This window comes from Mesorhizobium jarvisii (assembly GCF_003601985.1).
GTDB classification, from domain to species: Bacteria; Pseudomonadota; Alphaproteobacteria; order Rhizobiales; family Rhizobiaceae; genus Mesorhizobium; species Mesorhizobium jarvisii.
Window position 1 is genome coordinate 55,941 of the sequence record NZ_QZXA01000008.1, and the last position, 111,096, is coordinate 167,036.

A 111,096-nucleotide genomic window follows, 5' to 3' on the forward strand; every position below is an offset into this window, starting at 1 on the left:
GTGCGATCATTCCCACCTTGCGCGAGCGCTATGCCAATCTGGCCATTGTCGAGATCACCGCTTCGCCTGACGTGTTGGCCGAGCGGCTGGCGATGCGCGGCCGCGAGTCGCGCGGCGAAGTGCTGGCGCGCCTGGCGCGCAGCGCCAATGTGACCCTGACCGGCCCCGGCGTGACCACGATCGACAATAGCGGCCCGCGCGAAGTGGCCGGCGAGCGCTTCGCCGAGCTGCTGCGCAAGGCAATGGCCTTCTCCGACATGTCGGGCATGATCTGATTTAGGCGTGCATCCTGCAGCGGCAGCGTGCGCGGCTCAATTGGCCTAAGCGCCGCCCATTGGCGCTCACTTGCTTTCCCGCGGCTTCCGGAGCGCTATGTGGTGCTGACCACAGAAGTGATTCCAGGCCACGCGTCCTGGAACACCCGATCAGAGAATCCGGGGCGAACGAGGACAGGGAGCTTTCATGCAGACGCTGACGCCCATCCTCCCGACGGTCACGGCGGCATTTCTCGCCTCCTTCGTCGAGGTCGTCGAAGCCTTCACCATCGTGCTTGCGGTCGGCGTGACGCGCAGCTGGCGCCCGGCGCTGACTGGCGCCGCCTTGGCGCTGGCGTTGCTGGCGGCGCTGGTGCTGGCGTTCGGGCCGCTGCTGGCGCTGGTGCCGATCACCACGCTGCAGTTCATCGTCGGGGTGCTGCTGGTCCTGTTTGGCATGCGCTGGCTGCGAAAGGCCATCCTGCGCAGCGTCGGCGTCATTGCACTGCATGACGAGGAGGCGGCCTTCTCCAAGGAGACCGCCGCCCTCAGCCAGCAGGCCAATGACCGCCGCGCCGACTACCTCGCCGGCCTGGCCTCGTTCAAGGCGGTGCTGCTCGAGGGTGTCGAGGTTGTGTTCATCGTCATTGCCGTCGGCGCCGCCCATGGGCAGACGCTCTACGCCAGCCTGGGCGCGCTGGCAGCCTTCGTCCTGGTGATGCTTATCGGCCTGGCGGTGCACCGGCCGCTGGCACGCGTGCCGGAGAATGCGCTGAAATTCGTGGTCGGGCTGATGCTGACCAGCTTCGGCATCTTCTGGACCGGCGAAGGCATCGGCGCCGACTGGCCGGGCGCCGATCTAGCCCTACTCGCCATCTTTGCCATCGTCACGCTGGCGTCCTTTGCCATGGTGCGCTGGCTGCGCGGCACCTATCCCGTATCAGCCGGAGGGTTCGCCCGATGAGCGTCATCCGTCTTGTTGCCAGGGAATTCCTCGGCATGTTCGTCGATGACGGCAATCTGGCGCTGTTGGCGCTGGTGCTGGTGGCCGCCGTCGCGGCGGCGGTGAAGCTGCTGGCCCTGCCGCCGCTGCTCGGCGGCGTGCTGCTGCTGGTCGGCTGCCTCGCCATCCTGCTGCAAAGCGTTCGCCGCGCGGCACGTGCGGTCAAACGATAAAGGCGGCCCGCATGGCCGCTACCTCGGGCATCGTTTCGATAGCAAAACGATGCCCCAGCGATGCTTGCTATCCCTTGAACGCCGGCAGGGTCAGGCCCTTGACGCCGACATCGAGCGCGAACAGTCCACCCGGATTCTTCTGGCGGACGAAGTGGCTGGCCGGGCGCTTGAGGACGGCTGACGTGACATAGAGGATGTCGAGGTTCTTGCCACCGAATTCGCAGCAGGTCGGCAGGTCGGTCGGCAGAACCACGGTCTGCATCAATTCGCCATCAGGATCATATCGGCAGACCTTGCTGGTCACCGGGATGGTCACCCAATAGCATCCCTCGGCATCTACGGTGGCGCCGTCGGCGACGCCGCCGGTCGCCGTCATGTCGATGAAGGTGCGGCGGTTTTCGATATCGCCGGTGGCGGCCTCGAAATCATAGGCCCACACCGCGCCGGCATGGCTGTCGGAGAAATACATGGTCTTGGAATCCGGGCTCCAGGCCAGCCCATTGGAGCAACCGATGCCATCGATCATCTTGTGCACGGAAAGGTCGGGATCGAGCCTATAAAGCGCGCCGATGAATTCGATCGGCTGACCCGGCACCTCGAACATCGAGCCCGACCAGAAGCGGCCCTGGCGATCCGGCTTGCCGTCATTGAAACGGGTGTTGGGCATATGAGATTCCGGGTCGACGATCGCCTGGAACGTGCCGGTCGCCGGGTCGAAGAAGTGAAAGCCGTTGGCCATGGTCAGCACAAGGCCGCCCTTCTCGCGCAGGCCGAGGCAGCCGAGATATTCCGGTGTCTCGAAGGTCTCGTCCTTGCCGGTCGCTGGATCATAGCGGTGGATCAGCTTCTTCCAGATGTCGATCCACCACAGCACGCCGGCCTTGGGGTCCCAGAGCGTGCCTTCGCCGAGTTCGGCCCTGGCATCGACGACGCAAGTGATTTCGACCATGGTCAGCCCTCTTTTCTCCGCAGCCTGCCGCCGAGGCCGGCGAAGGTCTCGCTGCCGATCGACACGGTGAGCAGGATGACAGCGCCGTAAACGATGAGCAGCGCTCCGCTCGACAGGTTCAGCGCCGGCAAAAGGCCGGTGAGGATGGTGAGCACCATGGCGCCGGCGACGGTGCCGAGATAATGGCCGCTGCCCCCGAGGATGGAGGCGCCGCCGATGGCCACCGCCGCGATCGAGGTGAACAGATAGGCGTCGCCCATGCCGAGATAGGCCTGACCGGAATAGCCGGTCAAAAGCATGCCGGCGAAAGCGGCGGTAAGGCCTGAGATGACATAGGTGAGGATGGTGGTGCGTGCGGTCGGCACGCCGGAGAATTCGGCGACCGTGGCGCTGGTGCCTAGCGCGTAGAGATGGCGGCCGAACGCCGCCTTGGAGAGCAGCAGCGTCGCCACCAGGGTCAGCGCCAGCCAGATCAGCGCGATGACCGGAAAACCACCGAGCCGCCCGACCGACAGGAACTGGATCAGGGCCGGGGCCGAAGGCGTCGGCGAGCCGCCGGTCAGCACCAGGATCAGCCCTTGCAGGATCACGTTTGTGGCCAGCGTCATGATGATCGGCGGCACGCCGAACTGGGCAACGCCGATGCCGTTGATGAAGCCGATGAAAGCGCCGCCGGCAAGCAGCAGCGGCATGACCCAGACCAGCGGCAGATCCTGCCCGCCGCACAGCAGCGCCATGATGATGGCGGCCGAATTCAGCACCCAGGGTACCGACAGGTCGATGCCGCCGCCGATGATGACGAAGGTCTGGCCGAGCGCGACGATGCCGACGAAGGCGGCCAGCACGACGGTGGAGCGCATGTTGGAGACCGACAGGAAACCCGGCGAGAACAGCGCCGTGACCAGAAGCAGCACCACCATGCCGGCATAGGCGAGCACGATGAGGCGGTTGCGGGCAAGGAAAGCGCTCATTGGACACGGTTCCTTGCGGCTTTCTCGGCGACGGAACTGGCCAGCACCGAGAGCAACAGGATGACGCCGGAGGCGACCGGCTGCCAATAGCTCGACACATGCAGGACGAAGACCAGATTGCCTATCAGGGTGAGCACGAAGGCGCCGATCAGCGTGCCGGCTAGATGGCCGCGTCCGCCGAACAGGCTGACGCCGCCGATGACCGCCGCCGCCACCGAAGGCAGGATATAATCCTTGCCGATGGTGGGCGAGCCGGCGCCGGTCTGTGTCACCAGGAACAGCGCCGCACCAGCCGCGAACAGGCCGGACAGGCCATAGGTGACGAGGTTGACCCTTGCGATCGAGACGCCGGACAGGAAGGCCGACTTTTCGTTGGAGCCGGTCGCCTGGATGGCGATGCCGACCCGCGTCGCGCGAAACCACCACCAGAACAACAGTAGCACCAGCAGCATCCAGACCGGGCTGGTCAGGCCGAGGGGCTGTGCGGAAGCGAAGCCGACCCACCATGAGGGAATGCTGCCGCCATCGGTCGGCAGGATGATCATGGCGACGCCGTTGAGGATCGACCAGGTGGCGAGCGTGACCAGGAAGGGCTGCAGCTTGAGCAGCGAGATCAGCAGGCCGTTGAGTGCGCCGATCAGGAAACCGAGCGCCAGGATGATCAGCGCCCAAAGTGCCGTGGTCGACGCATCGTCGGTAAAGCGCGTCGCCGCGATCACCGTGCCGAGGCTGATCATGCCGCCGATCGACAGGTCGATGCCGCCGCGCAGCAGCACGATGGTCTGCCCGGTCGCCGCCAGCATCAGCGTCATCGCCGCCGCCGTGTCGAGATTGAGCTCGTCCAGCGAGAAGACGCCGGATTGCAGGCTGCCATAGATGCCGACAATCAAGGCCAGCATCAGGCAGGCGACCAGGAACGGCGCGCGGTCGAGCAGGCGGCCGCGCCAGTCGATGGCCGGCTTGGTGGGCTTCGTCTCGGCCGGCCTCTGCGCCATCTCCACAGTCTGCTCCACGGACATCACCATGATTCAGGCCGCCCTGGTTTCAAGCATGGCGGCGCGCAGGATTTCCTCCTCCGAAATGTGATCCCCCTCCAGCGTCGCGGCAATGCGGCCGTTGCGCATCACCAGCACGCGGTCGGCGACATGGACGAGTTCCGACATGTCGCTGGAATGGAACAGGATCGCATAGCCCTTGGCGGCGAGGTCGCGCATCAGCTGGAAAATCTCGCCCTTGGTGCCGACATCCACGCCGCGCGTCGGATCGTAGAGCAACAGCACGCGCGCCTGCGTCAAAAGCATCTTGCCGAAGATCACCTTCTGCTGGTTGCCGCCTGACAAGGTGCCGGCAAGCTGTTCCGACGTGCCGGCCTTGATACGCAGGAAATCGACCATCTCCTTGACGAGCGCCGCTTCCTTTTGCCGGCTTAGCAAGCCGTTTTCAGTGAAGCGCTTGATGACCGACAGCGTCAAATTCTCGCGCACGCTCTTGGTCAAAAGCAGGCCCTGGCCGCGCCGGTCCTCCGGTACCAGCGCGATGCCATCCTTGCCGGTCAGCGCCTGGCGCGGATTGCCGATCGAAACCGGCTTGCCCCACAGTTCGATCGAGCCGCTTGCCTTGGTGGCGCCGAACAGCGCCTGAAACAGTTCGCGCTGGCCATGGCCTTGCAAACCGCCGACGCCGAGCACCTCGCCTTCGCGTAGCGCGAAGTCGACGCCGGAAAGCCGGCTGCCGCTCGAAAACCCCTTTACTCCGAGAGCGATGCGATCGGTCGCGGTGGACACACGCTCGGGATAGAGCCGGTCGAGATGGCGGCCGATCATCTGGGTTACGATCTCATTGTCGGACACCGCATCGGCCTCATGCGCGGCGACGGTGCTGCCATTGCGGAAGATGGTCAGCCGGTCGGCGATGGCGCGCACCTCGGCCATGCGGTGCGAGATGAAGATGACCAACCTGCCCTCAGCGGCGAGCTGCCGGGTAAGGTTCAGCAGCCATTCGGCTTCCCGTGCCGGCAGCGCCGAGGTCGCCTCGTCGAGGATCAGGATGCGCGGGTCCTTGGCCAGGCCCTTGGCGATCTCGACGATCTGCCGTTCGGCCAGGGTCAGCCGCCGCAGCTCCTGATCGGGGCGCAGCGCAGGAAAGTTGTATTTTTCCAGCAGCGCCAGCGTCTTGCGGCGCATCTCCGTGCGGTTGACGGTGCCAAGCCACGTGCGCGGCTCATGGCGAAACCAGATGTTCTGTTCGACGCTGAGATCAGGGATCAGCGACAACTCCTGGAAGACTGCGGCGATGCCGCGTGCCTGCGCCGCATCCGGATTGGCCGGGCGATAATCCTGGCCATCAACCAGGATCGAGCCGCCATCATGCTGCACGGCGCCCGACAGGATCTGGATGAAGGTGCTCTTGCCCGCACCATTCTCGCCAAGCAGGGCATGCACCTCGCCGGCGCGGGCGCTGAATGTCGCCTCGCTCAGCGCGACAATGCCGCCATAGCGTTTGGACAGGCCGTTGACGGTGACGAGGTCCATGCATGCACCTTCGAAAAGCTCTCCCGACATCTTGCGATGCCGGGAGACAGGGTCGTGGTCACGGATGTTACTTGGTGCCGGCGGCTTCCGCAGCGGTGATCTCTACCCAGTCGGGCGTGATCGGCAGCGTCAGGCCGGGCGCCTGGTCCGGGAAGGCATTTTCGCCAATGGCGATCTTGATCATCTTGGTGCCCGGATAGAGCTTGGACTCGAAGGGATCGGTGGTGACGAAATCGCCCTTGACCGAGACGGAACGCTCGGCCGGCTTCTTGCCGGTGTCGAGAATGTCGACGGCCAGCTTGATCGCTTCGGAGGAGAGATAGGCCGGGTTGGAGCCCAGGATGCACTTGGCGCCTTGCGTCTGCGCGCAGGTGACGGCGGCGACATTGTAGGAGAAGCCGACGACCGGGACGATCGGCCGGCCGGCATCCTTCAGCGCCTGGATGGCGCCCGAGCCATAGCCTTGCGTCATGATGCCATCGATCTTCGGATTGGCGGCGAGCAGCGCCGCGACACCCGACTGTTCCGGTCCGAGCGCATAGTTGCCGTTGTAGTAGCCGACGACCTTGATGTCGGGATATTTGGCCAGCACCTTCTCATAGCCCCCCTGCAGCTGCGCCGAGATCGGCGCGCCGGCGAGGCCGCGGTCGAGGATGATGTTGCCCTTGCCGCCGAGCTGCGTGGCCATCCACTCGGCCATGACGGAGGGGATGCGGTCCCAGTCGGAAGCGACGGCATAGGCGCAGGGTTCGGTCACCACCTGGTCGAAGGAGATGACGACGATGCCGGCGTCGCAGGCCTTCTTGATGGTCGGATTCAAGGCCGAGTCCGAACCGGCATCGACGAGGATGGCGTCCGGCTTCTGGCGGATGATGTTGTTCAGCGAGTTGATCTGCGCCTGGACGGTGTTCTCGACATTCTCGATCTTGAGGTCGACGCGGCCCTTCAGCGGCCCTTTGTTGACCGAGACGGTGGCGACGCGCTCCATCTGTTGGCGCCAGTCATTGCCGACGAAATTGTTCGAAAGATAGATGGTGTAGGGCTTCTTGTCCTCGGCGTGGCCAGTCTGCATGCCGGCAGCCATCATGGTGGCGGCAAAAGCTGCGAAGCCGATGTTACGGCTCAATGATTTCATGATTTTCTCCTCCCGTTTTTCGTTTCGCGCCCGATGCGGCGCATTGCAATTCACCAAATCAGGTTCCCGAGGCCTCCTTGGGGGTGATCTCCACCCAGCTCGGCGACACCGGCAAGGAAAGTCCCGGCGCGAGATCGGGAAATACGGTCTTGCCGAGCTCGATCTTCACCGCCGAGGAATTCGGCGCATATTTGGCATCGACCATATCCGTGGTCAGGCCGGGCGAATTGAACAGCACGGTGGTGTCGGCCGGCTTCTTGCCAGTGTCCAGTATGTCGACCGCGAGCTTGATCGCTTCGGCCGACAGCGACGGCGGATTGGCGCCGAGCCAGCATTTGGCGCCCTTGGTCTCGGCGCAAGTGACACCGGTGCCGTTGAAGGCGGCGGCGACGATCGGCACCATCGGCCGGTCGGCATTCTGCAGCGCCTTGATGGCGCCTGTACCGTAGCCCTGCGAGAAGATGCCGTCGACTTCCGGATGCGCGGCGAGCAGGCTGGCGACGCCTTCCTGTTCGGGGCCGGCGGCATAGTTGCCGTTGAAATAGCCGACGATCTCGATGCCGGGATATTTCTTCAGCACGGCGCCAAAGTTCTTCTCGAACTGTTCCGAGATCGGCGCGCCGGCGAGGCCGCGATCCATGAAGACCTTGCCCTTGCCGCCGAGGATGGAAGCCATCCACTCGGCCTGGTTGTTGGCCATGATATCGAAATCGGAATGCATCTTGTAGGCGCATTCGGCAGACACGGTCTGGTCGAAGCTGACGACGATGATACCGGCGTCGCAGGCCTTCTTGATGGTGGGATTGAGCGCCTCGGCCGACGACGCATCGATGAGGATGGCGGCCGGTTTCTGGCGGATGATGTTGTTCAGCGAATTGATCTGCGCCTGAACGGTGTTCTCGGCATTTTCGATCTTGAGGTCGACGCGACCCTTCAGCGGCCCCTTGTTGACGGCGACATTGGCGACGCGTTCCATCTGCTGGCGCCAGTCATTGCCGACGAAATTGTTCGAGAGATAGATGGTGTACGGTTTCTGGGTCGCGGTATGGCCCGGCATCGCAGCCATCGACGCTGCGAACCCGGCAAGCGCCACGAAGCAGGCGCTCAAGCTCCTTAGTTTCATGGTCTTCCTCCCTGTATTTCCTGCCCAGCCGGTGATGGACTGCGCCATCTTAGTCGGATGAAGGCGACAAATTGATACCGGTACCAATCGCTGTTGTCAATTTGCCCAGACTTCCCAAAGGCTGCGTCCGCGAGCCGAATTCGCAGGAGTTCTTCTCTTGCGACGTCTCCCGTGGCCGGCACTTCAGCCTAGCTATCATGCTATTATAATTTTATGGGCCTGTCTATGCGACGTCAGCAGAAAATCCCGCCTCCGGCGCGCTTCAGGACAGGTCGTTCGGCGCGTCGTAAGTGATGCTGAAGATATCGGCGGGGTGGCGGGCGACGGAGAATTCGATGCTGCGCTGGTCCGCCGACTGGTAGAGCATCTCTACCGTCAGCACCGGACTGCCGAGCGTTATGCCAAGGTCGGCGGCAACCGCCTCGTCGGCGATCTCGGCGCGCACCGTGACATGCGCCACGTCGAGCCGCAGGCCGAGATGTTGCTGCACCGAACGGAAGATCAGCACGTCCGAAAAATCCTCCCGCTTCAGGCGCGCGCCGATGTCGGGCGGGAAATAGGTGGTGATCTGCGCCTTGCGCTGTTCGCCGATCGACAGCACGCTGCGCAGGCAATAGCCGGCCTCGTCCTTGCCCATGCCGAAATGCCGCTGGAGCACGGGCGAAACCTCCTTGCGGTAGGATTTCACCGTCAGCTCGGCATCCTTGGTGAAGGCCGCCATGTCGGCGAAATTCTTGAACTTCCAGCTCAGATTGACCGAGGGGCTGCGCGCCGCGACCACGGCAGGCTTGGCCGAGCGCTTGCGGATCAGCCCGTCGGCTTCGAGATCGCGCAGCGCCTGGCGAACCGTGATCAGGCTCACGCCGAAATGCTCGGCAATGGTCGCTTCCTTCGGCAGTTCGCCGCCGACAGGGAAGGTGCCGTTGCCGATCGGTTCGCGCAGAATGTCGGCGAGCTGGCGGTAAAGCGGCCCGTTGGCGCGGCCGAGCGTGCGCCTGGGAAGACTGTCTATGGTGGGGTGGTCCATGTGCCTCGTCGCGTCTGTGTCGAAGCTTTTATAATAGCTTCCTGGGCCCGAGGCTAGGCAAGGCTGTTGACGATCAACCGTCTCAGACAAAGAGCCGAAGCGGCTGTTCGATCACCGATTTCAGGGTCGCGAGCCATGCGGCAGCGGTGGCCTCGTCAACACTTGCCGCATCTATCGTCAGCAGGCATTCGGCATGGCCGCCCGGCGTGTCGGGCGAAACGGTCAGGCGCATGGCACGGCCCGGCAGAAGCGGCGTCATCACCGGCCTGATGTCGCTCGCCGGCAGCAGCCGCAGAGATAGGGTCGCTGGCGTTTCCGTCCCATCCCGGCTGTCGGCCAATGCCGCAAGCCGCATGGCGCGCAGCGATGTCAGCGGCATCTCGGGAATCACTGCGAATACGGTTTGCCGACCCGCCAGTTCCAGCGCCACGCAAGCGCCACCTAACCTAGCTGCCTCCGGCATCTCGACAAATGCGCGACCGGCGGCACGCAGCAGCACGTCGTCGATGGCGAACACATGCCCCGAGCTCTCAAGCGCCGCCAGCAGGTCTTGCAGCGCGCCAAGGGCAACGGAGGTGGCAAAGGCGGCGATCCGGGGCGCGGTCGGGGACAGGGGCGCCGCCGCGGGGGCGACTTTGGGCGAGACGACCGGCGCGGCAACCGGAACGAAGGCCTGCACGTCGGCGGCCAGGATGCGGCCGCCCGGGCCGCTGCCGCGAAGTGTTTCGAGCGGCAGGGAACGCTCGTGCGCCAGGCGGCGGGCATAGGGCGAAACCGCCAGCCGGGTCTGTGCCGTCGCGATGTTCATTTCAGATACTCTGAATTCACGCAGTTGGTCAGCCGCCCCTCGGCGAGATAGGCATGCACCACCTCGATCGATTTCAGCCGGAGGTCGCGCATCGACGCCGGGCTATAGAAGGCGGCGTGCGGGGTGACGATCAGCCGATTGGCGATCCAAGGTTCTCGGGCGCGCCATGCGGTGAGCAGCGGATGGTCGAGATCGCCGGGCTCGTTCGGCAAGACGTCGAGGCCGGCGCCGGCGACGATGCCCTCGCGCATCGCCGCTTCCAGCGCGTCGAGATCGACGATCGGACCGCGCGCGGTGTTGATGAGGACAAGGCCGGGCTTGGCGGCGGCGAAGGCGGACGCGCCAAGCAGCTTGCGGGTCTCCTCGCTGAGCGGCGTGTGGACGCTTACCACATCCGCCCGCTCCATCAATTCACTGAGCGAATGGACGCGTTCGTAGCCGGTCGACAGGTCGACACCGGAGAGAAGATGCGGGTCATAGAACACCACCTTCATGTCGAAGGCGGCGGCGCGGCGCGCCGTGGCCAGCCCGATGCGGCCGAGGCCGACAATGCCGAAGGTGGCGCCCTTGTGCCGGCGCACCAGCGGCGCCTTGGAAAAATGCCAGCCTCCGGCGCCATGGCCGGAAAGCTCCGCGCCATAGGCCGATGTGCCGCGCGTCAGCGCCAGCATCAGGCCAATCGCGTGATCTGCGACCTCGGTGGTGCCATAGTCCGGCACGTTGCAGGCCGGAATCTTGCGCGCACCCCAGCCTGATGTGTCGATGTTGTCGAAGCCGACGCCCGAACGCACGGCGATGCGCGCCTTGGGAAAGGCCGATGGCGCGGCCGCGACATTGTGGGTGGGCGAATAGTTGATGACGGCGTCGACCACCTCGCAGACGGCAGGATCGAGTGCGGCTGCCTTGTCGTTGGTCGAGCGGGCGAGGATGAACTCCACATCGGGATAATGCTGCCGCTCGAGTTCGGCCTCGTCGGCGGCTTGCCAGTTGGCGCAAAGGATCCTCATGCTTGCCCTTCGGATTTCCTCGGTACGATGATTATTTCTTGATGCCGCCGATGCGGCCGCCCATCGGCACCACGGCGCCGACCGGCTGATCGATGGTGTTGAGCGTCCCGCTGACCGGTGCCTCGATCTCGACCACGGCCTTGTCGGTCTCGATCTCGGCGATCAGTTCGCCTTCCTTGACCGGATCACCGACCGCCTTCAGCCATTTGACGACAGTGCCTTCGCTGACGGTGAGATCACCGAACGGCATTGTGATCGGCTCGTCGTCGCTGGGAGCGGCAGCCGCTGAAGCGGCGGGCAAAGGTTTGGCTGGAGCAGGCGTTGGTTTAGCCGGCGCAGCGCTTTTCAGGCCGACCGTGTACCAATGGTCCGGCACCGGCGGTTGGCCTGATATGACATCGCGCACGCCCTGGGCGATGCGCGCCGTGTCGACCAGCATGGCGCGCTCCAGTACCGGCGCGAAGGGATGCGAGGTCGGCGCGGTGTGCAGCCTTCCGGGCGGGGCGTCGAGTTCGTCGAAGGCGAGTTCGTTGATGGCCTGGGCGATCTCGCCGCCAAGGCCGCACATCGCCCAGGCTTCGTCGACGATGAGCAGGCGATGGGTCTTTCGCACGCTGGCGACGATGGTGTCGATGTCGAGCGGCATGATGGTGCGGGGATCGATCACCTCCGCCTCGATGCCTTCGGCGGCCAATACATCGGCAGCTTCCAGCGCGCGCTGCACCATCTGGCCGGCGGCAACGATGGTGATGTCGGTGCCGGCCCGCGCGACGCGCGCGACGCCGAAAGGCACGAAATGCTCGCCGACCGGCACCTCGCCCTTGGAGCCGAACAGCGCCTTGGGTTCCAGCATGATGACGGGATCGCCGGCCCTGAGCGCTGTCTTCATCAGGCCCTTGGCGTCGGCAGGGGTCGACGGCACGCAGACGATAAGGCCCGGCATATGGGCAAAGACCGGATGATAGATGCCGCTGTGATGCGGGCCGGAGCTGCGCAGCGCGCCGGCGCCGACGCGCACCACCATCGGCGCGCTCATCAGGCCGCTGGTCATGTAGCGCAGCTTGGCTGCCTGCAGGAAGATCTGGCCGGCGGTCTCAAAGGCGAAGTCGGCGAACATCAGGTCCGATACGGTGCGCGAACCGGTGGCCGAGGCGCCGACGGCAGCGGCGGTGAAACCCTGTTCGGAGATCGGCGTGTCGACCATGCGCTCGGCGCCGAATTCCTGCCAGAGGTTCTTGGTGTGCGCGAAACTGCCGCCGCGCTCGCCGGTGCCCTCGCCGAAATAGAGGATCGCCGGATTGGCGCGCATCTCCTCGGCGATGCCGTCGCGCACCGCTTCGAGCCAACCTTGCGTGCGCGTCTCGCCGACGGCGCGCGGCTGTAATGCGGCCGGCGGATTGATCGGATCGGCGAAGACATGCAGGCGCACCGTCGCCGGATCGGGCTCGGGCGACTTGCGGGCGAAGGTCAGCGCCTCCTCGACCACCTTTTCGATCCGCGCCTCTATTGCCGCGAGCGCCTCGGCATCGGCGATGCCATAGTCCTCGATCAACCGCTTGCGGAACATGTCGATGGGATCGCGCTTGACCCAGGCGTCGAGTTCCTCCTGCGTGCGATAGGTGCCGATGACCGGATCGCCCTCATGGTGACCGACGGTGCGGTAGGTCTTGGCCTCGATGAGCGTCGGGCCCTTGCCGGAACGGGCGCGCTCGGTGGCCTCCTTCATCGCCTGCCAGACGGCGAAGACGTCGTTGCCGTCGACCGCGACCCCAGGCATGCCGTAGGAGGCGGCCTTGGTGGCGATCTCTGGGTTCAGCGTGACCGACTTCAACGGCGTCGCGGTGGCGTAGAGGTTGTTCTCGCAGATGAAGACCGCCGGCGCCCGCTGCACGGCAGCGAAGTTGAGCGCCTCGTGGAAGCCGCCATGGTTGGCGGCGCCGTCGCCGAAGAAGGCGACGCCGATGTCGTCGCGGCCCTGCTGGCGGGCGCTCATGCCGATGCCGACGGCATGGCCGATGCCGGCGGCGACGATGCCGTTGGTGCCGAACAGGCCGACCGAACGGTCGTAGAGATGCATGGTGCCGCCACGGCCGCCGCAAATCCCGTCAACCTTGCCGAACAGCTCGGCCATCACCCGGCCGGGATTGGCGCCCTTGGCAAGTGCGTGGCCGTGGCCGCGATGGGTCGATGTCACCCAGTCGGTTGGCCTGAGATGCGCGCAGACGCCGACGCCTGTCGCCTCCTCGCCGATATAGAGATGCAGGAAGCCTGGCGTTTCGCCCTTTCGGCAGGCGATCTGGGCGATGCTTTCGAAACGGCGCAACAGCACCATGCGTTCGAACAGGTCGAGCAGGATCTTTGGATCGGGCAGGTTTGGAGCGCCCTTGAAATCGTCGCGTGCGCGCGCCGCAGACATTGCCACCAAAGCCTCCCTGAAATGCGTCCGACGCCAGGCGGCAGAGCGCCGGCGGCGAGCTTGTTGGCCGCTCGCTTTGGCGCATCATAGATTATAATAGCATAATGTCTACTGGCTTCGGACAAAGCCGTGCGACGGCTAGAGTCTGGTGATCCGAACGGTCGCGTCGGGCCGCTGAAACAGCTCCGGCCGCAGGCTGAGACCCAGCCCCGGCCCTTCGAGCGGCGCGACGTGACCGTCCTTGACCGGCGGAATGTCGGCGACGATCTCGGTGTACCAGCCGGTGAAATAGGCGCGCACCGCCTCCTGGTAGTTGACGTTCGGCAAGGTCGCCGACAGCGCGCAGCTGGCGGCATAGACGATCGGCCCGGTGCAATCGTGCAAGGTCACCGGCAGTTCGCTGGCCTCGGCCATGTTGGCGATCTTGCGCGCCTCGGAGAGGCCGCCGCACCAGGCGAGATCGATCATGATCACGCTGGCCGCGCGCTTGTCGATCAGCTGCTTGAACATCTGCCGCGAGGCCAGCCGCTCGCTGGCGGCGATCGGGATCGAGGTATGGCGGGCAAGCTCGGCCATGGCGTCGAGCTCATTGTAGCGGATCGGCTCTTCCAGCCAGGCGACGTCATGGGCTTTCAGCGCCTCGGCAATGCGCAGCACCGGCGGCAAGGTCCACAGGCCGTGCAGCTCGACCATGATTTCCATTTCGCGGCCGACGGCGTCGCGGATTTTCTGGAAAGGCTCCAATGCCTTGTCCAGATCGGCCAGCGAAATGCGGGTGCCGTTCGACGCTTCGGCGGCGATGTCGAACGGCCATATCTTCATCGCGCCGATGCCTTCGGATTTCAGGCTCCTGGCGAGATCGCCGGCATTGTAGCGCCAGGCGAGCAGGTCCTCGTAGGGGCCTTCGTTGGAACCGCCAGGCTTGAGCGACCAGTCCTCGCCCCGCTCGAACAGGGCGTTCTTCTTCGTGGCGCGGACATGCTTGTAGCCGGCGCAGGTGTTGTAGATCGGCACGCTCTTGTGGGTGCGCCCGCCAAGCAGTCGCCAGACCGGGTCACCAAGCGCCTGGCCATAGATATCCCACAGCGCGATGTTAACGGCGGAGTTGCCGCGTACCTCGGCGCCGGAATCGCGCGCGCCGACATAGACGCTGCCCAGCGTGCGATCATGCAGCTCGATGTCGCGCGGATCCTTGCCCAGCAGATAGGACGCGACATTGTCGTGGATGTAGGCGGCGACCGGCCCCGGCGCCCAGAACGTCTCGCCGGTGCCGATCAGGCCGGCATCGGTGTGGACGCGCAGCCAGAACAGGAAGGGAAACTCCGCCAGCTGCAGCGTTTCGAGCGCGACGACTTTCATCTTCTTCTCCCCATTGCAGCGGACCATGCGGTCGATGGGACAATAGCACATCGCCGTTGACAGCCATTTATGGTACCGGTATCAATTCCGTCAAGATGGCCACCGGGAGGGTGTTTTCTTGCCAGCCGAAAATCACAATACGCCGCCACGAAGAACACTCGTCACCGGTGCCGCCGGCGGCCTCGGTCGCGAGGTGGCGATCCAGCTGGCGCGGCGCGGCTGTGTCGTCGCGGTCACCGACATCAATGGCGAGGGCCTGGCCGAGACCGCCAGGCAGATCGGCGAAGCCGGCGCGGAAAGCGAGAGCATCGTCAGCGACTTCACCGGGGAAGGAGCGCCGGAGGCGGCGGTGGAGAAAGTGGTGGCGCGCTGGGGCGGCATCGACATCCTCGTCAACAATGCCGGCTATGGCGTGATCGAGCCCTTCCTCGACGCCACCTTCAAGGCCTGGACGCGCACGCTGGCGCTCAATGTCACCGCATTGGCCATGGCCTGCAAGGCAGCTGGCCGGGTGATGCGCGAGCAGCGTTCGGGGCGTATCATCAACATCACCTCGCCGGGTTCGCGCATGGCGCTGCCCGACTACACCGCCTACACGGCGAGCAAGGCCGGGGTCGATTCCATCACCCGCGCCGCGGCGGTGGCGCTGGCGCCCTATGGTGTGCTGGTCAATAGCCTGGCGCCGGGCATGATGGACACGGACATGCAGCGCTCGACCGAGGTCGACCTCGCCCGCGCCAATGGCCGCAGCGACCTGCAGGCCTTCCTCGACGAGCGCACCCGCCGCATCCCGCTCGGCCGCCGCGCCGAGATTGCGGAAGTCGCGGAAGCCGTCGTCTGGCTGTGCCTCGATGCGCCCAAATACATGACCGCCGAGCGGCTCAACATGTCGGGCGGGCTCGACAAGGACTGATCAGATGCTGCGAAACTCCCCACCCGGCAGCGCCGATATCGGCGCGCTCGAACGCAAGGCGATACAATTGCGCCATCACATGCTGACCATGGCGCGCGGCCAGGGCCAGGGCTACATCGGCCAGGGCCTCGGCATCGCCGATGTGCTGGCCGCGCTCTACTTCCACGAACTGCGCTACGACCCGCACAATCTGGCGTGGGCCGACCGCGACCGCTTCCTGTTGTCGACCGGGCATTATTCGATCGCGCTGTGGGCAGCGCTGGCCGAGGCCGGCATCATCCCGGTCGAGGAACTTGCCACCTATGGCGCCGACAACAGCCGGCTGGAGATGTCGACGCTCGACACGACGCCCGGTGTCGAGGTCATCGGCGGCTCGCTCGGCCATGGGCTGGGACAAGGCGTCGGCCAGGCACTGGGCCTGCGCATCGACAAATCCGAGGCGCGCGTCTTCGTCGAACTGTCCGATGGCGAAATGCAGGAAGGCTCAACCTGGGAAGCGGCGATGTCGGCCAGCCATTTCAAGCTCGACGGGCTGGTGGCGCTGGTCGACTGCAACGGCATCCAGGCCGACGGGCCTGTCGTGCTCGATATGGAGCCGGTGGCCGACAAATGGCGCGCCTTCGGCTGGCAGACATCGGAGATCGACGGCAACGACATGAAGGCGGTGGTCGGCGCACTGGCCGATGCGCGCGAGCGAAACGGCAAGCCGAAGGCGATCGTGCTGCGCACGCTGCCTGGCAAGGGCGTGCCGCGCATCGAAACCTCCGAGAAATCGCATTTCTTCCGCATCGACGTGGCGCAATGGGACGGCATCATCGCCGAGTTCGAAAAAACCGCGGGAGCAGCCCAATGAGCGGCGCGGCGACGGAGGCCGGCCGCACGCTGGCCATGGGTCAGGACGAAGCTGTTGGCGGTGGCCGGCAAAGCGTGGAGGCGCCGTTTGGCAAGGCGCTGGCACGGCTCGGCCAGAACCGTCCCGATATTGTCGGGCTGACAGCCGACCTCGGCAAATACACCGACATCCTGCCGTTCCGCGACGCGTTCCCCGACCGCTTCTTCAATGTCGGCATGGCCGAGCAGAACCTGGTCGCTGTCGCCGCCGGGCTGGCGCGTACCGGCAAGGTGCCGTTCGCCACCACCTATGGCGTGTTCGCGACAAGGCGTGCCTATGATTTCGTCGCCATCGCGCTCGCCCACTCCAACCTTAACGTCAAGATCGTCGCCGGCCTGCCGGGACTGACGACCGGCTATGGCGGCACGCATCAGGCGATCGAGGATCTGGCCCTGATGCGCATGATCCCCGGCCTGACCATCATCGACCCCTGCGACGCGACCGAGATCGAAGCGGCGACCGAGGCGATCGCCGAGCGTCACGGGCCGGTTTATATGCGGCTGCTGCGTGGCAACGTGCCTGTGGTATTTGAAGCCGGCTATCGTTTCGAAATCGGCAAGGCGCGGCAGCTTCGTAAGGGCTCCGATGTCGGCATCATCTCGACCGGCTTCATGACCGAGCGGGCGCTGGATGCGGCGGACGCGTTGCGAAAACAGGGCATCTCCGCCGGCCTGCTGCACGTGCCGACCATCAAACCGTTCGATGCCGAGGCGGTGGCCGCGTTCGCAGCCGGCGTCAGCCACATCGTCACAGCGGAAAACCATGTTGTCGTCGGTGGCCTGGCCAGCCTCGTTGTCGAGACCTTGTTCGACGCCGACATAGCGAAGAAAGTCACCCGCATCGGCTTGCCCGACCGCTACATCGAATGCGGCGCGGTGCCGACCCTGCAAGCGAAATACGGCCTGACATCAGAGGCTGTCGTCGCCGCGATCATAGCCCTGGGTTAGGACACCACCGCGCATGAAAATCACCGAAATCGAGACCTTTGCCGTCGGCGCCGGCTGGAAGAACTGGCTGTTCGTCAAGGTCCATACCGACAAGGGCATCCATGGGATCGGCGAAGGCACGCTGAACGGCTTCATCAAGACCACCGAAGCCGGCGTGCACGAGCTCAAGCATCTCGCCATCGGCCAGGATCCGCGCCGCATCAATGCGCTGGCCAGGCGCATGCTGGATAGTGTCTCGCTCGACGGCGGCCACATCCATCGCACGGTGATCGCGGCGATCGAGGTTGCCTGCTGGGACATTCTGGGCAAGAGCCTCGGCGTGCCGATCCACCAGTTGCTCGGCGGCCAGGTGCGCGACAGCGTGCTCGGCTACGCCAATGGCTGGTACCGCACCGAGCGCACGCCGGAGGCCTTCCTCGAGGCCGCCAAGGCGGTTCTGACCAAGGGGTTCAAGGCGTTCAAGCTCGACCCGTTCGGCACAGCGCAAGGTTTTATCTCGCGCGAGGAATTGGAGCTTTCCTACGCGATCTGCCGAAAATTGCGAGATGAACTGCCTCGGGACACGCTGATCCTGATCGACGTGCATGCGCGTTTCACCGAGATCGCCGCCCTGCAGGCAGCGCAGAAATTCGCCGATCTCGACATCTTCTGGTGGGAGGAGCCGACCTCGCGCGACCGGCAAGAGACGGTGCACGAAGTGGCGCATCGCTCACCGATCCCCGTGGCGACCGGCGAAATGTATGACACGGTCGGGCAGTTCTACACGCTGGCCGCAGGCGGGGGCGTCAACATCTTCCAGCCCGAACCGATGTCGCTCGGCGGTATCGCGCCGTCCATGCAGGTGGCCAACCTCGCGCTTGCCCATGGCAGCCACATCGCCCCGCACCAGAGCGGCGGACCGGTAGCGACAGCGGTGTGCCTGCAGCTGGCGGCCGCGGTGCCGAACTTCCTCATCCAGGAGCACTTCGACGCTTTCAACGACCCGTGGACGCCCGATCTCGTGACCTGGCACCCGACCGTCGATCCGGACAACGGCCATCTGTCGCTGCCCGACGCTCCAGGCCTCGGCATCGATCTCAACATCGAGGCGATCAAGAGCCACCCTTACGATCCCAACGCCTATCTCAACGTCCATGCGGAAGGGTGGGAAAAACGGCTCGGGCGGCGGGAAGAAGCGGGGCAGCGTGCTTTCTAATCCGTCACGCGCTTTCGCGATCGACGATCTCGAAGCCGAGGCTGGTGATGGTCGGCACCTTGGTGTCGCCGCCGAGCCGTGCCAGCAATTGCCGCACCGCACGGCGGCCCATCTCGTAGCGGTTGACCTTCACCGTGGTCAGCGGCGGATAGAGCTGCGCGGCGAGATCCATATCGCCATAGCCGGCGATGGCGATCCTGCCCGGCACCGCCCAGCGCCGGCGGTGGCATTCCTGCACGGCGCCGACCGCGAGCGTGTCGCTGGAAAAGAAGATGGCATCGATATCCCGGTGGCGGGAGGTCAGCGTCACCAGCGCCTCGGCACCGCCCTGCGCGGTGATCGGCACTTCGACCTCCATGTCGGCATGGTTCTTGATCCCGAGTTCCGTCAGGGCGGCGTGGTAACCGGTGCGGCGCTGCCGCAGGCGGTCATTGCCGTGGATCGGCGTCGAGACGAAGCCGATGCGCTTGTAGCCCTTGGCCGCCAGATGCATGGTCATGGCATAGGCGGTCTCGAAGTTGGAGACGCCGACCACCATGTCGATCGGCTTGCGGCCCTTGATTTCGGAAATTTCGACCACCGGGGCGCCGCTGCTCTTCAGCAAGGCGCGCGCGGTCTCGCTTTGCACGAAGCTCTGCAGGATCATGCCGACCGGGCGCCAGCCGAGCAAGTTGCGGATCGACTTCTCCTCGGCCTCCTGCGTGAACTCGCCTTGCACCAGGAGCATCGAGTAGCCGCTCTCATGGCATTCGTCGGACATGCCTTGCACCTGTTCGGCAATGCCCGAATTGATCAGCGGCGGCACGACAGTGCCGATCATGCGGCCGTTGCCGCGCATGCTGGACGCAAGCCGGTTAGGTACGAAGCCGGCCTGTTCGATGGCTTCCAGCACTTTGGCGCGCGTTTCCGGCGAGACCATGTCGGGATTGGACAGCGCGCGCGACACCGTCATCGGCGCCACACCGACACGCTTGGCGATCTCGCGGACGCCGAGGCGTTGCGGCTTCTTTTCGCCCGCCGGCGGCTTGTCGACCATCACCATGCTCCAAGAAAGCGCTATCCACCAAGGCAATGTCCTGCGGATCACGCCGAAACGTCCATTCATAGCGGTTGCCGAGAGTGCTTTCCAGCGATGGACCCAGCTATGCACCGCCAGAAAATTTCAGCGTTGACAAGTTATAATATTATAATCTTAATGGCCGAGAGGAGCGCGCCAGGATCGGCGCGGGCGCATGGGGCCGGCCGCAAGAGCGGCAACGGTCGCTGCCAGGGAGGTCGGGATGAACAGCGCGGCTGAGGTGAGCGCGGCGCCAAGGGACGCGCGATCGTTCCGGCGGCGACTGATCGGCTTGATTGCCGTCGGTGAGGTCGGCGTGCTGGCGGCCATGGCTTTGCTGATCGCCTTCTTCTGGCTGCTCGAGCCCGCCTTCCTGTCGGAGCGCAACATCCGCGCCATTCTCAACGTCGTCTCCTTTGTCGGCATCATCGCCATCGGCCAGACCATTCTGCTGGTCGCCGGCGAGTTCGACCTGTCGGTCGGTTCGGTGGCCGGACTGTCGGCCGTAGTCGCCGCCAAGCTGATGACCGCGGCCGCCCTGCCGGTGAGCGTCGGCATTCTCGGCGGCATCGGCGTCGGCGCGCTGATCGGCCTCCTCAACGGCTTGATCGTCGTCAGGCTGGGCATCCCCGCCTTCATCCAGACGCTCGGCATGCTGTTCATCGGCCAGGGCCTGATCCAGGTGGTGACGGGCGGCTATCCGGTCTATCCGCTGCCCGAGGCGATCAACACCATTGGCGGCACCGATCTCGCCTTCGGTCTCGGCTGGAGCTTTGCCTTCTTCATCGTCGCTGCCCTCGTTGCCGACTTCGTGCTGCGGCGCACCGTGCTCGGGCGCAACATGTATGCCACCGGCGGCAACAAGGAAGTGGCGCATCTCGTCGGCATCAACACCAGCGCCTACAAGATCGGCGCCTTCATCACCGTCGGCGCGCTGTCGGCGATCGCCGGCATGTTCGTCATGGCCGATCTCGGCAGCGGCGGCACTTCGATCGGCAGCGGCTGGGAACTGACCGTCATCGCCGGTGTCGTGGTCGGCGGCGTCAGCCTGTTCGGCGGCGCCGGCACGGTGGCCGGCGGCGTCGTCGGCATCCTGATGCTGAAAGTGGTGCAGAGCGGCCTCGTCGTCATTGGCGTCAACTCCAACTGGCAGCAGATCGCGGTCGGCGTGATCATGGTCATGGCTGTCGGCCTCGACATAGTGCGGCGCCGCTACTTCATTGCCGGCGCCTGAGAGGCCGCGGATATTGCGCCGGCAAAAATGCCGGCGAACCAAGGGAGGTAAGGCATGAAAATCCATCTGAAAAAGCGGCTGATCCGAACCGCATTGGTGGCAGCGGCACTCGCCACCTCGCTCGGCTCGGTGAGCCTGGCCCGGGCTGCGGACATCCACCTGCTCTGGGTGCAGGCGATGAAGGATCACCCGGTGCATCGGCTGATGCAGGCGGGCTTCCTCAACAAGTGCAAGGAACTTGGCTACACCTGCGAGGTGGTCGGCGACCCGAGCGCCACCAACTGGGATATTCCGGCGACCTTGCCGCTTGCCGAGGCCGCCCTTGCCCGCACCAAATACGACGCGATCGGGGTCTACGGTCCCGATCCGGCCATCTATTCCTACATCTCCAAGCTGGCCAAGGAAGGCTTCCCGATCGTCACCTGGCACGTCCTGCCGCCCGAAGGCACCGTCAACGGCCTGAAAGCGGCAACGGGAGAGAACATCGCCGAAGCGGGAACCAACGCAGCAATCGCGATCGGCGACAAGCTCGGCGGCAAGGGCACCGTAGCGTTGACGCAGGGGGCTTCCAACGACACCGAAAATGCCATGTCGGATGCCTTCCGCAAGACCATCGCGGCGAAATATCCAGGCATCAAGGTGCTCGACACGCAGATGGAAGGCTTTGAGCCGTCGGCGGCCGAGGCAAAGGCGGTGGCGATCCTGCAGGGCAATCCCGATGTGACCGCCGCCTTCGGCACCACCGGCAACAGCATCCAGACCTGGTCGGGCGCCGCCCGCAAGGCCGGACGCGACGTCGTCATCGTCGGCATGGACTATATCAGGCAGAATCTCGATCTGGTGAAATCCGGCGCCGCCTACGGCATCGTTGCGCAGCCGCTCTATGAAGAGAGCGCCAAGGTCGCCGAATTGCTCGGTGATCTCGCCCAGGGCAAGACCGTGCCTTACAGCAATCCGCTGCCGGCAAAGGTGATCACCGCAGCTGATCTCGATCCCTATTACAAGATGCTGGACAGCGCCGGCCAGTAACACCTGCCGCCGGGCCCGCGCCTTGCAGGCCCGGCGCTTTCCGAAGGGATGCGTCTTGTCCATCACCACCCAAGCGCCGCTGTTTTCGGCCACCGCCATCGCCAAGAATTTCGGCGGCGTGCAGGCGCTGCGCGGCGTCGATTTCGATGTCGTGCCCGGCGAGGTCCACGCCTTGCTCGGCCAGAACGGCGCCGGCAAGTCGACGTTGGTCAAGATCCTCAACGGCGTGCATCCGGCCGGTTCCTACACCGGCACGATCCAGCTCGACGGCCGGCCCATCAGCTTCGCTTCGCCGGCCGATGCGCGATCCAACGGCGTCGGTTACGTGCCGCAGGAAATCGAGGTGCTCGAACAGCTGTCGGTCGCCGAGAATGTCTTTGCCGGCCGCACCGGGCTGGGCACCGGCATGCTGGTTTATCAGCGCAAGCTCGAGCAGCGGGCCGGCGAAATCTTTGCCGACCTCGGCATCGACATCAACCCCAGGGCCTATGTCGCGTCGCTGACCTCGGCGCAGCGTCATCTGGTGATGATTGCGCGTGCCATCGTCACGAAACCACGCGTGCTGATGCTGGACGAGCCGACGGCCTCGCTCTCCGGCACCGAGGTCGATGCGCTGTTCGCCGTGCTGCGCCGCCTGAAGGCGCAAGGCGTGGCGATGATCTACATCACCCACCGCCTGCCCGAGGTGCTCGCCATCTGCGACCGCGCCACGGTGCTGCGCGACGGGCAGGTGGCGGTACGGATCGCGCGCGAGGACTTCGATGCCGAGACCTTCATCTTCTCGATGTCGGGTCAAAGGCTGCAGCGGCTGTTTCCTGAACATTCAGCACCCGTCGGCGCGCCGACGGCGCTGGAGGTGCGCCATCTCACAGTCGCCGGCCACAGCGGCGCGGTCCATGGCGCCAGGGATATCAACCTGTCCGTGGCGGCGGGCGAAATCGTCGGGCTGGCCGGGCTGCTGGGCTCGGGCCGCAGCGAGATCCTGCACGGCATCTATGGCCGCGTTCCCGTAGAGGGCGAAGTCCGGGTCACCGGCCAGACCGTGTCGATCAAATCGCCCAGGGATGCCCGCGCGGCCGGCATTGCGCTGCTGACGGAAGATCGCAAACGCGACGGCCTGCTGTTCAACCTGCCGGTCGGCGCCAACATCACCATCGGCAATCTCGCGCCTCTGTCGCGTCACGGCATGGTGCGCGGCGGACTGGAGCGGAGCTCCATCCTCACCGCCATGCGCGCGCTCAACGTCAAGGCGTCGTCGCCGCAGGCCGTGGTCACCCATCTGTCGGGCGGCAATCAGCAGAAGCTGTTGTTCGCCCGTGTGCTGATGCGGGCACCGAAAGTGCTGCTGCTCGACGAGCCGACCAAGGGCGTCGACGCGGCGACCCGGCACGAAATCTACCGGCTGGTGGTTGAACTCGCCGAGAAGGGCGTGGCTTTGCTGATCGTCGCTTCCGAACTGGAAGAGCTGATTGGCCTTTGCGATCGCTGCCTCGTGGTCGCCGACGGGCGCATCGTCGACGAATTTGGCCGTGGCGAAGGCGGCGAGGACCGCGTGCTACGCTCGGTGACTGCGGCGCAAGCGGAACGCCACGCTGTGGCTGCACAGGTTTCAGCATGATGTTCGCCGGCAAACGTGTTTTCGTCACGGGTGCTGCGACCGGCATTGGCCGGGCGACCGCGGAGTACCTCGCCGACGAGGGTGCCAGGGTTTTCGGCGCCGGACTGGACGGCGCGGAGGGCAAGGCCCTTGCCGGCCGCTATGGCAAAAGCCAGTTGATCTTCCGCGAGTGCGATCTCACCCGCGAAGCGGAGGTTCAGTCGGCAGCGACGGCAATCACCAAACGGCTTGGCGGGCTCGACGCCGTCGTCAACTGCGCCGGCATCTACCCCACCGGCAAGCGGCTTGAAGACGTTTCCGACGCGGAGTGGGAAAAAACCATCGCCGTCAACCTCACAGCCATTTTCCGGGTCTGCCGCGCGACCTTGCCGCTGCTGCGCGCGGCCGGCGGCGGCTCGATCGTCAACATCGCGTCCGTCCACGCCGATGCCACGGTTCCCGGCGTGCCCGCCTATGCCGCGACGAAGGCGGCGGTCGTCGGCCTGTCGCGGCAGATGGCGCTCGACTATGCCGTCGACCGCATCCGCGTCAACGCCGTGCTGGTCGGCTCGGTCGCCACCCGCATGACGCTGGACGGGCTGGAAGCGGCCGGCGGCGCCGAAGCGCTGGGCCTGTCCTTCGAGCCCAACAGGATTGCCCGCATCGCCAACCCTTCCGAGGTCGCCACGGCAATAGGCTTCCTGATCTCGGACGCCGCGTCCTTCGTCACCGGCAGCGCCATGCAGGTGGATGGCGGCCTGCTGGCGCGGCTTCTCTAAGCCTAAACGCAATCGGCTGGTTGACTGAAGATCCGATTATCCTGCCCTTCAGTTTGCCGCGCACAGGCGCTACCCTGCCAGGGCACGGAATTCCGCAGCCATGGCTGTAGCGGGGGGCAAGCCACCATGAACATGGACTCGACCATTGCTGGTCCGACACCACATTTGACCGCCCCGGCCATCGGTAGCGAGCTTGTTTGCATCGTCGATCGCAGTTCGTGTTTCCATGGCGCGATTCACGTTTCAGGATTCACGTTTTCCGCAAAATCCCCTGTCATTGGGGTCGCCTTGCTTCTGCCGGATGGCCGCACAGTCGTCCTGTCGCAAACTGGCCTTCCCAGTGCGGATTTGAGTCGTCTCTATGGGCGACTTGCGGCGTCGTGCCGATTTGACGAGCGGGTCTTTACGGGGCTGGACAACGCTCAGATGCTGGATGTGAAACTCGAAATAAGATTGGCGGACGGGTCGAAGGAAGTGCGCCCGCTTGCGGCGGCAGATCCGAACGATCCGATACTCCCCCTGGTAAACAGATTCTTTGCCGAGTTGCGGTCACGTTCCGGCGGACATTTGCTGGAGATCGGTTCGCGCAACCGGACCGGTGCAATGTGGCGCAACAGCCTACCGCCGGGCTGGGTCTACACCGGTTTCGATATTCTGGACGGCGAGAACGTCGACATCGTTGGAGACGCCCATGAGGCCAGCCGCTTTCTGCCTCGCAAAACCTATGACGCCGTCATGTCATTTGCGGTGTTCGAGCACCTCCTGATGCCCTGGAAGGCCGCGATCGAAATGAACCGGGTTCTCAAGACAGGCGCTCTGGGGATTATCCTGGCGCCGCAGACATGGGCTCTGCACGAAGAGCCGTGCGACTATTTTCGGTTTTCGAGTCACTCCTGGAAGGCCTTGCTCAACAGATCGACCGGGTTTGAAATCATCGAAGCCATCGATGGTGTGCGGGCATACATCGTGGCCCGAGTGCACAACATATCGACGCATTTTGGCGAGATGCACACCGGAGCGTTGATGTCGGCCGTCCTGTTTCGCAAGACAGGTGAAACAAAATTGGATTGGCCGGTCTCGCTTTCCGACGTTGCCGAAGATCTATACCCTTTTTAGAACCTTTTTAGCGGTTGGTAAGGGCCGTGGTTCTTTACGCGTAGCCTTGGGGCTGCGCCTCGCCAGGATCGACAGCGCCGGACCATGCTCGTTGTCCGCTGTCTCGTGTGCGACCGCCAGATCGTCGAACCCCAGTTTAGCCAGACCCCACAGCAGATCGTCGCGATGTATCCAGCGCGGTACCGGGTCCATGCCTCCGCAAAATGTCGATGCGCCAAGCGGTCCGTAGGGGCGCGGATAAAGCGTCACCGTTCGGCCGTGCCAGTCGCGTTGCTCTGGCGCTCCAAGCGCCGCGCGCCGCCGGTCACCGACCGGCATCGCATTGTCGTCGACGACGTGAGTCCACAAAAACAGGCGATCGGTTCGGTCCGCCAACAAGTCCAGCACGTGCAGCGGGTCCGTCATATGATAGAGAACACCGCTGGCTACGATCAGCGGCCAATGCTTTGTTTCACTCTCCAGGAAGGGCACAAAATTGCCGAGCCGAAAGCTCGCGTCGCGCAAGCCAAGGATTTCCTTCGCGACCAGACAGCGAAGAAAGGCATCGCGATTGGCCTCGATGGCCAGAACCGACCCTGCACCTTGGGACAACAAAGTTGCGGTATGCGCCGCCTCCAAGGGACCTAGTTCGAGGACTTGCTTCCCGTTGAGCCAGCCACCCAGTTTCTCCGCGAGCCAAAGTATGCGTGGGTCCTCGTGCAGATGGGATGTGCCCGCCTGCAAGCCTTGCGCTGCCGGGAACGCGGTGACCCATTGGCCCTTGAATGCATCAATCGCATTTTGGGCTGACGGCGCTGATCCGATGTACACGGGAGGATCGACAACGGCCGCAGCGATGTGTTCAGGCCCGGCTTCGTTGATCGCGTCGAGCGCCAGGGCCAGTCTGTCGGGACTATGCGTCGCCGGATTGGCGGACATCACCGCAAAGAACTCGCACCCTACAGTCGGGTAAAATTGCTCTTCACGAAGTCCCAGGACTCCTGCTGCGTGCAAATCGGCCATGGCCAGGCGGAAACTGGACGGCGTGAAGACCCAGGCGTGACAGTCGACATAGTCGTCTCCTTGCCTGGTTGCCATCGCGTAGCCTGCTTGAGGCGTTCCGGCGAAAGCATACTCTCCCTTGAACCCTTCCAGCCAGACCTGCACACCTCCGCGCGTTCCATGCGATGCATGATGATCGAACATGGCCGCCGTGCCATGCCTTTTTTGCCCTGCCACATAGGCGGCCAACAGATGGCCCGCGGTACAACTGGGCCGCAGATAATCGAAGGTGTATCGACGATCCGGAATCAAGAGATACACCCGCCCACCCGGCTTGAGTGCCCGTTCGCAGCGTTGGAGGAAATGAACAGGGTCCGTGAGATGCTCAAAGACGTGACTGGCCACTATGAAGTCGAAGCCCTCGCCAGTCAGGTCGAGTTGTCTGAATTCGCCTCCATCGTCGATGGCATCTACCGTTTCAAGCCGTGAAACGTCGACGCCGATCGCAGCGTATTTCGAGCGCAATCCGTCGGCATCGGTATGATCGACAACGAGCGTTTTGTAACCTTCGGCCTTGGGCAATATGGGCGAGTATGAAGCGCCAATCTCGATGCCGCGTCCATTCTTGCCGATTGCCGTTCGGATAGTCTTTCGGAAGTCCAAGTTCGCATCCCCCGCACCGAGCGTTGCACGTCATGAGTAGACCATTTCACAGCGTCGACTGAAGTGTTATCTGTCGGGGCCGGGGGGCGCGCGGCCATGAAAAAGATCGGGCAAATTGCGAACTGGGCGGCCGCAGGAGCGTATGTTCTGGCCGCCAAGATAATTCAGTTCCCAGGCATTCTGGCCGAACGCGAGCCGCGATTTGTTTCCGATGAGACCGTGACGCCGGCAATTGGCAATTGTTATGCGATCGTCGTCAAATATCACCTCATTGGGATTACGAGCGACTTTCTCGACCTCCTGGCGACGCTTCGTCGCCAACATGTCAACGCCATTGTTGTCTGCAATGGCGATCTTCGTCCGGATGAACTCGTGACCTTAAGGGCATTTGCGCACCGCATCCTTGTGCGTAACAACATTGGCCGTGACTTCGGAGCCTACCGTGCCGCGACCTTGCATCTGGCGTCGGAGGAACTCCGACCCGAACGTATGATTTATCTGAACGATAGTGTCATTTACATTGCCGGACCTGGCTTGGACTCAATGATCAAAGCTCTGCTTCAGAGCGACTATGACGCCGTTGGCACCTACGAGAACCATGAGTTTGCCCATCATATGGGCAGCTACGCATTTAGTGTAGCCGGCAAAGTATTCGCCGATGCACAGATTCGGCGATTTTGGCGAGAGTACAGGCCCTACGACATTCGCCCCCACGCGATACGGAAGGGAGAACTCGGCTTTTCGCAATGCCTGGAGCGTTGTGGCTACCGGGTTGATGTTATCTATTCCGCCGACAAGCTCGCGCTTCGGCTCGACAAGATGTCGATCTCCGAGCTGGTAGCAACACTTCGTTACGTCCCTTATGGCGCGCTTCGCGGTTACGATCTTGGCCCGCTTCTGAAAGGCGCTCAAAGAACCGGACAAATGCTGGCGGGCAATCCCAAATCAAAAAGGCGTGGAGAAAAACGCGGAAAGGACTCCGCCATTCTCGAACAGGAATCGCGAACGCCTACAATATCGGAGTTTGGCAGGTTTTCGGCCGAAACAAAGGCCCGGCTTGCGGAAGCCGAGAAAAATGCATCCGTGGCCATTCAGATCAAACAAGAGACCCTGGTCAATCATATGATTGGGACCATCATCAATGGCAGCCAAATACACTTCGGCTTCGGGCTCTTTCATCGGGTGATGGATAGTCCTTTGGTGAAGCGCGACCTACTTATTCGGGGGATTTTGCTTGAACATGACTGTGCTCGTATCCTCGAACATCTGACGCCGCCACGGCGGGAGCCGATCATGCGCGAGTTGTTGAACCGTGGGCGGGCCGTCAATGTGCGTGGCATGCGCCGCTTCAAGCTCAGGAATGGGCTTATTTAGACGATCATCGTCGTCAGGCGCACCCGTCTTTTGCCCCGACCTAAAGCGAAAAGGGCGTGAACCAGACGGTGCCGGCAGCACTTTCGCCCTGGGCGAGGACGATCACGCCCTCGTCCGCATCATCCCATCGGCCGCGGTTGAAGGCGCCGGAGGCGTTGGTCTGCGGCTCGACGCAGAAATATGGTTTGGCCGGATCGGCGTAAAACATCAGATGCTTGAAAATCGGGTCGGCCTTCATACGCAGTCCCGCGCCGCGAGCCGGCAAGCGCAGCGTCGCTTCACCGCCCCAGCCGCCATAGTCATTGTTGCGCCAACCACTCGGGAGGGGTCTGCCTTCGGCAAAGTCGAGTTCGGGCGGCAAGGTGACGGCATCGCCTGAAATGCCGTCGGGCTCTTCGAGATAGAAACGCCTGGCGTCGAACTGCACCGTCACGTCCGGATCGCGATCGAACCAGGGATGCAGTCCAAAACCGAACGGCATGGCGACCGGACCGGTGTTAGTCAGGGTCATGGTCACGCTCAGCCCCTCATCCGAAACCGCGAAAGCCTGGGTCGCGCGGTAGGAATAGGGCTCGGCTCCGGCGGCGATGTCCAGCGACAGGGTGGCGTTGGCGGCACCTGCCCCGGTGACATCCCAGGCGTGCTGCCAACCGCTGCCATGGACGTTGAATTTCTCGGGCGGATTGTTGGGCAGGACCTGCCAGCGTCTTGCGCGGAAGTCGAAGGCGTTTCCGGCGATGCGGTTGGCATAGGGCGTCATCGGAAACATGGCGACGCCAAGCACGTTGCCGGATCTGCGATCATCTTCCGAGAGCCGGCGCATGAGATCGATGCCGCGCCAGCGCAGCGAACTCACGGAGCCGCCGATTTGCGGTACCAGCGCGACTTCGAGCGCTCCCGATCCGATGCTCAGCAATTCAGAAATTGCGGCCATAGCCTGCCGTCCAGCCACCGTCGACGCCCAGCATCTGGCCCGTCGTGTAAGTGTTGAGCGGATCGCAGAAGAACAGCACGGCCGCGACCGCTTCCTCGATGCAGCCGGCGCGGCCGACCGGCGTGTGGCTGAGCATCGCCTTGTCGCCCGAGACCATGGTTTCGTCCTCGACCGCGCCGAAGCCGACGGCATTCACCAACACCTTCGGCCCGAACTCCATGGCCAAGGCACGCATGCCGGCTAGAATCGCCGCGTTCTCCATGGAAAAGCGCGGATGACGGCGCATCGGCATGCCGGCGGTGGCCGAGATCAGGAAGACGATGCGCCCGCCGCCGCGCTCGGCCATGGCCACGGCCGCCCTGCGCGCATCGGCATGCTGGCAGCGTGGATCCTGCATCGTCGTTCCCGGGCGCAGCGGGTTGGACATCAGCAGGATGTCGGCGGCACCCCCTGCTTCGAGAACCGTGCCGCCATTGGCACGCAGTGCGGCAAGCACGGCGTCGACGATCGGGTTGGTCTCGCCATCGAGGGCCACCGTGGCGCCGTTGAGATCGATTTCCATCGCGCCACTCACATCATGTATCCCGCCGTCCAGCCGCCATCGACGGCCAGCACCTGGCCGTTGACGTAGCTGGCGGCCGGCGAGGCCAGGAACAGCACCGCCTCGGCGATCTCCCGCGGCTCGGCCGGGCGGCCGAGCGGTACATGGGCCAGGAATTCCTGCGTGCGGCCGGCGAACTTGCCGTCATCCCCGTAGAACAGCTTGGCGGTCAGCGCCGTCATCACCGAACCCGGGGCGACCGCGTTGGTCAGGATGCCTTTGGCGCCGAGTTCGATCGCCATAGACCGCGTCAGATGGATGATGCCGGCCTTGGCGGCGACGAACGGGCTCTGCAGGCGCATGGCGGCAAGGCCGACGACCGAGGCGATGTTGACGATGCGCCCGCCCCTGCCGGCGGCGAGCATGGGACCGAGTGCCGCCCGGCTCATAATGTAGAGGCCGTCGAGATCGATGCCGGTGATGCGGTCCCATTCCTCGGCCGGGAATTCGTCAATTGTGACACGATGCGCCAGCGTATTGACGCCGGCATTGTTGATGAGGATGTCGAGGCGGCCGTAACGCTGCATGATCGCGGCTATCGCGCTGCCGACCGATGCGGCATCACGGATGTCGGTGGCGCAGGCCATGGCATCGGTCAAGCCGGCCGCGACCTGGCTTGCGCCCTCGCCGTTGATGTCGGCGACGACGACCGCGGCACCATTGTCGGACAGGCGCCTGGCGATGGAACTGCCGATGGCGCCAGCCGCTCCCGTGACCAGCGCCACCTTGCCTCGCAAATCGCAGCGCATGTCCCGCACACCCCCCGAGCAATACCGGGTATGCTATTATAATATCTACAGGAGTCGGGCAAGCGGCAGCGTCGCCCCGCGATTATTCCGCCGGCGCGCCGGCAACGTTCTTGCGGGCGGCATCGACCATCAGCCGCCGTGCGCGGAACACACTCCATTGCTGGTCGACGAGCACGCCGATGAGGATGACGCCGCCCATCACCGCGAAGTTGAGCGAGGACGGGATGCCGAGCAGATTGACGAGATTCTGCAGCTCCTGCAGCAGCACGGTGCCGAGGATGACGCCGATCAGCGAGCCCTCGCCGCCACGCAGCGAGAAGCCGCCGAGCACGGCGGCGGCGATGGCGTAGAGTTCATAGAACTGGCCATGGCTGGCCGGCGAGATCGAGCGCGTGTACATGGCGAAATAGATCGCCGACAGCGCCGTCAGCACGCCGCAGATGACGTAAGCCGCCATGACGATGCGGCCGGTGCGGATGCCGGAATATTTCGCCGCCTCCTCATTCTTGCCGATGGCATAGAGATAGCGGCCGAACACCGAACGGTGCAGCACCACCCACATGACGATGGCGATGACGATCAGCGCGATGAAGCTGTTGGGCACGCCATAGGAACGTCCGGCTGTCAGGAATTCGAGCTCGGGAAAATTCTGGCCGAAGGCGAAGCCGGCGGTGCCGTCGGCGGTGTAGAAGCGGGCGACGCCGCGATAGATCAAGAGGCCGCATAAGGTGACGACGAAGGGCTGCAGCTTCAGCCTGGTGATAAGCCAGCCATGCACCAGGCCGATGATGGCGCCAAGCGCGATGATCAGCACGAAGGCCAGCGGCCAGTCCAGCTCGCGCACGGCGATGAAATCGATGAACAGCGTTCCCAGCAGCGCCACCACCGATCCGACCGACAGTTCGATGCCGCCGGTGATGATGACGAAGGCCTGGCCGATCGACAGGATGCCGAACAGGCCGATCAGGTTCGAGGTGTTGGCAAGGTTGATCGGCAAGAGGAAGCGCGGATTGATGATGGCCACGATCGCTCCGACCACCAGGATCAGGATCAGCAGGCCGAGATCTTTCTTGCTCATCGTCGTCTCCCCAATGCCTGCCTGAGCAGGTTGCGCGGTCTCGCAGCGCAAAAACTATTTAGGCTGCTTGCCCACAGCCAGCAGCAGCACGTTTTCCTGGCTGAACTGGTCCTTGTCGAGAATGCCCGAGATCTGGCCCTCATGCATGACGGCGATGCGGTCGGACACGCCGATCACCTCTTCCATGTCGCTGGAGATCATCAGCACGGCGACGCCTGCATCGGCCAGCGCGCGCATCAGCCCGTAGATTTCCGCCTTGGCGCCGATGTCGATGCCGCGCGTCGGCTCGTCGAGGATCATCACCTTCGGGTTCATGGCCAGCCACTTGCCAAGCACGACCTTCTGCTGGTTGCCGCCCGACAGCGTGCCGGTGCGCGTCTGCACCGAAGGCGCCTTGATGCCGAGATTTCTCTTCTGCTTCTCGGCGGTTGCCGTTTCAGCGCTTGCCGACACAAGCGAGCGCCTGGCATGCGCCGGCAGATTGGGCAGCGAAATGTTCTGCGCGATCGACAGATCGAGCAGGATACCGGTCAGCTTGCGGTCTTCCGGCACCAGGAAAATGCCTTGCGCGACGGCATCGGCCGCCGAACCCAGCACGAGCGTCTTGCCGTCGAGCTCGAGCGTGCCGCCAAGGCTGCCGTCGATGCCGAAGAACACGCGCGCCAGTTCGGTGCGGCCGGAGCCGACAAGGCCGGCAAGGCCGAGGATTTCGCCGCGCCTGACATCGAGGTCGACGGGCCGGCTGGGATAGGTGGGGGTGCGGACGGCCTTGGCCGCAAGTGCCACGGCGCCAGGCGCACGCGCGGCTTCCGAGGCCTTTTCGCGCTCCTTCAGCATGCGGCCTATCATCAGCTTGACCATCTGGTCGTGATTGATGTCGCGCTTGCCCAGCGTGCCGGCCAGCATGCCGTCGCGCAGCACGACGACGCGGTCGGCGACCCGCTCGACCTCGTGCAGGCGGTGCGAAATGAAGATGACGCTGATGCCGTCGGCCTTCAGCGCCTTGATGACGTCGAGCAATTTGTCGGTCTCGGCGAGCGGCAGGCTCGATGTCGGCTCGTCGAGGATGACCAGCCGTGCCTTGATCGACAGCGCCTTGGCGATTTCGACCATCTGCTGCTGGGCGAGCGACAGGTCGGCGACCTGCGCATCGGCCGAGAAATTGGCGCCGACGCGCTTCAAGAGTGGCGCCACCATCTCGCGCAGCTTCGAGCGGTCGACGAGTTTCAGCGGCCCGGCGCGCAGCGGCTCGCGGCCGAAGAAGATGTTGGCGGCGACGTCGAGGTTTTCGAACAGATTAAGTTCCTGGTGGACGAAGGCGATGCCCGAGCCCAGGCTGCCTTCGACGCTCAGCCCCTTATGGGCGGTGCCATCGACGGTGATCGTGCCGGTGTCCGGCGTGGTGACGCCGCCGAGGATCTTCATCAGGGTCGACTTGCCGGCGCCGTTCTCGCCGACGAGGCCGATGACCTCGCCCGGCCTGACCTCCATGGAGAAGCCATCCAGCGCGACGACGCCCGGATAGGTCTTGCGCACGCTCTCGAGGCTGAGGAACGGCGTGGTCGCTGCGATGGATGTATCGGAATAGTTCATCATGCCTGACAGCAGTTAGCGGGCCGGCCTTCCGGCAGACTGACGATCCTCGAAGGGTTCGTCAATGCGCGCAGCCGGCTCAAGCGAAGTTGAGCCGGCTGAACTGCCTGTGGTCTTACTTTCCGGCCATCGCCTTCAGATTGGCGGCGTAGGCGTCGACATCATCCTTGCCGATGATCTTGGTCGGGATGATGATGAGATTGCCAGCCGGGATGCCCGACTTGTCGCCCTTGAGATAGGCAGCCATCAGCTTCATGCCCTGATAGGCCCATTCGAAGGGCTGCTGCACGACAGTGGCGGCAACGGTGCCTTCCTTGACGCCGCCCAGCGTGATCGGATCGTCATCGAAACCGACGACCGTGATCTGGCCGAGCTTGCCGGCATCGCGCAGCGCCTCATAGATGCGCGGCGTGTTGTAGGAATAGAAGCCGACCATGCAGGTGACGTCGGGGCTGGCGACCAGCGCGTCCTCGACATTCTTCTTGGCGCGCGCCTGGTCGATATCGTCGCCACGCACGTCGACGAGTTCGATCTTGGTGCCGGCCAGGCCATCCTTCATGCCCTGGATGCGCTCCTTGGCATTGTCGGCGCCGAGCAGGCCGACGAAGCCGAGGCACTTGCCGCCATTGGGCATCGCCTTCTTGGCGATTTCGGCCGCCTGCTTGCCGGCATCGACGTTGGACGAGCCGATATAGGCGACACGCTTGGTCTGCGGCGCATCACTGTCGGTGGTGAACAGCGCGGTTTCAGACGCGATCTTGTTCAGGCCATCGGTCGAGGTCTTGGGATCGACGGCCGAGACCATGATGCCCTTGACGCCGGCCGTCACCAGATCGTCCATCAGCCGCTGCTGGATGGCGACCGAGGATTGTTCGGGATATTTGAGTTCGAGATTGTAGTCGGGCAGTTCGCCCTGCGCCTTCTTGACGCCGGCTTCGGCCGCTTTCCAGAAATCGGAAGCGCCGTTGACGACGAAAGCCAGTGTCGGCTTGTCGTCGGCGCGCGCGATGGCCGTCGCCGTCAGGCCGACAACCAGGGCCGCGGCGGCCACGGATGCATTGCGTATCAAGGACTTCATGTTCAACCTCCCTTTTTGGTTCAGCCGTCGGGCTGGACCGTCTTGCTCACTAGAATTGCGTGCTCACCTGAATTTGCCGTTTGCGGCTTGGATACCCCCTCCTCCTCAGGGTTTCCCGGCACTCACAAGAATGGCCTCGTTCCAGCCACGGTTGCAGACTTTAGAGACTCATCCTTCGTTCGTAAATAGTCCGATTTGTCTGACATATCACATATCCGAGACATGGCTCGCGGAGGCAATCTCCGCAAGCCATCGGACCATTGACGTTCGCTTTCCCGCCGCTCCAGACCCAACAAGGCCGGGCGCGACGGATTGACGTTACCGCGCATTTTTGTATTAGTAAACACTATTAGTTTTCAGCCGATATTCGGGCACAGCATGGCGCCACCGCGAACGGTGCACCGACGAACCCATGCCCTGGCCGCACGACGCAAGAAGCCGTGCAGCCCTTACTGTCCCTGCGCATAAGGAGCCTGATGATCGATGGACCACACGGCCGCTAATAGATATAAACGACGCGACGGTTTCTATAAACCGGCACCGCCGAGCCATCTTGTCGGACCGGCAGGCGGCCGCTAGACAGGCCGTGATTGGGGACACGAACGCCATGAGCGAGACCAGGGATTCGGCCATCGAGACGGTCAAGCGCCGCAAGGCGCCGGCCAAGCCCAAGGGGCGGGTCACCATGACCGATATCGCCCGAGCCGCCGGCTGCTCGCAGGCGACGGTTTCCTTCGTGCTCAACAATTCGCCAGGGATCAAGCTGTCGCAGCAGACCCGCGAGCGGGTAATCGAGGCCGCGAGGACGCTTGGCTACAGCGCACCCGCCTTCTCGGCGCTGCGCAAGCCTGTTGCCGCCTTCGACGGGCTGGACGGGGTGATCGGCTTTGCCGTCGACCAGCTGGCGACCAGCCCGGAGGCGGTGGTGGCGATCGAAGGCGCGCGCCAGGCTTCGTGGAATGCCGGCAACGTGCTTCTGGTGGCGCAGACCATGGGCGACGCCGTGATGGAGCCGCGCGCCATCCAGGCGCTGACAAGGCGGGGCATTTCGGCGCTGATCTACATGACCATCTTCACCCGCGAGATCACCGCGCCCGACTTCCTCTACAGCCTCGACATTCCGGTGATCCTGCTCAATTGCTATACGGCCGACTATGCCTTCCCCGCCGTGGTGCCCTCCGAGATCGCCGGCGGCCAGAACTCGACAAGGCACCTGATCAGCCACGGCCACCGCCGCATCGCCACCATCACCGGCGAGCCCTGGATGCAGGCGGCGCAGGACCGGCTGAAAGGCTACCGCCGCGCGCTCGCCACCGCCGACATTCCCTTCGACCCGGAGCTGGTGGTCGAGGGCGACTGGTCGGCCAGTGCGGGCTACGCTGCGACCGTCAAGCTGCTCGCCCTCAAAGACCGCCCGACCGCCATCTTCTGCCAGAACGACCGCACCGCGATCGGCTGCTACGAGGCGCTGAAAGAAGCCGGCCTGCATATTCCGCAGGACATCTCCGTGGTCGGTTACGACGACGAGGAAATCGCCCGGCATCTGTTCCCGCCGCTGACCACTTCGATCCTGCCGCATATGGCGATGGGCCAATGGGCGATCGAACAGCTGGAAGCGCCGACGGCGCCCGGACAGGGGCGGTATCCGATTACGAAGCTGGAGTGCCCGCTGGTGGAGCGGGAGAGCGTGCGGGCGGTGGCTGGAGGCTGAGGCAAGGCGGCCGAGCCATGCGTTGCGCGGAGCGGCGGCATTCTTTCGACAGCCGACCAAGGTCATCGCATTCCGGTCTGTCTTCGGCCAGTTTGCGGCCAGGCAATTGTCGTTCATACTCCGGCCATGACGCGTCCGGGCTTGCGCTGTGTGCAGGTATTCGCGGCTCTGCTGGCCGCGAGCTGCCCGCGCGCCATGGCCGACGGGATCTTCGAGGCGGGCGCCTACTCCTTCTCCGACGAACGCGGCGGCTTCCGGATCCTTTCGGCCACGGGCGCCGGGACCCGCGCCGACCCGATCGTGGTCACCGAGGAACTGGACACCGCCGACCCGGTGACGCTGACCATACGCGCCGCGCGGCCGATCCAGCCCTTCGGATCGACGGGCAACTACTCGACCGGCTTCTTGCCGCTGAAAATCGTCACCCGCAACAACAGCGGCGAGGCCTGGATCGAATTCGGATTCGAGCTGCAGGCGATCCTGAACGCGCCGAGCGATTATGGCGACGGGCTGTCCTTCGACCAGGCGCGGCGCGTGGACAACATGATCAAGTCCGACAGCTTCGCCGAATTCAAACGCGACTTCGAACCCTATGACCGGTTGCTGTTCAGCAAGGGCAAGGTCGACCCGCAGGAGAGTGCGTCGTTCTCGTTCCTGGTGACGGACTTTTCGCCGAAGGATCGGTTTTACCTGGTGGAGGAGCCGAGGGTGCCTTCGTCGTAAGGGAGTCTGCGGACTGTAGCGCTGGTGCAAGGTCTGGCGCACCCGACAGGATTCGAACCTGTGACCTCTGCCTTCGGAGGGCAGCGCTCTATCCAGCTGAGCTACGGGTGCTTTCAGGATCGACAATCCGGAAAACGAACCAGCCGGTGAACCGGCAAGTCACGGCTTCTTAGCGGAAGCCGGCGCGGGCTTCAACGGGCAATTGGCGATTGAGCGGCGTCCTGTGAAGGGGGTGGGGTGGGTTAGTGCTCTAACGGGTGCGCTTGTTGGATATGGCGCTCCCCCTCTCCGTCTCGGCTTCGCCGAGCCACCCTGCCGGGGCGAGCCACGAGTCTCGCCCGTCCTTCGGACCCCCCACATTCGTGGGGGCGAGAAACCCAAGCGTCACTCCCCCGCCTCACTCTTCACCACCCGCCGCCCGCGCACGGCCCGCTTCACCTTCTTGGTACCCGCAAGCTCGTTCATCGCGTCGAGCTGCATCTGCTGCATTTCGGCCAGGCGCGTCCATTGGCGGGAGATGAGGTAGTCGAGCTTTTCGTGCAGATGGCGAACTTCGAGCTCGGCCTTGAGGTTGACGCGGTATTCGTTGAAGGAGCGCAGGCGGTCTTTCACCTCCTGGCGCTTCTGGCTCATCATGATGATGGGCGCCTGGATGGCGGCGATGCAGGAAAGCAAGAGGTTGAGCAGGATGAAGGGATAGGGGTCGAAGGCGCCGTTCAACCCCTCGAACAAATTGACGCCGATCCAGACCAAGAGCACGGCGGCAAACGAGATCAGGAACCACCAGCTGCCGCCAAAGGCGGCCATATTGTCCGAGACGCGGTCGGGGAAGGTGCGGTGCTCCTCGAATTCTTCTTCCGAGTTCTCGGAAATCGTGTCCTGTCTGGCGATCGATTCCACCACCTGGCGGTCGAGCTCGGAGAATTCGCCGTGCTCCTGCTGCAGCAGCTCTTCCATATAGCGCATGCGGTAGCGGCCGAGCTCCTCGCGGCTGATGCGGGCGCCCCGGGGCAGGTCCGGATGGTCGGAGCGGATGCGGTCGGCCAGGCTCGGGCGCAGCGTGTCGATGCGCACCAGGTCGCGCTTGTGGAATTTGCGGCCCGAGATCGCCGACGGCTTCTTCTTCGGCTTTATGCGCGACGTTCCTAGGCCGGTGGGTTCTGAGTCCGGCACTTCGGGCGTGTCGAAATGCTCGTCCGAAACCTCGTGCAGGTCTTCCGGCGTGATCGGCGCCTCGAAATATTCGCCGCCGCTGTCGTTCTCAGTGTCCGCCGCCTGCTGCTCGGATGCCTTGGGGACAGTGCTCATGGTGCGGGCTCCTGCTGTGGCGCTGCTGGTCTGAGGATACGCCGAGGTGACGGGGCATATCCACTGTCGGTTTGCGCTGCCTATGCCATGGCTTCCCGACGATTGCATGACAACAGGATAACAATAGCCGGCTGCGGGTTTTTGGGGGCGGTTCGCGGGTTCATAGCGGCGCGCCATCTGAGACCCTGGAGATTAGCCGAGGCCACCCCGACTTCGTCATCCACGGGCGGAGCAAGGAGCGCAGCGACGCGGCGCAGACCCTGGATGACGAAGTGAAGCGGTTCCGCCCTTGCTATTGCTGTTCGGCGAACATCAGCCTGGTGTTGGCGTCGGCCGTGGTCGGCGACAGGCTGCGCTGGATCAGCGCCTCGACATGGTCGTTGCGCTGGCGGGCCGAGTCGGCGCCCATCACCACCACGATCAGCTGGCGGCCGTCGGCATTGTAGGAGGTGACGATGTTGAAGCCGGAGGCCCTGATGTAGCCGGTCTTGATGCCGTCGACGCCGCGCACGCGGCCGAGCATGTCGTTGTGGCCGCGCACCAGCCTGCCGCGGAACATGAAATCGCTTTCGGAGAAATAGTGGAAATGCTGGGGGAAGCGCTGGCGCAGCGCCATGCCGAGCACCGCCATGTCACGCGCGGTGGTCATCTGGCCGTCGTCGGGCAGGCCTGAGGCGTTGCGGAAGGTGGTGCTGGTCATGCCGAGCGAGCGCGCCTTGGATGTCATCATGGCGGCGAACTGGTCCTCCGAGCCGCCGAGATATTCGCCGACCGCCACCGCCACGTCATTGGCGGATTTGACGACGATGGCGCGGATGGCCGAATCGACGTCGATGGTTTCGCCGCGCCGGAAACGCATCTTGGTCGGTGGCTGCGAGGCAGCGTGGTCGGAGACGGGGATCTGCGTTTCCTTGGTCACGCGGCCGGACTCCATCGCCTCGAACAGGAGATAGAGCGTCATCATCTTGGTCAGCGAGGCCGGATAGCGCTGCGCCGTAGAGTTGACCTCGAATATCTGCTTGCCGGTCCTGACGTCGACGACGATGGCCGCATATTTCTGCGGCGGCGCGGGCACGGACAGCACCTGGTCCGGCGGGGTCGTGGTCGAGCAGCCGGCCACCATCAGCAACAGGCCGAGGGCGACGAGAACTCTCTGGAGGAGCGGGAAGGAACGCAATTTGGACAAGGGCGGGACTGTTCTGGCGATGCTGTTGCTGAGATAAGGCGAAGCTAACGTAACGCGCTGGATGCGTCCATTTGGTTAATGGCGGTTAGCCCCAGGATTGTCGAGCTCGACCTGGTTCCTCTTCCCCGCTTTGCGCTACGCTATGCACACATCTTCTGTGACTGGCGTGACTGATCGACGCAAGGCTTGATTGCCACGTGGCTCCCCCAATCCGTCGCTGCTTCGCAGCGCCACCTTTCCCCCCTCCGGAGGGAAAGGAAGGGAGCATTGCTGCACGAGCTTTGCCGGCGAAAAAGCCTGGCGCCTTTCCTCTACCCCGTCGATCGGGGGAGAGGTGGCTCGGCGAAGCCGAGACGGAGTGGGGGTCGACCAGCGCTGCCATGCAGGCTATCGCCAAAGACCAGCCTCTTGGAAATGTGTGCATGCCGTTGCACGGTAGTGAGGGCGAGGAACTTGAGGATTTATCCGCCCCGAAAACGCCTGTTTCTGTGTCTTTCCTTGCAAGAGCCGCGTTTCCTGTGGGAAGGGGCGTGGCATTGGCTGGCTTGGGGGGTGGCATGATGAATATCGGGGCCGGGGGCGCAGCGCCCTCGCTTATCAAGGCATCGCTCAGCCGCACCGGCAAATGGGCCGGCAGCGTGGCTTTCATCAGCGGCGCCGTTGGCGACGTGCTGAATCCGCTGGCGCCGTTCGCCGCCTATATCGCGCTGGTCGCGTCGATTGCCGCGGCCATCATCGCCATTGCCATTGTGCTCAGGCTCGTACTGGCGGCCAAGGCGCTGCCGGCGCTGTTGTTCGCCACCAGTGCGGCGGCGGTCGCCGGCGGCGTCTTTGCCGTGCAGAAGGAAACCAATTCGCAGAACGGCGTCATCGCCGGCCTGGTGCCGGCGATCGCGCAGCTGCAGCAGTCGATGGGCATCGTCTCCGAAAAGGTGGCCAAGATCGAGCAGACGGTGACGCAGACGCAGAAGACCGTCGAAGAGGTCAAGAAATCGACCGACACGGTGGCGCAGAAGACGGACCAGATCGCGTCCGCGCAGCAGCAGCAGACGCAGCAGGGCGCGCAGACGCAAAAGACCGTCGAGGCGGTCAAGCAGACCACCGACACGCTCGCCGCCGGCCAGCAACAGCAGCAGGCCCAGGCCGAAAAGCTGCAGGCGACGACCGAGCAGATCGCCGCCTCGATCGACACCATCGCCAAGGGGTTTGCGCAGCTTTCGGCGCAAGGCGGGGCGATCGCCGAGCCGAAGCGGCCGGACGAGTTCTACCACAATGCCCGCGTCTACGAATTGTCGGGCGACATGCTCAACGCAAGACGCTCCTACCTCGCCTTTGCCGGCTTCGATGTCGACGCCATCGACCCTTATACGCGTTTTGCCACGCTGCTTCGGGTGCAGGACGGCAAGGCGGGCGCGCGCGAAGTGTTCGGGCAGCTGGCCGACAAGGGCAAGGCGCTGTCGATCAAGCTGGTGCATATATTGCAGTTTGAGGACGCGCAGCGGCTGGACAAGCTCGACGCCTTCGTCACGGCCAATCCCGACTACGCGCCGGCTTATTTCCTCAAGGCGCAGGAGTTTTCGGAAGACCGCCTCGGCAGCCAGACGCTGGCCGACAAGCGCAGCGAAGCCCAGGCGCTGACCAAGTTCGTGTCCTACGAGAAGGATGGCGGGCTGCTCAAATATTTCGTCGACCAGACGCAGTTGGCCGACTGGCTGGACCGCAGCCGCAGCCGGCTGGCCGCCCTTGGCGACGTGCTCGACCCGGCGCGCTTTGCGCCTTCGCTGACGCCGATGCGCTCCAACCAGGGCTGGTCGATGACCATTTCGCTGCCCGAGCCGGCGACCGCGATCTCCTGGCGTCTGGGCACCGCCGGCCGGTTCACCGACACCGGCTTCCTGGCGATGAAGGACCAGGCCACCGGCAAGCCGATGGCCAATCCGAGCTTCGAATTGCCCGACAGCACGGCGGCGACCACGATCGCGATAAAATATCTCGACATAAGGGGCCGCGAGACCGGCCCGTTCGACATAAGCTTCGATCCGGACGCCGCGCTGCAGCAAGGCGACAAGCAGATCCTCGACCAGTTCTGGACGTCGTGGATCGCCTTCGATTCCGGCGGCAATCACGGCCTGGTCTATTTCACCCAGATGCTGTCCTACCGCTGTGCCATCAAGGAGGTGCGTTACAGCCTGAACGGCGCCGCGCTCGACAAGTCGCTCGAGATCCCGCCTTGCGACAAGAAGGACCCCTACGCCATCCCCTACGACGCCAAGGGCTATTTCAAGGTCGCCGACAGCGTGAAATCGATGTCGGTGCAGGTGACCTACACCGACGGGACGAAATCGCCGGTCAGGGAATACGAACGGAAGTAGGCCTGAGAGCGCTGGTCATGGCGATGGCTTCAGTTTGGCCCTCGTCTTCCCTCGTTTGCGCCGCCCCTCACCTGCCTGCCGGCATCCTCTCCCCGTGTAGAGACGGGGAGAGGGCGCTGTCGTCAACAGTTTCGCCAATCATCAGCGTTGCAGAGAAAGCTCCAGCGTGCGGCCAGTTCCCTTCTCCCCGTCACTATACGGGGAGAAGGTGCCGGCAGGCGGATGAAGGGCAGCGCCGACGGCTTCCATTGTGCCTGATGCAAAATGCCTTATGCAGTGCTTGCGCAATCAGCGCCTACAGGTTCTGTTTGCGCCCGTCAGATTCGGGTGAGAGCGCTATGGATACGATCACGATCAAGGCCAAAGGTATTTCGGTTTCGCTCGACCTCACCGTCGGCCACATCGCCGACATGACCGTCGAAAGCGACGGACGCCAGCTGAAGCCGCTGCACCGCGCGCCCTGGGTCGACGCAAACGAGACGCTACCGAACGACCTGCCGCAAGGCACGGTCCGGCTGTCCGGCGATTTCCTCTGCGCGCCGTTTTCGCGCAGCGATGTCGAGGAGGCGCCGCTGCATGGCTGGACGGCCAACAGTGCCTGGGAGGTCACCGAAAGCAGTGCCACGGACGGCGGCTGGCGCGCTGTCTTCCGGCTGCGGCACGAGGTCATGGGCGCCAGCGTCGACAAGATTTTTACGCTCATCGACGGCCATCCCTTCCTCTACCAGGAACATGTGTTTTCCGGCGGCTCCGGCGCGATTTCCGTCGCCCACCACCCTATGACGGTGATGAAAGGCGGCGGACGGCTAGCCTTTTCGCCGAAGCGCTTTGCCGCGACGCTGGCCGATCCGCTGGAGCCGGATCCCGCGCGCGGCCGCTTCATGCTGGCCTATCCGGCGCGTTCGGCCGAGCTCGGCCAGTTTCCCGCCGCCGGCGGCGGCACGCTCGACCTGACGCAATACCGCATGGAGGACAGGCGCGAGGATTTCATCACCCTGGTCGAAGCCGACCATGCCGGGCCGGGCTGGACGGCACTGGCACGCCAGGCCGAGGAGGACCTGGTGCTGGTGCTGAAGAACCCCGCGGAGCTGCCTGTTACCATGCTGTGGCTGAGCAATGGCGGGCGCAACTATGCGCCGTGGAGCGGTCGCCATCTCGGCGTACTCGGCATAGAGGACGGCCGCACGGCGATAGGCCATGCCGCTTCCATCGGCGACAACTGGCTGAAACGCGAAGGCGTGGCGACCGCCTTTGCGCTCGGCGAAGGCCGGAGCTTTTCGTTCCGCCATGTCATCGGCGCCCTGTCCGGCGGCACCCCGCCGCGAGAGATCACCACGGCCGACGGCCGGATGCGGCTTGCGACCGGCGGCTCGACGTCCGACGTGCCGTTCGACAGCGCGTTCCTGCGCATCGGCCAGCCTGCGGCCGCCTGAGGCGAGGTATGACCTGAGCGCAGGGTTTGAAATTTCCGCCGACTGCCGCCAAAATGCGGCGTAATGTTTCGCCGATCATCCAGGCAAGTGAGGCTCCCATGTCCGAAATCGCCCACCTAGCCGCCACCATCTTCAAACGTGCCGGCAAGGCAAAACGCTTCATCGTCGCCATCGCCGGACCGCCAGGCTCCGGCAAGTCCACGCTGTCGGCCGGCCTGCATGACCTTTTGCCGGAAGGGGCGGTGGAAGTCGTGCCGATGGACGGCTTCCACTATGACGACATCGTGCTCAACGCGCGCGGCATGCGGGCGCGCAAGGGCGCGCCGGAAACCTTCGACTTTGCCGGCTTCGAGACCCTGATGAAGCGCATCCGGGCCGGCGAACCCGACATCGCCATTCCCGTCTTCGACCGCAGCATGGAATTGTCGCGCGCCGCCGCGGCTATCGTCGGCACCGAGACCAAGTTCATCCTGGTCGAAGGCAATTACCTGCTGCTCGACGAGGAACCGTGGGCGCGGCTGGCGCCGCTGTTCGATTTCTCGATCTTCGTCGACGTGCCGCGCAATGAGCTCGAGCGACGCCTGATGGAACGCTGGCACGGCCATGGCCGTTCCGACGAGGAGGCGCGCGCCTGGATCGCCTCCAACGACATGCCCAACATCGAACGCGTGCTGGCCCGGCGCCGGGCCGCCGACCTGATCATTGGTTAACACGCTTAATTTTCGGTATTTCTTGGCGGGAACCTTAAGAGTTTCGCGCCGTTATGCCTGACAACCCATTTGTCCGGCGTAAGGGATTTTCCAATGGCCACCAAGGCAAAAAAACCAGCCAAGACGAGGCCTGCGAAGGCAACTCAAGCGAAAGCCGGTGCTGGCCCCGCGATTGCAGAACGCTCGAAAGACGCCAAGGCCGCTTTCGGCAAGGCCGCACCGCGAAAAGTCGTACCGGTCGCCAAGACCGCCAGCCCGCGCAAACCGGCGCCGGCAAAGGCCGGTGCCGTCAGGACGGCGGCTAATGTTGCCGCCGGCGCGGTGGTCGCTACCGCGCGCGGCGCCGTCTCGCTGGCGGCCTCGGTAATCGGCAGGGGCGGCTCGAAGGCCAAGGCGAAGTAGCAGGCTGCTCCGCCCGACCGTGTGTATTGGGCCAAGGCCGTCGCCTTGCAGCGACAGGCCGCACTAGTCCTTTGCCGGAATGGTCAGGCCCTTCTGGACCGCCGGCCGGGCCAGGCCGCGCTCCAGCCAAGCCGCCACATTGGCGAAATCATCGAAACCGACGAGGTCGCGCGCTTCATAGAAGCCGATCAAATTGCGCACCCAGCCGAGCAGCGAGATGTCGGCGATGGTGTAGTCATTGCCCATGATCCATTTGCGGCCCTTCAGCCTGCCATCGAGCACGCCAAGCAACCGCCGCGATTCGTCGCGGTAACGTTCCAGCGGACGCTTGTCGGCGATCTCGCGGCCGGCGAATTTGTGGAAGAAGCCGACCTGGCCGAAGATCGGCCCGATGGAAGCCATCTGGAAGAAGACCCACTGGATCGTTTCGTAGCGCCGCGCTGCGTCCGCCGGGACGAGCAGGCCGGTCTTGTCGGCGAGATAGAGCAGGATGGCGCCGGATTCGAAAAGGCCGATCGGCTTGCCGTCCGGGCCGTTGGGATCGATGATCGCCGGGATCTTGCCATTGGGGTTGAGCGACAGGAATTCCGGCGTCCAGCTTTCGTCCTTGCTGATGTTGATCAGATGCGGCTCATAGGGCAGGCCGAGCTCTTCCAGCGCGATCGATATCTTCACGCCGTTCGGCGTCGTTGCCGAATAGAGCTGGATCTGGTCGGGATGTTTGGCCGGCCAACGGATGGTGATCGGAAAGGCGGACAGGTCGGCCATCGGGAAACTCCTGAGCGGGGGATTTGGCGCGCCAAGGTGCGCGGTGTTGGCGGGTAGGCCCAAGAACTAGGCCTGCGACCCGCTAGGATCAATATGGCGGCGGCAGTTTCGCCATCCTTATCCTTGGACACCGAATCGAACGCGGTGGATGGTGTCCCCGCCCTGGGGCGGTGGTGACCGCCGAGATCAGATGGCCTTGAATGCCAGCACCGCGTTGGTGCCGCCGAAAGCAAAACCGTTGCTGATCGCGGCGCGCACCTTGCGCTCGCGCGCGACATTGGGCGTCACGTCGAGATCGCAATCGGGATCGGGTTCACGGTAATTCGCGGTCGGCGGCACGACGCCTTCGCGGATCGCCATGACGCAGGCGATCATCTCCAGCCCGCCCGAAGCGCCGAGGCAATGGGCATGCATCGACTTGGTCGAGGAGACCGACAGCGAGCGCGCGTGCTCGCCGAAGACGCGCTTGATCGCGTTGGTCTCGATCTGGTCGTTGGCCTTGGTGCCGGTGCCGTGCGCGTTGAGATAATCGATGTCCTCGGGATTGAGCCCGGCATCGGCGAGACAGAAGCGCATCGCCGCTTCCGGTCCCTCGATGGTCGGGGCGACGATGTCGGAGGCATCGGCCGAAAGGCCGGCGCCGGCGATTTCGGCGAGGATGGTGGCGCCACGCGCCATGGCGTGATCGTAGCTTTCCAGAACCGCCATGCCGGCGCCTTCGCCGAGCACCAGACCCTGGCGGTCGGCCGAGAACGGCCGGCAGGTGTCGGGCGACAGCACGCGCAATGCCTCCCAGCCCTTGAGCACGCCCCAGACCAGCGGCGCATCGGTGCCGCCGGCGACCATCACGTCGGCACGGCCGAGCCTGATCTGGTCGACCGCGGAGGCGATGGCGTGGTTGGCCGACGAGCAGGCCGACGTGACGCCGAAAACCGGTCCACGCAGGCCAAGATGCATGCTGACCTGGCCGGAGGCGGCACCTGGCATGACCCGGGGCACGGTGAAGATGCCGGCGCGATTCTTGCCCTCAATCAGAATAGCGCGATAGTTCTCCTCGACGGTCTCGAAGCCGCAGACGCCGACCCCGACAATGGTTCCCATGCGATAGGTGTTGTCGGCATGTGGGGCCAGGCCGGACTGCTGCATCGCCTCCTTCGCAGCGATAACCGCCAGCAGGCTGAAACGGTCCATCGACACAAGCTGCTTGCGCTCGATGCCATGATCGGGCAGCGCCTTGATCTCGCAGCCGGTCTTGACCTTCAGGTCATGCAGGAAGGGATTGTCGATGGGGCCGATGGCCGAACGGCCGGCCCGCATTTCAGCCCAGATCGACTGCGCATCGACGCCTAGTCCGCACAGCCCGCCGATGCCGGTAATGACGACGCGTTTCAGCATTCGGTCAGGCTTTTTTCGCGATCAGCGCGCGAACGGCCTCGACCATGTCGCCAACATTCTTCAGATTGCTCCAGGCATCGACCGTGTTCATCTCGATCTCGATGTCATACTGCTCCTCGAGGTCGAAGATGATCTCCGTCAGCTCCAGCGAATGGATGCCGAGCGACGTCAATTCGGTGCTGGTGGTGATTTCTTCACCGCCCGGCTCGGCATGGGCCTTGATCTTTTCGATGATGTCCGTTGCCAGCTGGTCAGCCATTCGGTTTCTTCCCCACTTTATCGTTTCCCGACGCCAACTGAACAGCGCCTTCTTATCCTCGATATCAGGCCGCGATCGTCGCCTTCTACCCCCGTCAAGCATCGCCTGACCGTATCGAGGTGGCTCCCTCTATAGAAACGGAAACGCCATCAAGCAACAAGCTATATATCGACAAAACCGCCGCAGTGCTTAACCTGACGGCGTGGATACGACCGAATATACCAAGTTTTCGGCCCCTTTGGCCCAGCGCGCCGCGGGTCTGGCCCAGCTGGGCTGCGCCAGCGCGGACGGGCGCACGCGGCTGCGACGCCTTTATCAGGACGGTTCCGCCAAGATAAGGCTGCCGGCCGTTTTGGCCGACCCGCTGGAGGCAGTGCTGATCAACACCGCCGGCGGATTGACCGGCGGCGACCGCATCGGCTGGGATGTGGATGTCGGCACAGAAGCCTCGGCGTCGATAACGACCCAGGCCTGCGAGAAGGTCTATCGCGCCGCATCCGACCATGCCGAGGTGCGGGTCAAGCTGACGGTCGGCGAGAACGGCCGCATCGCCTGGCTGCCGCAGGAGACCATCGTCTTCGACCGGGCGGCCTTTGCCCGCACATTGGATGTCGAGCTTGCCGCGGGGGCCGAGGCGCTGGTGCTGGAGGCCACCGTCTTCGGCCGCCTGGCGATGGGCGAACGCGCCGCGCAAGGCATTTTCCGTGACCGCTGGCGGGTTCGCCAGGACGGTTTCCTCATCCATGCCGAGGATTTCCGTATTGGACCCGATATCGCTGGTGCCCTGGCACGCCCGGCGGCCGCCGGCGGCGCGATCGCCGTGGCGACGCTGCTGCTGGTGTCGCAGCAGGCCGAGACTCTGCTCGACCCGGTCCGGGAAATCATCGGCGACCAGGGCGGCGCCAGCGTCTGGAGCGTGAAGGCATCTGGCAAGCTTCTTGCGAGGCTTTACGCCGGGGACGGCTACCAACTGCGTCAGCGGCTGGTTCCGCTCGTCGGACTGCTCAACGGAAGGGCGGGGCTGCCCAAATTATGGTCACTGTGATTCTGGAAACCGCATGAACCTGACGCCGAGGGAAAAAGACAAGCTGCTGATCGCCATGGCGGCGATCGTGGCACGCAAGCGGCTGGAGCGCGGCGTCAAGCTCAACCATCCGGAAGCGATCGCGCTGATCACCGATTTCGTCGTCGAGGGCGCCCGCGACGGCCGCCCGGTCGCCGAACTGATGGAGGCCGGCGCCCATGTCGTCACCCGCACTCAGGTGATGGAAGGGATCGCCGAGATGATCCATGACGTGCAGGTGGAAGCGACCTTCCCCGACGGCACCAAGCTGGTGACCGTGCACGAGCCCATCAGGTGAGGAGATCGACATGCTCGAACTGCGCCCAAACTGCGAGTGCTGCGACAAGGACCTGCCGCCTGAGGCGACGGATGCATTGATCTGCACCTTCGAATGCACTTTCTGCGCCGATTGCGTGGAAAACGTGCTGGACGGCGTCTGCCCCAATTGCGGCGGCAATTTTTCGACCCGGCCGATCCGCCCGGCAGCGAAGCTGGAAAAATACCCGGCGTCGACCAAACGCGTCCTTAAGGCCGAGGGCTGCGGCCCGCGTAAGGCCGCGTGACTGCACCATCGCAAACGAAAGGCATGTAGAATGATCCCTGCCAAACGCCTGTGCCTCGCGGCGATCCTGCTCATGGCTGCCGCCATGCCGGCCTATGCCCATGTCGGCATCGGCACGACCTCTTCCTTCACGGCCGGCTTCATGCATCCCTTATCCGGCCTTGATCATATGATTGTGATGATCGCCGTCGGCCTGTGGGCGGCGCTCAAGGGCGGCAGGGCGATCTGGGCATGGCCGGCGGCCTTTGTCGGCGTGATGCTTGCCGGCTCGGCCCTTGGCATGGCGCATGTGCCGGTGCCCTTCGTCGAGCCAGGCATACTGGCCTCCGTGGTGGCGCTTGGCCTGCTCGTGGCGCTGGCAATCGACCTGCCGGTTTCGGCCGGCGTCGCCATCCTCGGCCTTTTCGCGCTTTTCCACGGCCACGCTCATGGCACCGAAGTGCCGGAAAACGCCGGCGGGCTCGAATACGTGGCCGGCTTTGCCGTCGCCACCGTGCTGCTCCATGCCGTCGGCATCGCTGCCGGAATGAGCCTTGGCATGAGGTTCCGTGGTCTGGCTCGTGTCGCCGGTGCTGCCTGCGCGGCGATCGGCGTCGGCCTCGCCTTCGGCGTGGTGTGACATCAGATGATCCCCGGCGAAATCATTCCCGTCCCAGGCGACATCGAGCTCAACAAGGGTCTGCCGACCGTCACCCTGAAAGTCGCCAACAGCGGCGACCGGCCCATCCAGGTCGGCAGCCACTACCATTTCTTCGAAACGAATGAAGGGCTGAAATTCGACCGCGAACAGACCCGCGGCATGCGCCTCGACATCGCCGCCGGCACCGCCATGCGCTTCGAGCCGGGACAGGAACGCGATGTCACGCTGGTGCCGCTCGGCGGCAAGCGCGAGGTCTATGGATTCCAGCAGAAGGTGATGGGCAAGCTGTGAATTCTGTGGCGTCTCGCGCTTGGCCTTCAAAGGCCGCGAACGGCGTTTGGGCAAGCGTGAAAGCAAATGGTGCTTTCGGCTCAGTCCGACGGTTTGGCGGCCGCATAAATGATGATCTTTCCGGGATCGTCGAACGCGACGGCAAGGACGTCCTGCGCGGCCACGCGCCGCGAATCGATGGCGTTAAAGAGCAGGGCGTTCGCCTCAATCTCCTTGCGCAGTTCCGCGACGTCGTCCTGATGCTGCCGGACCTTGTTCTCGATGACCGGCGGCGGGCCGCCTTCGCTGCGTGCCGCGTCGGTCAGGAACACGATATCGACCTTGTCGAGCTTGGAGGTCTTGCGCACCGTGCCGATGTTGTCGCGCGTGCGGTCGATCGCCGAACTGACTTTTCCGATTTCAGCTGTCGTCTTGGCCTGTTCCTCGCTGATTTGCGAGCCGACGATGCGGTCAACGGTCTCCGGGCTTTCAAGGCCTTGCGCATTCAGCGCGGCCTGGGGAAGGCTCGCTGCCAGAAACGCGGCCGCCGCAATGGCATGCAGCCATCGGGCATCGGGCAAGGTGGTGGAGGTCATCGTTCGCTTTCGCAGCTTGTTTCAACAATCAGCAAGCGAAACGACTCCAGCCCTGCCACGGTTCCCATCGCAATACGGCCGGCGGACCGGATACCGGCCCGCCGCGCCAGGCCGTCAGCTGGCCTTCTTGGTGATCAAGGTCAGCGCGCCATTGGGCTCCATGCTGGCCGCGACGACCTGGGCCGAGGTCATTCCCTTGGCCTGGAGGGCGGACTTCACCTTGGGGGTGGCGTCGATCGAGCTGCGCAGTTTCTGCAGGCCGGCGTCACCGCGCTGGGCGATCACCTGATTGACCTGCGTCTGGGTGTCCTTCGGCAGCTCGGTGATGTCGACAATGTTGACGCTCTGGATCGCCGGCGCGGCCTGCTGACCGCTGGGGGCAGGAGTCGTCGCCTTGGGGGCAGGCGTGGCCGGAGCGGGCTGCTGCTGGGCACTGGCGGCACCGGCCAGCATCAGGCTGGCGGCGGCTGCAAGAATTATCGTTTTGCGCATGGATTTTCCTTCCATCGATTTGGCAAACGGTCGTTTTGGGGTGACCTGCCAACCTCAACCGCCAAATGGGATCAGAAGGTGTCGCCCAGCGGGTCATTGCGTGACCATTGGATGGCGGCAATGTGCAGCCCAGCCTCAACCACACCGCATTTCGGGAGCAATCGCTGATGGCCAGAATCTCGCGTGCCGCCTACGCCCAGATGTATGGGCCGACTGTCGGCGACAAGGTCAGGCTGGCCGACACCGAACTCTTCATCGAGGTCGAAAAGGACCTCACCATTCACGGTGAGGAAGTAAAATTCGGCGGCGGCAAGGTGATCCGCGACGGCATGGGCCAAAGCCAGGTGTCCCGCGCCCAGGGCGCGGTCGACACCGTGATCACCAATGCCTTGGTGATCGACGCCAGCGCCGGCATCTTCAAGGCCGATATCGGCCTCAGGGACGGCCGCATCGCGGCGATCGGCAAAGCCGGCAATCCGGACACGCAAGACGACGTCACCATTATCATCGGCCCGGGCACCGAAATCATCGCCGGCGAAGGCAAGATTCTCACCGCCGGCGGCTTTGACGCGCATATCCACTTCATCTGCCCGCAGCAGATCGAGGAAGCGCTGATGAGCGGCATCACCACAATGCTGGGCGGCGGCACCGGGCCGGCGCATGGCACGCTGGCCACCACCTGCACGCCGGGGCCTTGGCACATGGCGCGCATGATCCAGTCCTTCGATGCCTTTCCGATGAATATCGGCCTGTCCGGCAAGGGCAACGCCTCGCTGCCGGCGGCACTGGAGGAAATGGTGCTGGGTGGCGCCTGCTCGCTGAAGCTGCATGAGGATTGGGGCACGACGCCGGCGGCGATCGATTGCTGCCTGTCGGTGGCCGACGATTACGACGTTCAGGTGATGATCCACACCGACACGCTGAACGAATCCGGCTTCGTCGAAAACACGGTCGCGGCGATCAAGGGCCGCACCATCCACGCCTTCCACACTGAGGGCGCCGGCGGCGGCCATGCGCCCGACATCATCAAGGTCTGCGGCCTGCCCAATGTCATCCCGTCCTCGACCAATCCGACGCGGCCCTACACGGTCAACACGCTGGCCGAACATCTCGACATGCTGATGGTCTGCCACCATCTGTCGCCGTCGATCCCCGAGGATATCGCCTTTGCCGAGAGCCGCATCCGCAAGGAGACGATCGCGGCCGAGGATATCCTGCATGACATTGGCGCCTTCTCGATCATCTCGTCGGACAGCCAGGCGATGGGCCGCGTCGGTGAAGTGGCGATCCGCACCTGGCAGACCGCCGACAAGATGAAGCGCCAGCGCGGCTCGCTGCCGCAGGAGACCGGCGACAACGACAATTTCCGCGTCCGCCGCTACATCGCCAAATACACGATCAACCCGGCCATCGCGCATGGGCTGTCGAAAGACATCGGCTCGATCGCCGTCGGCAAACGCGCCGACCTGGTGCTGTGGCACCCGGCCTTCTTCGGTGTGAAGCCGGACATGGTGCTGATCGGCGGCATGATTGCCGCCGCCCCGATGGGCGACCCCAACGCCTCGATCCCGACCCCGCAGCCGATGCACTACCGGCCGATGTTCGGCGCCTATGGCAAGGCCAGGACCAACTCGTCTGTGACCTTCGTTTCCAAGGCGGCACTCGAGTCTGGCCTGCATGGCCGGCTTGGCGTCGAAAAACAGTTCGTCGCCGTGGAAAACACCCGTGGCGGCATCGGCAAGCATTCCATGGTGCTCAACGACGCCACGCCGCATGTCGAGGTCGATCCGGAAACCTACGAGGTCCGCGCCGACGGCGAATTGCTGACCTGCCAGCCGGCGACCGTGCTGCCGATGGCGCAAAGGTATTTCCTGTTCTGAGGCCGGTCGGCCAAATTCCGTTGCGGCTGGTATGCATAGGCCGCAATATGCGGTCGAGCAGAAACCCACCGTGATCAGGCATGGCCACCGAAATCGCCTCTCCCCACGACATTTTCCCGCATATCCGGATCGTCATGGGCATGGTGATCGGGCTTGGTGTCGCCCGCCTGCTGTCGGGGGTGGCGCGCATCGTCCAGCATCCCGGCCAGTACCGGCTGTATCCCGTGCATCTGGCCTGGGTCGCCTCGGTGCTGTTGATGCTGGTGCATTTCTGGTGGTGGGAGTTCGGGCTCTACGCCATCGAGACCTGGACCTTCGGCAAGTACCTGTTCATCATTTTCTACGCGATCACGCTGTTCCTGCTGTGCGCGCTGCTGTTTCCGGATTCGATGCTGGACTACACCAGCTACGAGGATTTCTTCTATTCGCGCCGCGGCTGGTTCTTCGGCCTGCTGGCGGCGACCTATCTGCTCGATGTCATCGATACGCTGCTGAAAGGGCCCGAGCATTTCGCCCGCTTCGGCAACGAATATCTGTTCCGCACGCCGGTCTTCGTGGCACTGTGCATCGCCGCGATCCTGGTGCGCGACCGCCGCTTCCACATCGCCTTCGTCGCGGCAGCACTAATCTATCAGATATCGTTCATCCTGCGGCTCTTCGACACGATCGTATGACTGTTGCGGATGGTCTAGAGTCCAGGAAGAGACAGGATCTAAGCATGTACAAGGCCGTTGGATCACGGGGATCCCGGGTCAGCCGCGTTCTCTGGATGCTCGAGGAGCTCGGGCAGCCCTATGAATTCGTCGAGGTCAAACTGCGCTCGCCAGAAGCCTATGCGCTCAACCCGTCGGGCAAGGTGCCGGTCCTCATCGACGGCGAGCTGACGGTGACGGATTCGGCGGCGATCTGCGTCTACCTGGCCGACAAGCACGCTGACAAAGGCATGGGCGCCAATCCCGGTGTTGCCGGCCGCGCCGAGATGGATTCCTGGATGCATTTTGCCCAGAGCGAGTTCGAGGCGCCGCTGTGGAACAAATTGCGCCACCGCTTCCTGCTGCCGAAGGAAGTACGCGTCGATGTCGGCCCGGCGGCGGCCTACGATTTTGCCTCGGAAGCCAAGGCACTGGACCGCCGGCTCGGCGACAAGCCGTTTGCGCTGAGTGACCGGTTTTCCGCGGTCGACGTGCTGCTCGGCGACATGGGCAACTGGGCGCGCGCCGGAAAATTCCCGATCGAGTCCGCCCGCGTCAACGCCTATTTCGACCGGGTGCTTTCGCGCCCAGCCCGCGCGCGGGCGCAGGCCAACGGAGGCTCCATGAAATGAAACTCAACCTCAACACCGACTTCACCAAATTCCCGCGCGCCGTCACGGTGCTGCTCGCCGGCGAGGCGGGCGCGGCGCCGGCGTTTGCCAAGGCTGTGCTTGCGCATGACGAGCGGCATCTGCGCCGCCGCGCCATCGAACTGTCCGACGGCAGCAAGGTGCTGGTCGACCTGCCAGAACCCGTCGCCCTGAACGATGGCGACCGGCTGGTGCTGGAGGATGGCCGCCATGTCGAGATCATCGCGGCGCCGGAAGAGGTCTATGATATCCGCGCCCGCGACGGCGTGCATCTGACCGAACTGGCCTGGCATATCGGCAACCGCCATCTCGCCGCAGGCATCGAGGCGGATCGCATCGTCATCCTGCGCGACCATGTCATCAAGGCGATGCTGGAGGGGCTTGGCGCCACGGTGCGCGAGGTCTCCGAACCGTTCAAGCCGGTGCGCGGCGCTTATTCCGGCCATGGGGGTGGGCATGGTCATGACCATGGCCACGATCACAGCCATGCCGAGGCGCATGCACATAGCCACGGTGAGGCACACTCCCACTCGCATAGCGAATCGCATTCGCACTCGCACAGCCATACCGGCCACCACCACGATCATGACTGACCAGCCTTCGAACATCGCCCTGCTGCGGCTGATGGCGTGGCTGTCGCCGGCCTTCCCGGTCGGCGGCTTTGCCTATAGCCACGGTCTCGAACGGGCGGTGCATGACGGGCAGGTTGCCGATGCCGCGAGCCTGGCCCACTGGCTGGAAACGCTGGTCGAGATGGGCTCGGGCTGGAACGATGCCGTGCTGTTTTCCGAGAGCTGGCGCCGCGCCCGCACCGCCGGCGATCTCGACGAAGTCGCCGCACTGGCCGAGGCGCTGGCCGGCTCGCGGGAACGCCATACCGAGACCATGCTGCAAGGTGCCGCCTTCCTCAGAGCAGCTGCGGCCTGGCCCAATCCGGTGCTGGCGCGCCTGCCTGCCGAATGCGCTTACTGCGTCACCGTCGGCGCCATTGCCGGCGGCAACGGCATTGCGCTGCAGGATGCGCTGTCCGCCTTCCTGCAAGCCTTCTTCTCCAACCTCGTCCAGGCGGCGATCAGGCTCGGTGTCGTCGGCCAGAGCGAGGCCACCACGCTGCTGGCCGGCTTCGAGCCGTTGGCGCTCTCAACCGCCGACCGCGCGTCCCGATCGACATTGGACGATCTCGGCGGCTGCGCCTTCGTCTCCGACATCATGGCGATGAAGCACGAAACCCAGTATTCGCGGCTGTTCCGTTCATGATCGCCCTCGCCTTTGTCCTCTCCTTCGTCCTGCTGCTGATCACGGCGCTGCATGTCTATTGGGGCATTGGCGGCATCTGGCCGGGCAGGGATGCGGCGTCCTGCGCCCGCGCGGTCGTCGGCTTTCGCGGTGTCGACGAAATGCCGACGCCCTTCGCCAGTTTCGCCGTTGCCGCCTGTCTTGGCCTGGCAACGCTCTGGCCGCTGGCGCTCATCGGCTTCTTTGCCTCGCCTTTCCCGAGGGAAGGCCTTGCCGCCACCTCGCTGCTCATCGGGCTGGTGTTCCTGGGGCGCGGCATTGCCGGCTTCACGCCGTGGTGGCGGCGCCTGGCGCCAGAACAGCCTTTCGCGCGGCTCGACGTGCGTTACTATTCGCCGCTGTGCCTGTTGATCGGGCTCGGCTTCGCAGTCCTTGCCATCATGGAGTTCCCGACATGACCCAAGCCAACGGTCCCCTTCGCATCGGTATTGGCGGCCCTGTCGGCTCCGGCAAGACGACGCTCACCGAAAAACTCTGCAAGGCGCTGCGCGACGAGTTCTCCATCGCCGTCGTCACCAACGACATCTACACAAGGGAAGACGCCATGATGCTGGCCCGGCTGCAGGCGCTGCCGGAGGATCGCATTGTCGGCGTCGAGACCGGCGGCTGCCCGCACACCGCCATTCGCGAGGACGCGTCGATCAATCTGCAGGCGATCGCCGAACTCAACCGGAAGTTTCCCGACCTCGACATCATCTTCATCGAATCCGGCGGCGACAACCTTGCCGCCACCTTCTCGCCGGACCTCGCGGATCTGACGCTCTATGTCATTTCGGTCTGCCAGGGCGAGGAGATCCCGCGCAAGGGCGGGCCGGCGATCACCCGCTCCGATTTCCTGATCATCAACAAGAGCGATCTGGCGCCCTATGTGAACGTCAATCTCGACGTGATGGAGAACGACGCCGGCCGCATGCGCGGCAAGCGGCCGTTCGGCTTCACCGATCTGTCGCGCGGCAAGGGCTTGCGGGAAGTCATCGACTTCATCGTCGAGCATGGCGGGCTGAGGGTTGGCAAGCCACCAGCACGGCGGCCTGACAGGCATCCGGCCCCTCTGCACCAACCGAAACCCGTTGCGGGCAGCGGTGGCTCGCGGCATTCTGGCCAAAACCGGAGGATTTTTCCATGAGCATCGCCCGCCTGCAGAAGGAACCGCTGACCAACCTGCCCTTCTACGAAGAGCGCGTCGATCTCGCCTGTGCCTTTCGCTGGACGGCGCGGCTCAACATGCACGAGGCGGTGGCCAACCATTTCTCGCTGGCGGTCAATGATGACGGCACGCAGTTCCTGATGAACCCCAACCAGGTGCATTTCTCGCGCATCAAGGCCAGCGACATGTTGATGATCGACGCCAACGATCCCAACACGCTCGCCGGCCCCAACGCGCCCGACCCGACGGCCTGGGGCCTGCACGGCGCCATCCACCGCAACGTGCCCCATGCGCGCTGCGTCATGCATGTGCATTCCATCCATGCCACGGTGCTGGCGTCGCTCGCCGATTCGACATTGCCGCCGATCGACCAGAATTCGGCGATGTTCTTCAACCGCCATGTCGTCGACGCGCATTATGGCGGGCTGGCCTTCGAGGAAGAGGGCGAGCGCTGCTCGCAGCTTCTCACCGACCCCAAGGTCAAGGTCATGGTGATGGGCAATCACGGCGTGCTGGTGATCGGCGATACGGTCGCCGATGCCTTCAACCGCATGTTCTATTTCGAGCGCGCCGCCGAGACCTATATCAAGGCGCTGTGGACCGGCCGGCCTCTGCGCACGCTGTCCGATGCGATCGCCGAGAAGGCGGCCAGCGAAATGGACGACTATCCCGGCCAGGCCGAGCGCCATCTCGCCGAGTTGAAGGCGATCCTCGACGAGGAAGAGCCGGTCTACAGGAATTAGAGCCCGAGCTGAGCCCGTAATTCCTCGGCGCTGTTGATGACGATGGCGCCGGGCGGTCCTTCCATCGGCTTTTCCGGCCAGAAGATCGTCTTCATCCCCGCCGCCAGACCCGCCATGGCGCCCGGCCAGCTGTCGTCGACCGCGACCGCGTGCGCGGGATCGACTTCGGCCAGGTACGCGGCGCGCAGGAAAGGTTCGGCGTGCGGCTTGCCATCACGCACATCGTTGCGGCTGATCGTTTTCATGCCTGGATAAAACAGACCGACCATGCGCAGATTGGCGTCGACGATCATCCGGTCCGAATTCGATACCACCGCTTGCTGCACGCCAAGCGCGCGCAATTCATTGAAGACTTCTATAGCGCCAGGACGCGGTTTCAGCCCCTCCACCAGCGGCAGATAGTGCTCGTATTTGCGCATGATCCAGTCGTCGAAGGGAAGATCGAGGCCGAACTCGTCGCGCATCATTTCGTAGACCGGCCAGGCGGCGACACCGAGCACGCGCTCATGAAGGTCGGCGGGCGGCTTGAGGCCTGCATTGCGCATTGCCGCCACAAGGGCTGCCTCGTGCAGCGGCTCGCTATCGACCAGCGTGCCGTCCATGTCCCAGAAAACCGCCTTCGGTGTCATGCAGCGCTCCTTTTGCGATCCCCTTAAAGGGTTTGCGCCGGGAGATAAACCATCGCGATCACAGAAGGTGACTGCCGCCGGAAGCGAAGCCGCCCTGCTTTGCGCGTCGCGATCGTGTCAGCGGGAAAATCCCTGCCGTGCGTGGCCAAACAATTGCCCTTGAGATTGACAATTGCGCAGGAGGCCGTTCCCTGCGAAACTGGGAGCGGACCGCTCCTGTGAGCAGCGGTTTGCGGAGGCAGGACGTGAATACCCGGCAGGATGGCGGCAGCAACAGGCTGGACGACGCGGCGCGCGCCGGATGGCTCTATTATGTCGCCGGTAACACACAGGACCAGATCGCCGCCACGCTCGGCATTTCACGGCAGACGGCGCAGCGGCTGGTGTCGCTGGCGGTGTCGGAAGGCCTGATCAAGGTCCGTGTCGATCATCCGATCGCCAACTGCCTTGACCTCGCCGCCCGGCTGAAATCGCGTTTCGCACTCGACCTGGTCGAAGTGGTGCCGAGTGATCCGAATTCATCCTCCACCACCATCGGCATCGCCGAAGCGGCGGCCGCGGAGATCGAGCGGCGGCTGCGGTCGCCGACGCCGATCGTCATGGGCATCGGCACCGGACGCACGCTGAAGGCGGCGATCGAGCAACTGCCGCCGATGGAATGCCCGCAGCACAAGGTGGTGTCCTTGACCGGCAACATTTCGCCGGACGGCTCGGCCGCCTTCTACAACGTCATCTTCACCATGGCCGACCGGGTCAAGGCGCGCTCCTTCCCGATGCCGCTGCCGGTCATCGCCTCCTCGCCGCAGGAGCGCGAGATGCTGCTCAACCAGCCGATGATCCAGCCAACGCTGGCGCTTGCGGCGGAAGCCGACGTCACCTTCATCGGCATTGGCGATCTCGGTCCGAAGGCGCCGCTCTACGAGGACGGCTTCATTTCCGAAAGCGAGTTGAAGGCCCTGCAGAAGGCTGGCGGCATCGCCGAGATCGTCGGCTGGGTGTTCGACCGGGAAGGCCGCATGATCGAGGGCATCACCAACGACCGGGTGTCGTCGGCATCGCTGCCGTCGCGCGAGAAGTCGCTGGTCATTGCGCTGGCCATGGGCGAGCGCAAGCTGCCGGGCATCCTGGCGGCCGTGAACCGCCGGCTGGTCAATGGTCTCATCACCGACGAACGGACGGCGACCGCTTTGCTGGCCAGCATCTGACCGGGACGCGGCAGCGCCTGCCGGATACGGTCGCGGCGGCTGCCTGGCGATAAAACCAGCAAGTCTATTTGTGCCGGCCGAAAGGGTCGTTGCCATCGAGGAAACCGAGGTCGCGCTGCAGATGGGGCGACAGGTCCCTGATGTCGAGACGGGCCTTTCTTTTGCTCGCGAACCAGCCGAATCCGTCCGCAAGCCACGAAATCCAGCGGTGATCGGGAGCGGGAGTGCATTTTTGCTGCGCCATGGTCATGATCGTCAACCTTCGCTATCCTGGACCCGAATGACGGGTTGACAGTGAATGTCGGTCTTGCTGGCCAGCTTTGCCAATCGAACGTCGATAAGGACCCATAAGGAGCCTTTATGCCGGATCTGAGCTCACCGCAGGTTTCGCAACTGCCACCGCTGCAGGCGATCCGGGTGTTCGAAGCGGTGGCGCGGCATCTTTCCTTCACCAAGGCCGCCGTGGAACTCGCCATGACACAGGCCGCCGTCAGCTATCAGATCAAGGTGCTGGAAGAGCGCGTCGGCGCACCGCTGTTCCTGCGGCGGCCGCGGCAAATCGAGCTGACCGAAGCCGGCCAAAGGCTGGCGCCGGCGGTCAGCGAGGCCTTTGCCATTCTTAGCCAGGCCTATGCCGCCGCGCGCGGTGGCGCGGACGGGCTGCTGTGCGTCACCACCGTGCTGACCTTCGCCTCGAACTGGCTGGCTCATCATCTGGGTTCGTTCCAGATGGCTCATCCAGCACTTGCCGTGCGGCTCGAAACATCGAGCCGTCTGACGGATTTCGCCCGCGAGGATGTCGATCTCGCCATCCGCTCGGGCAGCGGCAAATGGCCGGGTCTGGAGGCCCACAAGCTGCTCGACGCCGATTTCACGCCGATGCTGAGCCCGAAGCTCGCGGCCAGCATTGGCGGCGTCAAGGAGCCGGCCGACCTCTTGCGGCTGCCGATCCTCGATCCGGGCGATGTCTGGTGGACGCAATGGTTCGAGACGGCCGGCGTGCATGCGCATGATCTTGCCAAGCGGCCCGGCAGCAGCATGGGCGCGCAGGCCTATGAGGCCAATGCGGCTATCGCGGGCCATGGCGTGGCGATCCTGACCCGGGCGCTGTTCAAGGCGGAACTTGCCGACGGCCGCCTGATCCAGCCTTTCGACCTGGTCGGCGATGACGGCCACGCCTATTGGCTGGTCTATCCCGAAGCACGCCGCAACGTGCCGAAGATCCGCGCCTTCCGCGACTGGCTGCTGGCCGAGATCGCCTGCTGACAGGCGCGTTTCTCCCGATTCAATCCTCCGGCCCTTCCAGTCCCGCCGCCTGATATCAGGGGCGGACAAGCCTGTCTTTGTCTGTCCATCGGCAGGTCCGGTGCTGCGCTGCAGCATCGAATCCGGCTTGACATAATTCACGGCAAGTGAGTAATTGCTCACAGCCAAGGCAAATGCTCATCTTGGTTCATGGGAGGAATTTGATGAAACTGCGTACGCTCACCCTGGGCTTGTTGTCGGCCAGCGCTCTCGCCTTTGCCGCACATGCCGAATCCATCACCATCGCCACGGTCAACAATGGCGATATGGTCCGCATGCAGAAGCTGACCGACGACTTCACCAAGGCCAACCCCGACATCCAGCTCAACTGGGTCACGCTTGAAGAGAACGTGCTGCGCGAGCGCGTCACCACCGACATCGCCACCAAGGGCGGCCAGTATGACGTGATGACCATCGGCACCTACGAGGTTCCGATCTGGGCCAAGCAGAGCTGGCTGCTGCCGCTCGACAAGCTCGGCGACGACTATGACGCCAAGGACATCATCCCGGCCATCGCCGGCGGTCTTTCGGTCGACGGCAAGCTCTATGCCGCGCCCTTCTATGGCGAAAGCTCCTTCGTCATGTACCGCAAGGACCTGATGGAGAAAGCCGGACTGAAGATGCCCGACGCGCCGACCTGGGATTTCATCAAGCAGGCCGCCGACAAGATGACCGACCGCGCCAATGGCGTGAACGGCGTGTGCCTGCGCGGCAAGGCCGGCTGGGGCGAGAACATGGCCTTCCTGACCGCCATGTCGAACTCCTTCGGCGCCCGCTGGTTCGACGAGAACTGGAAGCCGCAATTCGACCAGCCCGAGTGGAAGAAGACCTTGCAGTTCTATGTCGACCTGATGAAGGCCGACGGCCCCGAGGGCGCCTCTTCCAACGGCTTCAACGAGAACCTGGCGCTGTTCCAGCAGGGCAAGTGCGGCATGTGGATCGACGCCACCGTCGCGGCGTCCTTCGTCTCCGATCCCAAGGCATCCCAGGTCGCCGACAAGGTCGGTTATGCGCTGGCGCCCGACAATGGCCTCGGCAAGCGCGGCAACTGGCTGTGGGCGTGGTCATTGGCCATTCCGGCCGGCACCAAGAAGGCTGACGCGGCCGAGAAATTCGTCTCATGGGCGACCAGCAAGCACTACGCCGAACTCGTCGCTTCCAAGGAAGGCTGGGCCAACGTCCCTCCGGGCACGCGCTCCTCGCTCTACGCCAATGCCGAGTACCAGAAGGCGGCTCCGTTCGCCAAGATGACGCTGGACTCCATCAACGCCGCCGACCCGACGCATCCGACCGTCAAGCCGGTGCCCTATGTCGGCGTCCAGTTCGTCGCCATCCCTGAATTCCAGGGGCTTGGCACCACGGTCGGCCAGCTCTTCTCGGCGGCTCTTGCCGGCCAGTCGAGCGTCGACGATGCGCTGAAGCAGGCCCAGGACGCCGCCACCGCGGCGATGACCGAAGGCGGGTATATCAAGTAAGGCTCCTCCCGGTGCCGAATGCCGGTTGCCTCCTCGACCGGCAACGGCCGCCCGAGTTCCCAGCTCGGGCGGCCGCCTTCAACGCCTCTGAAAATTCAGTCTGACCATTGAAGGGTGACCGTCATGGCTACTCAGCAGACCCGTTCGCTTGCCCGTTTCATGATGGCACCATCCGTCGTGCTGCTGTTCGTCTGGATGATCGTGCCGCTGGTCATCACCATCTGGTTCTCCTTCCAGCAGTACAATCCGCTCAACCCGATCCGCGACGGGTTCGTCGGCTTCTCCAATTACGCGCTGTTCTATTCCAATCCGGCCTTCCTGCAGTCGATCCTCAACACCTTGATCCTGGTGATCAGCGTGCTGCTGATCACGGTGATCGGCGGCATCCTGCTGGCGCTGTTGATCGACCAGCCGATGTGGGGACAAGGCATCGTGCGCATCCTCGTCATCTCGCCGTTCTTCGTCATGCCGCCGGTGGCCGCACTAGTCTGGAAGAACATGATCATGCACCCGCAATACGGGGTGTTCGCCGACATAGCGCGCTTCTTCGGGGCGCAACCGATCGACTGGTTCGGGCAACATCCGATGACGGCGATCATCATCATCGTCGCCTGGCAGTGGCTACCTTTCGCGACGCTGATCCTGTTGACCGCGCTGCAGTCGCTTGACGGCGAGCAGAAGGAAGCCGCCGAAATGGACGGCGCCGGCTTCATCAGCCGCTTCATCTATCTGACGCTGCCGCACATGTCGCGCGCCATCACCGTCGTCATCCTCATCCAGACGATCTTCCTGCTCTCGGTCTATGCCGAGATCCTCGTCACAACCAATGGCGGCCCCGGCTACGCCTCCACCAACCTGCCCTTCCTCGTCTACCAGAAGGCGCTGCTGGAGTTCAAAATCGGCCAGGCATCCGCGGGCGGTGTGATCGCCGTCATTCTCGCCAACATCGTCGCCTTCTTCGCCATGCGCGCGGTCGGCAAGAACCTCGACAAGTAAGGGAGGACAAGATGGCCCGTGCAGTCACCACCCAGCACAAGACGATCGCGACGGTTGCGGCCTGGATCGTCGCCCTGCTGATCTTCTTCCCGATCCTCTACACCATCATCACCTCGTTCAAGTCGGAACAGGAGGCGATCCAGGGCTTCGCGCTGATCCCGTCGGGAACTTTCGAGAGCTATACCGAGGTTCAGGCGCAGAGCGGCTATTTCAAGTTCTTCTTCAACTCGGTGCTGCTCTCTGTCGGATCGACCGTCCTGGCCCTGTTGGTCGCCATTCCGGCGGCATGGTCGATGGCGTTCTCGCCGACCAAGCGGACCAAGGACATTCTGATGTGGATGCTGTCCACCAAGATGATGCCGGCGGTCGCGGTGCTGTTCCCGATCTACCTGATCTTCCGCGACACCGGCCTGCTCGACAGCCGCATCGGCCTGATGGTCATGCTGATGCTGATCAACCTGCCGATCGTGGTGTGGATGCTCTACACCTATTTCCGCGAGATCCCGGGCGAGATCCTGGAAGCGGCGCGCATGGACGGCGCCTCGCTGTGGAACGAGATCATCTATGTGCTGACCCCGATGGCGGTGCCCGGCATCGCCTCGACCATGCTCTTGAACATCATCCTGGCCTGGAACGAGGCGTTCTGGACGATCCGGCTCACCACCACGGAAGCAGCGCCGCTGACCGCCTTCATCAGTTCGTTCTCCAGCCCGCAAGGCCTGTTCTGGGCCAAGCTTTCGGCGGCCTCGACGCTGGCGATCGCGCCGATACTGATCATGGGCTGGTTCAGCCAGAAGCAGCTGGTGCGCGGCCTGACCTTCGGCGCCGTGAAGTAAGTAAGCCGTGACCTAACGTGACGCTCAAGAACGTCGGACAATAACCCCTCGGGGAGGAAACCATGGGAAACATCACGCTCAAGAACGTCTCCAAATCGTTCGGGTCGACGGTCATCATTCCAGGCATTGACCTGGTGATCGAGAATGGCGAGTTCGTCGTCTTCGTCGGCCCGTCGGGTTGCGGCAAGTCCACGCTGCTGCGGCTGATCGCCGGGCTGGAGGACACCAGCGGCGGCACCATCAACATCGACGGCCGCGACGTCACCGGCGAGGCGCCGGCCAAGCGCAAGCTCGCCATGGTGTTCCAGTCCTACGCGCTCTACCCGCATATGACGGTGGCCAAGAACATTGCCTTCCCGCTGAAGATGGCGGGCGAGGACCAGGCGACCATCGACCGGAAGGTGAAGGACGCGGCGCGCGTCTTGAACCTCACCAACTATCTCGAACGCCGGCCCGGCCAGCTCTCCGGCGGCCAGCGCCAGCGCGTCGCCATCGGCCGCGCCATCGTGCGCCAGCCCTCGGCCTTCCTGTTCGACGAGCCGCTGTCCAATCTCGACGCAGCCCTTCGCGGCACGATGCGGCTGGAGATCAGCGAGCTGCACCACCAGCTCAAGACGACCATGATCTACGTCACCCATGACCAGGTCGAGGCCATGACCATGGCCGACAAGATTGTGGTGCTGAACGCCGGCAATATCGAGCAGGTCGGCTCGCCGATGGAGCTCTACAAGACGCCGCGCAATCTGTTCGTCGCCGGCTTCATCGGCTCGCCGAAGATGAACCTGGTGGAAGGCGCGCCGGCGGCCAAATATGGCGCCAAGACCATCGGCATCCGCCCCGAGCATATGCAGATTTCGACCACGGCGGGCGAATGGAAGGCCACTGTCGGCGTAGCCGAGCACCTTGGCTCCGACACCTTCCTGCATGTCCAGGCCGACGGCGTCGGCCCGCTGACGGTGCGTGCCGACGGCGAACTGGCCGTGCATCATGGCGATACCATCTATCTCACGCCCGACAAGGCCAAGCTCCATCGCTTCGGCCCCGACGGCAAGGCGATGGCGACGTGAGGCTGAAAGGCAAATCGGCGCTGATCACGGGATCGGCGCGTGGCATCGGCAAGGCCTTCGCCGAAGCCTATGCGCGCGAAGGCGCTATCGTTGCCATTGCCGACATCAATCTCGAGGCCGCGCAAAAGACGGCGGCAGAGATCGGCGACAATGCCTATGCGGTCAAACTCGATGTCACGGATCAGGCCTCCATCGACGCCGCGGTGAAGGCAGTGGAAACGAGGACCGGCGGCCTCGACATATTGATCAACAACGCCGCTCTGTTCGATCTGGCGCCGATCGTCGAGATTTCGCGGGCGAGCTATGAAAAACTGTTCTCCGTCAATGTCGCCGGCACGCTGTTCATGCTGCAGGCGGCGGCCCGCTCGATGATCGCGCGGGGCAAGGGCGGCAGGATCATCAATATGGCGAGCCAGGCCGGACGGCGCGGCGAGCCGCTGGTCGGCGTCTATTGCGCGACCAAGGCCGCCGTCATTTCGCTGACCCAGTCGGCCGGGCTCGACCTGATCAAGCACCGCATCAACGTCAACGGCATCGCGCCCGGGGTCGTGGACAGCGACATGTGGGATCAGGTCGATGCTCTGTTCGCCAAATACGAAAACCGGCCGAAGGGCGAGAAGAAGCGGCTTGTCGGCGAAGGGGTGCCTTATGGCCGCATGGGCAAACCGGAGGACCTCGCCGGCATGGCCGTCTTCCTGGCCAGCGATGAAGCCGAGTACATCGTCGCCCAGACCTACAATGTTGATGGCGGCCAGTGGATGAGTTGAGGGGGGCGGCCTCTGCTTCTCGTCCCTCCGCGAGGAGCAGAGGCTCACATTACAGGCCGCATCGGCCTCGCAAGGCATGTGTCGTCCCTTTCCCGACAGGACGGAGAGAGGCGGAGTAACGAGGCCGAAGCCCGGCCAAAGGGTAAAACAGATGACCGTGAAACTCTCGTCTTCAAACCTCTCCAGCCTGCCCGGCAATGTTGCCGTTCCTAAATATGATCGCTCGAAGCTCAAGGCCGGCATCGTGCATTTCGGCGTCGGCAATTTCCACCGCTCGCACCAGGCGGTCTATCTCGACGATCTGTTCAATTCAGGTGTCGGCCATGACTGGGCGCTGGTCGGGGCCGGCGTCTTCGAGGGCGAGAAGATCGGTCGCGGCAAGCTCGAAGAGCAGGACTGGCTGACCACGGTGGTCGAGCAGGATGAGGGCCATATGAGCGCCCGCGTCACCGGCGCCATGATCGATTTCCTGATGCCCGGCGATGCGGCGGGCATCATCGAGCGGCTGGCCGATCCGGCGATCAAGATCGTTTCGCTGACCATCACCGAAGGCGGCTATTTCATCGACCCGGCGTCGGGCGTCTTCAACCCGGCCCATCCGGATATCGTCGCCGACGCGCAGCCGGGCGCGACACCGAAAACCGTGTTCGGCATCATCCTGGCAGGACTGCTGCGCCGGCGTGACGAAGGCACCGTGCCGTTTACCGTGATGTCCTGCGACAACATCCCTCACAATGGCCACGTCACCTCGGACGGCGTCATTGGTCTGGCGCGGCTGATCGACGAGGATCTCGCCAACTGGGTCAGCAGCAACGTCGCCTTTCCAAACGGCATGGTGGACCGCATCACGCCGGCCACCACCGACCGCGAGCGCGGCATCCTGGCCAAGGACTTCGGCGTCGAGGACGCTTGGCCAGTGTTCTGCGAACCGTTCCGGCAATGGGTGCTGGAAGACCGCTTTACCGATGGCCGGCCGCCGCTGGAAAAGGTCGGCGTGCAATTCGTCAAAGACGTCGCGCCCTACGAATTGATGAAGATCCGCATTCTCAATGGCGGCCACGCCACGATCGCCTATCCGGCCGGGCTGATGGACATTCATTTCGTCCATGAGGCGATGCAGGAGCCGCTGGTGCGCGGCTTTCTCGACAAGCTCGAGCACGACGAGATCATCCCGACGGTGCCGCCGGTGCCGGACACGGTGCTGGAGGACTATTACCAGCTCATCGAGAAGCGCTTTTCCAATCCCAAGATCGGCGACACCATCCGCCGGCTCTGCCTCGACGGCTCCAACCGCCAGCCGAAATTCATCATCCCGACCATCGCCGACCGCCTGAAGGCCGGAAAGAGCGTTGCCGGGCTGGCGCTGGAATCGGCGCTGTGGTGCCGCTACTGTTTCGGCACATCAGACAGCGGCGCCGTCATCGAACCCAACGACCCGAGCTGGGACCGGCTGCAAGCGACGGCAAAGGCAGCAAAGGAGGCGCCGGCCGCCTGGCTCGCCATGGAGGACATCTATGGCGATGTCGGCCGCGCCACGGCGTTCGTCGAGGCCTTCGGCCACGCGCTCAACGTGTTGTGGGCCAATGGCGCCCGCGCCACGCTGACCCGCTACATCGCCGGCAAGCTCTGAGAGCTATCAACCATCATGGCGCCTGAACTGGTCATCTTCGACTGCGATGGCGTTCTGGTCGACAGCGAGGCGCTCTCCGTCTCGGCGCTGCTCGGCATGATCGAACGTGCCGGCGGCTCTGTCAGTGAGGACGCCGCTTACGAGCATTTCCTCGGCAAGAGCATGAAAAGCGTGCGCGAGATCCTTGCCCGCGACTTCGGCCTGGAGATCAACGATCAGCATCTGACCGCCATGCGTGTGGACCTGATGAGAAGATTCCGCGAGGAGCTCAAGCCCATCCCCGGCGTCAAGGAGATGTTGCCGAAGCTCGGCCTGCCGTTCTGCGTCGCCTCTTCGGGCACGCTGGAGCGCATCCGCTACGCGCTCGACGTCACCGGACTGCTCGGGCTGATGGAGCCGCATCTGTTCAGCGCAGCCATGGTCGCCAAGGGAAAGCCGGCGCCCGACCTTTTCCTGCACGCCGCCGCCAGCATGCGGGCGCATCCGCGCAAATGCCTCGTTATCGAGGACAGTCCGGCCGGCGTCGCGGCGGCGCGTGCGGCCGGCATGCGCGTCCTTGCCTTCACCGGCGGCGCTCATGCCTGCAACCCCGCTTTGAAAGCGCGGCTTGCGTCGAGTGAACCGGACTTTATATTCGCTGACATGCTGCAATTGCCCGATCTGATTGCAGGCCTGGGAGCGAGAGTTAGAGCATCTTGACGAAACAGTTTGTTTGCGCGGTCGATGTCGGCACCGGGAGCGCTCGCGCGGGCATTCTCGACGCCCGTGGTATCTTGCTCGGCCGTGCCGATCGGCCGATCGCCATGAACCAGCCGAAGCCCGATCATGCCGAGCATGATTCGCGCGACATCTGGTCGGCGGTCTGCGCCGCCGTGCGTGCCGCCCGCGAAAAAGCCGGCGTCGCGGCGCAAGACATTGTCGGCATCTCGTTCGACGCGACCTGTTCGCTGGTGGTGCGCGACCGGCAAGGCGATCAGCTCAGCGTTTCGACCACCGGCGAGAAGCGCTGGGATACCATCGTCTGGCTCGACCACCGCGCCATTGCCGAAGCCGACGAATGCACGGCGAGCAGCCACGAGGTGCTCAACTATATTGGCGGCGTCATGTCGCCGGAGATGGCGACGCCGAAGCTGATGTGGCTGAAGCGCAACCTGCCCAAGACATGGAATGAAGCCGGCTATCTATTCGACCTGGCCGATTTCCTGACCTGGCAGGCGAGCGGCTCGCTGGCTCGTTCGCAATGTACGCTGACGGCGAAGTGGACCTATCTCGCGCATGAGGAAAGCGCCTGGCAGCGCGATTTCTTCGAGATTGTCGGCCTTGACGACCTTTTCGAGCACGGCAATCTGCCGGAGCGGGCCAGTCCGGTCGGCGCCGACATTGGTCCGCTGACGGCGCAAGCGGCGGCGGAGCTCGGCCTGAGCGAAAACTGCCGGGTCGGCGCCGGTGTCATCGACGCCTATGCCGGCGCGCTTGGCGTGCTCGGCGGCTTTGCCGGCGACGATCAGGATATCGGCCGGCATCTGGCGCTGATCGCCGGCACGTCGAGCTGCGTCATGGCGATGTCGCCCGATCCGCAGCCTTTCGCCGGGGTCTGGGGCCCTTACTATGGTGCTGCGCTGCCGAAGCTGTGGCTGTCGGAAGGCGGCCAGTCGGCCACCGGCGCGCTGCTCGACCACATTATCCGCTGGCACGGCGCCGGCGGCGAGCCGGACGCCGCCATGCACGCCAAGATCGCCAGGCGGGTCGCCGAACTGCGCGCCGCCGAGGGCGACAACCTCGCCGCGCGCCTGCATGTGCTGCCGGATTTTCATGGCAACCGCTCGCCGCTCGCCGACCCGCATGCCGTCGGCGTCGTCAGCGGGCTGACGCTGGATTCCTCTTTCGACAGTCTTTGCAAGCTCTACTGGCGCACCGCCGTCGGCATCGCGCTCGGCGTGCGCCATGTGCTGGAGGCGCTGAACGAGAATGGCTATCTGATCGACACGCTGCATGTCACCGGCGGCCACACCAAGAACCCGCTGCTGATGGAGCTCTACGCCGACGCCACCGGCTGCACGGTGGTCGAGCCGCTGGCCGACGAGGCGGTGCTGCTCGGCACCGGCATGGTTGCCGCCACCGCCGCCGGGCTTTTTCCCGACCTCAACGCCGCCTGCCTTGCCATGCAGCAAGGCGGCAAGAGGCGGGCCGCCAACCCGGCAGCCGGCGCCCGCTTCGACCGCGACTACCGGATTTTCCTGGAGATGCACCGCCAACGCCAGGCGCTCGACGCCATCCGGTAGGCTTTTGCCTACTGCTTGCGCAGCGACGCGCCTGATGTCGCGTCGAACAAATGGATGGCCTCTTCCTCGAATGTGTAGCGGACAGGGGCATTCAGCGCCGGGCATTCGCGTGCCGGAACCAGCGCGCTAATCTCCTTGCCGCCGGAGCCGAATGTCACCAGCGCGTCATTGCCGTGGAATTCGATGAGATCGGCCGTGCCTTGCAATATGCCGGCGGCGCCGGCATTCGCCGTCTTCAGGTCCGGCGGCCGGATGCCCAGCACGGCGCGGTCGCCATGCTGCAGATGGAAACCCCGGCCCTCGATCGAAAGCACCGTTCCCGCGCCGGTCAACGTCCAGTCATTGCCCGAGCGGCCGACCGTCACCTCGACGAAGTTCATGTTCGGCGTACCGATGAAACCAGCCACGAACATGTTGGCCGGGCGCAGGTAGATTTCCGCCGGTGCGCCGATCTGCTCGATGACCCCCTCTTTCAGCAGCACGATGCGATCGGCCAGCGTCATCGCCTCCAGCTGGTCATGGGTGACGTAGACGGTGGTGGTCTTCAGCGACTGGTGCAGGCGCGCGATCTCGACACGCATATGGTTGCGCAATTTGGCGTCGAGATTGGAAAGCGGCTCGTCGAACAGGAAGACTTTCGGCGTCTTGATCATCGCACGGGCAATGGCGACGCGCTGCTGCTGGCCGCCGGAAAGCTCGGCCGGCTTGCGGCCGAGATAGGGCTCCAGCCCGAGCGTCCTCGACACCGCGTCGACCCGCTTGCGGATCTCGGCCACCGGCACCTTCTGGCGCCGCAGGCCGAAGGCGATGTTGTCGAAGATCGTCATATGCGGATAGAGCGCGTAGTTCTGGAACACCATGGCGATGCCGCGGTCGCCCGGATCGAGATCGTTGACCACCTTGCCGCCGATCGAGACCTCGCCGCCGCTGATGTCCTCCAGCCCCGCCAGCATGCGCAGCAAGGTCGACTTGCCGCAGCCGGACGGGCCGAGGAACACGACGAATTCGTGTTCCTCGATCGAGAGGTTGAGGTCGCGGATGACAGTGGTGGCGCCATAGGCCTTGTCGACATGGGAGCAAACGATCGCGGACATGGTCAGCCCTTCTCGCCGGTGAGCAGGATCTGCAGCTTGACGTCTTCCGGATTGCCTTGGGCAGCGCGCTCGAACGCCTCGATGCTGTCTGAGAAATCATAGGTGCCGGTGATCAGCGGCTTGAGGTCGACCTTGCCGGAGGCGATCAGTTGCAAGGCGCGGTCGAAAATGTTGGCGTAGCGGAACACCGTCTCGATGCGGACCTCCTTCGAGATCGCCGCCGGCACGTTGAGGGCAACCGGCTCCACCGGCAGGCCGACCAGCACCACCGCGCCGCCCGGCCGCACGACATCGAACAGATCGGCGAAGGCCTTCGGGCTGCCGCTGGCTTCGAAGACGATGTCGGCACCCCAATTGTCGGTCGCGGCGGCTACCGCGTCGGCCAGCGAGCGCTCGCCGATATTGACCGGCACGATGCCGGCATATTGCGCGGCGATCTTCAGCTTGGGCGCGGAAAAATCGGAGATCAGCACCTTTGAACAGCCGCCGGCCAGGGCGGCAAGCGCGATCATGATGCCGATCGGGCCGCAGCCGACGACGACGGCGACATCGCCCGGAACGATGCGGGCACGGCTTGCCGCCTGCATGCCGATGGCGAAGGGCTCGACCATCGCGCCCTCGGCGAAAGAGACGTTGTCCGGCAGTTTGTAGGTGAAGGCGGCGGGATGCACCGCATAGGGCGCGAGCACGCCATGCACCGGCGGCGTCGCCCAGAAACTGACGTCGGGATCGACATTGTAGATGCCGAGCTTTGTCGCGCGCGACGACAAGTTCGGCACGCCCGGCTCCATGCAGACGCGGTCGCCGACCTTGAACGTCTCGACATTGGCGCCGGTCTCGACGACCGTTCCCGCGGCTTCGTGGCCGAGCACCATCGGCGCGCGCACGACATAGCTGCCGATGGCGCCATGGGTGTAATAGTGCACGTCGCTGCCGCAGACGCCTACGGTGTGGATGGCGATCTTGACGTCGTCCGGCCCGACATCGAGCGGCAGCGCGATCTCGCGCAACGACAGTTCGCCTTTTTTCTCAAGCACCAGTGCCCGCATCGGGAAATCCTCACATCAAGTCTTTTTTTGCCGGAAAACGGAATTCAGGAAGCCGCTGAGCACGCCGAGGAACAGCAGCGGCGGCAGCGACAGGAGCACGACCGAGGCGTTGAGAATCCCCCATGGCACGTTCATGCCTTGCTGGGAGAGTTCCGAGGCGACGATCGGCAAGGTCTTGGCGTTGGAGCTGGACAGCATCAGCGCGATCAGGAATTCGTTCCAGACCAGCACGAAGCTGAAGGCGACCGCCCCTGCCAGGGAGCGGGCGGCCACGGGCAGCGCGATGCGCCAGAACACCGAATAGGCGCCGTAGCCGTCGACGAAGGCGGCTTCCTCGATGTCTTTCGGCACGCTCTGGAAGGCGGGGATGGCGAGCCACATGATCACCGAGATGGTGAGCAACGAATAGGTGATGATCAGCGCCGGCAAAGTATCGTAGAGGCCGACCTGCAGCCAGATCACCATCAGCGGGATGGCGACCGCCACCGGCGGCAGGAAGCGCAGCGACAGCACGAAGAACTGGATGTCGCCGGCCCAGCGGTTGGGATAGCGCGCCACCGCGTAAGCCGCCGGCAGGCCGAGCACGATGCCGATCAGCACGGCCGAGCCGCAGGCGACGACCGAGTTGTAGAGCCCGGTGAGCACGCTGTCGCGGCCGAGGATGTAGCCGATGTTGGCCCATGTCGGCGTGAACACCAGGCGCGGCACGCGGGTAATGATGTCGACATTGTTCTTCAGCGCATTGAGCGCCGTCCACAGCAGCGGAAACACGGCCAGGAATCCAGCCAGCGCCAATATGGCCTTGCCGATCAGGCGACCCGGTCTCATGCCTGCACCCGCTTCCACAGCATGGTGAAGGTGATGACGGTGGCGATCATCATCAGCACGGCCATGGCCGAGGCGTATGAGACCTTGCCGGACTCGATGAAGCCTTGCGAGAAGGCGTACATGTCGAGCGTCTCGGTGGCCACGCCCGGTCCGCCGCGGGTCATCACATAGATCAGGTCGAAGGAGCGCAGCGATTCGATCATCTTGACGAACATCAGGCTGATCAACGGCGCCTTCAGCATCGGCAAGGTGACATAGGCGTGGATCTGCCAGCGTTTGGCATGGTCGAGCCGCGCCGCCTCGATCGGCTGCGGCGGCAAGGTTTCGAGCAGTTTCAGCACGATGACGGCGAAGAACAGCCCCCATTGCCAGACATCGACCGAAGCGACGGCGAACAAGGCCGTCGCCGGCTTGGACAGCGGGTCGAAGATTAGCCCACCGGTCAGTAGCCTATAGGGATAGGTGGCGATGCCGTAGAGAGGGTGATAGGCGAACTTCCAGACGAAGGCCGCCGAGACGCGCGGCAACAGCACCGGGATGATGAAGAGCAGGCAGTAGATATTGCGTAGGCGTGGGCTGGCGACCTCGAACATCAGCACGCCGAGGCCGATCGCCACCACCATGGTCGCGACAACAGTGACGATCTCCCACTTCACCGACACCCAGACCGCGTTGAGGAAGCGGCGGTCGAGGAAGAGGTCGACGAAGTTAGACAGCCAGACCCAGGAATAATCGGGTGTGCTCAACTCGCGATTCTGCAAGGCGATGACGATGGCGTAGAGCGTCGGCACCATCGACAGCACCAGAAGGATGGCAATGGTCGGAACGACGAAGGTGACAGGGAGCGACGTGCGTCGGGCCATTGGCATCTATCCTCGCTTGCGTCTCGATCGTGTCGGCATGATTTCCTCGTTGGGCAAATTCCCCGTGGCGCGCAGGTCCCGGCGTTGCGGACAATGCCGCGGACCGCGTGCCACGGGCGGGAGGATGGCCCTACTTCTTCTTCGCCAGCTCGTTGGCATAGGCGTCGAGTTCGTTGAGGCCGCCCTTGATGTCGGTCCGGGTGCCGGTCACCAGTTCCTCGAGGATGATGCCCCAGCGGTCGCCGAGATCGGGCCAGCGCGGATCCTGCCAGAAGTTGACCGCGGTGACCTTGCCGGTTTCGGCCAGCGCCTGGCCGAGATCGGCGCCGTAGATGTCGGCGAACTCCTTGCTGGACAGGATGCTGGTGCGGTTCAACTCGCCGAACTGGTGGGCGTCGAGCCGGCGCTTCTCGTTTTCCTTCGATGTCGCCCAGGCGATGAACAGGCCGGCGCATTTCTTCGAAGCGTCATCGGCATTGGCCTTCGCCGCGATGGCAAGGCCATGGCCGTAACCGCCGCCGGGCAGCGGCGAGGGCGGCGGCAGGAAGCCGATCTTGCCGACCACCTGCGAGGTCTTCGGGTCCACCGCCATGCCCGACAGCGGCGTCGATTCGACGAGGATGGCGACCTGGCCCGACAGGAAGGCGCCGGTCGATTCGTCCCAGCTGCCGGTCTGCGTGCCGGGTGCCGAATCCTTGAACAGCTTCAGATAGGTTTCGGTCGCCTTGACGGCGGCGTCCGAATTGAAGACCGGCTTGTCGCCATCGAACCACTGGCCGCCATAGGCCTTGAAGAACGGCATCCAGCGCCAGACATTGGCGCCCGAGCCGCGCGCGCCGCGCAGCGCGATGCCATACATGCCCTTGTCCGGGTTGGTGAGCTTCGGCACGTCGGCGATCAGCTCGTCCAGCGTCTTGGGTGGCTGGATGCCGGCGGCCTCGAGCACGTCCTTGCGGTAGACCATCAGGTCGCCGCCGCCGGTCAGCGGCGCGAACCAGACCTTGCCGTCAAAGGTGGCGACCTTCTGGCGGCCGGGATCGAAGTCGGCATAGTCATAGTCAGCCGGATAATAATCGGTCAGCGGCACGATCCATTTCGACGAGGCAAACAATGCGACATTGGCTTCGTCGACATAGTAGACGTTGTAATTGCCGACGGTGGACGCATCGGCGCGCGATTTCGCCCGGCGGTCGTTTTCGTTCAGATAGTCGATCTGGAAGCCGGCGCCGGCAAGCTTCTCGAACTCGGCCTTGGAGTCCTCCAGAAGCGTCAGGCCGTCGCGCGGCTGCGCCAGCACCTTGACCGGCGCCGAGCAGACCGGCGCCTGTGCCAGCGCGATGGTTGATACGGTAGCGGAAAGCATGAAAGCTGCGCCCAAGCCCGCAGCGAGCCGAATTGGTTTCATTGATTTTCTCCTCCAGGAACATTCGCAGGAAGCGCAAGTCCTCGGGCTTCGCGATCCTCACCATCGCCCGAACGACAAGCCACCCATCGCCAAAATGCGGAGTTCAACCGGGCCAAGCTAGAAGCCCCGTTGCAGCAAACCTGTACTTTTATGCATTGTGCAGCGCAAAATACGGCGCCCTGCAACGAAGTCCGTCACATGAGTATCGATCGCGTGAAAGCCGCTGATTTAGGCCGTGCTTATGCGCGCATCGTCAGCCGCTGCCGCGACAGCTTGCGATAGGAGGACGGCGTCATCTTGTGCTTGCGCAGGAAGGCGCGGTTGAAGTTGGAGATGTTCATGTAGCCGACCTGGAAACAGATGTCGGTGATCGCGACATCGGTGTCGGCCAACAGCTTGCAGGCCTGCCAGAGCCGGAGCTTGGCGAGGTGGTCGCTGAAGGAGTTGCCGGTGTTCTTCTGGAAGAAGCGCGAGAATGTGCTCTCGCTCATCCCGGCGCGTTCGGCAACGTCCGGCAGCTTCAGATCCTCGGCGAAATGCTGGAACAGATAGGTCAGGGTGCGCTGGATGATGTCGAGCGAGGCGGCGTCGAGGAGCGGCGAGAAATCCGGCGACGACAAAAGCTCGTATTCGTCGGTCCTGGCCAGCAGGTCGACCAGTTCGAGGAACAGGCAGAGGCGCGCGAGCCCATGCACGGTTCCCATCCGCTCCATCAGCTCGGCGCCTTCCAGCGCCGTGCGGCCGTGGAAGACCATGCCGCGCAGCGACCGCTCCAGGAACGGCTCCAGTTCGCGCAGTTCCGGCAGCAGGCCCACCGAGCCGCGCAGCCTCTGCGCATCGAATTGCAGGACGATGTCGCGGCCTTCGATCAACTCGCCCGGCTGCACCGCCGTCACCCAGTCATGCGGCAGGCCGCCGCCGACAATGGTCAGGTAGCCCGGCCCGAACTCGCCGATGTGATCGCCGACCAGGACCACGCCGGAGGATTTGCGCAGCAGATGGATTTCGTATTCCGGATGGAAGTTCCAGACATTGCGCTCCCAGGGATAGTCATCGAGCCGCCACAGGAAACTGTCGCTCGCCTCGGTCACGATGTGCTCGAAAGCGGGCGCCGTGCGCGGAATCGCGGCCGTGTTTTTTCGCTGCCTGAACGCCATCCGTTCCTCCCGGCGGGTTCGCTGGCTGCCGGTCTCCACGACAATCCGTAGCAGCCAGCGGCCGGCAAGGGAACGAGGCTACGGTAGCCCCTGGAATGGCGCTGGCTCAATCGGTGCCCGCTCCTCCTCCCTTGCCATCATGTCGCATTTCGTTCAATAGACGGCGCAAACGCCGCGAAACCGAAGGTTTTGCCGTTTGCAATGCGGCTTCCGGCCTATGCCGATGCGCCGCAACCTTGAAAGAGCGGAACAATGTCTGCGATCGAAGCCGGCGCTCGCGCGCCGGAAAATCTTTGGCGTCAGGAAATCAGGGCGACGCTGGCGCTGGCCTGGCCGATGGTGCTGACCAATCTCGGCCAGACCGCGATGACGGCCACCGACGTCATGATGATGGGCAGGCTCGGGCCGGACACGCTGGCCAGCGGCGCGCTTGGCGCCAACCTCTATTTCATGCCGCTGATCTTCGGCCTCGGCCTGATGCTGGCGACCTCCCCGATGATCGCCACCGAGCTCGGCCGCCGCCGCTATTCGGTGCGCGATTTGCGCCGCACCGTGCGCCAGGGCCTGTGGCTGGCGATCCTGATCTCGATCCCGATCTGGATCGTGCTCTGGCACGGTGAGGCGATCCTGCTGGCGATGGGGCAGGAACCCGCGCTGGCGCACCAGGCCGGCATCTATTTGCGCTGGCTGGAATGGGCGGTGCTGCCTTTCTACGGCTATATCGTGCTGCGCTCGTTCATCTCGGCGCTGGAGCGGCCGGGCTGGGCGCTGATCATCGTCTTCGTCGCCGTCGCCTGCAACGCGCTGTTCAACTGGGTGTTCATGTTCGGCAATCTCGGCTTTCCGGCGATGGGCATTGCCGGCTCGGGCCTCGCCACCTCGCTGTCCAGCATGCTGATGTTCATGGGCATGGCTCTCGTGGTGATGCTGGAGAAGAGGTTCCGGCGCTACCGCCTGTTCGGCCGCTTCTGGCGGTCCGACTGGCCGCGCTTCAAGGGCCTGCTGCGGCTCGGCCTGCCGATTGCCGGCATCCTCGCCTTCGAGGTGACGATCTTCAACGCGGCGGCCCTGTTGATGGGCCTGATCGACGCGGATTCGCTGGCCGCGCACGCCATCGCCATCCAGATCGCCTCGATCTCCTTCATGGTGCCGCTCGGCCTCAACCAGGCGGTGACGGTTCGCGTCGGGCTTGCGCATGGCGCCGGCAATCCGGAGGGCGTGTCGCGTGCCGGCTGGACCGCGTTCGTCATCGGCGTCTCGTTCATGGCGCTGATGGGGCTGGTGATGGTGCTGTGGCCGCATCTCTTGATCAGCGCCTTCATCGACCTCGCCAACCCGGCCAATGCCAGGGTGATCGCGCTTGCCGTGTCGTTCCTGGTGTTTGCCGCACTGTTCCAGGTCTTCGACGGCGCGCAGGCGGTGGCCGCCGGCATGCTGCGCGGCCTGCACGACACCAAGGTGCCGATGATCTATGCCGCGATCGGCTATTGGGGCTTCGGCCTGCCGCTCGGCGTGCTGCTCGCCTTCCATTTCGGCTTCCACGGCGTCGGCATCTGGATCGGCCTGTCGTCGGGGCTGGCGGTGGTGGCGGCGCTGCTCCTGGCGCGCTGGCTGCGGCGGGATCGGTTGGCACCGCCGCTGGCGTTCGGGCATTGAACCAGACGGCCGGTGGCCGCCAGCGGTCATCAACACTTGCAGATGTGGGGCAAGCTAGTTCTGTCCGAGAGCCGACCGGAAGTCCTTGGTGTTGTTGCGATTGGGGTACGACCGGTCCGGCACCGGCACACCGAGATGGAGGCAAAGCGGCTCCCATCCGTCTCCCAGATTGTGGACCAGCAGCCTGCCCGGTGGCACTGTCGCAATGACTGCCCTTACATTGGCTTCGTAAACGGCGATGGCATTAGCGCGATCATGCGCCCGGCCGCCGAAGACCTGCCTGGAGATCAAGGCAAGACCGAGCGATTCCTGATCCGTACTCTGGTTGATGCCTGCCAGGATCGTCTCCTCGAAGCTTGCCCACCAGCTTTCCGGCGAGCGATATGTCAGAATGACCCGTGCGTCCGGATAGAAGTCGATCAGCTCACGCCAATAGTGCGCCGAGGGCCAGTCGACGCAGGATGCATAGCCGGCAAACAGCTGATTCCATTCTGGCGCCGCGCCCTGGGCCAGAGCGCGCCAAAGCCGTTTCTGGTCTTCATTGGCCATGACTTCATACATGTGGTGACACGGGCCGAAGCCAAGGATCGTCAGCGCCTCGCGCATCGAATCCGTTCCTGTCCGGCCAAAGCCCGTTCCGATCACCCTTATCACCACAGTTCCCCGATTCAGGTCCGCTGCTGTCAGATCAAATCGCTTGCGAGCAGCACCCGCAGGCGGTTTCCCTCAGGATCGGTGGTCAGCGCTGGAAGATTAGCCGTGAATAATATTCCTGTCTTGCACATAATTCGGGCCGCGTAGCCCCGTAGCCCGGTGACAGTCAGGTTGATCCGATGTCGCCTATTGCTTCAGCACGGCGAGGAAGTCGGGCACGTCCTTGAGCGCTGCTGCACGGGCTGCCGGATTCAGTCCGGCATGGGCCACGCCGTCGCCATTGGCGGTATAGGCCAGCCCATGCAGTTCGTGGAGCTTTTGCGCCTCATTGTCGAAATCATGATAGGCGCCGGGATACAGGATAAGCTTGACGCTGTCGGGATTGGCGTCGGCCAGCGCCTTACACGGCGCGGCCGGTGTCCAGTCGTCCGCCTCGCCCATCACAATCAGCAGAGGCACACGGGTCGCCCAATCGCCTTTTTCGGCCGGAGCCCTGCAGCCGGGATAGAAGGCAACCGCCGCGCGGAAGTCTGGAGAACCAGCCTCCGGTCGGTCCTTCGGCCGGACCGTGTAAAGAACGGTCGAGCCGCCATTCGACCAGCCGAGCAAGGCGATGGCGGCAGGCTTCACATAGGCCAGCGTCTGCAGATAGCGGCGGGCGGCATTGGCATCCTCCACGCGCTCGCGGTAGGGTTCGACCTCGCGGTCGCCGTTCTTGCATTGCGGTCCAAGGTCGCGCGAGCCGAAACTGTCCGGAAAGATCACGACATAGCCGAGAGCGGCCAGGCGCCGGCCCCAATCGGCATGGCGCGGGCTGAGCTCCGCCCCGTTCTTACTGCTCCATAGGCCACTGCAGCCATGCATGGCCACGACCGCCGGAAATGGCCCTTGCCCTTGCGGCTTGAACAGCATTGCGTCCAGCGTCGCCGGCTCGTTCTTGCCGTCGGCCGGTATGCTTATGCGATCGGGTGCCTGGTCGGCGGCCGCGGCCGGCTGTATCATCCAAAAGGCAAACAGGCCCGCGAGAGCGACACGATATTTCGCCTGCATCGCCAACGCCCCTCCCTCCCGAAAGCCGTTGCGCTCACATTGGGGCGCGGCGCGGCTTACCGCAAATCACGGTTGCGTGGTGAAGATAGGGAAACCGACGAGGCCAAAATGGCAAGATCGGTCGAGCGCGACATATCTGGGAGCGTCTATCTGGTGCTGCCACGGAGGAAGAGACGGTGAAGGCGTCCGTTGAAAAATATCATGCCCGGATGCAGCGGGTGCTGGACCATATAGACCAGCATCTGGACGACGATCTGGGCCTGGAAGCGTTGAGCGGCGTCGCGGCGTTCTCGAAATTCCATTTCCACCGGCAGTTCATGGCCACCTTCGGGCTGTCCGTGCATCGCTATGTCCAACTCGCCCGCATGAAGCGCGCTTCGCACAGGCTTGCCGCGAGCGACGCCCAAAGCGTCACCGATATAGCGATGGATGCCGGTTACGACGCACCGGATGCCTTCGCCCGCGCCTTTCGGCAACGGTTCGGACAGTCGCCTTCGTCGTTTCGGAAATCTCCCGACTGGGGGGCGTGGCTCATGGCCTTCGGGCCTTTCGACAAAGCAAGGAACACGCTCATGCAGATAATCTTCGAACCCGACGACGTGACGATCCGCGATGTGCCGCCCACACCGGTGGCGATCATGGAGCATCGCGGAGACCGGGCGACACTCCAGGACACCATCCAGCGGTTCATCGCCTGGCGCAAGGCGGCGGGCTTGTCGCCCGAGACAAGCCCGACCTTCAACGTCTTCCGTTCCGAAAGGGAGCCCGCAATCGCGGCAGACTACAGCATGGACATTTGTGTTGGGACCGATCAGCCGATCGATGAGAATGACGGGCAGATGAAGGCCGGCGTGATCCCCGGCGGACGCTGCGCGGTGCTGCGCTACCCCGGCAACACCAACAATCTCGAACCCGCGGCACTCTACCTCTATCGGGAATGGCTTCCGGCCAGCGGCGAGGACGTGCGCGACTTTCCAGTCTATTGCCAGCGCCGGCTGTCCCGCCTCGCGGAAGGGCCACTGCACGAAGTGGTCGTCGAGCTCTTCCTGCCTCTGAAATAGCCCTTGGGGCGGCTTGTCCCTTCTGATCGCAAGACGCGGACAAGCCGTCCACTCCACCTCGGTTGTTCCGCCTGGATCTAGCGGGCCGCCGCGCGCTTTTCGAGCGAACGGGCATATTGCGTCAGCGGGAAGCACATGAGGAAGAAGATCAGCGCCACCAGCCCGTAGACCTTGAACGGTTCGAAGGTGGCGTTGTTGATGGCGTTGGAGGTCCGCACCAACTCCTCGAAACCGATGATCGAGGTCAGCGCCGTCGACTTGATCAGCTGCACCAGGAAGCCGACCGTCGGCGCGCGGGTTATCGAGAATGCCTGTGGCAGGATGATCAGCCTGAGCTCCTGCAGATAGTGCAGGCCGAGGCTGGCGCCAGCGTCCCACTGGCCGCGCGGCAAGGCATCGACGCCGGAGCGCCAGATCTCGGCGAGATAGGCGCTGGCGAAGAAGGTGAGGCCGAGCACCGCCGCGGTCCAGGGCTCGATGCGCAGGCCGAGCATGGGCAGGCCGAAGAACATCAGGAAGAGCTGCATCAACAGCGGCGTACCCTGGAAGAGGGCGATGTAGCCCGAGGCAAAGCGGCGGCTCCATTTATGCTTGGAGATCCGGAAGAACAGCACCGCCATGCCGACCAGCGCGCCGCCGACGAAGGCGGCCAGCGACAGCAGCACCGTCCAGCGTGTGGCCAGCAGAAGGTTGCGCACGATGTCCCAGAAAGTGAACTCGATCATGACACGCCCGCTCCGAGCGCACGGCGCCCGCCGGTGACCAGAAGCCGGCGCAAGGCCATCGACATTGCGAGATAGACCAGCGTCACGACGAAATAGGTCTCGAAGGACCGGAAGGTGCGCGCCTGCAGCATATCGGCCTCATAGGTCAGCTCGCGCACCGCGATCTGCGACACGACGGCCGATTCCAGCATCATGATGACGATCTGGCTGGTCAGCGCCGGATAGATGATCTTGAGCGCCTGCGGCAGCACGATCTTGATGAACACCTGGCGGGGCCTGAGCCCCAGAGCCAGGGCTGCTTCCGTCTGCCCACCCGGCACGGCATCGAGCCCGGCGCCGACGATCTCGATCGTATAGGCCGCCATGTTGAGCGTCATCGCCAGCATGGCGGCCAGGATCGGGTCGAGCCGGATGCCGAGGCTCGGCAGGCCGAAGAAGATGAAGAACAGCTGCACCAGGAACGGCGTGTTGCGCATCACCTCGACATACCAGCCGATGGCCCGGCGCAGCAGCACGGGACCGTTCCGCCGTCCGGCGGCGCCCAGGATGCTTAGCAGCGTGCCGGCCAGCGTGGTCACGGCGATCAGCAGGATCGTCGTGGCCGCGCCATGCGCGATGTCGCCCAAGGCACCCGGGAGCCAGGCAAAGGCCACGGCGACTCAATCCTTGAGGTTGTCGGGGTTGAGCGGCGTCTTCAGCCAGGCTTTCGAGCTTTCGTCCAGCTTGCCGTCGGCCAGCATCTTGGCGATGGCGTCGTTGACCGCCTTCTTCAGCCCGTCTTCGTTCTTGTTGAGGCCGATATGCGAGGGCGAGGTCAGCAGCTGGAACTTCTGCTCCGGCTTCAGCGCATCCTGCTTGGCCAGCACCTGGGCGCCGACATCGTTGCCGACGACCATCAGCTGGGTCTGGCCCGAGATGAAGGCCTGGATGACCGAATTGTAGTTGTCGAAGCGCTTGATGTCGGCCGAGGCGGGCGCGGCCTCGGTCAGCGAGGTGTCCTCGAGCGTGCCGCGATTGACGGCGATCGACTTGTCGGCAAGGTCTTCCTTGCCTTTGACCGACATCGCCGCCGGACCGATCACCGCGATGTAGTAGGGCGCGTAGGCGGCGGCAAAGTCGATGACCTGCTCGCGCTCCTTGGAGTAGCCGACGCTCATCAGTATGTCGACGCGATGGTCGTTGAGATAGGGGATGCGGTTCTGGCCGGTGACGGCGACCGGATTGAGCTTCACCTTGAGCGTGTCGGCGATGTATTGCGCGACATCCATGTCGTAGCCCTTGAGGCTCATATCGGCGCTGGCCGAGGAGAAGGGCGGGAAGTCGGCGAAGACGCCGACATTGATGGTGCCGGCCTTGGTGATGTCAGCCAGCGCGTCGGCATTGGCCGCCTGGGTGGCGAGACCGAGGCCGGCGGCACCGAGCACTAGGATGGCGGCTATGGATGATTTCAGTGTCGAGTGGATTGTCATTCTTATTCCCCTTCTGGAAGCTCTTGATTGTTTGAGGCGGCTGCCGGCTCCAGCGCGGCGGCCGCCTTTACTGGTTCAGGTGTCAGGCGCGCTTGCCCGTGATGGCCGGGCTGAATACCATCAGGCTCAATATCTCGAACAGCACCTGGGCGCCGGCATGCGCGGTGTTGGTGGTGGCGTCATATTGCGGCGCCACCTCGACGACATCGCCGCCGACGATGTTGAGGCCCTTGAGGCCTCGCAGCAGCTCGAGCACTTCGCGCGTCGTCAGGCCGCCGACTTCCGGCGTGCCGGTGCCGGGCGCGAAGGCGGGATCGACGCTGTCTATGTCGAAGGAGACGTAGGTCGGGCCGTCGCCGACGATGTTGCGCGCCTTCTCGATGATGGCGGGGATGCCCATCCCGGTCACCTCTTCGGCGTGCACCACGGTCATCCCCGACTCGTAAGTGAACTCCCAGAGATATTCGGCCGAGCCGCGGATGCCGATCTGGATGGTCCGCGTCGGGTCGAGCACGCCGTCGAGCACCGCGTTGCGGAACGGGCCGCCGTGGTGGAACTTGGTCATGTCGAACAGGCCGCTGGTGTCGCAATGGGCGTCGATATGGATGAGGCCGACCGGCGCCTTCTTGCCGACGGCCTTCAGGATCGGATGGCTGATCGAATGGTCGCCGCCGACCGACAGCGGGATGACGCCGGCATCGACGATCTGGTTGGTGCGGCGCTCGATGTCCTCATGGCTGGTCTCCAGCCGGTAGCGGCTGCGGAATGGCGTGTCGCCGATGTCGGCAACGCGAAGCTCATGCGTCGGCGCGCATTCCAGCACATGGTTGTAGGGGCCGATGCGTTCGATGGCGCGCAGCGCCCTCGGCCCGAAGCGCGAACCGGGCCGGTTGGTGACGCCCAGATCCATCGGCACGCCGATGATGGCCACCTGCAAGTCGCCGAAATCCGGGTTCTCGGCAGCGATTTCGCGGTAGGGCGCGGCGAGAAAGGTCGGGATGCCGGAATAGGGCGCCAGCCTTGTGCCCGACTTGGAGAAGATCTTGTCGGCGACCTTGCGGAATTTCGGGTCGAACATCTCGCCGCCATGGCTCTCGCCATACTTGCGGCGCAACGCGTCGAGCTTGCCGCGATCGTAACCCATATCCGCTCCTCCTGGGCTGATGCAGTGCCGCCGTCGGCGATCTCAAACGAACCGGCCGTCATCCGGCCGGGTCGCTGTCCCGCTGGCTGCCTGCAGATTTCACGTCTTGGTGTTATTTCGAGCCGAAGTGTCCGGCAGCCCAATTGAAAAAGCAATTGATATTGTTAGGGTGTTTCCTGTGAGAAAATCTCACAAAGAAGCCGAGCGTCCATGGTCAAGCGCCTGCCACCCCTGAACCCGTTGCGCGCCTTCGAGGCAACGGCGCGCCATGGCTCACTGACCAAGGCGGCGAGTGAGCTGAATGTCACGCATGGCGCCGTCAGCCACCAGATCAAGGCGCTGGAGCAGTCGCTCGGCGTCAAGCTGTTCGAGCGTATTGGCCAGCGGGTCAGGCTGACGCCGCATGGCGCGGAGCTGTTGCCGGCGGTATCGACCGCCTTCGACGGCATCGCCGCCGCCACGCAGCGGCTTACGCGGCCGGCCAGCAGCGGCGCGCTGTCGGTGTCCTGCGTGCCGGCCTTGCTGCTTTTGTGGATGACGCCGAGGCTGGGCAGCTTCACCGCGCAATATCCCGACATCCAGCTGACGCTGATCCCCTCCAACGACCCCAGGGATATCCGTGCGCCGCATATCGATGTCTGCGTGCACTATGGCGATGGCAGCTGGGCCGATTGCTGGATGCGCAAATGGTCGGGGCTGGAGCTGTTTCCCGTGGTCAGCCCGACTTTGATCAACAACCGGCCGATCCGCAGCGTCAGGGACTTGGCCGACCATGTCTTCCTGCATGGCGACGACGGCCGCGAATGGCACACCTGGCTGGCGGCCGCCGATGCGCTGGACCTCGAAAAGGGCCGCCGCCATCATCTGGGCGACGCGCGCATGGCGGCCGAGGCGGCGGTGCATGGCCATGGCGTGGCGCTTGGCGATTCCGTGACGGCAAGCGCGCTGCTGGCCAGGGGCATGCTGATCGCGCCGTTCAGCCTTTCGGTGCCGGCGGTCGACGATTTCTATGTCGTCTGCCGCAACGAGATGCGCGCGACGCCGATCGTGCAGGTGTTCATCGACTGGCTGTTTGCCGAGAAGGCCGGAGATGACGGCCGTGCCGACGCCCCGGTCGCCGGCCGCATCATCAGCCGCCGCAAGCGTCCGCAACTCAAGGTCATCGGCGCGAAGGCGGTCGGCTGAGACCGGCTGCTCATGGCCATGCGCAGGCCGTTCTTTTTGTCGGGCCAGCCTGAAAGCGGGCAGCGCTTTGGCCAATTCGATGCTATGAGGCCTGTCGCGGTTATGGATGGCAGGCAGCGAAGGCGGTGTTGAAACATGGCTAAGACCGATATTGCGCGGCGTGTCTACAACCACACCTGGAAGCTCGACCCGATCGTGCGCAGCCTGCTCGACACGGACTTCTACAAGCTTTTGATGCTGCAGATGATCTGGGGCATGTACCCCAAGGTCGACGCCACCTTCTCGCTGATCAACCGCACCACCTCGGTGCGTCTTGCCGACGAGATCGACGAAGGTGAACTGCGCGAACAGCTCGACCATGCCCGCACCTTGCGCTTCTCCAAGAAGGAAATGATCTGGCTCGGCGGCAACAATTTCTATGGCCGCAAGCAGATCTTCGAACCGGAATTCCTCGCCTGGCTGGAAGGCTTCCGGCTGCCCGACTACGAGCTGTCGAAGCGCGACGGCCAGTACGAGCTCTCCTTCAGCGGCCCGTGGATGTACACCACGCTGTGGGAAATCCCGGCGCTCGCGATCATCAACGAGCTGCGCTCCCGCGCCGCCATGCGGGCCTTCGGGCCGTTCGCGCTCGATGTGCTCTATGCCCGCGCCAAGGCCAAGATGTGGGCTAAGACCGAGCGGCTGAAGGCGCTGCCCGGTATCCGCATTTCCGATTTCGGCACGCGCCGGCGGCATTCCTTCCTGTGGCAGCGCTGGTGCGTCGAGGCGCTGAAGGAAGGCATCGGCGAAGCCTTCACCGGCACCTCCAACGTGCTTTTGGCCATGGACAACGACCTCGAAGCGCTCGGCACCAATGCGCATGAATTGCCGATGGTGTTTGCCGCCCTTGCCAATTCGGAGAAGGAGCTGAAACAGACCCCCTACAAGGTGCTGCAGGACTGGCAGCGCTATTATGGCGGCAACCTCCTGATCGTGCTGCCCGATGCCTTCGGCACCGCCTCGTTCCTGCGCGACGCGCCGGACTGGGTGGCCGACTGGACAGGCTTTCGCCCCGACAGCGCGCCGCCGATCGAGGGCGGCGAAAAAATCCTGTCCTGGTGGCGCGAGAGGGGCAAGGACCCCAAGCAGAAGCTGCTGATCTTCTCCGACGGGCTTGAGGTGGAAACCATCGAGGAGACCTACCGCCACTTCAAGGGCAAGGTGCGCATGTCCTTCGGCTGGGGTACCAACTTGACCAATGACTTCGAAGGCTGCGCGCCGACCGAAACCAACAGCCTCGACGCCATATCGCTGGTCTGCAAGGTGACGGAAGCCAATGGCAGGCCGGCGGTGAAGCTTTCCGACAATCCCGCCAAGGCGACGGGCGACGAGAAGGAAATACAGCGGTATCTCAGGATTTTCGGCGAGAAGGACCGGGTGGAGCAACTGGTCAAGGTGTGAAGAACAGGCGGGCTCTTGGATAGGTCGAGTTCCTTGTCGCCTCCCTCTGTCCTGCCGGACATCTCCCCCACGAGGGAGGAGATTGGCTGTGATCTCCGCTTTCGCCAATTTTCAACGTCGCAAGAAGGGCGCCGATCGTGTCAACTGCCGGTCTCCCCCTTTGTGGGGGAGATGTCCGGCAGGACAGAGGGGGGCGCCGTAGAGTGCCGTTGCCTGTCGTTGGCCTTGTTGTTTGTCGCGCTGCTTATCGCCCCCACACCCGCCTTCGCCCACGCCTCCGACCGTGGCCACGTCCTGCTCCTCCCAACAGGCTACTACCTGATCGGCGGCGCATTCGCCGTGGCCGTCAGCTTTCTTGTGCTGGCACTGCTGCCCGCGGCCTCCCTCGACCGTTTCTGGCGTAGGCGCCTGCCGCTGTTCACCCCCGGCGACAGCGCCCGCAGCGCCATCAGCCTGATATGCTTTGCCGGCTTTGCAATTCTCGTCGCCGCCGGCCTTTTCGGCAGCCGCGACCCGCTCTCCAACCCATTGCCGCTGGTGATCTGGACGCTGCTGTGGGCCGGCGTCACGCTGCTGCAAGGCGTCTTCGGCGATCTCTGGTCATGGCTGAATCCTTGGGTTGGACCGTGGCGGCTCGTCTCGCGCCTGCTTGGCACTGGCGATGAGGGACCTTGGCGCCTTCCACGATGGGTCGGCTGCTGGCCTGCCGTCATGCTGTTCTTCGCCTTTGCCTGGTTCGAGCTGATCGATGCGGCGCCCGACGACCCGGCACGGCTCGCCTTTGCCGCCGGCCTCTACTGGCTGTTCTCATTCCTCGCCATGCTGGCCTTCGGCTATCGCGACTGGAGCCGGAGCGGCGAGTTCCTGACCGCGTTCTTCGCCATGGTGGCGCGCTTTGCACCGGTCGAGCGCGACGAGGCAGGCCGGCTAGTACTGTGCTGGCCGGCCGCCAAGCTGCTGGCGGCGGAGCCATTGCCGCCCAGCGGCATCGCCTTCCTGCTGCTGGCCTTGTCCTCGGTCTCGTTCGACGGCCTGTCGAAAACCTTCTTCTGGCTCGGCCTGTTCGGCGTCAATCCGCTTGAATTCCCGGGCCGCACGGCGGTGATCGGTAGCGGCACTTTTGGGCTCGTTCTGACATTCGTGCTGCTGGCAGCGGTGTTCCTTTTCGCGGTCTGGCTCGGCCAGCGCCTGGCCGGCAGCGGTCCGCCACTTGGCCAGGCGGCCGGACTGCTGGTGTGGTCGATCGTGCCGATCGCGCTCGCCTACCATGTCGCGCACTATCTAACGGCGCTGCTGGTCGACGGCCAGTATGCACTAGCCTCGTTGTCCGACCCGTTCGCGCTGGGCTGGAACCTGTTCGGCTCCGCCGACATACAGGTCGAGGCCGGCATCGTCGCCGGCGCGGAGTCGGCCTGGTGGCTGTGGAACATCCAGGCCGGCGCCATCATCCTAGGCCATGTGCTCGCCGTCCTCGTCGCGCACGGCTTTGCCTGGCGCCTGCATCCGCAGCCCGCCCGCGCCGCGCTCAGCCAGTTTCCGCTCACCCTGCTGATGATCGCCTACACGGTCTTCGGCCTCTGGCTGCTTGCCACGCCGACCGTCGGATGACAAAAGGGCGGCCCCGATGTCGTTGGGGAAAGCTCGCTTGCCACATCAGGGCTTTGGTGATTTAGTTTGTACACATGCAATTTTCCGCACCCTCCGAGCGAGGATGCCGAACCCGCACTATCGTTGGTCAAGACTGAAAAAACAGGGGAACGAACATGGCTGACAAGAACGGATTTTTCGACCTCTCCAAGACTGGCCTCATCTCCAAGACCGGCCTCACCCGCCGCACCGCGCTGAAGGGCCTGGCCGCGGGCGCCGGCCTTGCCGTGGCGCCCGGTTTCGTCCGCTATTCCCAGGCGCAGAGCTCGGCGCCGATCAAGATCGGCTTCCAGTCGCACCGCACCGGCATCGGCGCCGCCTATGGCCGCTGGTACGAGAAGACCACCGCTGCCGCGGTCAAGGCGATCAACGCCGCCGGCGGCATCAACGGCCGTCAGGTCGAGGTGATCATCGAGGATGACGGCACCGATCCCGGCCGTGGTGCGGAAGTCGTCGGCAAATTCGCCACCCAGCACAAGACCGATATCGTCTTCGGCACGCTGTTCTCGCATGTCGTCATCGGTTCGGCGCCCGCCGCCGGCGAGGCCAAAATCCCCTACTTCGTCGTCAGCGAAGGCCACCACGTCGCCTCGACCAAGCTCAACCGCTATGTCTTCCAGCCCGGCATCACCGACGTGAAGAGCCAGATCCAGTCGATGGCGCCGTGGATCGCGGCCAATGCCGGCAAGAAGGTGACGCAGATCTTCCCGGATTTCGCCTTCGGCTACGACCATCGCGACTACCTGCCGCCGGCGCTGAAGGCGCAAGGCGCCGAGGTCATCGCGCAGATCGCCATTCCGCCGACGGAATCCTCCTTCACCAAATATTTTCCGCAGATCCCGCCCGAGACCGAGGTGATCTACCACGTCATGGTCGGCCCGGCCGTGCTCACCTTCGTCAAGGAGCTCGGCGAATTCTACGGCTCCAACCGGCCGCAGCTGTTCGGCTTCATCGATTCGCTCGAAGCCACCGACATCAACAGCCCCGGCCTGGAATTCCTGGACGGCAGCCATTTCTGGGAAGGCTCGCCACGCTACGCCCAGCCCGATGATAGCGCTGCGCAGAAGGCCTACCGCGCCGCCGTCGGCATCGACGACAATGGAGCGGCGGTCGGCGATCCCAAGGACGTTTCCACCGCGGCGCACATGTTCGGCTGCTGGGAAACGCTCTATGTCGTCAAGAAGGCGATGGAAGATGCCGGCTACAAGGGTCCGGAGGACCGTGCCAAGCTCGTCGAGGCGACCGAGGCGCTGACCGCCTTCGCCGAAGGTCCGGAGCATCCGCAGGGGCCAAAGACCTTCAACGGCAAGATCCACCAGTGCTTCGGCATCCAGAATATCTCCAAGGTCGAAGGCGGCAAGCTGAAGGTGGTGCACAAGACCAAGATCGAGGACGGGCTTTACGAGGCCGAGGGGGACTATACGAAGCAGGCGCTTTAGGTTTAGCCATCTAGCAAGCGTGAGCGCCAAGGCACCCCCCTCTGTCCTGCCGGACATCTCCCCCGCAAGGGGGGAGATCGGCAGTTTGTGTGGCAGCGCCCATCCGCCAGCGTTGATGATTGGCGAAACCAGAGACGACATCCAATCTTCCCCCTTGCGGGGGAGATGCCCGGCAGGGCAGAGGGGGGTGCCTCGCGCATCCATCGGTGCCTAGCCGATGCACTTCGGTCCCCACCTTCTCCTCGCCGCCCTCGAAGGCCTCGTCACATCAGCCGTGCTGGCGCTGACCGCGCTTGGGCTGTCGCTGGTGTTTGGCGTCATGCGCGTCGTCAATGTTGCGCATGGCGAGTTCTTCATGCTGGGCGCAGTGCTCGCCTGGGCGATCTCGACAGCAATATCGGGCCACCCGGCGGTCGGCTTCCTGGCGGCGCTGGTGATCGCGCCGCTGATCGTCGGCGCCATTGCGCTGGTGGCCGAACGACTGGTGCTGCGCCGGCTCGACTACAATCCGGAAGCCACCATCGTCGCCACGATCGGCATGCTCTACATCATCCAGCAGCTGGCGCTGACCTTCTATGGGCCGGAGGCGCGGCCGGTGGAGCCGCCCTTCAGCTACCGCATCCTTTTGCCGTGGTTCGGCTATTCCGGCTACAAGCTGTCGATCATTGCGGCTTCCGCACTTCTCCTGATCGCCACCTGGCTGGTGCTGACGCGCACCAGGATCGGCCTGATCATGCGCGCCACACAGTATGACAGCGAGACGGCGCAGGCCTTCGGCATCCCGGTCGGCCGCGTCTATGGCGGCGTATTCGCGCTCGGCGCCATGCTGGCGGCGATCGCCGCGGTGCTGATCGTGCCGATCAGTCAGGCGCATTACCTGATGGGGCAGGATCCGCTGCTCTTGTCCTTCATCGTCGTCATCATCGGCGGCCTCGGCTCGCTGCGCGGCACCGTCGTTGCCGCCGTGCTGATCGGCCTTTCCGACGGCATCATTTCGATGTTCTTCTCGCCGACCTTGGCCAAGATAATCGCCACGCTGCTGGTCGCCATGGTGCTCGTGTTCCGGCCGCAAGGCTTGTTCGGGACGGCATCGCGATGAGCGAAGCTTCGCCGGCAAAGGCCTATGCGCTGCATCTCGGCGTGATCGCCCTGCTCTTCGCGCTGAGCTTCGTTCTGCCGGAGTACTACCACGGCCTGCTCGCCCGCATCATGGTGCTGGCGGTGTTCGCGATGGGCTACAACATGCTGTTCGGCTATGTCGGCCTGCTCAGCCTCGGCCACGCCATGTTCTTCGGCGCCGGACTTTACGGCGCCGGCCTTGCCATCATCCAGCTCGGTTGGGGCGTGCCGTTGGCCTTCCTTGTCGGGATTGCCTGCGGCGCCGTGCTGGCGCTGGTGATCGGCCTGCTGGCGTTACGCACCACGGGCGTCGCCTTCATGATCGTCACCATGATGTTCGCGCAGGTGTTTTCGCTGTTGATCCTCTACTTCGCGACGTGGACCGGCGGCGATCAGGGCCAGGTCGTGCCGCAGCCGGCGCGTGTCCTCAATCTCGGTGCGACGTCGCTGGACCTCACCGACCCCACCGTGCGTTACATGAGCGCACTGCTGCTGTTCTCGCTCGTGCTTTTGGTTACGCTGGCCATCGTCCGCTCCCGGTATGGCCGCGTTCTGGTCGCCATCCGCGAAAACGAGGAACGCACGAAGATGCTGGGCTACGACACCTTCTCCAACAAGCTCATGGCCGTCGTCGTCTCCGGCACGATCTGCGCGGCGTCGGGCGCCGCCTACGCGCTGCTGTTCGGCTATGTCGGCTCGAGCTTCGCGTCGGTGCAATATTCTATCCTGCCGCTGCTGTGGGTGCTGCTCGGCGGGGCCGCCACGACGCTCGGGCCGCTGATCGGCACCGTCTTCATGTACTATGTCATCGACGTCTCCAGCGGCTACACCTCGGCCTATCTGCTGATCGTCGGCATTGCGCTGATCCTTCTGGTGCTGTTTTTCCCGAAAGGCATTCTCGGCACCATCCGCCAGCGCTGGCTCGGATGGCTGCCATGACGCCGCTTTTGGCCACCAAGGGCCTGTCGCGCCATTTCGGCGGCCTGCGCGCCGTCGACAACGTCGACTTCACCTTGATGCCCGGTGAAATCCGTGCCGTCATCGGCCCCAACGGGGCGGGGAAGACTACCTTCGTCAGCATGGTCAGCGGCCGCATCCAGCCGTCTTCAGGAGCGATCGTGTTCGATGGCGCCGACATCACCGGCATGCCGGCCTATGTCAGGGTGCGCCAAGGCATCGCCTACACGTTCCAGATTACCAGCATCTATGCCAACCTGTCCGTTTACGCCAACGTCGCGCTGCCCGTGCAACTGACACTGAGGCACGGGCCTTCCAAGAGCGCGATACAGGCCGCTGTCATGACGGCGCTGGAACGCACCGGGCTCGCGGACCGCGCCCATATGCCGGCCGGGCAATTGTCCTATGGCCACCAGCGCCTGCTCGAAGTGGCGATGGGCCTGGCGCTCAAGCCGCGCCTGCTGATCCTCGACGAGCCGACGCAGGGGCTCGCCGACAGCGAGATCGACAATTTCATCGTGCTGGTGCGCGACATCGCCAGGAGCGCCACGGTGCTTCTGATCGAACACAACATGCCCGTCGTCATGCAGTTGGCCGACCGCATCACTGTCTTCAACGCCGGCAAGATCCTGGCGGAAGGCACGCCGGAGGCGATCCGCGAAAACGCGGCGGTGCAGGAAGCCTATCTGGGGACCGCCCCATGATTGAGACGAGCAAGGCCGAGGCATTGCGGATCACGGGACTGAACTGCTTCTACGGCGAGGTCCAGGTGCTCTACGGTCTCGACCTCGTGCTCAACAAAAGCGAGGTGCTGTGCCTGTTCGGCCGCAACGGCGCCGGCAAGACGACGACGCTGAAGGCGATCATGGGCCTGCTTCCTTCGAGCGCGGGCTCGATCAAACTCGACGGCCAGGAATTGACCGGCCTGCCGGCGCACGAAGTGCCGAAGGCCGGCGTCGCCTATGTGCCGCAGGGCAGGCGGCTGTTTGCCGAGATGACGGTGGCGGAGAACATCGAGATCGGGCTGATGGCGCGCGGCAAGGGCAAGGCCGTGCGGGAAAACGTCCTCGACCTCTTTCCGCTACTGCGCCAGCGGCTGCGGCAGCGCTCGGGCACGCTGTCGGGCGGCGAGCAGCAGATGCTGGCGATGGCGCGTGCGCTGTGCCTCGAACCGCAAGTGCTGTTGCTCGACGAGCCGACGGAAGGGCTGATGCCGTCGATGATCGCCAAGATCCGCGAGACGGTATCGAAGCTGCGCGAGATGGACGTCTCGACCATCCTGGTGGAACAGCGCGTCGATGCGGTGCTGTCGGTCGCCGACCGTGTGTCGTTCATCGAGAACGGCCGTAACCGCGAGACGGTGGATGTCGAGGAATTGCGTGCCGACCCATCGGCGGTCAGGCGCTATGTGGGCGTTGGTTGATCAGCCGAAAAACAGAAAGCCGGCGATCAGGAAGGCCGGGATCAGCACCAGGCCGGACCACAGCATGTAGCCGAAGAAGCCGGGCATCTTCACGCCACGCTGCCTGGCGATGGCATAGACCATGAAGTTGGGCGCGTTGCCGATATAGGTGTTGGCCCCCATGAACACCGCACCCGCCGAGATCGCGGCAAGCGTCGAGGCGAATTCGGTCATCAGGTGATGTGGATCGCCGCCGGCAAGCTCGAAGAACACGAGATAGGTCGGCGCATTGTCGAGGAAGGACGACAGCGCTCCGGTCAACCAGAAATAGGCGAGATCGTTAGGCGTGCCTTGCGCCGAGGTGACGAGCGCGACCAGCGGCGCCAGCGCACCCTCGTGACCGGCCCTCAGGATGGCGATGACCGGCACGATGCAGATGAAGATGCCGGCAAACAATTTTGCCACTTCCGCGATCGGACCCCAGTTGAAGCCGTTCGCCGCGCGGTATTCCTTGCGCGAAACCGCCAGCGACACGAAGGCGAGCGCCAGGATGACGGCGTCGCGCACCAGGTTCTGCAGTTCCAGCGCCACGCCTTGAATGGAGAAGGCGACATCAGGCTTCCACGTCGCCGACAGCAGGATGGCGCCGATAACGCCGGCCAGCAGCGGAATGTTGGGCAGGCCGCGGATGCGAACCTTCGAATCCGGCGTCGGGTCCTTGATCTTCGGCGCGCCGGCCTCGCGCCGGTGCAGGATGATGTCGATCGCCAGGAACACGGCCAGCACCAGGCCGCCGACGAACAGCGTCTCGCGCCAAAGGTTGGCGGTTGTCCAGAAGAAGTCGACGCCACGCAGGAAGCCGACGAACAGCGGGGGATCACCGAGCGGCGTCAGCGAGCCGCCAATGTTGGACACAAGGAAGATGAAGAAGACGACGACATGGGCGTTGAACGGCCTGTTATCATTGGCGCGGATGATCGGCCGTATCAGGATCATCGAGGCGCCCGTCGTACCGATGACCGAGGCGAGCAGCGCGCCGACCAGCAGCAGCCCGGCATTGACCAGCGGCGTGCCGTGGATGTTGCCGGCGACCAGGATGCCGCCCGAAATGGTGAACAGCGCAAACAGCAGGATGATGAAGGACATGTATTCGGTGAGCAGCGCATGCAGCACCGCCTCGGCCGCCTGGGGGATCCCGAAGGCGAGCGCCAGCGGCACGACGACCAGCGCCGCCCACAGGGCCGCGATCTTGCCGTAGTGATGCTCCCAGACATGGTGGAACAGCAGCGGGCCGGTGGCGATGGACAGCAGCAGGCCGGCAAAGGGCAGTGCCCACCACAGCGACATCGCGGCACCGGGCAGAGCATGTTCCTCGGCCGCTACGGCTACGTCCGGGAACAGCATGGGGACGGCGATGCCAGCGCCCACCATCACGCCTGCACTGATCCGCGAAAAGCCCCCTCGATGCCCCACCGTTCAGTCCGACAGTTGGTCTTCGAGCGTCACGCCGGCATCGCGCATGCGTTGCAACATCGCGTCGAGCGAGCCGTTGAGATCGATGCCGCGACAGGCGTCGAGCCGCACGGTGGTCTTGAAACCCTGGCTGACGGCGTCCAGCGCCGAAAAGCCGACGCAGAAATCGGTCGCAAGGCCAACCAGGGTGATGGTGTCGATACCGCGCTCCCTGAGGTAGCCCCCGAGGCCGGTCGGCGTCGCGTGGTCGTTTTCGAAGAAGGCCGAATAGCTGTCGATGGCGGGGCGAAAGCCCTTGCGGATGACGAGTTCGGCCTTGGTCCAGGCAAGGCCGGAATGGAAATCCGAACCGAGGCTGCCCTGGATGCAATGGTCCGGCCACAGCGTCTGCTGGCCGTAAGGCATCTCGATCACGGAGAAGGGTTGCGCGCCGGGATGGCTGGAGGCGAAGCTCGAATGCCCGGCGGGATGCCAGTCCTGCGTCAGCACGACATGGTCGGCGTGCCGGATCATGTCATTGACCAGCGGCACGATCTCGTCGCCGCCGGTCACGGCCAACGCGCCGCCCGGGCAAAAGTCGTTCTGCAGGTCGATCACAACAAGCGCTTGGTCGGCCATTGGGCCTCCTTCTTCTCTGCGTTGGGCTCAGGCTCCAGTAGAAAGATGCCGCTGACGCGACCGGAGGCAGAAACTTGACCAGATGGCCGGCCGCGTCAACCTCCGAAGGCGTAACAATCTCGTTGCATGCACCCTGGCAAGCACGGCGGCCCAAACTCTGGCTTTGACAATTTCCACCGGCTTGATATCATTTGCATACGAATGAATTTCCGGTTTGCGGACCGGCAAGATCATGCCTGGGGTAAACGCCCTGGGAGGGCCATTTCGGGGAAGGCCCACTCTCTGGGAAGGCAAAGCGTGATCCGTTACGCGAAACCCACCACTCTCGACGAGGCGCTCGCTTTGCTTGGCGAGGGCGCCTGGCGCATTCTTGCCGGCGGCACTGATTTCTATCCGGCACAGGGCGCGAAGCCGTTCCGCGACAATGTCCTCGACATCAACGGCCTCGCTGCGCTGCGCGGCATCGCCGAGACGGACGACCACTTTGTCATCGGCGCGCGCACGACCTGGACAGACCTCATCCACCACCCCTTGCCGCCAGCATTCGATGCGCTGAAACAGGCCGCGCGCGAGGTCGGCTCGCCGCAGATCCAGAACGTCGCTTCCGTCGCCGGCAATCTCTGCAACGCCTCGCCGGCCGCCGATGGCGTGCCGGGCCTGCTCGTGCTCGATGCCGAGGTCGAACTGCGTTCGGCGATAGCGACACGGCATCTGCCCTTGCCCGATTTCATTCTCGGCAATCGGCGCACGGCCTTGCAGCCTGGCGAAATGGTGACCGCCATCCGCGTGCCGAAGCCAGCCGCCGGTACATCGGCTTTCGTCAAGCTCGGCGCACGGCGCTATCTCGTCATTTCCATCGCCATGGTGGCGGCGCGCCTGGTCGTCGACAACGGCAGGGTTACTGAGGCGGCCATCGCCGTCGGCTCCTGCTCGGCTGTCGCCAGGCGGCTTGCCGGCGTCGAGACGGCGCTGCTCGGATTGCCTAGGGATGGCGGGCTCGCCGGCGCCATTCAATCCGCGCCGATGACCGAACTGTCGCCGATCGCCGATGTGCGTGGCAGCGCCGAATACCGGCTCGACGCGGTGCGCGAGATCGTCGCGCGGGCCGTGCTGACGGCCGCCGGACCGATGAACGATCATATGGTGGCGGCGGCATGAGACAAGCTCAGCCTGACATGAACCAGGTTCTGCCTGAAGTCAGTGAAGCTCGGCCCGAATTGGGCGTAGTCCAGCCCGGTCTCGGCCGCGCCGACATCGCCTTCGCGGTCAATGGCGCCGCCGTCTCGGTCAATGTGCCGCCGCTGCGCCGGCTGTCCCAGGTGCTGCGTGAAGAATTGCGGCTCACCGGCACCAAGGTCGGCTGTGATGCCGGCGATTGCGGCGCCTGCACGGTGCTGGTCGACGGCGATCCGGTCTGCGCCTGCCTGATGCCAGCGGCTTCGGCCGCCGGCGCATCGGTGACGACGGTCGAGGGGCTGGCCAACGGCCGTCTTTCGGCGCTGCAGGCCTCTTTCCTCGCCCATGGCGCGGCGCAATGCGGCATCTGCACGCCGGCGCTGCTGGTGGCAGCGACAGAGCTGCTGGACACGACTCCCAGACCGACCGAGACCGAGGTGCAGGATGCGCTGGGCGGGATTCTGTGCCGCTGCACCGGCTACCGGAAGATCATCGCGGCGGTGATGGAGGCAGGACGATTCGAACCGTCAACCGACAGCGCGGCCCCTCATCCGCCTGCCGGCACCTTCCCCCCGTATAGTGACGGGGAGAAGGGAGAAGCTCCAGCGCTGGCGACCCCCTCTCCCCGTTCTTCACGGGGAGAGGGTGAGGAGCAGCGCGAACGTCATTCGTTCGATCTCGGCCTTGACCGCAGAATGCCAATTTCGGGCAATGCCGTAGGCGCGTCGCCCGTCAGGCTCGACGGTGTGCCAAAGGTGACCGGGGCTGAGAAATTCGGCGGCGATTCCTTCCCGGCCGATGCGCTTGCCGTGCTGGTGGTCCGCTCGCCGCATTATCACGCCGGCTTCGCCTTCGGCGATCTCGACGGCTGGGCAAACAAGCACCCCGGCATGGTTGGTGTCTTCACGGCCGCCGACATTCCGGGCAAAAACTGTTTCGGCGTCATCGGTTCGTTTGCCGACCAGCCGGCGCTCGCCGAAGGGTTTGCGCGGCTGCGCGGCGAGGCGGTGGCGCTGGTCGCCGGCGAGCGCGAGGCGATGTTCGATCTCGATATGTCGGATTTCCCGATCCGCTGGACCGAGTTGCCGCATATCCTGCAGCCCAGCGAAGCGCAGGCCAAGGATGCTGCGCTGATCCATGGGAACCGCCCTTCGAACCTGCTGACCTCCGGCTTCGTCGAGCGCGGCGACCCCGAGACGGCGCTTGCCAATGCGGCCGTTGCCGTGACGGGCGCAATCGAAACCTCCTATGTCGAGCACGCCTATATCGAGCCGGAAGCCGGCCATGCCTATATGGACGGCGATACGCTGGTCGTCGTCGCCTGCACCCAGGCACCCTATATGGACCGCGACGACACGGCGAAGGTGCTTGGCCTGCCCGTCGACAAGGTGCGCATCGTGCCGACCGCGACCGGCGGTGGCTTCGGCTCGAAACTCGACGTTTCGCTGCAGCCGCTGATCGGCCTTGTGGCGCTTAAGACCGGCCGGCCGGCCGCCTTGGCCTACACCCGCAACGAATCGATGATGTCGACCACCAAGCGCCATCCGGCCGAAATGAAGGCGACCATCGGCGCCGATGCCGACGGCCATGTCACCGGCATGATCTTTTCAGGCGATTTCAACACCGGAGCCTACGCCAGCTGGGGGCCGACCGTCGCCAACCGCGTGCCGGTGCATGCTTCCGGCCCCTATGCGACGCCGAACTACCGCGCCGAGGGCCGCGCCATCCATACGCATGGCCCGATCTCCGGCGCCTTCCGTGGCTTCGGTGTGCCGCAGGCGACGATCATGCAGGAGACGCTCTATGATGAGCTGGCCGGCAAGCTCGGCATCGACCGGCTCGACTTTCGCCTGAGAAACTGCCTTCGGAACGGCTCCGAAACGGTTACCGGCCAGAGGCTGGAGTCCGGCGTCGGCATTGCCGAATGTCTTGAGGCCCTGCTGCCGCATTGGGCGCGGGCGCAGGCTGATGCGGATACTTTCAACAGCAACCATGAAGAAAAAAAGCGCGGCGTCGGCGTGGCTTCGTGCTGGTATGGCTGCGGCAACACCTCGCTGCCCAATCCGTCGACCATCCGGGTCGGCATCGCGGCTGACGGCACCGTCATCCTGCATCAGGGCGCCGTCGATATCGGCCAAGGCTCCAACACCGTCATCACGCAGATCTGCGCCGACGCGCTTGGCCTGCCGCTGGAAAAATTCCGGCTGAAGAGCGCCGATACGGCAATCAGCCCCGACGCCGGCAAGACCTCGGCCTCGCGCCAGACCTTCGTGACCGGGAAGGCGGCCGAAAAAGCCGGGCGGGCCTTGCGGGAAAAGATCCTGCGCTTCGCCAATGTCTCCGAAAAGGCAACTTTGCAACTGGACGGCGCGGCGATCGTCATCCGCGAGGGCGAAGCCACGCGCCGCATCGATCTCGCCTCGCTCGACATGGATGCCGACGGCTTCGTCTTCCGCGCCGAGGAGACCTACGACCCGCCGACGCTGCCGCTCGATGCCAAGGGCCAGGGCAAGCCCTACGCCGTCTATGGCTATGGCGCGCAGATCGCCGAACTCGAGGTCGATCTCAAGCTCGGCACAGTGAAGCTGATCAAGATCACCGCCGCGCATGATGTCGGCAAGGCGATCAACCCGCTGCTGGTCGAGGGCCAGATAGAAGGCGGCATCGCGCAAGGCATCGGCATGGCGCTGATGGAAGAATACATTCCCGGCCGCACCGAGAATCTGCACGACTATCTCATCCCGACCATCGGCGACGTGCCGCCGATCGAGACCATCCTGGTCGAGGTTCCCGATCCCGAGGGGCCGTTCGGCGCCAAAGGGCTGGGCGAACATGTGCTGATCCCGACCGCACCGGCGATCCTCAACGCCATCCGCCACGCCACCGGCGTGCTGGTCACCAAGGTTCCGGCGACGCCGACGCGCATCCGCGCCGGCATCCTTGAAAAAGATGGCATCCGCGAAAAGGAGGCACGCGCATGAGCGAGCTTGCCGAGCGTTTTGAGACCCATGACCCCGGCGAGAAGCAGGTGGCGGAGAAGATCCGCTGCGATGCCTGCCCGGTCATGTGCTACATAGCCGATGGCCGCACAGGCGCCTGCGACCGCTACGGCAATGCCGGCGGCCGGATCGTGCGCATGGATCCGCTGACCATTCTCGACCACGCGGCCGAGTCCGGCGGGACAATCGTGCCCTTCGTCGCCGAAGGCGAGGCATGGGACGGCGAACTGGTCAACACCGGGCGCCGCTTCGTCACGGCAATCGGCGCCGGCACCACCTATCCCGACTACAAGCCGGCGCCGTTCATCGTCAGCCAGCAGGTCGAAGGCGTCGATCTCGTCACCGTCGTCACCGAAGGCATTTTTTCGTATTGCGGCGTCAAGGTGAAGATCGACACCGACCGTCATATCGGGCCCGAAACGGCAATCGTGCGCTCGCAAGGCGAGGCGATCGGCCATGTCACCACGGGCGAATACGGCTCGCAGATGCTGTCGCTGGGCGGCGTGCATCATCTGACCGGCGGCTCCAAGGCGGAAGGCCGGGCAACTTGCGATGCGCTGCTCAACCTGTGCAACCGCAAGCCGGTGGAACTGACCATCGATGGCGGCGCCACCATTATCGTCGAAGCCGGCAAACCACCTGTCATCGACGGCAAGCAGGAGCACCGCATGCGCGTCGGCTGCGGCTCGGCCACGATCGGCATGTTCGCCACGCAATGGCGCGGGCTGGTCGACGAGGTGGTGGTGGTCGACGACCATATCACCGGCGTCGTCTCCGAACACCAGGCCGGCAAGGTGCTGGGCTGGCAGGACACCGGCATCAAGATCATCGGACGCCGCTCGACGCCGGGTCGCTATTTCAAGGTCTCCGAGCCCGGCCTCGGCTGGGGCGGCACCTCGATTTCCGACCCGCTCTCGATCCTTGGTGAGTGGAACGCCAAGAAGGGCGCGCGGCCGAGCCTGTCGATGCTGATGGTTTCGACCACCGGCGAGCAGTACGCCTATTACGAACTCGACGACGAACTGAAGCCGGTCGAAAAGCCGTTTCCAGAACGGCTGCAGAAGTCCGTGAACCTGATCGAGGACAATTGCGAGCCGGCGCTATGCACCGTGCTGTTCATCGGCGGCGCCGGCGGCTCGCTGCGCGCCGGCGTCACCGAAAACCCGGTCAATCTCACCCGCTCGGTGCAAGGCCTGACGACCTACGTGACGGTCGGCGGCGCGCCGGTCTATGTCTGGCCGGGCGGCGGCATCACGCTGATGGTCGACGTGACGCGCGTGCCGGAAGGCGCCTTCGGCTATGTGCCGACGCCGGCGCTGGTGGCGCCGATCGAGTTCACCTTGCGCCGCGACGACTATGTCAGGCTCGGCGGCTACGAGGCCGAGATCCGCAGCGTCGAGGACATCGTCGCCAAGGGCGGCGAATACCTCAACCCGCGCCACGGCACCGGTGCGCCGTCCGACAATCCATGGCCGCCGCTGGCGCAATTGCGGCGCGCCGCGTCGAACGGAGCCGGATGATGGACGGCCCGCAAGCGCATTGGCTGCAGGACGGCAAGCGGCTGCATCTCAACCATGGGCCGATCGACCTGATCATCGAGGCCTTTGGCGAGGCGCAGGAATGCCGTCTGGCCTATGAGCAAGCCGTGTCGCGCTTCCAGACGATCCTGATCGAGCTGGTCAGGGAGCTTCCCGAATTGCGGCTCCCGGCATTTTTCCTGGCGCCGCGCGCCTTTGACAGCCCGACGGCGCGCCGCATGGAAGCGGCCGTCATGCCGCTCGCGGAATGTTTCATAACACCGATGGCCGCCGTTGCAGGATCGGTAGCCGACGAAATTCTCGCCGCATTGCTTGCCGACCGCAAACTCGAGCGCGCCTATGTCAACAATGGCGGCGACAGCGCCCTCCACCTCGGCAAGGGCCGGTCGATCGGCCTGGCGGTCGCCGGCACCGGCAACGGCGTGGCCGATCGGATCACGATCCGCGCGGAAGATGGCGTTCGCGGCGTCGCCACCAGCGGCTGGCGCGGCCGGTCCTTCTCGCTTGGCATTGCCGACGCCGTCACCGTGCTGGCGCGGACCGGCGCCGAGGCCGATGCAGCGGCGACGCTCATTGCCAATGCGGTGGACCTTCCCGGCAATCCCGCCATCAAGCGCATTCCCGCACGCGAACTGTCGCCCGACAGCGACCTCGGCGCGCGGCTGGTGACGCAAGGCGTCGGCACGCTTGCGCCTGGCGAGGTGGCGCGGGCGCTGGACAATGGCCTTGCCGTCGCCGAAGATTTTCGTCGGCGCGGCCTGATTGCCGGATCGGCGCTGTTTCTTGGCGGTGAGGCCCGCATCAGTGGTTCCGTGGCGCTTGCCGCGCCCAACAAAAATCCGAGGGAGGAAGTTGCCCATGCCTGAGTTTCCGATCCGCAAGATCGCGGTGCTGAGCGAAGAGATCTTTCATGATGGCGGTCCGGTCGCGGACGTGCCGCGCCGGCGTGCGGCGGCCATGGCCGTGGTCAAGAACCCATTCGCCGGGCGCTATGTCGAGGATCTGCAGAGCGCCATGGACGATCTGAAGCCGCTTGGCCTGCTGCTTTCCGACAGGCTGGTCGCCGCGTTGGGCGGCGACGTCAAACAGATCGATGGCTACGGCAAGGGCGCCATTGTCGGCACGGCGGGCGAACTGGAGCATGGCGCGCTCTGGCATGTGCCGGGCGGCTACGCCATGCGCGAGCGGCTCGGCGACGCCAAGGCGATCGTGCCGTCGGCCAAGAAGGTCGGCGCGTTCGGCTCAAAGCTCGACGTGCCGCTCGGCCACATCAACGCCGCCTATGTGCGCAGCCATTTCGATGCCATGGAAGTCGGCATCAGCGACGGGCCGCGTCCCGACGAGATTCTTTTTTGTCTGGCCATGACCTGCGGGCCGCGGGTTCACAACCGCATGGGCGGGTTGGCGGCAGCCGACATCAAGGCCTGGGACGGGCTGCGGTGAGCGGCGAGGACAATCTGCTCAAGCTGGTCGAGGTCGAAGAGCCCGAGGACCAGGATTACCTCCTGCAGGAGCAGGTCGGCTTCATCCTGCGCAAGGCGCACCAGCGCCATGTCTCGATCTTCGCCGCGCATATCGGCGACCTGACGCCGCCGCAATTCGCGGCACTCGCCAAGCTGCGCGATGTCGGCGAGACCTCGCAGAACCAGCTCGGCACGCTGATCGCCATGGATGCGGCGACGGTGAAGGGCGTGATCGATCGCTTAAAGGCACGCGGCCTGGTCGAGCTCTCCAAGCATGAGGTCGACAAAAGGCGGCTGCTGGTCAATCTGACCGCCGAAGGCCGCGACGCCATCGAACGCCTGATCCCGTTGGCGCGCGAGATCACCAGGGAAACGCTGGCGCCGCTCTCGGCCAAGGAGATCGCCACCTTCATGAAGCTGCTGGCCAAGCTGGCGTAGGTGCCGCCACGATCCATCGCGTCAAATGGCGATCAGAGCGGGAACGCTTCCCTGCACAGGTCCTGCAGCTTCGAAAAGACGCCCTTGCCGCCGGTGATGACCTGCGTGCCGCTCTGCAGCACCGTCTTGGGATCCGCCTTCAGGACGGTGCCGCCGGCCTCTTCGATCAGCAGCATGCCGGCCAGGCAGTCCCAGGCGTTCATGTGTTCCTCGACATAGCCAAGCAGCCGGCCCGAGGCCACATAGGCCAGCATCAGGGCGCCGGACGCATTGCGGAAGAAGACACCGCCTTCGGCGAGGAGCTTCTTGATCAGCACGGCGATGTTCTGGCCCTCGGCCCGGTTCGAGAATCCAATCCCCACCGAGCCTTCTTCCAGGCTGGCCGCGGCACTTGCCTTGATCGGCCTGCCGTTGATGAAGGCGCCGCCACCGAGCCTGCCGTGAAACGTCTCGCCGGTCGACGGTTCGTGGATGACGCCGACGACCGTCTCCCCGTCCTTTGCGCAAGCGATCACCACGCACCAGGCCGGAATGCCGCGCACGAAATTGGCGGTGCCGTCGATGGGATCGATGACCCAGGCATAGCCGCTCGAGCCGGAAACCGAGGCGTGTTCCTCGCCGACGATGCCGTCCTGCGGATAGTCCTTGGCGATCGCCGCGCGGATGAACAGCTCGACCTCGCGGTCGGCTTGCGAGACCAGGTCCTGATGACCCTTGCTCTCGATGGTCAGGCTTTCCAGATCGCGGAAATATTCGAGTCCGCGTTCGCCGGCCCGCCGCGCCAGATCGATGGCAAACTGCGTGCGGGTGTCAAGGTCATGGGTCACGGCAAGGCTCGCTCTGCGGAAGGATGCGCCGCACTTAGAGCAATTCCAGGAAAAGTGTAAGCGGCTTTCCGTCTGGAATTGCGTCAAAACAAAGAGTTAGAGCATCGCTGCCGGCAAAAGCATCTAGCGGATAAATGTCAGGCCGCTTGCGACAGCGATTTGTGAGCGTCAGCCAGGATCTCGAACGACCGCACCCGCGCCGCGTGATCGAAGATCTGCGCGGTCACCATCAGCTCGTCGGCGCCGGTGCGGCGCACGAAAGCATCGATGCCCTGGCGGACCGTTTCGGGAGAGCCGACGACGGCGCACGACAGCGCCTGGCCGAGCATGGTCTTGGCCATTGGGTCGAGATCGCGGTCATAATTCTCGACCGGCGGCGGCAAGCGTCCGGGACGGCCGGTGCGCAGATTGACGAAGGCCTGCTGCAGCGAGGTGAACAGCAGCCGTGCCTCGGCATCGGTGGGCGCGGCAAAGACGTTGAGGCCGAGCATCACATGCGGTCTGTCGAGCTGTTCCGACGGCTGGAAGCGCGAGCGGTAGATGTCCAGCGCATGATCGAGCTCGGCCGGCGCGAAATGCGAGGCGAAGGCGTAGGGAAGGCCAAGCATGGCGGCGAGTTGCGCACCGTAGAGGCTGGAGCCGAGAATCCAGATCGGCACGGTCTGGCCCTCGCCGGGCACGGCGCGCAAGCGCTGGCCTTCCTCCGCGGGCAGGAAATAGCCCATCAGTTCGATGACATCCTGCGGGAAACTGTCGGCGCCGGCCTCGAGGTTGCGGCGCAAGGCGCGCGCGGTGTTCATGTCGGTGCCTGGCGCCCGGCCGAGGCCGAGATCGATGCGGCCCGGAAACAGGGCGGCCAGCGTGCCGAACTGCTCGGCGATGACCAGCGGCGCATGGTTGGGCAGCATAATGCCGCCGGCGCCGACGCGGATGGTTTTGGTGCCGCCGGCAACATGGGCGATGACCACGGATGTGGCGGCGCTCGCAATGCCCGGCATGTTGTGGTGCTCGGCCAGCCAGTAGCGCTTGTAGCCCAGCCGCTCGGCATGGCGGGCGAGATCGAGCGAGTTGGCCAGCGACTGCGAGGCATCGCTGCCTTGGATGATCGGCGACAGGTCGAGAACGGACAGTTCGGTCATGCGGTGGTCTCCACGATCTTCGTCTCACGCACTTTGGCCTCGAAAGCCGTGCGGTCCGGAATGATGATGCCGAGCAGGCCTTGCAGCGTGTCGGCGAGTTCGGCGGCGGTGGCTATCTCTGTCTGCTCGGTGCGGCCGCCAAGGTGATGGATCGACAGGCGGTTTCCGCGCAGCGCGTAACGCCGGTCCGGCGCGGCGCGGGCCGCTATGACGGAGGAGAGGAAATGCGATGTCGGGCTGGTCGACAGGAAGTAATTGGTGACGGAGTAATCGACCTCGTATTGCGGCTGCAGATCGAAGCGGTAGAGCGAGCGCCAGTCGCCGCCGATGGCGGCCTGCAGGCGGAAATGATCGCCGGCCTCGACGATGCGGAACGGCTCATGCGGGGTTTTCTGTTCGCGGCCCGGTTCCAGCTGCAATGGCGCGGTCAGGGTCAGGCCGCCGAAGCCGACATCGGCGATACAGGTCCGGCCATCGAGCTCGACGCGCAAAAGCATGTGGCTGCGCGCGGTGATGGCGTCCTCGCTCTGGCCCCAGAGCACGCGCGCGGCCAGGCCGACGACCTCGAAGCCGAGCGCCCGCAGCGCATGCATGAAGAGCAGGTTGTGCTCGAAGCAATAGCCACCGCGCCCACCAAGGACGATCTTGTCGTGCAGCGCGGCAAGATCGAGCCGAACCGGGTGGCCAAGAAACGGGTCGATGTTCTCGAAGGGGATCGCCTGCGGATGCGCGAAATGCAGCGTCTTCAGCGTATCCAGCGACGCGTCGCGCGGACCGGCGTAACCGATGCGCGCGAGATAGGCGTCGAGGTCGAAGGGGGGAGCATCGCTCATAAGGAAGGCACCGGGCGTTGATCGGCCGGATATAGGCATTCGATCCGGCCGCCGCAAACAGCGCCCTCCTTCTATGCCGTGGCCTTGCCGTTCTCCTCGACGGGTTCGTCCTCGACCACGGCGGTTTGCTGCGCGGCGAGGAAATTGCCGACATGGCCAAGCCCCTCGAAATGGTCGCAGAACACCTTGATGACGACCAGCAGCGGCACCGCCATCAGCGCGCCGACGAAACCCCAGAGCCACGACCAGAAGGCAATGGCGATGAAGATCGCCACCGCGTTGATCTCGAGACGCCTGCCGACCACCATCGGTGTCACGAACTGGCCTTCGACCACGTCGCACAAAAGCACGAAGGCCGGCGCCAGAAGCGCGTAGGAGATGGTGTCGAAGCTGATCAGCGCCATCACCGCGACCAGCACGATGGTCAGCAGCGCACCGACATAGGGCAGGAAGTTGAACAATGCCGCGGCGACACCCCAGACCAGAGGGTTCGGCATGCCGAGCGCCCACAGGCCTAGGCCGATGACCAAACCGAGGCCGACATTGATGATGGTGACGGTGAGCAGATAGTGCGAGATTTCGCGCTCGACGTCATAGACGACGCGCAGCGCCCGCTTCTTCTCGCTTAGGCTGGCGAAGGACTGGATGATCTTCTCGTAGAACATCGTGCCCGAGGCGAGCAGGAACAGCGACAGCACGAAGATGATGGTCAGGCTTGTTCCCGCCGCCAGGATGTTGCCGGCGGCCGACGACAGGATGCCGGACTGGGCGACCGCCACCTTCTGGACGCCAGGCTCCTGCGAGGTCTCGGTCATCTGCTCGACCTGATGCGAGACCTGCATGATCTTTTCAAGCGGACGCCGCAACTGCGCCAGCCGCTCGGTGAGCTGCTGGCCGATCGACGAGGTGTTGTTGAGGAGATCGATGACAGGACCTGAGAGCAAATAGCCGGCGATGGCGAAGACGCAGATCGACAAAAGCACTAGGAGCGTCGCCGAAACCGCTTCGGGAATACCGCGCTTGCGCAGCAGCCGCACGATCGGCGTCAATGTCAGCGCCAGCAGGAAAGCCAGCATGACCGGCATGAAGAAAGCGCGGCCGAAATAGAGCGCATAGACGCTCATGAATATGAATATGCCGACCAGCAGCGAACGCATCAAATGCGTGTCCGCGCGGGCCTCGACGCGCGGATCCGGGCTTTCGGCAACGCCTGCGCCCGTAGCGGCGGGTTCGGCTTTCATCATGGACCCTCAGCGGTGCACCGCAACTGGTGCAGTCCGTTGATGGAAACGCCCGCGTCGCTTCAAGGTTCCTTTAGCCGGCAAGGCCCGCGGGTACGGAGCTTTGCCGTTGGCTCATGCGACGGGCGCTTCCACCGCAGGCGTGGACTTCGCCGTTTCCTTGCGCACGATCGGCGCCACTTTGGTGCCGTAGAGTTCAATCGCCTTCATGATCTTGGCATGCGGCATGGCGCCGATCGCCATCTGCAGCAGGAAGCGGTCATTGTTGAAGATCCTGTGCTGGGCGACGATCTTCTCGGCCACCTGCTCTGGACTGCCGACGAACAGGGCGCCGTTCGGACCACGCGACTGGTCGAAATGCGCCCGCGACGTCGGGCCCCAGCCCCGCTCGCGGCCGATGCGGTTCATCACCTCGGCCTGCGGGCCGTAGAAATCGTCGGCCGCCTGTTCGGTCGTCTCGGCAATGAAGCCATGCACGTTGATGCTGGTGGCGAGACCCGCCGGGTCGCTGCCGGCGCGCCTGGCGGCCTCGCGGTAGAGGTCGAACAGCGGCGCGAAGCGCGCCGGCTCGCCGCCGATGATGGCAAGCGCCAGCGGCAGGCCGAGCGCGCCCGCGCGGGCGGCGGACTGCGGCGTGCCGCCGATGGCGATCCAGACCGGCAACCTGTCCTGGAAGGGCCGGGGATAGACGCCGCGATCGTTGATCGGCGCGCGCAGATTGCCGGACCAGGTGACCTTGACGCTATCGCGGATGGCGAGCAGCAGATCGAGCTTTTCGGCGAAGAGCTCGTCATAGTCTTCCAGATTGTAGCCGAACAGCGGGAAGGATTCGATGAACGAACCGCGCCCGGCCATGATCTCGGCACGGCCGCCCGAGAGAAGATCGAGCGTGGCGAACTGCTGGAAGACGCGCACCGGATCGTCGGAGGACAATACCGTGACCGCGCTGGTCAGCTTGATGCGCTTCGAGCGCTCGGCGGCAGCGGCGAGCGCCACGACTGGCGCGGAGGCGGCGTAGTCGGGTCGGTGATGTTCGCCGAGACCGAAGACGTCGAGACCGACCTGGTCGGCGAGTTCGACCTCCTCGATCAGGTTGCGCAAGCGCTCATGCGGCCCGATGGCGCCCGGGCCGGGCTGCGGGCTGACGTCGGCGAAAGTGTAGAGACCGAGTTCCATGTGATGTCATCCTGGTGTTGGGTTTTGCCGCTAGAAGTAGCCACCGGCTCGCCTCGCCGCCAGAGGGGCTATCGGTGAACAGTGCATGTCGGTTTGGGCGGCAAAAGGCGTCTCCCGGCTGCAACATCGCGGAATTTCATGGCTGGCATACCGATTTGGCGCTTGAACTCTCGGCATTCGCGCGTATGTAAGCCTCGCGAATTGACTTCAGGGAAGTGGACTTGGCTATCTACAGGGAAAAAGACATTTTCGAGCGGCGCAATGCCGCGAACGAGGCAAAGAAGGCGCTTCTGGAGCGCTTCAAGTCAAAGCCGGCGGCAGATGATCCTGCGGTGCTGGCGCGACAGGCCGAACGCAAGGCAATCCTCCAGGCTCGTGAGATCCGCGAAGCCGAGAAGGCCAGGCTGAAGCAGGAAAAGCTGGCACGCGAAGCCGCAGAGAAGGCCGAGCGCGAGGCAGCAGCCGAAGCGGCACGCATCGCCGCCGAAGAGGCAGCCCAAGCCGAGGCCAAAATTCGGGAAGCCGAAGAGACCGAGCGCATTGCCCGCCTGCTCGCCGACGAGGCCGAGCGCAAGGCCAAGCGTGACGCACGCTATGCGGCGCGCAAGGCACGGACCGGCCGAGCTCCTCCGGGCTTCTCGGCCCGCTAGCAGCTTCGGCGCAGCCAAGTTCGAACATTGAATCAGGGTCGCCCCGCAGCGGCCCTGAAGGTGTTTGTGCGGAAGGTGCGCTTTTTTGGGCGACTTCCGCTCAGGCCGCGAATTTCAGCCCCATAATGCCGCAGACGATCAGCGCGATGCAGGCAAGCCGGATGGCGGTGGCGGGCTCGCCGAGCAGCCAGATGCCGAGCAGGGCCGTGCCGACCGTGCCAATGCCGGTCCACACCGCATAGGCGGTGCCGACGGGAAGCGCCTTCAGCGCCAGGCCCAGCAAGGTAAGACTGACGATCATCGAGGCGACCGTGAGCACGGTCGGAACAAGCCTGGTAAATCCGTCAGTGTATTTGAGGCCGATCGCCCAGCCGATTTCGAAGAGGCCGGCGAAAAACAGAAAAGTCCAAGACATCGGAACGCTCCATCCAGCATCGGGCCGGAGACAGGATCCGATCCTCAGATGCCGATCATTATGGCGGGTCGTCCCGACCGAATTGTTGGGGAGGCGCGGGGTCGTCCCCGCACTATCGATATAGGTTATCCAAATACCCGATCAACCCGGTGGCATTGTCTGACGCCGCCGGTGGGATTTGCCGCGCCTGACCTGCCGAGGCCTACTTTTCCTTGATGCGCATCGCCTTGACCGGCGGCGCCTTCAGGACGGGAGCGGGCGCCGGCTTCTTGGCATCCTTCTTCGGCTTGCGGGCTTCCTTGCCTGCCTTCATCGCGCCTTTAGCCATGATTCGTTCCTCCTGTTGCGGGGAGCGAAGTGAAACAAGAGAAACGCTTTGCTGCAAGAGGGCAGCGCTGGCGGGAAGCCTCAGGCTGACTGCTTTCAACCAATTTCTAATTTGCTCGTAAACCATGGCCGTCCGTGCCATTCTCTTCTTCGCACTGCAACATCGACCCGCGCTTTCGCCGGGTGATCGTCGGGCAGGCCGGTCAGGACGAAAATGCGGATCCACATCGGCTGCGAGATGAGCTTCGACTTCCCGCAGGAAACGCCGCTCATCGCGATGCTCAATGTCCACTATTCGCGCGCCTCCGACCTCGAGCGGCCGGATTTCCTAACTTCCAGCCCGCCGGTACCGATCGAGAGCTACCGCGACAGTTTCGGCAATTGGTGCAACCGCTTCGTCGCGCCGCCCGGACGGTTCACCTTCGGCACGGATGCGGTGATCCGCGCGCCCGGCACATTCGAGATGGCCGAGCTGATGGCCTGGCAGCACGAGGTGCGCGACCTGCCGGCCGAAACCCTGCTTTTCCTGCTGCCCAGCCGGTTTTGCGAGAGCGACCTCTTGGCCAGCGAAGCGTGGCGGCTGTTCGGCCACACACCGCTCGGCATCCCGCGCGTGCAGGCGGTGTGCGATTTCGTTCACAACCACATCGTCTTCAACTACGGCAATGCGCGGCCGACGCGCACCGCGGCGGAAGCCTATCGGGAACAGAGCGGCGTGTGCCGCGACTTCGCGCATCTTGCCGTCACCTTCTGCCGGGCGCTCAACATCCCGACGCGCTACTGCACCGGCTACATCAGCGATATCGGCATGCCGAAGCCGTGGTCGAGCATGGATTTCGCCGCCTGGATGGAAGTCTATCTCGGCGGCCGCTGGCATGTCTTCGACCCGCGCAACAATGCCCCGCGCATCGGCCGCATCCTGATCGCTTCCGGCCGCGATGCGGCGGATGTGCCGCTGACCCATATTTTCGGACCGGGGACACTGGCCGGCTTCAAGGTGTGGACCGACGAGATCGTCGAATAGTCGCCGTCTCCGCGGCCGATCCCAAACAAATCGCGTCTTGAACGACCCGGCCGTTGGCGCGTTATGGTGGAACTGCGGCCGTCCGGCCGTTAGACTGGGCACGTTGAAACGGGGACCAGACCGCATGGCCGGGCACGGCGGCTCCAAGATGGTCATCTATGCGGCGCTCGCCGGCAATCTGGCGATCGCGCTGACCAAATTCGCCGCCGCCTTCTTCACCGGCAGCTCGGCAATGCTGTCGGAAGGCGTGCATTCGCTGGTCGATACCGGCAATGGCGGCCTGCTGCTCTACGGCATGCACCGTGCCGCGCGCCCGGCCGACCGCACGCATCCGCTCGGCCATGGCCGCGAACTCTATTTCTGGAGCTTCATCGTTGCCCTCCTGGTCTTCGCGCTGGGCGCCGGCGTGTCGTTCTACGAGGGCATCGTCCACATCATGACGCCGGAGCCTGTCGCCAACGTCAAGGTGAACTATGTCGTTCTCGGCTTGTCCTTCCTGTTCGAGGGCAGCTCCTGGCTGGTGGCGCTGAAGGAATTCCGCCGAGAGAAAGGCAAGCAAGGCTGGCTGCAGGCCGTGCAGTCGAGCAAGGACCCGAGCGTCTATACGGTGCTGTTCGAGGACAGCGCGGCGCTTCTCGGCCTGATCGTCGCCTTTGCCGGCATATTGGCGGCGGAGCTGCTGGAGATGCCGGAGCTCGACGGCGCCGCCTCGATCGGCATCGCACTCATTCTCGGCGCCACAGCGATCTTCCTCGCCCGCGAAAGCAAGGGGCTGCTCATCGGTGAGCCGGCTTCGCCCGAAGTGCAGAAAAAGGTGCTGGCGATCGCGCAGCAGGATCCGGCGGTGCAGCGCGCGAACGGTGTCCTGACCGTCCATATGGGACCGCAAGAGATCGTCGCGGGGCTCAGCATCGAATTCGAGGACCATCTGTCGGCGCCGGAGATCGAAGCCTGTGTCGAGCGCATCGAGGCACGGCTGAAGAAGGAGATGCCGGAGATCACGCGGCTGTTCGTCAAGCCGCAGACCACGGGCACCTGGGAGCAGCGGCGCAAGCTGATCGAAGCCGCTTCCAATTAGTCCTGGACCAGCGCAGCACCGTTGCCCCGTCGCGTTGCCTTGCTAAGATCAGGCGACGGATTTCGGAGGATAGACCATGAAGATCGACGGCGGGTGCCATTGCGGCGCCATCACCTACGAGGCGGAGGTCGACCCAGCAAAGACCTCGATCTGCCATTGCACGGATTGCCAGCAATTGACCGGCACGGCCTTTCGCGTCACCGTTCCCGCGCCCGAGGATCACTACCGGATCACCAGAGGCACGCCAAAAATCTATATCAAGACCGGATCGAGCGGCGCCA

The 111,096-nt window shown here is 64.3% G+C and carries 110 protein-coding genes, 1 tRNA gene and 1 pseudogene (2 of these 112 running past the window's edge); 62 read left to right on the forward strand and 50 right to left on the reverse strand.

The window, feature by feature from the left end:
• The 3 genes from phnN to D3242_RS20625 all read left to right on the forward strand — a co-directional run.
• Window positions 1-275, forward strand: partial view of a phosphonate metabolism protein/1,5-bisphosphokinase (PRPP-forming) PhnN gene (gene phnN / locus D3242_RS20615; protein WP_064985184.1) — the final stretch only. 355 nt of this gene lie to the left of the window's left edge; 275 of the gene's 630 nt are visible here — the last part of the coding sequence; its start codon lies beyond the left edge, outside the window; it ends in the stop codon at window positions 273-275.
• A 187-nt stretch (window positions 276-462) separates the two neighbouring features.
• Window positions 463-1,218: a COG4280 domain-containing protein gene (locus D3242_RS20620; RefSeq protein ID WP_064985186.1), complete on the forward strand. Its 756-nt coding sequence runs from the start codon at window positions 463-465 to the stop codon at window positions 1,216-1,218.
• Window positions 1,215-1,430, forward strand: coding sequence for a hypothetical protein (locus D3242_RS20625; RefSeq protein WP_019862585.1), 216 nt, complete (start codon window positions 1,215-1,217; stop codon window positions 1,428-1,430). Before D3242_RS20620 ends, D3242_RS20625 begins: the two co-directional genes overlap by 4 nt.
• Window positions 1,431-1,497: 67 nt before the next feature.
• Here D3242_RS20625 and D3242_RS20630 read toward each other — a convergent pair whose 3' ends face one another.
• The 11 genes from D3242_RS20630 to D3242_RS20680 form a co-directional block, all read right to left on the reverse strand.
• On the reverse strand, window positions 1,498-2,379 hold the full coding sequence (locus D3242_RS20630; protein ID WP_064985188.1) for an SMP-30/gluconolactonase/LRE family protein: 882 nt from the start codon (window positions 2,377-2,379) through the stop codon (window positions 1,498-1,500).
• A gap of 2 nt (window positions 2,380-2,381) precedes the next feature.
• Complete coding sequence (locus D3242_RS20635) at window positions 2,382-3,350, reverse strand: ABC transporter permease (RefSeq protein ID WP_064985190.1); 969 nt, start codon at window positions 3,348-3,350, stop codon at window positions 2,382-2,384.
• Window positions 3,347-4,375 (reverse strand): ABC transporter permease, encoded by a 1,029-nt coding sequence (locus D3242_RS20640; protein ID WP_064985191.1) that lies wholly within the window; start codon window positions 4,373-4,375, stop codon window positions 3,347-3,349. Before D3242_RS20640 ends, D3242_RS20635 begins: the two co-directional genes overlap by 4 nt.
• A gap of 3 nt (window positions 4,376-4,378) precedes the next feature.
• Window positions 4,379-5,881 carry a sugar ABC transporter ATP-binding protein gene (locus tag D3242_RS20645; protein ID WP_064985398.1) on the reverse strand — a complete coding sequence of 501 codons (1,503 nt, stop codon included), beginning with the start codon at window positions 5,879-5,881 and terminating at the stop codon, window positions 4,379-4,381.
• Window positions 5,882-5,948: 67 nt separating this feature from the next.
• Window positions 5,949-7,016: a substrate-binding domain-containing protein gene (locus tag D3242_RS20650; RefSeq protein ID WP_064985400.1), complete on the reverse strand. Its 1,068-nt coding sequence runs from the start codon at window positions 7,014-7,016 to the stop codon at window positions 5,949-5,951.
• 58 nt (window positions 7,017-7,074) lie between these two features.
• Window positions 7,075-8,139, reverse strand: a complete 1,065-nt coding sequence (locus D3242_RS20655) for a substrate-binding domain-containing protein (protein ID WP_064985193.1) — start codon at window positions 8,137-8,139, stop codon at window positions 7,075-7,077.
• Window positions 8,140-8,401: 262 nt separating this feature from the next.
• Complete coding sequence (locus tag D3242_RS20660) at window positions 8,402-9,166, reverse strand: GntR family transcriptional regulator (RefSeq protein ID WP_019862576.1); 765 nt, start codon at window positions 9,164-9,166, stop codon at window positions 8,402-8,404.
• A gap of 82 nt (window positions 9,167-9,248) precedes the next feature.
• On the reverse strand, window positions 9,249-9,974 hold the full coding sequence (locus D3242_RS20665; RefSeq protein WP_064985194.1) for an E3 binding domain-containing protein: 726 nt from the start codon (window positions 9,972-9,974) through the stop codon (window positions 9,249-9,251).
• Window positions 9,971-10,981 (reverse strand): C-terminal binding protein, encoded by a 1,011-nt coding sequence (locus D3242_RS20670; RefSeq protein WP_064985196.1) that lies wholly within the window; start codon window positions 10,979-10,981, stop codon window positions 9,971-9,973. Before D3242_RS20670 ends, D3242_RS20665 begins: the two co-directional genes overlap by 4 nt.
• A gap of 31 nt (window positions 10,982-11,012) precedes the next feature.
• A complete protein-coding gene (locus tag D3242_RS20675; RefSeq protein ID WP_223217912.1) occupies window positions 11,013-13,397 on the reverse strand; it encodes a thiamine pyrophosphate-dependent enzyme in 2,385 nt (794 codons plus the stop codon).
• Between the two features lie 138 nt (window positions 13,398-13,535).
• A complete protein-coding gene (locus tag D3242_RS20680; protein WP_064985403.1) occupies window positions 13,536-14,756 on the reverse strand; it encodes a mandelate racemase/muconate lactonizing enzyme family protein in 1,221 nt (406 codons plus the stop codon).
• Between the two features lie 118 nt (window positions 14,757-14,874).
• Here D3242_RS20680 and D3242_RS20685 point away from each other — a divergent pair, with 118 nt between their 5' ends.
• Genes D3242_RS20685 through D3242_RS20700 form a run of 4 tightly spaced genes read left to right on the forward strand, consistent with a single transcriptional unit; the run spans window position 14,875 to window position 18,703 of the window.
• A complete protein-coding gene (locus D3242_RS20685) occupies window positions 14,875-15,669 on the forward strand; it encodes an SDR family NAD(P)-dependent oxidoreductase (RefSeq protein WP_019862572.1) in 795 nt (264 codons plus the stop codon).
• 4 nt (window positions 15,670-15,673) lie between these two features.
• The gene (locus D3242_RS20690; RefSeq protein WP_064985198.1) at window positions 15,674-16,522 is read left to right on the forward strand and encodes a transketolase; all 849 of its coding nucleotides are present in this window, start codon (window positions 15,674-15,676) and stop codon (window positions 16,520-16,522) included.
• Window positions 16,519-17,508, forward strand: a complete 990-nt coding sequence (locus tag D3242_RS20695) for a transketolase family protein (RefSeq protein WP_064985199.1) — start codon at window positions 16,519-16,521, stop codon at window positions 17,506-17,508. The genes D3242_RS20690 and D3242_RS20695 overlap by 4 nt, the downstream gene beginning before the upstream one ends.
• A 13-nt stretch (window positions 17,509-17,521) precedes the next feature.
• Entirely contained in the window at window positions 17,522-18,703 is a 1,182-nt protein-coding gene (locus D3242_RS20700; RefSeq protein WP_064985201.1) for a mandelate racemase/muconate lactonizing enzyme family protein, read from the forward strand.
• A gap of 4 nt (window positions 18,704-18,707) precedes the next feature.
• Here the strand turns inward: D3242_RS20700 and D3242_RS20705 are convergent, their stop codons facing one another.
• The gene (locus D3242_RS20705) at window positions 18,708-19,739 is read right to left on the reverse strand and encodes a LacI family DNA-binding transcriptional regulator (RefSeq protein WP_027047628.1); all 1,032 of its coding nucleotides are present in this window, start codon (window positions 19,737-19,739) and stop codon (window positions 18,708-18,710) included.
• A gap of 244 nt (window positions 19,740-19,983) precedes the next feature.
• Here D3242_RS20705 and D3242_RS20710 point away from each other — a divergent pair, with 244 nt between their 5' ends.
• The 5 genes from D3242_RS20710 to D3242_RS20730 all read left to right on the forward strand — a co-directional run bounded on the left by D3242_RS20710 (window position 19,984) and on the right by D3242_RS20730 (window position 25,515).
• Window positions 19,984-20,994 carry an ABC transporter permease gene (locus tag D3242_RS20710; RefSeq protein ID WP_064985405.1) on the forward strand — a complete coding sequence of 337 codons (1,011 nt, stop codon included), beginning with the start codon at window positions 19,984-19,986 and terminating at the stop codon, window positions 20,992-20,994.
• Between the two features lie 54 nt (window positions 20,995-21,048).
• A complete protein-coding gene (locus D3242_RS20715; protein ID WP_064985203.1) occupies window positions 21,049-22,023 on the forward strand; it encodes a sugar ABC transporter substrate-binding protein in 975 nt (324 codons plus the stop codon).
• A gap of 55 nt (window positions 22,024-22,078) precedes the next feature.
• Window positions 22,079-23,641, forward strand: coding sequence for a sugar ABC transporter ATP-binding protein (locus tag D3242_RS20720; RefSeq protein ID WP_064985204.1), 1,563 nt, complete (start codon window positions 22,079-22,081; stop codon window positions 23,639-23,641).
• Window positions 23,638-24,399, forward strand: coding sequence for an SDR family NAD(P)-dependent oxidoreductase (locus D3242_RS20725; protein WP_064985206.1), 762 nt, complete (start codon window positions 23,638-23,640; stop codon window positions 24,397-24,399). The genes D3242_RS20720 and D3242_RS20725 overlap by 4 nt, the downstream gene beginning before the upstream one ends.
• 126 nt (window positions 24,400-24,525) lie before the next feature.
• Complete coding sequence (locus tag D3242_RS20730) at window positions 24,526-25,515, forward strand: class I SAM-dependent methyltransferase (protein ID WP_223217825.1); 990 nt, start codon at window positions 24,526-24,528, stop codon at window positions 25,513-25,515.
• Here D3242_RS20730 and D3242_RS20735 read toward each other — a convergent pair.
• Window positions 25,501-27,159 (reverse strand): methyltransferase domain-containing protein, encoded by a 1,659-nt coding sequence (locus D3242_RS20735; protein WP_223217826.1) that lies wholly within the window; start codon window positions 27,157-27,159, stop codon window positions 25,501-25,503. The genes D3242_RS20730 and D3242_RS20735 overlap by 15 nt on opposite strands.
• A gap of 96 nt (window positions 27,160-27,255) precedes the next feature.
• On the opposite strand from D3242_RS20735, the gene D3242_RS20740 reads away from it, so the two are divergent.
• On the forward strand, window positions 27,256-28,533 hold the full coding sequence (locus D3242_RS20740; protein WP_223217827.1) for a rhamnan synthesis F family protein: 1,278 nt from the start codon (window positions 27,256-27,258) through the stop codon (window positions 28,531-28,533).
• Window positions 28,534-28,573: 40 nt separating this feature from the next.
• On the opposite strand, the gene D3242_RS20745 is transcribed toward D3242_RS20740, so the two are convergent.
• The 6 genes from D3242_RS20745 to D3242_RS20770 form a co-directional block, all read right to left on the reverse strand.
• On the reverse strand, window positions 28,574-29,467 hold the full coding sequence (locus D3242_RS20745; protein ID WP_064985209.1) for an aldose 1-epimerase: 894 nt from the start codon (window positions 29,465-29,467) through the stop codon (window positions 28,574-28,576).
• Window positions 29,451-30,041 (reverse strand): SDR family oxidoreductase, encoded by a 591-nt coding sequence (locus D3242_RS20750; protein WP_223217828.1) that lies wholly within the window; start codon window positions 30,039-30,041, stop codon window positions 29,451-29,453. The genes D3242_RS20745 and D3242_RS20750 overlap by 17 nt, the downstream gene beginning before the upstream one ends.
• Window positions 30,038-30,817: an SDR family NAD(P)-dependent oxidoreductase gene (locus tag D3242_RS20755; protein ID WP_064985212.1), complete on the reverse strand. Its 780-nt coding sequence runs from the start codon at window positions 30,815-30,817 to the stop codon at window positions 30,038-30,040. Before D3242_RS20755 ends, D3242_RS20750 begins: the two co-directional genes overlap by 4 nt.
• 82 nt (window positions 30,818-30,899) lie before the next feature.
• Complete coding sequence (locus D3242_RS20760) at window positions 30,900-31,895, reverse strand: ABC transporter permease (RefSeq protein WP_064985214.1); 996 nt, start codon at window positions 31,893-31,895, stop codon at window positions 30,900-30,902.
• Window positions 31,896-31,949: 54 nt separating this feature from the next.
• Window positions 31,950-33,488 carry a sugar ABC transporter ATP-binding protein gene (locus tag D3242_RS20765; RefSeq protein WP_038651343.1) on the reverse strand — a complete coding sequence of 513 codons (1,539 nt, stop codon included), beginning with the start codon at window positions 33,486-33,488 and terminating at the stop codon, window positions 31,950-31,952.
• Between the two features lie 115 nt (window positions 33,489-33,603).
• Window positions 33,604-34,566, reverse strand: a complete 963-nt coding sequence (locus D3242_RS20770) for a sugar-binding protein (RefSeq protein ID WP_019862553.1) — start codon at window positions 34,564-34,566, stop codon at window positions 33,604-33,606.
• A 607-nt stretch (window positions 34,567-35,173) separates the two neighbouring features.
• On the opposite strand from D3242_RS20770, the gene D3242_RS20775 reads away from it, so the two are divergent.
• On the forward strand, window positions 35,174-36,277 hold the full coding sequence (locus tag D3242_RS20775; protein WP_171880346.1) for a LacI family DNA-binding transcriptional regulator: 1,104 nt from the start codon (window positions 35,174-35,176) through the stop codon (window positions 36,275-36,277).
• Between the two features lie 126 nt (window positions 36,278-36,403).
• Entirely contained in the window at window positions 36,404-37,000 is a 597-nt protein-coding gene (locus D3242_RS20780) for a hypothetical protein (protein ID WP_081296169.1), read from the forward strand.
• Between the two features lie 34 nt (window positions 37,001-37,034).
• Here the strand turns inward: D3242_RS20780 and D3242_RS20785 are convergent.
• The 3 genes from D3242_RS20785 to D3242_RS20795 all read right to left on the reverse strand — a co-directional run bounded on the left by D3242_RS20785 (window position 37,035) and on the right by D3242_RS20795 (window position 39,494).
• A tRNA-Arg gene (locus D3242_RS20785) sits at window positions 37,035-37,111 on the reverse strand.
• Window positions 37,112-37,384: 273 nt separating this feature from the next.
• Window positions 37,385-38,308 carry a DUF1003 domain-containing protein gene (locus D3242_RS20790; RefSeq protein WP_019862550.1) on the reverse strand — a complete coding sequence of 308 codons (924 nt, stop codon included), beginning with the start codon at window positions 38,306-38,308 and terminating at the stop codon, window positions 37,385-37,387.
• A 292-nt stretch (window positions 38,309-38,600) separates the two neighbouring features.
• Complete coding sequence (locus D3242_RS20795) at window positions 38,601-39,494, reverse strand: D-alanyl-D-alanine carboxypeptidase family protein (protein WP_064985216.1); 894 nt, start codon at window positions 39,492-39,494, stop codon at window positions 38,601-38,603.
• Between the two features lie 557 nt (window positions 39,495-40,051).
• Here D3242_RS20795 and D3242_RS20800 point away from each other — a divergent pair.
• From D3242_RS20800 to D3242_RS20820, 4 genes are all read left to right on the forward strand, one after another.
• Window positions 40,052-41,866: a chemotaxis protein gene (locus tag D3242_RS20800; protein ID WP_064985218.1), complete on the forward strand. Its 1,815-nt coding sequence runs from the start codon at window positions 40,052-40,054 to the stop codon at window positions 41,864-41,866.
• Between the two features lie 338 nt (window positions 41,867-42,204).
• On the forward strand, window positions 42,205-43,299 hold the full coding sequence (locus D3242_RS20810) for a hypothetical protein (protein WP_064985220.1): 1,095 nt from the start codon (window positions 42,205-42,207) through the stop codon (window positions 43,297-43,299).
• A gap of 98 nt (window positions 43,300-43,397) precedes the next feature.
• Entirely contained in the window at window positions 43,398-44,009 is a 612-nt protein-coding gene (locus D3242_RS20815; RefSeq protein ID WP_027047624.1) for a nucleoside triphosphate hydrolase, read from the forward strand.
• A 93-nt stretch (window positions 44,010-44,102) separates the two neighbouring features.
• On the forward strand, window positions 44,103-44,411 hold the full coding sequence (locus tag D3242_RS20820) for a hypothetical protein (RefSeq protein ID WP_038651334.1): 309 nt from the start codon (window positions 44,103-44,105) through the stop codon (window positions 44,409-44,411).
• Between the two features lie 63 nt (window positions 44,412-44,474).
• On the opposite strand, the gene D3242_RS20825 is transcribed toward D3242_RS20820, so the two are convergent.
• The 3 genes from D3242_RS20825 to D3242_RS20835 all read right to left on the reverse strand — a co-directional run bounded on the left by D3242_RS20825 (window position 44,475) and on the right by D3242_RS20835 (window position 46,833).
• Window positions 44,475-45,179, reverse strand: a complete 705-nt coding sequence (locus D3242_RS20825) for a glutathione S-transferase family protein (protein WP_019862544.1) — start codon at window positions 45,177-45,179, stop codon at window positions 44,475-44,477.
• A 186-nt stretch (window positions 45,180-45,365) separates the two neighbouring features.
• A complete protein-coding gene (locus tag D3242_RS20830) occupies window positions 45,366-46,574 on the reverse strand; it encodes a beta-ketoacyl-[acyl-carrier-protein] synthase family protein (RefSeq protein WP_019862543.1) in 1,209 nt (402 codons plus the stop codon).
• 4 nt (window positions 46,575-46,578) lie between these two features.
• Complete coding sequence (locus D3242_RS20835) at window positions 46,579-46,833, reverse strand: acyl carrier protein (protein ID WP_019862542.1); 255 nt, start codon at window positions 46,831-46,833, stop codon at window positions 46,579-46,581.
• A gap of 202 nt (window positions 46,834-47,035) precedes the next feature.
• Between D3242_RS20835 and D3242_RS20840 the strand changes: the two genes are divergently transcribed.
• From D3242_RS20840 to D3242_RS20860, 5 genes are read left to right on the forward strand one after another with little or no spacing between them, the layout of a single operon-like run.
• Window positions 47,036-47,878, forward strand: coding sequence for an urease accessory protein UreD (locus D3242_RS20840; protein ID WP_064985221.1), 843 nt, complete (start codon window positions 47,036-47,038; stop codon window positions 47,876-47,878).
• Window positions 47,879-47,891: 13 nt separating this feature from the next.
• Window positions 47,892-48,194: an urease subunit gamma gene (locus D3242_RS20845; protein WP_019862540.1), complete on the forward strand. Its 303-nt coding sequence runs from the start codon at window positions 47,892-47,894 to the stop codon at window positions 48,192-48,194.
• A 10-nt stretch (window positions 48,195-48,204) separates the two neighbouring features.
• The gene (locus D3242_RS20850; protein WP_038651331.1) at window positions 48,205-48,459 is read left to right on the forward strand and encodes a DUF1272 domain-containing protein; all 255 of its coding nucleotides are present in this window, start codon (window positions 48,205-48,207) and stop codon (window positions 48,457-48,459) included.
• Between the two features lie 30 nt (window positions 48,460-48,489).
• Window positions 48,490-49,077 (forward strand): HupE/UreJ family protein, encoded by a 588-nt coding sequence (locus D3242_RS20855; protein ID WP_064985223.1) that lies wholly within the window; start codon window positions 48,490-48,492, stop codon window positions 49,075-49,077.
• 6 nt (window positions 49,078-49,083) lie between these two features.
• Window positions 49,084-49,389 carry an urease subunit beta gene (locus D3242_RS20860; protein ID WP_038651327.1) on the forward strand — a complete coding sequence of 102 codons (306 nt, stop codon included), beginning with the start codon at window positions 49,084-49,086 and terminating at the stop codon, window positions 49,387-49,389.
• 80 nt (window positions 49,390-49,469) lie between these two features.
• On the opposite strand, the gene D3242_RS20865 is transcribed toward D3242_RS20860, so the two are convergent.
• The gene (locus tag D3242_RS20865) at window positions 49,470-49,964 is read right to left on the reverse strand and encodes a hypothetical protein (protein ID WP_038651325.1); all 495 of its coding nucleotides are present in this window, start codon (window positions 49,962-49,964) and stop codon (window positions 49,470-49,472) included.
• 114 nt (window positions 49,965-50,078) lie between these two features.
• Complete coding sequence (locus D3242_RS20870; RefSeq protein WP_081296185.1) at window positions 50,079-50,456, reverse strand: hypothetical protein; 378 nt, start codon at window positions 50,454-50,456, stop codon at window positions 50,079-50,081.
• A gap of 167 nt (window positions 50,457-50,623) precedes the next feature.
• Here D3242_RS20870 and ureC point away from each other — a divergent pair, with 167 nt between their 5' ends.
• The 8 genes and pseudogenes from ureC to D3242_RS20910 all read left to right on the forward strand — a co-directional run bounded on the left by ureC (window position 50,624) and on the right by D3242_RS20910 (window position 56,864).
• Window positions 50,624-52,336, forward strand: coding sequence for an urease subunit alpha (ureC, locus tag D3242_RS20875; RefSeq protein ID WP_064985413.1), 1,713 nt, complete (start codon window positions 50,624-50,626; stop codon window positions 52,334-52,336).
• 80 nt (window positions 52,337-52,416) lie between these two features.
• A complete protein-coding gene (locus D3242_RS20880) occupies window positions 52,417-53,010 on the forward strand; it encodes a hypothetical protein (RefSeq protein WP_019862533.1) in 594 nt (197 codons plus the stop codon).
• A 44-nt stretch (window positions 53,011-53,054) separates the two neighbouring features.
• Window positions 53,055-53,660 (forward strand): glutathione S-transferase family protein, encoded by a 606-nt coding sequence (locus D3242_RS20885; protein WP_064985226.1) that lies wholly within the window; start codon window positions 53,055-53,057, stop codon window positions 53,658-53,660.
• Window positions 53,657-54,271 carry an urease accessory protein UreE gene (gene ureE / locus D3242_RS20890; protein ID WP_064985228.1) on the forward strand — a complete coding sequence of 205 codons (615 nt, stop codon included), beginning with the start codon at window positions 53,657-53,659 and terminating at the stop codon, window positions 54,269-54,271. The genes D3242_RS20885 and ureE overlap by 4 nt, the downstream gene beginning before the upstream one ends.
• Entirely contained in the window at window positions 54,264-54,935 is a 672-nt protein-coding gene (locus tag D3242_RS20895) for an urease accessory protein UreF (protein WP_064985229.1), read from the forward strand. Before ureE ends, D3242_RS20895 begins: the two co-directional genes overlap by 8 nt.
• The gene (locus D3242_RS20900) at window positions 54,932-55,372 is read left to right on the forward strand and encodes a DUF3995 domain-containing protein (RefSeq protein ID WP_019862528.1); all 441 of its coding nucleotides are present in this window, start codon (window positions 54,932-54,934) and stop codon (window positions 55,370-55,372) included. The genes D3242_RS20895 and D3242_RS20900 overlap by 4 nt, the downstream gene beginning before the upstream one ends.
• Window positions 55,369-55,977, forward strand: a pseudogene (gene ureG, locus D3242_RS20905) (urease accessory protein UreG); the annotation flags it as partial. The gene D3242_RS20900 and the pseudogene ureG, both read left to right, overlap by 4 nt.
• 119 nt (window positions 55,978-56,096) lie before the next feature.
• A complete protein-coding gene (locus tag D3242_RS20910; RefSeq protein WP_064985231.1) occupies window positions 56,097-56,864 on the forward strand; it encodes a class II aldolase and adducin N-terminal domain-containing protein in 768 nt (255 codons plus the stop codon).
• Here D3242_RS20910 and D3242_RS20915 read toward each other — a convergent pair.
• The gene (locus tag D3242_RS20915) at window positions 56,861-57,493 is read right to left on the reverse strand and encodes an HAD family hydrolase (protein ID WP_038651309.1); all 633 of its coding nucleotides are present in this window, start codon (window positions 57,491-57,493) and stop codon (window positions 56,861-56,863) included. The two genes, D3242_RS20910 and D3242_RS20915, sit on opposite strands and share 4 nt — an antisense overlap.
• A gap of 245 nt (window positions 57,494-57,738) precedes the next feature.
• On the opposite strand from D3242_RS20915, the gene D3242_RS20920 reads away from it, so the two are divergent.
• On the forward strand, window positions 57,739-58,698 hold the full coding sequence (locus tag D3242_RS20920) for a sugar-binding transcriptional regulator (RefSeq protein WP_010912814.1): 960 nt from the start codon (window positions 57,739-57,741) through the stop codon (window positions 58,696-58,698).
• 64 nt (window positions 58,699-58,762) lie between these two features.
• On the opposite strand, the gene D3242_RS20925 is transcribed toward D3242_RS20920, so the two are convergent.
• Entirely contained in the window at window positions 58,763-58,948 is a 186-nt protein-coding gene (locus tag D3242_RS20925; protein ID WP_038653650.1) for a hypothetical protein, read from the reverse strand.
• 110 nt (window positions 58,949-59,058) lie between these two features.
• Between D3242_RS20925 and gcvA (D3242_RS20930) the strand changes: the two genes are divergently transcribed.
• The 9 genes from gcvA (D3242_RS20930) to D3242_RS20970 all read left to right on the forward strand — a co-directional run bounded on the left by gcvA (D3242_RS20930) (window position 59,059) and on the right by D3242_RS20970 (window position 69,056).
• Window positions 59,059-59,964 (forward strand): transcriptional regulator GcvA, encoded by a 906-nt coding sequence (gene gcvA, locus D3242_RS20930; protein ID WP_064985233.1) that lies wholly within the window; start codon window positions 59,059-59,061, stop codon window positions 59,962-59,964.
• Between the two features lie 203 nt (window positions 59,965-60,167).
• Complete coding sequence (locus tag D3242_RS20935; protein ID WP_019862523.1) at window positions 60,168-61,478, forward strand: ABC transporter substrate-binding protein; 1,311 nt, start codon at window positions 60,168-60,170, stop codon at window positions 61,476-61,478.
• Window positions 61,479-61,601: 123 nt separating this feature from the next.
• The gene (locus D3242_RS20940) at window positions 61,602-62,474 is read left to right on the forward strand and encodes a carbohydrate ABC transporter permease (protein ID WP_027047618.1); all 873 of its coding nucleotides are present in this window, start codon (window positions 61,602-61,604) and stop codon (window positions 62,472-62,474) included.
• 11 nt (window positions 62,475-62,485) lie between these two features.
• Window positions 62,486-63,310 (forward strand): carbohydrate ABC transporter permease, encoded by an 825-nt coding sequence (locus tag D3242_RS20945; RefSeq protein ID WP_019862521.1) that lies wholly within the window; start codon window positions 62,486-62,488, stop codon window positions 63,308-63,310.
• 62 nt (window positions 63,311-63,372) lie between these two features.
• Window positions 63,373-64,377, forward strand: a complete 1,005-nt coding sequence (locus tag D3242_RS20950; RefSeq protein ID WP_019862520.1) for an ABC transporter ATP-binding protein — start codon at window positions 63,373-63,375, stop codon at window positions 64,375-64,377.
• Window positions 64,374-65,144: an L-iditol 2-dehydrogenase gene (locus D3242_RS20955; protein WP_064985234.1), complete on the forward strand. Its 771-nt coding sequence runs from the start codon at window positions 64,374-64,376 to the stop codon at window positions 65,142-65,144. Before D3242_RS20950 ends, D3242_RS20955 begins: the two co-directional genes overlap by 4 nt.
• Window positions 65,145-65,295: 151 nt before the next feature.
• On the forward strand, window positions 65,296-66,774 hold the full coding sequence (locus D3242_RS20960; protein WP_064985236.1) for a mannitol dehydrogenase family protein: 1,479 nt from the start codon (window positions 65,296-65,298) through the stop codon (window positions 66,772-66,774).
• A gap of 15 nt (window positions 66,775-66,789) precedes the next feature.
• Complete coding sequence (locus tag D3242_RS20965) at window positions 66,790-67,473, forward strand: HAD family hydrolase (protein ID WP_064985238.1); 684 nt, start codon at window positions 66,790-66,792, stop codon at window positions 67,471-67,473.
• Window positions 67,470-69,056 carry an FGGY-family carbohydrate kinase gene (locus D3242_RS20970; protein ID WP_064985239.1) on the forward strand — a complete coding sequence of 529 codons (1,587 nt, stop codon included), beginning with the start codon at window positions 67,470-67,472 and terminating at the stop codon, window positions 69,054-69,056. Before D3242_RS20965 ends, D3242_RS20970 begins: the two co-directional genes overlap by 4 nt.
• Before the next feature lie 8 nt (window positions 69,057-69,064).
• Here the strand turns inward: D3242_RS20970 and D3242_RS20975 are convergent, their stop codons facing one another.
• The 6 genes from D3242_RS20975 to D3242_RS21000 all read right to left on the reverse strand — a co-directional run bounded on the left by D3242_RS20975 (window position 69,065) and on the right by D3242_RS21000 (window position 75,452).
• A complete protein-coding gene (locus tag D3242_RS20975) occupies window positions 69,065-70,150 on the reverse strand; it encodes an ABC transporter ATP-binding protein (protein WP_019862513.1) in 1,086 nt (361 codons plus the stop codon).
• A 2-nt stretch (window positions 70,151-70,152) separates the two neighbouring features.
• Window positions 70,153-71,199 carry an NAD(P)-dependent alcohol dehydrogenase gene (locus D3242_RS20980; protein WP_019862512.1) on the reverse strand — a complete coding sequence of 349 codons (1,047 nt, stop codon included), beginning with the start codon at window positions 71,197-71,199 and terminating at the stop codon, window positions 70,153-70,155.
• Window positions 71,200-71,214: 15 nt separating this feature from the next.
• Window positions 71,215-72,027 (reverse strand): carbohydrate ABC transporter permease, encoded by an 813-nt coding sequence (locus D3242_RS20985; protein ID WP_064985241.1) that lies wholly within the window; start codon window positions 72,025-72,027, stop codon window positions 71,215-71,217.
• Entirely contained in the window at window positions 72,024-72,890 is an 867-nt protein-coding gene (locus D3242_RS20990; RefSeq protein WP_027047616.1) for a carbohydrate ABC transporter permease, read from the reverse strand. The genes D3242_RS20985 and D3242_RS20990 overlap by 4 nt, the downstream gene beginning before the upstream one ends.
• Before the next feature lie 130 nt (window positions 72,891-73,020).
• Window positions 73,021-74,295: an ABC transporter substrate-binding protein gene (locus D3242_RS20995; protein ID WP_027047615.1), complete on the reverse strand. Its 1,275-nt coding sequence runs from the start codon at window positions 74,293-74,295 to the stop codon at window positions 73,021-73,023.
• A 239-nt stretch (window positions 74,296-74,534) separates the two neighbouring features.
• Window positions 74,535-75,452 carry an AraC family transcriptional regulator gene (locus D3242_RS21000; RefSeq protein ID WP_064985415.1) on the reverse strand — a complete coding sequence of 306 codons (918 nt, stop codon included), beginning with the start codon at window positions 75,450-75,452 and terminating at the stop codon, window positions 74,535-74,537.
• A gap of 252 nt (window positions 75,453-75,704) precedes the next feature.
• Between D3242_RS21000 and D3242_RS21005 the strand changes: the two genes are divergently transcribed.
• The gene (locus D3242_RS21005; protein ID WP_064985242.1) at window positions 75,705-77,108 is read left to right on the forward strand and encodes an MATE family efflux transporter; all 1,404 of its coding nucleotides are present in this window, start codon (window positions 75,705-75,707) and stop codon (window positions 77,106-77,108) included.
• 54 nt (window positions 77,109-77,162) lie between these two features.
• Here the strand turns inward: D3242_RS21005 and D3242_RS21010 are convergent, their stop codons facing one another.
• Together D3242_RS21010 and D3242_RS21015 are read right to left on the reverse strand one after the other, a co-directional pair.
• On the reverse strand, window positions 77,163-77,765 hold the full coding sequence (locus D3242_RS21010) for a sulfotransferase family protein (protein WP_064985244.1): 603 nt from the start codon (window positions 77,763-77,765) through the stop codon (window positions 77,163-77,165).
• Window positions 77,766-77,948: 183 nt separating this feature from the next.
• Window positions 77,949-78,812, reverse strand: coding sequence for a dienelactone hydrolase family protein (locus D3242_RS21015; protein WP_064985246.1), 864 nt, complete (start codon window positions 78,810-78,812; stop codon window positions 77,949-77,951).
• A 209-nt stretch (window positions 78,813-79,021) separates the two neighbouring features.
• On the opposite strand from D3242_RS21015, the gene D3242_RS21020 reads away from it, so the two are divergent.
• Window positions 79,022-79,873: an AraC family transcriptional regulator gene (locus tag D3242_RS21020; RefSeq protein WP_019862504.1), complete on the forward strand. Its 852-nt coding sequence runs from the start codon at window positions 79,022-79,024 to the stop codon at window positions 79,871-79,873.
• 77 nt (window positions 79,874-79,950) lie between these two features.
• Here the strand turns inward: D3242_RS21020 and D3242_RS21025 are convergent, their stop codons facing one another.
• The 4 genes from D3242_RS21025 to speB form a co-directional block, all read right to left on the reverse strand.
• Complete coding sequence (locus D3242_RS21025) at window positions 79,951-80,598, reverse strand: amino acid ABC transporter permease (protein ID WP_064985248.1); 648 nt, start codon at window positions 80,596-80,598, stop codon at window positions 79,951-79,953.
• A complete protein-coding gene (locus D3242_RS21030) occupies window positions 80,595-81,251 on the reverse strand; it encodes an amino acid ABC transporter permease (protein ID WP_038651267.1) in 657 nt (218 codons plus the stop codon). Before D3242_RS21030 ends, D3242_RS21025 begins: the two co-directional genes overlap by 4 nt.
• A 6-nt stretch (window positions 81,252-81,257) precedes the next feature.
• Entirely contained in the window at window positions 81,258-82,067 is an 810-nt protein-coding gene (locus D3242_RS21035; RefSeq protein ID WP_019862501.1) for a transporter substrate-binding domain-containing protein, read from the reverse strand.
• Window positions 82,068-82,149: 82 nt separating this feature from the next.
• Window positions 82,150-83,211: an agmatinase gene (gene speB / locus D3242_RS21040; RefSeq protein WP_064985249.1), complete on the reverse strand. Its 1,062-nt coding sequence runs from the start codon at window positions 83,209-83,211 to the stop codon at window positions 82,150-82,152.
• A 210-nt stretch (window positions 83,212-83,421) separates the two neighbouring features.
• Between speB and gcvA (D3242_RS21045) the strand changes: the two genes are divergently transcribed.
• The 8 genes from gcvA (D3242_RS21045) to D3242_RS21090 all read left to right on the forward strand — a co-directional run bounded on the left by gcvA (D3242_RS21045) (window position 83,422) and on the right by D3242_RS21090 (window position 92,421).
• On the forward strand, window positions 83,422-84,396 hold the full coding sequence (gene gcvA / locus D3242_RS21045) for a transcriptional regulator GcvA (protein WP_019862499.1): 975 nt from the start codon (window positions 83,422-83,424) through the stop codon (window positions 84,394-84,396).
• A 135-nt stretch (window positions 84,397-84,531) separates the two neighbouring features.
• Window positions 84,532-85,836: a nicotinate phosphoribosyltransferase gene (gene pncB, locus D3242_RS21050; protein ID WP_019862498.1), complete on the forward strand. Its 1,305-nt coding sequence runs from the start codon at window positions 84,532-84,534 to the stop codon at window positions 85,834-85,836.
• 171 nt (window positions 85,837-86,007) lie between these two features.
• Window positions 86,008-87,444, forward strand: a complete 1,437-nt coding sequence (locus D3242_RS21060; RefSeq protein ID WP_064985251.1) for a hypothetical protein — start codon at window positions 86,008-86,010, stop codon at window positions 87,442-87,444.
• Window positions 87,445-87,599: 155 nt separating this feature from the next.
• A complete protein-coding gene (locus tag D3242_RS21065; protein ID WP_064985252.1) occupies window positions 87,600-88,922 on the forward strand; it encodes an ABC transporter substrate-binding protein in 1,323 nt (440 codons plus the stop codon).
• A gap of 217 nt (window positions 88,923-89,139) precedes the next feature.
• Window positions 89,140-90,021 carry a branched-chain amino acid ABC transporter permease gene (locus tag D3242_RS21075; RefSeq protein WP_019862495.1) on the forward strand — a complete coding sequence of 294 codons (882 nt, stop codon included), beginning with the start codon at window positions 89,140-89,142 and terminating at the stop codon, window positions 90,019-90,021.
• Complete coding sequence (locus D3242_RS21080; protein ID WP_019862494.1) at window positions 90,018-90,980, forward strand: branched-chain amino acid ABC transporter permease; 963 nt, start codon at window positions 90,018-90,020, stop codon at window positions 90,978-90,980. Before D3242_RS21075 ends, D3242_RS21080 begins: the two co-directional genes overlap by 4 nt.
• Complete coding sequence (locus D3242_RS21085; RefSeq protein WP_064985416.1) at window positions 90,977-91,702, forward strand: ABC transporter ATP-binding protein; 726 nt, start codon at window positions 90,977-90,979, stop codon at window positions 91,700-91,702. Before D3242_RS21080 ends, D3242_RS21085 begins: the two co-directional genes overlap by 4 nt.
• Window positions 91,699-92,421, forward strand: a complete 723-nt coding sequence (locus D3242_RS21090; protein ID WP_064985254.1) for an ABC transporter ATP-binding protein — start codon at window positions 91,699-91,701, stop codon at window positions 92,419-92,421. Before D3242_RS21085 ends, D3242_RS21090 begins: the two co-directional genes overlap by 4 nt.
• Here D3242_RS21090 and D3242_RS21095 read toward each other — a convergent pair whose 3' ends face one another.
• Window positions 92,422-93,831 (reverse strand): sodium:proton antiporter, encoded by a 1,410-nt coding sequence (locus D3242_RS21095; RefSeq protein ID WP_038651259.1) that lies wholly within the window; start codon window positions 93,829-93,831, stop codon window positions 92,422-92,424. It lies immediately after the preceding gene.
• A 45-nt stretch (window positions 93,832-93,876) separates the two neighbouring features.
• Complete coding sequence (pncA, locus tag D3242_RS21100) at window positions 93,877-94,491, reverse strand: bifunctional nicotinamidase/pyrazinamidase (RefSeq protein WP_064985256.1); 615 nt, start codon at window positions 94,489-94,491, stop codon at window positions 93,877-93,879.
• 297 nt (window positions 94,492-94,788) lie between these two features.
• Here pncA and D3242_RS21105 point away from each other — a divergent pair, with 297 nt between their 5' ends.
• The 6 genes from D3242_RS21105 to D3242_RS21130 are packed head-to-tail and all read left to right on the forward strand — an operon-like array spanning window position 94,789 to window position 102,105.
• A complete protein-coding gene (locus tag D3242_RS21105) occupies window positions 94,789-95,649 on the forward strand; it encodes an FAD binding domain-containing protein (RefSeq protein ID WP_064985257.1) in 861 nt (286 codons plus the stop codon).
• Window positions 95,650-95,666: 17 nt separating this feature from the next.
• Window positions 95,667-98,648, forward strand: coding sequence for a molybdopterin-dependent oxidoreductase (locus D3242_RS21110; protein WP_081296170.1), 2,982 nt, complete (start codon window positions 95,667-95,669; stop codon window positions 98,646-98,648).
• Entirely contained in the window at window positions 98,645-100,186 is a 1,542-nt protein-coding gene (locus D3242_RS21115) for a hypothetical protein (RefSeq protein WP_019862487.1), read from the forward strand. Before D3242_RS21110 ends, D3242_RS21115 begins: the two co-directional genes overlap by 4 nt.
• The gene (locus D3242_RS21120; RefSeq protein WP_064985418.1) at window positions 100,186-101,070 is read left to right on the forward strand and encodes a UPF0280 family protein; all 885 of its coding nucleotides are present in this window, start codon (window positions 100,186-100,188) and stop codon (window positions 101,068-101,070) included. Before D3242_RS21115 ends, D3242_RS21120 begins: the two co-directional genes overlap by 1 nt.
• Complete coding sequence (locus D3242_RS21125) at window positions 101,063-101,647, forward strand: amino acid synthesis family protein (protein WP_064985259.1); 585 nt, start codon at window positions 101,063-101,065, stop codon at window positions 101,645-101,647. Before D3242_RS21120 ends, D3242_RS21125 begins: the two co-directional genes overlap by 8 nt.
• Window positions 101,644-102,105, forward strand: coding sequence for a MarR family winged helix-turn-helix transcriptional regulator (locus D3242_RS21130; RefSeq protein WP_019862484.1), 462 nt, complete (start codon window positions 101,644-101,646; stop codon window positions 102,103-102,105). Before D3242_RS21125 ends, D3242_RS21130 begins: the two co-directional genes overlap by 4 nt.
• 32 nt (window positions 102,106-102,137) lie before the next feature.
• On the opposite strand, the gene D3242_RS21135 is transcribed toward D3242_RS21130, so the two are convergent.
• The 5 genes from D3242_RS21135 to D3242_RS21155 form a co-directional block, all read right to left on the reverse strand.
• Window positions 102,138-102,932: an inositol monophosphatase family protein gene (locus tag D3242_RS21135; RefSeq protein ID WP_064985261.1), complete on the reverse strand. Its 795-nt coding sequence runs from the start codon at window positions 102,930-102,932 to the stop codon at window positions 102,138-102,140.
• A 137-nt stretch (window positions 102,933-103,069) separates the two neighbouring features.
• Window positions 103,070-104,071: an LLM class flavin-dependent oxidoreductase gene (locus tag D3242_RS21140; protein WP_064985263.1), complete on the reverse strand. Its 1,002-nt coding sequence runs from the start codon at window positions 104,069-104,071 to the stop codon at window positions 103,070-103,072.
• Entirely contained in the window at window positions 104,068-104,904 is an 837-nt protein-coding gene (locus tag D3242_RS21145; protein WP_019862481.1) for an arylamine N-acetyltransferase family protein, read from the reverse strand. Before D3242_RS21145 ends, D3242_RS21140 begins: the two co-directional genes overlap by 4 nt.
• Before the next feature lie 71 nt (window positions 104,905-104,975).
• Complete coding sequence (locus D3242_RS21150; protein ID WP_032921437.1) at window positions 104,976-106,145, reverse strand: AI-2E family transporter; 1,170 nt, start codon at window positions 106,143-106,145, stop codon at window positions 104,976-104,978.
• Between the two features lie 114 nt (window positions 106,146-106,259).
• On the reverse strand, window positions 106,260-107,321 hold the full coding sequence (locus D3242_RS21155) for an LLM class flavin-dependent oxidoreductase (protein ID WP_064985264.1): 1,062 nt from the start codon (window positions 107,319-107,321) through the stop codon (window positions 106,260-106,262).
• Window positions 107,322-107,542: 221 nt separating this feature from the next.
• On the opposite strand from D3242_RS21155, the gene D3242_RS21160 reads away from it, so the two are divergent.
• Window positions 107,543-107,971 carry a DUF6481 family protein gene (locus D3242_RS21160; RefSeq protein WP_027047610.1) on the forward strand — a complete coding sequence of 143 codons (429 nt, stop codon included), beginning with the start codon at window positions 107,543-107,545 and terminating at the stop codon, window positions 107,969-107,971.
• Between the two features lie 100 nt (window positions 107,972-108,071).
• Here the strand turns inward: D3242_RS21160 and sugE are convergent, their stop codons facing one another.
• Window positions 108,072-108,386 (reverse strand): quaternary ammonium compound efflux SMR transporter SugE, encoded by a 315-nt coding sequence (gene sugE / locus D3242_RS21165; RefSeq protein WP_010912766.1) that lies wholly within the window; start codon window positions 108,384-108,386, stop codon window positions 108,072-108,074.
• Window positions 108,387-108,588: 202 nt separating this feature from the next.
• Window positions 108,589-108,855: a hypothetical protein gene (locus D3242_RS33595; RefSeq protein WP_167470445.1), complete on the reverse strand. Its 267-nt coding sequence runs from the start codon at window positions 108,853-108,855 to the stop codon at window positions 108,589-108,591.
• Window positions 108,856-108,927: 72 nt separating this feature from the next.
• Between D3242_RS33595 and D3242_RS21175 the strand changes: the two genes are divergently transcribed.
• The 3 genes from D3242_RS21175 to D3242_RS21185 form a co-directional block, all read left to right on the forward strand.
• A complete protein-coding gene (locus D3242_RS21175) occupies window positions 108,928-109,737 on the forward strand; it encodes a transglutaminase-like domain-containing protein (RefSeq protein ID WP_019862476.1) in 810 nt (269 codons plus the stop codon).
• 124 nt (window positions 109,738-109,861) lie between these two features.
• Entirely contained in the window at window positions 109,862-110,815 is a 954-nt protein-coding gene (locus D3242_RS21180; RefSeq protein ID WP_064985266.1) for a cation diffusion facilitator family transporter, read from the forward strand.
• Window positions 110,816-110,891: 76 nt separating this feature from the next.
• Window positions 110,892-111,096 carry the 5' portion of a GFA family protein gene (locus tag D3242_RS21185; protein ID WP_038651231.1) on the forward strand. The gene runs 200 nt beyond the window's last position, so 205 of the gene's 405 nt are visible here — the first part of the coding sequence; it begins with the start codon at window positions 110,892-110,894; its stop codon lies beyond the right edge, outside the window.

What these genes read in the sequence shown, in the direction of transcription:
- D3242_RS20620 (WP_064985186.1), top strand. Translation starts at nt 463, where the DNA reads ATGCAGACGCTGACGCCCATCCTCCCGACGGTCACGGCGGCATTTCTC.
- D3242_RS20625 (WP_019862585.1), top strand. Translation starts at nt 1,215, where the DNA reads ATGAGCGTCATCCGTCTTGTTGCCAGGGAATTCCTCGGCATGTTCGTC.
- D3242_RS20630 (WP_064985188.1), bottom strand. Translation starts at nt 2,379, where the DNA reads ATGGTCGAAATCACTTGCGTCGTCGATGCCAGGGCCGAACTCGGCGAA.
- D3242_RS20635 (WP_064985190.1), bottom strand. Translation starts at nt 3,350, where the DNA reads ATGAGCGCTTTCCTTGCCCGCAACCGCCTCATCGTGCTCGCCTATGCC.
- D3242_RS20640 (WP_064985191.1), bottom strand. Translation starts at nt 4,375, where the DNA reads ATGGTGATGTCCGTGGAGCAGACTGTGGAGATGGCGCAGAGGCCGGCC.
- D3242_RS20645 (WP_064985398.1), bottom strand. Translation starts at nt 5,881, where the DNA reads ATGGACCTCGTCACCGTCAACGGCCTGTCCAAACGCTATGGCGGCATT.
- D3242_RS20650 (WP_064985400.1), bottom strand. Translation starts at nt 7,016, where the DNA reads ATGAAATCATTGAGCCGTAACATCGGCTTCGCAGCTTTTGCCGCCACC.
- D3242_RS20655 (WP_064985193.1), bottom strand. Translation starts at nt 8,139, where the DNA reads ATGAAACTAAGGAGCTTGAGCGCCTGCTTCGTGGCGCTTGCCGGGTTC.
- D3242_RS20660 (WP_019862576.1), bottom strand. Translation starts at nt 9,166, where the DNA reads ATGGACCACCCCACCATAGACAGTCTTCCCAGGCGCACGCTCGGCCGC.
- D3242_RS20665 (WP_064985194.1), bottom strand. Translation starts at nt 9,974, where the DNA reads ATGAACATCGCGACGGCACAGACCCGGCTGGCGGTTTCGCCCTATGCC.
- D3242_RS20670 (WP_064985196.1), bottom strand. Translation starts at nt 10,981, where the DNA reads ATGAGGATCCTTTGCGCCAACTGGCAAGCCGCCGACGAGGCCGAACTC.
- D3242_RS20675 (WP_223217912.1), bottom strand. Translation starts at nt 13,397, where the DNA reads ATGTCTGCGGCGCGCGCACGCGACGATTTCAAGGGCGCTCCAAACCTG.
- D3242_RS20680 (WP_064985403.1), bottom strand. Translation starts at nt 14,756, where the DNA reads ATGAAAGTCGTCGCGCTCGAAACGCTGCAGCTGGCGGAGTTTCCCTTC.
- D3242_RS20690 (WP_064985198.1), top strand. Translation starts at nt 15,674, where the DNA reads ATGCTGCGAAACTCCCCACCCGGCAGCGCCGATATCGGCGCGCTCGAA.
- D3242_RS20695 (WP_064985199.1), top strand. Translation starts at nt 16,519, where the DNA reads ATGAGCGGCGCGGCGACGGAGGCCGGCCGCACGCTGGCCATGGGTCAG.
- D3242_RS20700 (WP_064985201.1), top strand. Translation starts at nt 17,522, where the DNA reads ATGAAAATCACCGAAATCGAGACCTTTGCCGTCGGCGCCGGCTGGAAG.
- D3242_RS20705 (WP_027047628.1), bottom strand. Translation starts at nt 19,739, where the DNA reads ATGGTCGACAAGCCGCCGGCGGGCGAAAAGAAGCCGCAACGCCTCGGC.
- D3242_RS20710 (WP_064985405.1), top strand. Translation starts at nt 19,984, where the DNA reads ATGAACAGCGCGGCTGAGGTGAGCGCGGCGCCAAGGGACGCGCGATCG.
- D3242_RS20715 (WP_064985203.1), top strand. Translation starts at nt 21,049, where the DNA reads ATGAAAATCCATCTGAAAAAGCGGCTGATCCGAACCGCATTGGTGGCA.
- D3242_RS20725 (WP_064985206.1), top strand. Translation starts at nt 23,638, where the DNA reads ATGATGTTCGCCGGCAAACGTGTTTTCGTCACGGGTGCTGCGACCGGC.
- D3242_RS20730 (WP_223217825.1), top strand. Translation starts at nt 24,526, where the DNA reads ATGAACATGGACTCGACCATTGCTGGTCCGACACCACATTTGACCGCC.
- D3242_RS20740 (WP_223217827.1), top strand. Translation starts at nt 27,256, where the DNA reads ATGAAAAAGATCGGGCAAATTGCGAACTGGGCGGCCGCAGGAGCGTAT.
- D3242_RS20745 (WP_064985209.1), bottom strand. Translation starts at nt 29,467, where the DNA reads ATGGCCGCAATTTCTGAATTGCTGAGCATCGGATCGGGAGCGCTCGAA.
- D3242_RS20755 (WP_064985212.1), bottom strand. Translation starts at nt 30,817, where the DNA reads ATGCGCTGCGATTTGCGAGGCAAGGTGGCGCTGGTCACGGGAGCGGCT.
- D3242_RS20760 (WP_064985214.1), bottom strand. Translation starts at nt 31,895, where the DNA reads ATGAGCAAGAAAGATCTCGGCCTGCTGATCCTGATCCTGGTGGTCGGA.
- D3242_RS20765 (WP_038651343.1), bottom strand. Translation starts at nt 33,488, where the DNA reads ATGAACTATTCCGATACATCCATCGCAGCGACCACGCCGTTCCTCAGC.
- D3242_RS20770 (WP_019862553.1), bottom strand. Translation starts at nt 34,566, where the DNA reads ATGAAGTCCTTGATACGCAATGCATCCGTGGCCGCCGCGGCCCTGGTT.
- D3242_RS20775 (WP_171880346.1), top strand. Translation starts at nt 35,174, where the DNA reads ATGAGCGAGACCAGGGATTCGGCCATCGAGACGGTCAAGCGCCGCAAG.
- D3242_RS20780 (WP_081296169.1), top strand. Translation starts at nt 36,404, where the DNA reads ATGACGCGTCCGGGCTTGCGCTGTGTGCAGGTATTCGCGGCTCTGCTG.
- D3242_RS20790 (WP_019862550.1), bottom strand. Translation starts at nt 38,308, where the DNA reads ATGAGCACTGTCCCCAAGGCATCCGAGCAGCAGGCGGCGGACACTGAG.
- D3242_RS20800 (WP_064985218.1), top strand. Translation starts at nt 40,052, where the DNA reads ATGATGAATATCGGGGCCGGGGGCGCAGCGCCCTCGCTTATCAAGGCA.
- D3242_RS20810 (WP_064985220.1), top strand. Translation starts at nt 42,205, where the DNA reads ATGGATACGATCACGATCAAGGCCAAAGGTATTTCGGTTTCGCTCGAC.
- D3242_RS20815 (WP_027047624.1), top strand. Translation starts at nt 43,398, where the DNA reads ATGTCCGAAATCGCCCACCTAGCCGCCACCATCTTCAAACGTGCCGGC.
- D3242_RS20820 (WP_038651334.1), top strand. Translation starts at nt 44,103, where the DNA reads ATGGCCACCAAGGCAAAAAAACCAGCCAAGACGAGGCCTGCGAAGGCA.
- D3242_RS20825 (WP_019862544.1), bottom strand. Translation starts at nt 45,179, where the DNA reads ATGGCCGACCTGTCCGCCTTTCCGATCACCATCCGTTGGCCGGCCAAA.
- D3242_RS20830 (WP_019862543.1), bottom strand. Translation starts at nt 46,574, where the DNA reads ATGCTGAAACGCGTCGTCATTACCGGCATCGGCGGGCTGTGCGGACTA.
- D3242_RS20835 (WP_019862542.1), bottom strand. Translation starts at nt 46,833, where the DNA reads ATGGCTGACCAGCTGGCAACGGACATCATCGAAAAGATCAAGGCCCAT.
- D3242_RS20845 (WP_019862540.1), top strand. Translation starts at nt 47,892, where the DNA reads ATGAACCTGACGCCGAGGGAAAAAGACAAGCTGCTGATCGCCATGGCG.
- D3242_RS20850 (WP_038651331.1), top strand. Translation starts at nt 48,205, where the DNA reads ATGCTCGAACTGCGCCCAAACTGCGAGTGCTGCGACAAGGACCTGCCG.
- D3242_RS20855 (WP_064985223.1), top strand. Translation starts at nt 48,490, where the DNA reads ATGATCCCTGCCAAACGCCTGTGCCTCGCGGCGATCCTGCTCATGGCT.
- D3242_RS20860 (WP_038651327.1), top strand. Translation starts at nt 49,084, where the DNA reads ATGATCCCCGGCGAAATCATTCCCGTCCCAGGCGACATCGAGCTCAAC.
- D3242_RS20865 (WP_038651325.1), bottom strand. Translation starts at nt 49,964, where the DNA reads ATGACCTCCACCACCTTGCCCGATGCCCGATGGCTGCATGCCATTGCG.
- D3242_RS20870 (WP_081296185.1), bottom strand. Translation starts at nt 50,456, where the DNA reads ATGCGCAAAACGATAATTCTTGCAGCCGCCGCCAGCCTGATGCTGGCC.
- ureC (WP_064985413.1), top strand. Translation starts at nt 50,624, where the DNA reads ATGGCCAGAATCTCGCGTGCCGCCTACGCCCAGATGTATGGGCCGACT.
- D3242_RS20880 (WP_019862533.1), top strand. Translation starts at nt 52,417, where the DNA reads ATGGCCACCGAAATCGCCTCTCCCCACGACATTTTCCCGCATATCCGG.
- D3242_RS20885 (WP_064985226.1), top strand. Translation starts at nt 53,055, where the DNA reads ATGTACAAGGCCGTTGGATCACGGGGATCCCGGGTCAGCCGCGTTCTC.
- ureE (WP_064985228.1), top strand. Translation starts at nt 53,657, where the DNA reads ATGAAACTCAACCTCAACACCGACTTCACCAAATTCCCGCGCGCCGTC.
- D3242_RS20895 (WP_064985229.1), top strand. Translation starts at nt 54,264, where the DNA reads ATGACTGACCAGCCTTCGAACATCGCCCTGCTGCGGCTGATGGCGTGG.
- D3242_RS20900 (WP_019862528.1), top strand. Translation starts at nt 54,932, where the DNA reads ATGATCGCCCTCGCCTTTGTCCTCTCCTTCGTCCTGCTGCTGATCACG.
- D3242_RS20910 (WP_064985231.1), top strand. Translation starts at nt 56,097, where the DNA reads ATGAGCATCGCCCGCCTGCAGAAGGAACCGCTGACCAACCTGCCCTTC.
- D3242_RS20915 (WP_038651309.1), bottom strand. Translation starts at nt 57,493, where the DNA reads ATGACACCGAAGGCGGTTTTCTGGGACATGGACGGCACGCTGGTCGAT.
- D3242_RS20925 (WP_038653650.1), bottom strand. Translation starts at nt 58,948, where the DNA reads ATGACCATGGCGCAGCAAAAATGCACTCCCGCTCCCGATCACCGCTGG.
- gcvA (WP_064985233.1), top strand. Translation starts at nt 59,059, where the DNA reads ATGCCGGATCTGAGCTCACCGCAGGTTTCGCAACTGCCACCGCTGCAG.
- D3242_RS20935 (WP_019862523.1), top strand. Translation starts at nt 60,168, where the DNA reads ATGAAACTGCGTACGCTCACCCTGGGCTTGTTGTCGGCCAGCGCTCTC.
- D3242_RS20940 (WP_027047618.1), top strand. Translation starts at nt 61,602, where the DNA reads ATGGCTACTCAGCAGACCCGTTCGCTTGCCCGTTTCATGATGGCACCA.
- D3242_RS20945 (WP_019862521.1), top strand. Translation starts at nt 62,486, where the DNA reads ATGGCCCGTGCAGTCACCACCCAGCACAAGACGATCGCGACGGTTGCG.
- D3242_RS20950 (WP_019862520.1), top strand. Translation starts at nt 63,373, where the DNA reads ATGGGAAACATCACGCTCAAGAACGTCTCCAAATCGTTCGGGTCGACG.
- D3242_RS20960 (WP_064985236.1), top strand. Translation starts at nt 65,296, where the DNA reads ATGACCGTGAAACTCTCGTCTTCAAACCTCTCCAGCCTGCCCGGCAAT.
- D3242_RS20965 (WP_064985238.1), top strand. Translation starts at nt 66,790, where the DNA reads ATGGCGCCTGAACTGGTCATCTTCGACTGCGATGGCGTTCTGGTCGAC.
- D3242_RS20975 (WP_019862513.1), bottom strand. Translation starts at nt 70,150, where the DNA reads ATGTCCGCGATCGTTTGCTCCCATGTCGACAAGGCCTATGGCGCCACC.
- D3242_RS20980 (WP_019862512.1), bottom strand. Translation starts at nt 71,199, where the DNA reads ATGCGGGCACTGGTGCTTGAGAAAAAAGGCGAACTGTCGTTGCGCGAG.
- D3242_RS20985 (WP_064985241.1), bottom strand. Translation starts at nt 72,027, where the DNA reads ATGAGACCGGGTCGCCTGATCGGCAAGGCCATATTGGCGCTGGCTGGA.
- D3242_RS20990 (WP_027047616.1), bottom strand. Translation starts at nt 72,890, where the DNA reads ATGGCCCGACGCACGTCGCTCCCTGTCACCTTCGTCGTTCCGACCATT.
- D3242_RS20995 (WP_027047615.1), bottom strand. Translation starts at nt 74,295, where the DNA reads ATGAAACCAATTCGGCTCGCTGCGGGCTTGGGCGCAGCTTTCATGCTT.
- D3242_RS21000 (WP_064985415.1), bottom strand. Translation starts at nt 75,452, where the DNA reads ATGGCGTTCAGGCAGCGAAAAAACACGGCCGCGATTCCGCGCACGGCG.
- D3242_RS21005 (WP_064985242.1), top strand. Translation starts at nt 75,705, where the DNA reads ATGTCTGCGATCGAAGCCGGCGCTCGCGCGCCGGAAAATCTTTGGCGT.
- D3242_RS21015 (WP_064985246.1), bottom strand. Translation starts at nt 78,812, where the DNA reads ATGCAGGCGAAATATCGTGTCGCTCTCGCGGGCCTGTTTGCCTTTTGG.
- D3242_RS21020 (WP_019862504.1), top strand. Translation starts at nt 79,022, where the DNA reads ATGCAGCGGGTGCTGGACCATATAGACCAGCATCTGGACGACGATCTG.
- D3242_RS21025 (WP_064985248.1), bottom strand. Translation starts at nt 80,598, where the DNA reads ATGATCGAGTTCACTTTCTGGGACATCGTGCGCAACCTTCTGCTGGCC.
- D3242_RS21035 (WP_019862501.1), bottom strand. Translation starts at nt 82,067, where the DNA reads ATGACAATCCACTCGACACTGAAATCATCCATAGCCGCCATCCTAGTG.
- speB (WP_064985249.1), bottom strand. Translation starts at nt 83,211, where the DNA reads ATGGGTTACGATCGCGGCAAGCTCGACGCGTTGCGCCGCAAGTATGGC.
- gcvA (WP_019862499.1), top strand. Translation starts at nt 83,422, where the DNA reads ATGGTCAAGCGCCTGCCACCCCTGAACCCGTTGCGCGCCTTCGAGGCA.
- pncB (WP_019862498.1), top strand. Translation starts at nt 84,532, where the DNA reads ATGGCTAAGACCGATATTGCGCGGCGTGTCTACAACCACACCTGGAAG.
- D3242_RS21060 (WP_064985251.1), top strand. Translation starts at nt 86,008, where the DNA reads ATGTCCGGCAGGACAGAGGGGGGCGCCGTAGAGTGCCGTTGCCTGTCG.
- D3242_RS21065 (WP_064985252.1), top strand. Translation starts at nt 87,600, where the DNA reads ATGGCTGACAAGAACGGATTTTTCGACCTCTCCAAGACTGGCCTCATC.
- D3242_RS21075 (WP_019862495.1), top strand. Translation starts at nt 89,140, where the DNA reads ATGCACTTCGGTCCCCACCTTCTCCTCGCCGCCCTCGAAGGCCTCGTC.
- D3242_RS21080 (WP_019862494.1), top strand. Translation starts at nt 90,018, where the DNA reads ATGAGCGAAGCTTCGCCGGCAAAGGCCTATGCGCTGCATCTCGGCGTG.
- D3242_RS21085 (WP_064985416.1), top strand. Translation starts at nt 90,977, where the DNA reads ATGACGCCGCTTTTGGCCACCAAGGGCCTGTCGCGCCATTTCGGCGGC.
- D3242_RS21090 (WP_064985254.1), top strand. Translation starts at nt 91,699, where the DNA reads ATGATTGAGACGAGCAAGGCCGAGGCATTGCGGATCACGGGACTGAAC.
- D3242_RS21095 (WP_038651259.1), bottom strand. Translation starts at nt 93,831, where the DNA reads ATGGTGGGCGCTGGCATCGCCGTCCCCATGCTGTTCCCGGACGTAGCC.
- pncA (WP_064985256.1), bottom strand. Translation starts at nt 94,491, where the DNA reads ATGGCCGACCAAGCGCTTGTTGTGATCGACCTGCAGAACGACTTTTGC.
- D3242_RS21110 (WP_081296170.1), top strand. Translation starts at nt 95,667, where the DNA reads ATGAACCAGGTTCTGCCTGAAGTCAGTGAAGCTCGGCCCGAATTGGGC.
- D3242_RS21115 (WP_019862487.1), top strand. Translation starts at nt 98,645, where the DNA reads ATGAGCGAGCTTGCCGAGCGTTTTGAGACCCATGACCCCGGCGAGAAG.
- D3242_RS21120 (WP_064985418.1), top strand. Translation starts at nt 100,186, where the DNA reads ATGGACGGCCCGCAAGCGCATTGGCTGCAGGACGGCAAGCGGCTGCAT.
- D3242_RS21125 (WP_064985259.1), top strand. Translation starts at nt 101,063, where the DNA reads ATGCCTGAGTTTCCGATCCGCAAGATCGCGGTGCTGAGCGAAGAGATC.
- D3242_RS21140 (WP_064985263.1), bottom strand. Translation starts at nt 104,071, where the DNA reads ATGACCGAACTGTCCGTTCTCGACCTGTCGCCGATCATCCAAGGCAGC.
- D3242_RS21145 (WP_019862481.1), bottom strand. Translation starts at nt 104,904, where the DNA reads ATGAGCGATGCTCCCCCCTTCGACCTCGACGCCTATCTCGCGCGCATC.
- D3242_RS21150 (WP_032921437.1), bottom strand. Translation starts at nt 106,145, where the DNA reads ATGAAAGCCGAACCCGCCGCTACGGGCGCAGGCGTTGCCGAAAGCCCG.
- D3242_RS21155 (WP_064985264.1), bottom strand. Translation starts at nt 107,321, where the DNA reads ATGGAACTCGGTCTCTACACTTTCGCCGACGTCAGCCCGCAGCCCGGC.
- sugE (WP_010912766.1), bottom strand. Translation starts at nt 108,386, where the DNA reads ATGTCTTGGACTTTTCTGTTTTTCGCCGGCCTCTTCGAAATCGGCTGG.
- D3242_RS33595 (WP_167470445.1), bottom strand. Translation starts at nt 108,855, where the DNA reads ATGGCACGGACGGCCATGGTTTACGAGCAAATTAGAAATTGGTTGAAA.
- D3242_RS21175 (WP_019862476.1), top strand. Translation starts at nt 108,928, where the DNA reads ATGCGGATCCACATCGGCTGCGAGATGAGCTTCGACTTCCCGCAGGAA.
- D3242_RS21180 (WP_064985266.1), top strand. Translation starts at nt 109,862, where the DNA reads ATGGCCGGGCACGGCGGCTCCAAGATGGTCATCTATGCGGCGCTCGCC.